At 69.0% G+C, this 112,102-nt stretch carries 120 protein-coding genes (1 of these 120 cut by a window edge); 98 read left to right on the top strand and 22 right to left on the bottom strand.

Annotated features, from left to right (window positions below; all coding sequences use genetic code 11):
• The 6 genes from H521_RS0115460 to H521_RS0115435 form a co-directional block, all read left to right on the top strand.
• Nucleotides 1-453, top strand: the final stretch of a protein-coding gene (locus H521_RS0115460; RefSeq protein WP_022893964.1) for a proline racemase family protein. Its footprint begins 549 nt before the window's first position; only the last 453 of its 1,002 coding nucleotides appear in the window; its start codon lies beyond the left edge, outside the window; its stop codon occupies nt 451-453.
• Between the two features lie 20 nt (nt 454-473).
• Entirely contained in the window at nt 474-1,967 is a 1,494-nt protein-coding gene (locus H521_RS0115455; RefSeq protein WP_022893929.1) for an aldehyde dehydrogenase (NADP(+)), read from the top strand.
• 37 nt (nt 1,968-2,004) lie between these two features.
• Nucleotides 2,005-2,445: a helix-turn-helix transcriptional regulator gene (locus H521_RS0115450; RefSeq protein ID WP_022893928.1), complete on the top strand. Its 441-nt coding sequence runs from the start codon at nt 2,005-2,007 to the stop codon at nt 2,443-2,445.
• Nucleotides 2,446-2,455: 10 nt separating this feature from the next.
• Nucleotides 2,456-2,866, top strand: a complete 411-nt coding sequence (locus tag H521_RS0115445) for a VOC family protein (RefSeq protein ID WP_022893927.1) — start codon at nt 2,456-2,458, stop codon at nt 2,864-2,866.
• A gap of 220 nt (nt 2,867-3,086) precedes the next feature.
• The gene (locus H521_RS23725) at nt 3,087-3,758 is read left to right on the top strand and encodes an RNA polymerase sigma factor (RefSeq protein WP_022893926.1); all 672 of its coding nucleotides are present in this window, start codon (nt 3,087-3,089) and stop codon (nt 3,756-3,758) included.
• A complete protein-coding gene (locus H521_RS0115435) occupies nt 3,755-4,258 on the top strand; it encodes a hypothetical protein (RefSeq protein WP_022893925.1) in 504 nt (167 codons plus the stop codon). Before H521_RS23725 ends, H521_RS0115435 begins: the two co-directional genes overlap by 4 nt.
• Here H521_RS0115435 and H521_RS0115430 read toward each other — a convergent pair.
• The 4 genes from H521_RS0115430 to H521_RS26300 form a co-directional block, all read right to left on the bottom strand.
• A complete protein-coding gene (locus H521_RS0115430; protein ID WP_022893924.1) occupies nt 4,255-4,860 on the bottom strand; it encodes a hypothetical protein in 606 nt (201 codons plus the stop codon). The genes H521_RS0115435 and H521_RS0115430 overlap by 4 nt on opposite strands.
• Nucleotides 4,861-5,335: 475 nt before the next feature.
• A complete protein-coding gene (locus H521_RS0115420) occupies nt 5,336-6,916 on the bottom strand; it encodes a DEAD/DEAH box helicase (protein WP_022893922.1) in 1,581 nt (526 codons plus the stop codon).
• 239 nt (nt 6,917-7,155) lie between these two features.
• On the bottom strand, nt 7,156-7,785 hold the full coding sequence (locus H521_RS26305) for a DUF1684 domain-containing protein (protein WP_022893921.1): 630 nt from the start codon (nt 7,783-7,785) through the stop codon (nt 7,156-7,158).
• On the bottom strand, nt 7,782-8,315 hold the full coding sequence (locus H521_RS26300; protein WP_040424777.1) for a hypothetical protein: 534 nt from the start codon (nt 8,313-8,315) through the stop codon (nt 7,782-7,784). Before H521_RS26300 ends, H521_RS26305 begins: the two co-directional genes overlap by 4 nt.
• A gap of 100 nt (nt 8,316-8,415) precedes the next feature.
• Here H521_RS26300 and H521_RS0115405 point away from each other — a divergent pair, with 100 nt between their 5' ends.
• Together H521_RS0115405 and H521_RS0115400 are read left to right on the top strand one after the other, a co-directional pair.
• A complete protein-coding gene (locus H521_RS0115405) occupies nt 8,416-9,669 on the top strand; it encodes a hypothetical protein (RefSeq protein WP_022893919.1) in 1,254 nt (417 codons plus the stop codon).
• A gap of 79 nt (nt 9,670-9,748) precedes the next feature.
• On the top strand, nt 9,749-10,348 hold the full coding sequence (locus tag H521_RS0115400; RefSeq protein ID WP_026482342.1) for a 2-phosphosulfolactate phosphatase: 600 nt from the start codon (nt 9,749-9,751) through the stop codon (nt 10,346-10,348).
• Between the two features lie 29 nt (nt 10,349-10,377).
• On the opposite strand, the gene H521_RS0115395 is transcribed toward H521_RS0115400, so the two are convergent.
• The 3 genes from H521_RS0115395 to H521_RS0115385 form a co-directional block, all read right to left on the bottom strand.
• Nucleotides 10,378-10,989, bottom strand: a complete 612-nt coding sequence (locus tag H521_RS0115395) for a CGNR zinc finger domain-containing protein (RefSeq protein WP_022893917.1) — start codon at nt 10,987-10,989, stop codon at nt 10,378-10,380.
• Between the two features lie 32 nt (nt 10,990-11,021).
• Entirely contained in the window at nt 11,022-11,519 is a 498-nt protein-coding gene (locus H521_RS0115390) for a SprT-like domain-containing protein (RefSeq protein WP_022893916.1), read from the bottom strand.
• 67 nt (nt 11,520-11,586) lie between these two features.
• Nucleotides 11,587-12,795 carry a PQQ-dependent sugar dehydrogenase gene (locus tag H521_RS0115385; RefSeq protein ID WP_040424776.1) on the bottom strand — a complete coding sequence of 403 codons (1,209 nt, stop codon included), beginning with the start codon at nt 12,793-12,795 and terminating at the stop codon, nt 11,587-11,589.
• 47 nt (nt 12,796-12,842) lie between these two features.
• Here H521_RS0115385 and H521_RS0115380 point away from each other — a divergent pair, with 47 nt between their 5' ends.
• The 4 genes from H521_RS0115380 to H521_RS0115365 all read left to right on the top strand — a co-directional run bounded on the left by H521_RS0115380 (nt 12,843) and on the right by H521_RS0115365 (nt 16,252).
• Nucleotides 12,843-13,634, top strand: coding sequence for a LamB/YcsF family protein (locus tag H521_RS0115380; protein WP_022893915.1), 792 nt, complete (start codon nt 12,843-12,845; stop codon nt 13,632-13,634).
• Nucleotides 13,631-14,263 carry a 5-oxoprolinase subunit B family protein gene (locus H521_RS26495; RefSeq protein ID WP_022893914.1) on the top strand — a complete coding sequence of 211 codons (633 nt, stop codon included), beginning with the start codon at nt 13,631-13,633 and terminating at the stop codon, nt 14,261-14,263. Before H521_RS0115380 ends, H521_RS26495 begins: the two co-directional genes overlap by 4 nt.
• Nucleotides 14,260-15,120: a 5-oxoprolinase subunit C family protein gene (locus tag H521_RS26490; RefSeq protein ID WP_022893913.1), complete on the top strand. Its 861-nt coding sequence runs from the start codon at nt 14,260-14,262 to the stop codon at nt 15,118-15,120. The genes H521_RS26495 and H521_RS26490 overlap by 4 nt, the downstream gene beginning before the upstream one ends.
• 85 nt (nt 15,121-15,205) lie before the next feature.
• Nucleotides 15,206-16,252 carry an NAD(P)-dependent alcohol dehydrogenase gene (locus H521_RS0115365; protein WP_022893912.1) on the top strand — a complete coding sequence of 349 codons (1,047 nt, stop codon included), beginning with the start codon at nt 15,206-15,208 and terminating at the stop codon, nt 16,250-16,252.
• Between the two features lie 46 nt (nt 16,253-16,298).
• Here the strand turns inward: H521_RS0115365 and H521_RS0115360 are convergent, their stop codons facing one another.
• Both H521_RS0115360 and H521_RS23715 read right to left on the bottom strand, forming a co-directional pair.
• Nucleotides 16,299-17,153 carry a spermidine synthase gene (locus H521_RS0115360; protein ID WP_022893911.1) on the bottom strand — a complete coding sequence of 285 codons (855 nt, stop codon included), beginning with the start codon at nt 17,151-17,153 and terminating at the stop codon, nt 16,299-16,301.
• Between the two features lie 71 nt (nt 17,154-17,224).
• Nucleotides 17,225-17,977 (bottom strand): spermidine synthase, encoded by a 753-nt coding sequence (locus tag H521_RS23715; protein WP_022893910.1) that lies wholly within the window; start codon nt 17,975-17,977, stop codon nt 17,225-17,227.
• A gap of 317 nt (nt 17,978-18,294) precedes the next feature.
• Between H521_RS23715 and rpoB the strand changes: the two genes are divergently transcribed.
• Entirely contained in the window at nt 18,295-21,786 is a 3,492-nt protein-coding gene (gene rpoB, locus H521_RS0115350) for a DNA-directed RNA polymerase subunit beta (RefSeq protein ID WP_022893909.1), read from the top strand.
• Nucleotides 21,787-21,829: 43 nt separating this feature from the next.
• Nucleotides 21,830-25,726 carry a DNA-directed RNA polymerase subunit beta' gene (gene rpoC, locus H521_RS0115345; RefSeq protein ID WP_022893908.1) on the top strand — a complete coding sequence of 1,299 codons (3,897 nt, stop codon included), beginning with the start codon at nt 21,830-21,832 and terminating at the stop codon, nt 25,724-25,726.
• A gap of 127 nt (nt 25,727-25,853) precedes the next feature.
• On the opposite strand, the gene H521_RS0115340 is transcribed toward rpoC, so the two are convergent.
• Complete coding sequence (locus H521_RS0115340; protein ID WP_022893907.1) at nt 25,854-26,822, bottom strand: acetylxylan esterase; 969 nt, start codon at nt 26,820-26,822, stop codon at nt 25,854-25,856.
• A gap of 164 nt (nt 26,823-26,986) precedes the next feature.
• Between H521_RS0115340 and H521_RS0115335 the strand changes: the two genes are divergently transcribed.
• The 22 genes from H521_RS0115335 to H521_RS23690 all read left to right on the top strand — a co-directional run bounded on the left by H521_RS0115335 (nt 26,987) and on the right by H521_RS23690 (nt 50,539).
• Nucleotides 26,987-27,730, top strand: coding sequence for a hypothetical protein (locus tag H521_RS0115335; protein WP_022893906.1), 744 nt, complete (start codon nt 26,987-26,989; stop codon nt 27,728-27,730).
• Nucleotides 27,731-27,823: 93 nt separating this feature from the next.
• Nucleotides 27,824-28,843, top strand: coding sequence for a hypothetical protein (locus tag H521_RS23710; RefSeq protein WP_022893905.1), 1,020 nt, complete (start codon nt 27,824-27,826; stop codon nt 28,841-28,843).
• 239 nt (nt 28,844-29,082) lie between these two features.
• A complete protein-coding gene (locus tag H521_RS0115325; RefSeq protein ID WP_022893904.1) occupies nt 29,083-30,321 on the top strand; it encodes an RDD family protein in 1,239 nt (412 codons plus the stop codon).
• 3 nt (nt 30,322-30,324) lie between these two features.
• Nucleotides 30,325-34,824, top strand: a complete 4,500-nt coding sequence (locus H521_RS0115320) for a type VII secretion EssC family protein (RefSeq protein ID WP_022893903.1) — start codon at nt 30,325-30,327, stop codon at nt 34,822-34,824.
• 184 nt (nt 34,825-35,008) lie between these two features.
• Complete coding sequence (locus tag H521_RS23705; protein WP_156891483.1) at nt 35,009-35,287, top strand: hypothetical protein; 279 nt, start codon at nt 35,009-35,011, stop codon at nt 35,285-35,287.
• The gene (locus H521_RS0115310) at nt 35,284-37,107 is read left to right on the top strand and encodes an alpha/beta hydrolase (RefSeq protein WP_169513998.1); all 1,824 of its coding nucleotides are present in this window, start codon (nt 35,284-35,286) and stop codon (nt 37,105-37,107) included. Before H521_RS23705 ends, H521_RS0115310 begins: the two co-directional genes overlap by 4 nt.
• A 10-nt stretch (nt 37,108-37,117) precedes the next feature.
• Nucleotides 37,118-37,558, top strand: a complete 441-nt coding sequence (locus tag H521_RS0115305) for a hypothetical protein (protein WP_156891481.1) — start codon at nt 37,118-37,120, stop codon at nt 37,556-37,558.
• 64 nt (nt 37,559-37,622) lie between these two features.
• Nucleotides 37,623-38,057 (top strand): hypothetical protein, encoded by a 435-nt coding sequence (locus H521_RS0115300; protein WP_156891479.1) that lies wholly within the window; start codon nt 37,623-37,625, stop codon nt 38,055-38,057.
• Complete coding sequence (locus tag H521_RS0115295) at nt 38,054-38,731, top strand: hypothetical protein (protein WP_022893898.1); 678 nt, start codon at nt 38,054-38,056, stop codon at nt 38,729-38,731. Before H521_RS0115300 ends, H521_RS0115295 begins: the two co-directional genes overlap by 4 nt.
• A gap of 177 nt (nt 38,732-38,908) precedes the next feature.
• Nucleotides 38,909-39,196, top strand: coding sequence for a WXG100 family type VII secretion target (locus H521_RS0115290; RefSeq protein ID WP_022893897.1), 288 nt, complete (start codon nt 38,909-38,911; stop codon nt 39,194-39,196).
• Between the two features lie 160 nt (nt 39,197-39,356).
• The gene (locus H521_RS23700) at nt 39,357-39,662 is read left to right on the top strand and encodes a hypothetical protein (RefSeq protein WP_022893896.1); all 306 of its coding nucleotides are present in this window, start codon (nt 39,357-39,359) and stop codon (nt 39,660-39,662) included.
• Entirely contained in the window at nt 39,659-41,032 is a 1,374-nt protein-coding gene (locus H521_RS0115280; RefSeq protein ID WP_022893895.1) for a hypothetical protein, read from the top strand. The genes H521_RS23700 and H521_RS0115280 overlap by 4 nt, the downstream gene beginning before the upstream one ends.
• Nucleotides 41,033-41,063: 31 nt before the next feature.
• Nucleotides 41,064-41,675: a hypothetical protein gene (locus H521_RS0115275; protein ID WP_022893894.1), complete on the top strand. Its 612-nt coding sequence runs from the start codon at nt 41,064-41,066 to the stop codon at nt 41,673-41,675.
• On the top strand, nt 41,672-42,274 hold the full coding sequence (locus tag H521_RS0115270; protein ID WP_156891477.1) for a hypothetical protein: 603 nt from the start codon (nt 41,672-41,674) through the stop codon (nt 42,272-42,274). Before H521_RS0115275 ends, H521_RS0115270 begins: the two co-directional genes overlap by 4 nt.
• Entirely contained in the window at nt 42,271-43,164 is an 894-nt protein-coding gene (locus tag H521_RS0115265; protein ID WP_022893892.1) for a hypothetical protein, read from the top strand. Before H521_RS0115270 ends, H521_RS0115265 begins: the two co-directional genes overlap by 4 nt.
• A gap of 44 nt (nt 43,165-43,208) precedes the next feature.
• Nucleotides 43,209-43,688 carry a DUF6121 family protein gene (locus H521_RS25135; protein ID WP_022893891.1) on the top strand — a complete coding sequence of 160 codons (480 nt, stop codon included), beginning with the start codon at nt 43,209-43,211 and terminating at the stop codon, nt 43,686-43,688.
• 94 nt (nt 43,689-43,782) lie between these two features.
• Nucleotides 43,783-44,430 (top strand): hypothetical protein, encoded by a 648-nt coding sequence (locus H521_RS0115255; RefSeq protein ID WP_022893890.1) that lies wholly within the window; start codon nt 43,783-43,785, stop codon nt 44,428-44,430.
• A gap of 316 nt (nt 44,431-44,746) precedes the next feature.
• Nucleotides 44,747-45,121, top strand: a complete 375-nt coding sequence (rpsL, locus tag H521_RS0115245; RefSeq protein ID WP_022893888.1) for a 30S ribosomal protein S12 — start codon at nt 44,747-44,749, stop codon at nt 45,119-45,121.
• A complete protein-coding gene (gene rpsG, locus H521_RS0115240; protein WP_022893887.1) occupies nt 45,121-45,591 on the top strand; it encodes a 30S ribosomal protein S7 in 471 nt (156 codons plus the stop codon). Before rpsL ends, rpsG begins: the two co-directional genes overlap by 1 nt.
• A gap of 166 nt (nt 45,592-45,757) precedes the next feature.
• The gene (fusA, locus tag H521_RS0115235; protein ID WP_022893886.1) at nt 45,758-47,872 is read left to right on the top strand and encodes an elongation factor G; all 2,115 of its coding nucleotides are present in this window, start codon (nt 45,758-45,760) and stop codon (nt 47,870-47,872) included.
• 112 nt (nt 47,873-47,984) lie between these two features.
• Nucleotides 47,985-49,178: an elongation factor Tu gene (tuf, locus tag H521_RS0115230; RefSeq protein ID WP_022893885.1), complete on the top strand. Its 1,194-nt coding sequence runs from the start codon at nt 47,985-47,987 to the stop codon at nt 49,176-49,178.
• A gap of 131 nt (nt 49,179-49,309) precedes the next feature.
• Nucleotides 49,310-50,539, top strand: coding sequence for an acyltransferase family protein (locus H521_RS23690; RefSeq protein ID WP_022893884.1), 1,230 nt, complete (start codon nt 49,310-49,312; stop codon nt 50,537-50,539).
• A 1-nt stretch (nt 50,540) separates the two neighbouring features.
• Here H521_RS23690 and H521_RS23685 read toward each other — a convergent pair whose 3' ends face one another.
• Entirely contained in the window at nt 50,541-50,990 is a 450-nt protein-coding gene (locus H521_RS23685; protein ID WP_022893883.1) for an OsmC family protein, read from the bottom strand.
• Between the two features lie 508 nt (nt 50,991-51,498).
• Here H521_RS23685 and rpsJ point away from each other — a divergent pair.
• From rpsJ to map, 23 genes are all read left to right on the top strand, one after another.
• On the top strand, nt 51,499-51,807 hold the full coding sequence (gene rpsJ / locus H521_RS0115215; RefSeq protein ID WP_017201594.1) for a 30S ribosomal protein S10: 309 nt from the start codon (nt 51,499-51,501) through the stop codon (nt 51,805-51,807).
• Nucleotides 51,808-51,815: 8 nt separating this feature from the next.
• Nucleotides 51,816-52,472, top strand: a complete 657-nt coding sequence (gene rplC, locus H521_RS0115210) for a 50S ribosomal protein L3 (protein ID WP_022893882.1) — start codon at nt 51,816-51,818, stop codon at nt 52,470-52,472.
• A 3-nt stretch (nt 52,473-52,475) separates the two neighbouring features.
• Nucleotides 52,476-53,138: a 50S ribosomal protein L4 gene (rplD, locus tag H521_RS0115205; RefSeq protein ID WP_022893881.1), complete on the top strand. Its 663-nt coding sequence runs from the start codon at nt 52,476-52,478 to the stop codon at nt 53,136-53,138.
• On the top strand, nt 53,135-53,440 hold the full coding sequence (gene rplW / locus H521_RS0115200; RefSeq protein ID WP_022893880.1) for a 50S ribosomal protein L23: 306 nt from the start codon (nt 53,135-53,137) through the stop codon (nt 53,438-53,440). The genes rplD and rplW overlap by 4 nt, the downstream gene beginning before the upstream one ends.
• A 17-nt stretch (nt 53,441-53,457) precedes the next feature.
• Nucleotides 53,458-54,297, top strand: a complete 840-nt coding sequence (gene rplB / locus H521_RS0115195; protein WP_022893879.1) for a 50S ribosomal protein L2 — start codon at nt 53,458-53,460, stop codon at nt 54,295-54,297.
• Nucleotides 54,298-54,309: 12 nt separating this feature from the next.
• Nucleotides 54,310-54,591, top strand: a complete 282-nt coding sequence (gene rpsS / locus H521_RS0115190) for a 30S ribosomal protein S19 (RefSeq protein WP_022893878.1) — start codon at nt 54,310-54,312, stop codon at nt 54,589-54,591.
• Between the two features lie 25 nt (nt 54,592-54,616).
• Nucleotides 54,617-54,982: a 50S ribosomal protein L22 gene (gene rplV, locus H521_RS0115185; RefSeq protein ID WP_022893877.1), complete on the top strand. Its 366-nt coding sequence runs from the start codon at nt 54,617-54,619 to the stop codon at nt 54,980-54,982.
• Nucleotides 54,982-55,734, top strand: a complete 753-nt coding sequence (gene rpsC, locus H521_RS0115180; RefSeq protein WP_022893876.1) for a 30S ribosomal protein S3 — start codon at nt 54,982-54,984, stop codon at nt 55,732-55,734. The genes rplV and rpsC overlap by 1 nt, the downstream gene beginning before the upstream one ends.
• A gap of 2 nt (nt 55,735-55,736) precedes the next feature.
• Nucleotides 55,737-56,156 carry a 50S ribosomal protein L16 gene (rplP, locus tag H521_RS0115175; RefSeq protein ID WP_022893875.1) on the top strand — a complete coding sequence of 140 codons (420 nt, stop codon included), beginning with the start codon at nt 55,737-55,739 and terminating at the stop codon, nt 56,154-56,156.
• The gene (gene rpmC / locus H521_RS26600; RefSeq protein ID WP_022893874.1) at nt 56,156-56,482 is read left to right on the top strand and encodes a 50S ribosomal protein L29; all 327 of its coding nucleotides are present in this window, start codon (nt 56,156-56,158) and stop codon (nt 56,480-56,482) included. The genes rplP and rpmC overlap by 1 nt, the downstream gene beginning before the upstream one ends.
• A 2-nt stretch (nt 56,483-56,484) precedes the next feature.
• A complete protein-coding gene (rpsQ, locus tag H521_RS0115165; protein ID WP_022893873.1) occupies nt 56,485-56,787 on the top strand; it encodes a 30S ribosomal protein S17 in 303 nt (100 codons plus the stop codon).
• Between the two features lie 32 nt (nt 56,788-56,819).
• Nucleotides 56,820-57,188 (top strand): 50S ribosomal protein L14, encoded by a 369-nt coding sequence (gene rplN, locus H521_RS0115160; protein ID WP_022893872.1) that lies wholly within the window; start codon nt 56,820-56,822, stop codon nt 57,186-57,188.
• 3 nt (nt 57,189-57,191) lie between these two features.
• Nucleotides 57,192-57,551, top strand: coding sequence for a 50S ribosomal protein L24 (rplX, locus tag H521_RS0115155; protein ID WP_022893871.1), 360 nt, complete (start codon nt 57,192-57,194; stop codon nt 57,549-57,551).
• Complete coding sequence (gene rplE / locus H521_RS0115150) at nt 57,551-58,138, top strand: 50S ribosomal protein L5 (protein WP_022893870.1); 588 nt, start codon at nt 57,551-57,553, stop codon at nt 58,136-58,138. Before rplX ends, rplE begins: the two co-directional genes overlap by 1 nt.
• Before the next feature lie 128 nt (nt 58,139-58,266).
• Nucleotides 58,267-58,665 carry a 30S ribosomal protein S8 gene (gene rpsH, locus H521_RS0115145; RefSeq protein ID WP_022893869.1) on the top strand — a complete coding sequence of 133 codons (399 nt, stop codon included), beginning with the start codon at nt 58,267-58,269 and terminating at the stop codon, nt 58,663-58,665.
• Between the two features lie 4 nt (nt 58,666-58,669).
• The gene (rplF, locus tag H521_RS0115140; RefSeq protein ID WP_022893868.1) at nt 58,670-59,206 is read left to right on the top strand and encodes a 50S ribosomal protein L6; all 537 of its coding nucleotides are present in this window, start codon (nt 58,670-58,672) and stop codon (nt 59,204-59,206) included.
• A 2-nt stretch (nt 59,207-59,208) separates the two neighbouring features.
• Nucleotides 59,209-59,568: a 50S ribosomal protein L18 gene (rplR, locus tag H521_RS0115135; protein ID WP_022893867.1), complete on the top strand. Its 360-nt coding sequence runs from the start codon at nt 59,209-59,211 to the stop codon at nt 59,566-59,568.
• Entirely contained in the window at nt 59,565-60,275 is a 711-nt protein-coding gene (gene rpsE / locus H521_RS0115130) for a 30S ribosomal protein S5 (protein ID WP_022893866.1), read from the top strand. Before rplR ends, rpsE begins: the two co-directional genes overlap by 4 nt.
• Nucleotides 60,275-60,460, top strand: coding sequence for a 50S ribosomal protein L30 (rpmD, locus tag H521_RS0115125; protein ID WP_022893865.1), 186 nt, complete (start codon nt 60,275-60,277; stop codon nt 60,458-60,460). Before rpsE ends, rpmD begins: the two co-directional genes overlap by 1 nt.
• Nucleotides 60,460-61,122, top strand: coding sequence for a 50S ribosomal protein L15 (gene rplO / locus H521_RS0115120; protein ID WP_022893864.1), 663 nt, complete (start codon nt 60,460-60,462; stop codon nt 61,120-61,122). Before rpmD ends, rplO begins: the two co-directional genes overlap by 1 nt.
• Nucleotides 61,123-61,237: 115 nt before the next feature.
• A complete protein-coding gene (gene secY / locus H521_RS0115115) occupies nt 61,238-62,560 on the top strand; it encodes a preprotein translocase subunit SecY (RefSeq protein ID WP_022893863.1) in 1,323 nt (440 codons plus the stop codon).
• The gene (locus tag H521_RS0115110) at nt 62,557-63,204 is read left to right on the top strand and encodes an adenylate kinase (RefSeq protein WP_022893862.1); all 648 of its coding nucleotides are present in this window, start codon (nt 62,557-62,559) and stop codon (nt 63,202-63,204) included. The genes secY and H521_RS0115110 overlap by 4 nt, the downstream gene beginning before the upstream one ends.
• 9 nt (nt 63,205-63,213) lie before the next feature.
• Complete coding sequence (gene map, locus H521_RS0115105; protein ID WP_022893861.1) at nt 63,214-64,041, top strand: type I methionyl aminopeptidase; 828 nt, start codon at nt 63,214-63,216, stop codon at nt 64,039-64,041.
• A 35-nt stretch (nt 64,042-64,076) separates the two neighbouring features.
• Here map and H521_RS0115100 read toward each other — a convergent pair whose 3' ends face one another.
• Nucleotides 64,077-65,975, bottom strand: a complete 1,899-nt coding sequence (locus tag H521_RS0115100; protein ID WP_022893860.1) for a BglG family transcription antiterminator — start codon at nt 65,973-65,975, stop codon at nt 64,077-64,079.
• A 223-nt stretch (nt 65,976-66,198) separates the two neighbouring features.
• Between H521_RS0115100 and H521_RS0115095 the strand changes: the two genes are divergently transcribed.
• The 17 genes from H521_RS0115095 to glmM all read left to right on the top strand — a co-directional run bounded on the left by H521_RS0115095 (nt 66,199) and on the right by glmM (nt 80,154).
• Entirely contained in the window at nt 66,199-66,504 is a 306-nt protein-coding gene (locus tag H521_RS0115095; RefSeq protein WP_026482337.1) for a PTS sugar transporter subunit IIB, read from the top strand.
• An 88-nt stretch (nt 66,505-66,592) separates the two neighbouring features.
• The gene (locus H521_RS0115090) at nt 66,593-66,859 is read left to right on the top strand and encodes an HPr family phosphocarrier protein (protein WP_022893859.1); all 267 of its coding nucleotides are present in this window, start codon (nt 66,593-66,595) and stop codon (nt 66,857-66,859) included.
• A gap of 42 nt (nt 66,860-66,901) precedes the next feature.
• The gene (ptsP, locus tag H521_RS0115085; protein ID WP_026482336.1) at nt 66,902-68,584 is read left to right on the top strand and encodes a phosphoenolpyruvate--protein phosphotransferase; all 1,683 of its coding nucleotides are present in this window, start codon (nt 66,902-66,904) and stop codon (nt 68,582-68,584) included.
• Between the two features lie 19 nt (nt 68,585-68,603).
• A complete protein-coding gene (locus tag H521_RS0115080; RefSeq protein ID WP_022893857.1) occupies nt 68,604-70,196 on the top strand; it encodes a PTS mannitol transporter subunit IIBC in 1,593 nt (530 codons plus the stop codon).
• 30 nt (nt 70,197-70,226) lie between these two features.
• A complete protein-coding gene (locus tag H521_RS26290) occupies nt 70,227-70,667 on the top strand; it encodes a PTS mannitol transporter subunit IIA (RefSeq protein ID WP_022893856.1) in 441 nt (146 codons plus the stop codon).
• Nucleotides 70,664-71,833: a mannitol-1-phosphate 5-dehydrogenase gene (locus tag H521_RS0115070; protein ID WP_022893855.1), complete on the top strand. Its 1,170-nt coding sequence runs from the start codon at nt 70,664-70,666 to the stop codon at nt 71,831-71,833. Before H521_RS26290 ends, H521_RS0115070 begins: the two co-directional genes overlap by 4 nt.
• A 180-nt stretch (nt 71,834-72,013) precedes the next feature.
• The gene (gene infA / locus H521_RS0115060) at nt 72,014-72,235 is read left to right on the top strand and encodes a translation initiation factor IF-1 (RefSeq protein WP_022893854.1); all 222 of its coding nucleotides are present in this window, start codon (nt 72,014-72,016) and stop codon (nt 72,233-72,235) included.
• Between the two features lie 67 nt (nt 72,236-72,302).
• Nucleotides 72,303-72,419, top strand: coding sequence for a 50S ribosomal protein L36 (rpmJ, locus tag H521_RS0115055; RefSeq protein WP_022893853.1), 117 nt, complete (start codon nt 72,303-72,305; stop codon nt 72,417-72,419).
• 162 nt (nt 72,420-72,581) lie between these two features.
• Nucleotides 72,582-72,956, top strand: a complete 375-nt coding sequence (rpsM, locus tag H521_RS0115050) for a 30S ribosomal protein S13 (protein ID WP_022893852.1) — start codon at nt 72,582-72,584, stop codon at nt 72,954-72,956.
• 43 nt (nt 72,957-72,999) lie between these two features.
• The gene (gene rpsK / locus H521_RS0115045) at nt 73,000-73,398 is read left to right on the top strand and encodes a 30S ribosomal protein S11 (RefSeq protein WP_022893851.1); all 399 of its coding nucleotides are present in this window, start codon (nt 73,000-73,002) and stop codon (nt 73,396-73,398) included.
• A gap of 177 nt (nt 73,399-73,575) precedes the next feature.
• Nucleotides 73,576-74,562, top strand: a complete 987-nt coding sequence (locus H521_RS0115040; protein ID WP_022893850.1) for a DNA-directed RNA polymerase subunit alpha — start codon at nt 73,576-73,578, stop codon at nt 74,560-74,562.
• Nucleotides 74,563-74,613: 51 nt separating this feature from the next.
• Nucleotides 74,614-75,159 carry a 50S ribosomal protein L17 gene (gene rplQ, locus H521_RS0115035; protein WP_022893849.1) on the top strand — a complete coding sequence of 182 codons (546 nt, stop codon included), beginning with the start codon at nt 74,614-74,616 and terminating at the stop codon, nt 75,157-75,159.
• 112 nt (nt 75,160-75,271) lie between these two features.
• On the top strand, nt 75,272-76,606 hold the full coding sequence (locus H521_RS23680) for an acyltransferase family protein (RefSeq protein ID WP_022893848.1): 1,335 nt from the start codon (nt 75,272-75,274) through the stop codon (nt 76,604-76,606).
• An 83-nt stretch (nt 76,607-76,689) separates the two neighbouring features.
• Nucleotides 76,690-77,643 (top strand): tRNA pseudouridine(38-40) synthase TruA, encoded by a 954-nt coding sequence (gene truA, locus H521_RS23675; protein WP_084512471.1) that lies wholly within the window; start codon nt 76,690-76,692, stop codon nt 77,641-77,643.
• Nucleotides 77,644-77,790: 147 nt separating this feature from the next.
• A complete protein-coding gene (gene rplM / locus H521_RS0115015; RefSeq protein WP_022893846.1) occupies nt 77,791-78,237 on the top strand; it encodes a 50S ribosomal protein L13 in 447 nt (148 codons plus the stop codon).
• A gap of 43 nt (nt 78,238-78,280) precedes the next feature.
• A complete protein-coding gene (gene rpsI / locus H521_RS0115010) occupies nt 78,281-78,766 on the top strand; it encodes a 30S ribosomal protein S9 (RefSeq protein WP_022893845.1) in 486 nt (161 codons plus the stop codon).
• Between the two features lie 23 nt (nt 78,767-78,789).
• Nucleotides 78,790-80,154 (top strand): phosphoglucosamine mutase, encoded by a 1,365-nt coding sequence (gene glmM, locus H521_RS0115005; protein WP_022893844.1) that lies wholly within the window; start codon nt 78,790-78,792, stop codon nt 80,152-80,154.
• A gap of 76 nt (nt 80,155-80,230) precedes the next feature.
• On the opposite strand, the gene coaA is transcribed toward glmM, so the two are convergent.
• Nucleotides 80,231-81,187 (bottom strand): type I pantothenate kinase, encoded by a 957-nt coding sequence (coaA, locus tag H521_RS0115000; RefSeq protein ID WP_022893843.1) that lies wholly within the window; start codon nt 81,185-81,187, stop codon nt 80,231-80,233.
• A 124-nt stretch (nt 81,188-81,311) separates the two neighbouring features.
• Here coaA and glmS point away from each other — a divergent pair, with 124 nt between their 5' ends.
• The 10 genes from glmS to H521_RS26285 all read left to right on the top strand — a co-directional run bounded on the left by glmS (nt 81,312) and on the right by H521_RS26285 (nt 89,496).
• Entirely contained in the window at nt 81,312-83,162 is a 1,851-nt protein-coding gene (glmS, locus tag H521_RS0114995) for a glutamine--fructose-6-phosphate transaminase (isomerizing) (protein WP_022893842.1), read from the top strand.
• A gap of 22 nt (nt 83,163-83,184) precedes the next feature.
• Nucleotides 83,185-83,574, top strand: coding sequence for a holo-ACP synthase (locus H521_RS0114990; RefSeq protein ID WP_022893841.1), 390 nt, complete (start codon nt 83,185-83,187; stop codon nt 83,572-83,574).
• Nucleotides 83,571-84,716 carry an alanine racemase gene (alr, locus tag H521_RS0114985; RefSeq protein ID WP_022893840.1) on the top strand — a complete coding sequence of 382 codons (1,146 nt, stop codon included), beginning with the start codon at nt 83,571-83,573 and terminating at the stop codon, nt 84,714-84,716. The genes H521_RS0114990 and alr overlap by 4 nt, the downstream gene beginning before the upstream one ends.
• Nucleotides 84,716-85,249, top strand: coding sequence for a tRNA (adenosine(37)-N6)-threonylcarbamoyltransferase complex ATPase subunit type 1 TsaE (tsaE, locus tag H521_RS23670; protein ID WP_022893839.1), 534 nt, complete (start codon nt 84,716-84,718; stop codon nt 85,247-85,249). The genes alr and tsaE overlap by 1 nt, the downstream gene beginning before the upstream one ends.
• Nucleotides 85,250-85,259: 10 nt before the next feature.
• Entirely contained in the window at nt 85,260-85,895 is a 636-nt protein-coding gene (gene tsaB / locus H521_RS0114975) for a tRNA (adenosine(37)-N6)-threonylcarbamoyltransferase complex dimerization subunit type 1 TsaB (RefSeq protein WP_022893838.1), read from the top strand.
• A complete protein-coding gene (locus H521_RS23665) occupies nt 85,892-86,530 on the top strand; it encodes a GNAT family N-acetyltransferase (protein WP_245561000.1) in 639 nt (212 codons plus the stop codon). The genes tsaB and H521_RS23665 overlap by 4 nt, the downstream gene beginning before the upstream one ends.
• Complete coding sequence (tsaD, locus tag H521_RS0114965; protein ID WP_026482335.1) at nt 86,527-87,594, top strand: tRNA (adenosine(37)-N6)-threonylcarbamoyltransferase complex transferase subunit TsaD; 1,068 nt, start codon at nt 86,527-86,529, stop codon at nt 87,592-87,594. The genes H521_RS23665 and tsaD overlap by 4 nt, the downstream gene beginning before the upstream one ends.
• A gap of 127 nt (nt 87,595-87,721) precedes the next feature.
• On the top strand, nt 87,722-88,192 hold the full coding sequence (locus tag H521_RS0114960) for a DUF4190 domain-containing protein (protein WP_022893837.1): 471 nt from the start codon (nt 87,722-87,724) through the stop codon (nt 88,190-88,192).
• Between the two features lie 7 nt (nt 88,193-88,199).
• A complete protein-coding gene (locus H521_RS23660) occupies nt 88,200-88,895 on the top strand; it encodes a hypothetical protein (RefSeq protein WP_022893836.1) in 696 nt (231 codons plus the stop codon).
• A gap of 10 nt (nt 88,896-88,905) precedes the next feature.
• The gene (locus H521_RS26285) at nt 88,906-89,496 is read left to right on the top strand and encodes a DUF4190 domain-containing protein (RefSeq protein ID WP_022893835.1); all 591 of its coding nucleotides are present in this window, start codon (nt 88,906-88,908) and stop codon (nt 89,494-89,496) included.
• Nucleotides 89,497-89,501: 5 nt separating this feature from the next.
• Here the strand turns inward: H521_RS26285 and H521_RS0114940 are convergent, their stop codons facing one another.
• Nucleotides 89,502-90,689, bottom strand: a complete 1,188-nt coding sequence (locus H521_RS0114940) for a class I SAM-dependent methyltransferase (RefSeq protein WP_022893834.1) — start codon at nt 90,687-90,689, stop codon at nt 89,502-89,504.
• Between the two features lie 193 nt (nt 90,690-90,882).
• Between H521_RS0114940 and groES the strand changes: the two genes are divergently transcribed.
• The 3 genes from groES to H521_RS0114925 all read left to right on the top strand — a co-directional run bounded on the left by groES (nt 90,883) and on the right by H521_RS0114925 (nt 93,837).
• A complete protein-coding gene (groES, locus tag H521_RS0114935; protein ID WP_022893833.1) occupies nt 90,883-91,179 on the top strand; it encodes a co-chaperone GroES in 297 nt (98 codons plus the stop codon).
• A gap of 142 nt (nt 91,180-91,321) precedes the next feature.
• Nucleotides 91,322-92,284 (top strand): EamA family transporter RarD, encoded by a 963-nt coding sequence (rarD, locus tag H521_RS23655; RefSeq protein WP_040424780.1) that lies wholly within the window; start codon nt 91,322-91,324, stop codon nt 92,282-92,284.
• Between the two features lie 263 nt (nt 92,285-92,547).
• Nucleotides 92,548-93,837, top strand: coding sequence for an ABC transporter substrate-binding protein (locus H521_RS0114925; RefSeq protein WP_022893831.1), 1,290 nt, complete (start codon nt 92,548-92,550; stop codon nt 93,835-93,837).
• Nucleotides 93,838-94,120: 283 nt separating this feature from the next.
• Here H521_RS0114925 and H521_RS0114920 read toward each other — a convergent pair whose 3' ends face one another.
• From H521_RS0114920 to H521_RS0114905, 4 genes are read right to left on the bottom strand one after another with little or no spacing between them, the layout of a single operon-like run.
• On the bottom strand, nt 94,121-94,888 hold the full coding sequence (locus H521_RS0114920) for an ABC transporter ATP-binding protein (protein WP_026482334.1): 768 nt from the start codon (nt 94,886-94,888) through the stop codon (nt 94,121-94,123).
• Nucleotides 94,875-95,789: an ABC transporter ATP-binding protein gene (locus tag H521_RS0114915; RefSeq protein ID WP_026482333.1), complete on the bottom strand. Its 915-nt coding sequence runs from the start codon at nt 95,787-95,789 to the stop codon at nt 94,875-94,877. Before H521_RS0114915 ends, H521_RS0114920 begins: the two co-directional genes overlap by 14 nt.
• Nucleotides 95,779-96,759, bottom strand: coding sequence for a branched-chain amino acid ABC transporter permease (locus H521_RS0114910; protein WP_026482332.1), 981 nt, complete (start codon nt 96,757-96,759; stop codon nt 95,779-95,781). Before H521_RS0114910 ends, H521_RS0114915 begins: the two co-directional genes overlap by 11 nt.
• A gap of 15 nt (nt 96,760-96,774) precedes the next feature.
• Entirely contained in the window at nt 96,775-97,926 is a 1,152-nt protein-coding gene (locus H521_RS0114905) for a branched-chain amino acid ABC transporter permease (protein ID WP_425393596.1), read from the bottom strand.
• 403 nt (nt 97,927-98,329) lie between these two features.
• Here H521_RS0114905 and guaB point away from each other — a divergent pair, with 403 nt between their 5' ends.
• Complete coding sequence (gene guaB, locus H521_RS0114900; protein ID WP_022893826.1) at nt 98,330-99,832, top strand: IMP dehydrogenase; 1,503 nt, start codon at nt 98,330-98,332, stop codon at nt 99,830-99,832.
• A gap of 3 nt (nt 99,833-99,835) precedes the next feature.
• On the opposite strand, the gene H521_RS0114895 is transcribed toward guaB, so the two are convergent.
• Complete coding sequence (locus H521_RS0114895; RefSeq protein WP_022893825.1) at nt 99,836-100,993, bottom strand: MalY/PatB family protein; 1,158 nt, start codon at nt 100,991-100,993, stop codon at nt 99,836-99,838.
• Nucleotides 100,994-101,120: 127 nt separating this feature from the next.
• Here H521_RS0114895 and H521_RS0114890 point away from each other — a divergent pair, with 127 nt between their 5' ends.
• From H521_RS0114890 to H521_RS0114880, 3 genes are all read left to right on the top strand, one after another.
• Nucleotides 101,121-102,821, top strand: a complete 1,701-nt coding sequence (locus tag H521_RS0114890) for an ABC-F family ATP-binding cassette domain-containing protein (RefSeq protein WP_022893824.1) — start codon at nt 101,121-101,123, stop codon at nt 102,819-102,821.
• Nucleotides 102,822-102,867: 46 nt separating this feature from the next.
• Nucleotides 102,868-103,992: a GuaB3 family IMP dehydrogenase-related protein gene (locus tag H521_RS0114885; RefSeq protein ID WP_040424778.1), complete on the top strand. Its 1,125-nt coding sequence runs from the start codon at nt 102,868-102,870 to the stop codon at nt 103,990-103,992.
• A gap of 103 nt (nt 103,993-104,095) precedes the next feature.
• Entirely contained in the window at nt 104,096-105,826 is a 1,731-nt protein-coding gene (locus H521_RS0114880) for a glycerol-3-phosphate dehydrogenase/oxidase (protein ID WP_022893822.1), read from the top strand.
• A gap of 6 nt (nt 105,827-105,832) precedes the next feature.
• Here H521_RS0114880 and H521_RS0114875 read toward each other — a convergent pair whose 3' ends face one another.
• Nucleotides 105,833-106,681 carry a helix-turn-helix domain-containing protein gene (locus H521_RS0114875; RefSeq protein WP_022893821.1) on the bottom strand — a complete coding sequence of 283 codons (849 nt, stop codon included), beginning with the start codon at nt 106,679-106,681 and terminating at the stop codon, nt 105,833-105,835.
• Nucleotides 106,682-106,819: 138 nt separating this feature from the next.
• Between H521_RS0114875 and H521_RS0114870 the strand changes: the two genes are divergently transcribed.
• Both H521_RS0114870 and H521_RS0114865 read left to right on the top strand, forming a co-directional pair.
• Nucleotides 106,820-107,572, top strand: a complete 753-nt coding sequence (locus H521_RS0114870) for an SDR family NAD(P)-dependent oxidoreductase (protein WP_022893820.1) — start codon at nt 106,820-106,822, stop codon at nt 107,570-107,572.
• A 60-nt stretch (nt 107,573-107,632) separates the two neighbouring features.
• Nucleotides 107,633-108,463, top strand: coding sequence for an SURF1 family protein (locus H521_RS0114865; RefSeq protein WP_040424775.1), 831 nt, complete (start codon nt 107,633-107,635; stop codon nt 108,461-108,463).
• 56 nt (nt 108,464-108,519) lie between these two features.
• On the opposite strand, the gene H521_RS0114860 is transcribed toward H521_RS0114865, so the two are convergent.
• A complete protein-coding gene (locus H521_RS0114860) occupies nt 108,520-108,936 on the bottom strand; it encodes a VOC family protein (RefSeq protein ID WP_022893818.1) in 417 nt (138 codons plus the stop codon).
• A 110-nt stretch (nt 108,937-109,046) separates the two neighbouring features.
• On the opposite strand from H521_RS0114860, the gene H521_RS0114855 reads away from it, so the two are divergent.
• The 3 genes from H521_RS0114855 to guaA are packed head-to-tail and all read left to right on the top strand — an operon-like array spanning nt 109,047 to nt 111,728.
• Nucleotides 109,047-109,646 (top strand): TetR/AcrR family transcriptional regulator, encoded by a 600-nt coding sequence (locus H521_RS0114855; protein ID WP_022893817.1) that lies wholly within the window; start codon nt 109,047-109,049, stop codon nt 109,644-109,646.
• A 10-nt stretch (nt 109,647-109,656) separates the two neighbouring features.
• Nucleotides 109,657-110,148 carry a DUF3817 domain-containing protein gene (locus H521_RS0114850; protein WP_026482328.1) on the top strand — a complete coding sequence of 164 codons (492 nt, stop codon included), beginning with the start codon at nt 109,657-109,659 and terminating at the stop codon, nt 110,146-110,148.
• A complete protein-coding gene (gene guaA, locus H521_RS0114845) occupies nt 110,145-111,728 on the top strand; it encodes a glutamine-hydrolyzing GMP synthase (protein ID WP_022893815.1) in 1,584 nt (527 codons plus the stop codon). The genes H521_RS0114850 and guaA overlap by 4 nt, the downstream gene beginning before the upstream one ends.
• Before the next feature lie 51 nt (nt 111,729-111,779).
• Here the strand turns inward: guaA and H521_RS23650 are convergent.
• Nucleotides 111,780-112,102, bottom strand: a 323-nt coding sequence (locus tag H521_RS23650; protein WP_040424774.1) for a cell wall-binding repeat-containing protein, incomplete at its 5' end; no start/stop codon positions are given.

Here is a 112,102-nt window from a genome sequence, read left to right as displayed (position 1 = left end):
GGCCTGCCGTTCGATCGCTCGCGCCAGCAGGAGATCATCACTGCGGGCCTCGCGATCATGCAGGCCATCAACGAGACCGCGCCGCCGCGGCATCCGACGATCGACGGGCTCGACCACTGCCATCACGTCGAGTTCATCGCGCCCGGTTCGGATGCCACGCTGTCGCGCCACGCCATGGCGATCCATCCCGGCTGGTTCGACCGCTCGCCGTGCGGCACCGGCACCTCGGCGCGCATGGCCGAGCTCTGGGCCAGGGGCGAGCTCGCGCTTGACACCGACTTCGTGAACGAGTCGTTCATCGGCAGCCGCTTCGTCGGCCGACTGATCGCCGAGACCGAGGTCGACGGCCGCCCCGCCGTCATCCCCACGATCACGGGCCGCGCTTGGGTGACGGGCACCGCCCAGTACCTGCTCGACCCGGCTGACCCCTTCCCCACCGGCTTCCAATTCTGAGCTGCACCCCAGGAGACCCCATGACGCACGATCTCGAGACCATCGCCGCGAACGCGGCCGCCGCAGCCGTTCCCTTCGCCGAGACCCCTCCGCGTGACCGCGCGGCGGCCCTCGTCGCGGTCGCGGCCGCCCTCGAGGCGAACGCCGATGAGCTCGTGGGCATCGCCATGACCGAGACCGGACTGACCGAGCCGCGCCTCCGCGGCGAGCTCAAGCGCACCGCGGTGCAGTTGCGGCTCTTCGCCGACACGATCGTCGACGGCGGCTACCTCGACGTGCGCATCGATGCCGCCGATCCCGACTTCGTGCTCGGCCCGCGCCCCGACGTGCGCCGCTACCTCGTGCCGGTCGGTCCCATCGTGAACTTCGCCGCCTCGAACTTCCCGTTCGCGTTCTCGGTCGCGGGCGGCGACACCGCTGCCGCGCTCGCCGCGGGCTGTCCCGTGATCCTCAAGGGGCACTCCGGCCATCCCGAGCTCTCACGGCGCACCGCAGAGGTCGTCGCGGCGGCGCTCGACACGGCCGGCATGCCCGACGGCGTGTTCCAGCTCGTGACCGGCCAGGCCGAGGGCGTCGCCATCCTGCAGGACCCGCGCGTGAAGGCGGGCTCGTTCACCGGCTCGATCAACGCGGGCCGCCTGCTCGCCGACCTCGCGGCCGCGCGCCCGGCGCCGATCCCGTTCTACGGCGAGCTCGGCAGCGTGAATCCGGTATTCGTCACGCAGGGCGCGATCGCCGAGCGCGGCGCCGAACTCGCCGCCGGCTACGTCGCGAGCGTCGCGGGCTCGGCCGGCCAGCTCTGCACGAAGCCCGGCTTCGTGTTCGTGCCGAGCGGGCACGGCCTCGACGACGCGATCGCGGATGCCGCGGCTCCCGTCGCTCCGCACCGCCTGCTGAACCCGCGCATCGCGGCGGGCTACCGCGCGCGCCGCGACGAGATCCTCGCGGCGGCGGGCGTGCGCGTCGTCGCCTCGGGCGGCATCGAGATCGACGGCGAGGAGCACGGCTGGGCCACGCCGACGATCGTGGCCGTCTCGCTCGACGATCTCATCGCCGGCCGCGAGGCGCTGCTCGACGAGGCCTTCGGCCCGCTCTCGGTGCTCGTCGAGCACGAGCCGGGCACCGATCTCGCGGCGCTCGTGCCGACGCTCTTCGAGGGCAACCTCACCGCGACCGTGCACGCGGCGAGCGGTGAAGCGGATGCCGCGTTGCTGGCGCTCGTGCGCGTGCTCACCGAGCACGCGGGCCGAGTGCTGTTCGGCGGCTGGCCCACGGGTGTCGCCGTGACGCCCGCGATGCAGCACGGAGGGCCCTGGCCCGCGACGACGAACGACTCCTCGACGTCGGTCGGCACGGCGGCGATCTCGCGCTTCCTGCGACCGGTCGCCTACCAGGGCGCGTCGGAGCAACTGCTCCCCGCACCGCTGCAGACCGCGAACCCATGGGGCCTGCCGCAGTCGTTCTCGCCGGCGGGGGAGTCGGCGCACTGGGGCCGCCCGGTGGCGATCGGCTGACCCGTTTCGTGTAGGGCCCCGGTGCTACCGTGGCAGCATGACGCCGCAGGAGCTCGAGAATCTCGCGCACCTGCGCCGCGCCCGCGACCTCATCGATCGCGAGTACGCCAAGCCGCTCGACGTGCCGACGATGGCCGCGAAGGCGCTCATGTCGCCCGCCCATTTCTCGCGCCAGTTCCGTGCGGCCTACGGCGAGACGCCGTACAGCCACCTGATGACTCGCAGGATCGAGCGCGCGATGGCGCTGCTGCGGGCCGGGGTGAGCGTCACCGACGCGTGCATGCAGGTCGGCTGTACCTCGCTCGGCTCGTTCAGCTCGAAGTTCACCGAGATCGTCGGCGAGACGCCCACCGAATACCGTCGCCACGCTCACGAAGCGGTCAAGGCCATGCCGCCGTTCGTCGCGAGAACCCTCACCCGCCCTGCGCGCCCGGCATCGAGCAGGATCGGAGAAGCGAGCGACGGCTCGGCGGCATAATGTCGAGGCCATGACCATCGCACTCCAGTACACCAACATCACCGTCAACGACGTCGACGAGTCGCTCGGCTTCTATCGCGACGCGCTCGGCCTCGAGGTGCAGAACGACGTCACCTCCGGGGAGTACCGCTGGGTCACGCTCGGCAGCGACGCCCAGCCGGGGCTCGGCATCGTGCTCTCGGTGCCGCACGCGGGTCGCTCGCAGGCCGACGGCGACGCCCTGCAGGAGCTGCTCACCAAGGGCGTGCTGCCGCTGTTCGTCTTCAGCTCCGACGACGTCGACGCCACGTTCGAGACCGTGCGCGCCTCGGGCGCCGAAGTCCTGCAGGAGCCCATCGATCAGGGCTGGGGCCCGCGCGACTGCGCGTTCCGCGACCCGTCGGGCAACACGATCCGCATCGCGCAGGCGCCCTCCGCCTGATCCCGGCCGTTGCAACGTCCGGGATGCCGGCGCCGAGGATGGAACCCGGCGCCGGCATCCGGACATCCCTCTGTGTGCCCGGCCGGAGCGGTGGGCCTGGGGAGGGAGCGCACTGCATGCACGGCCCGCGCGCGATGCCAGGCGAAACCGCAGCGCGCCGAGGTCGTCGTCCGACGCAGAGCCGAGCGAGCCGGCCCGCCCCGGTTAGGCTGGCTCGACCATGGTTGACGACGCCCGATCCGACGCGGCGCTCTGGCTCGAGGCGACTTCGGGCACAGAGGCGTCGTTCGGCGTCGTCTACGACCGATACCGCGCCCGCATCTTCCGCAAGGCCTACTCCCGAGTGCTCGATCGCACCGATGCCGAAGACGTTGTGGCCGTCGTCTTCCTCGAAGCCTGGCGCCGGCGCCGCGAGGTGCGATTCGTCGACGGATCCCTCCTGCCCTGGCTGCTCGTCGTGACCACGAACGTGTCGCTCAACAACCAGCGGTCGAGTCGTCGGTACGGGCGCCTGCTGGCGAAGCTCCCGGCGGCCGAACACGTGGTCGACCCGAGTCACGAGGTGGCCGAGCGGCTCGACGGCGAGCGGATGTCGCAGGGCGTCGCCGACGCGCTGCGGCGCCTCGGCCCGAGAGACCGGCGCATCGTCGACCTCTGCCTCGTCGATCAGCTGCCCATGGCGACGGTGGCGAGCGTGCTCGACCTGCCGGTCGGCACCGTGAAGTCGCGGCTCTCCCGCGCCCGGGCGAAGCTGCAGCGCGAGCTCGCCGGCCTGCGCGAACCACATGATGCAACCGCAGGGCCGAGCCCCGCGGCATCCGTCGATCGCTCGGCATCCGTCGACCGCGCGGTCGCGGCGCCGGCCGCCGAAGACCTGGGGGTGGCGGGATGAACGAGCCCGAGATGCAACCCGAGCGCGACGCCGCGATTCGCGCGATGCTGCTCGACCACGTGCGCACGCAGCCCGCGGTTCAGGCGAAACGTCGTCGCGTGCGGCTCCTCGGCTGGAGCGGCCTCGGCGTGCTCGCGATCGGAGTCGCCGCGACGGCCGGCGCCGTGCTGCTGCAGCCCGCGAGCGTCTCGAACAGCGAGATCGTGCTGTGCATGACGCATGCGGAGCGAGACGCCGACGGCGGCTACCCGGGTTCGTCGGCGACGGTCGCCTCGCCGAGCGGCGCCGGCCGGGTAGCCGACGCCGTCGAACTCTGCTCGCTCATGTGGCAGCAGGGCGTGCTCGACGAGGAGTTCGATCCCACGGCAGCGAGCAACCCGCCCGGCCGCGTTCCCGACGAGCTGCAGGCATGCGTCATGCCCGACGGGAGCGCGGCCGTGGTGCCATCGTCGAACGCGGCGATCTGCGCCGCGCTCGGGCTGGCACCGCTCGACGACTAGCCGAACGTGCCGGTCGGGCGGAACACGACCGAACGCACCTGGTCGTTGAGGCTTCCGACGCCGCCGCACCACGGAGTGCAGTTCAGGCGAGCGCCGCCGTATCCGGTCGCGCCGTACAGCGTGACCCAGCAGCCGTTCGAGCCGCCCGCTGAGCTCACGTTGCTGCTCCAGCCCGAGGGCATGCTCGAGAAGCCGAACACGACGCCGTAGCATCCGCTCGCGCCCCAGAAGGTGAGACTCGAGCCGCCGCCGTTGCTGTTCGAGTAGACGGTGCCGAGCGGTGTCGAGGCGGCGGCGACGCCGCGTGACGACGCGTCGGCAGACGTGACGGCATCGAGGTAGCGGTCCACTCCGTGCGAATCGGCGAAGCAGACGGGCACCGACTCGACGGGCGGCTGGTCGATCGGGCGCACCTCGACGGCGCAGTGCACCGGGCGCTTCTGGGTCGTCGGGTCGACCGGGTTCGCGGCGTCTGCGCCGGGTACGACGGCCGTCGGGAGCGCAGCAGTCGGCGGGATCGCGGCAGCCGGTGCGGTGGCGCCGACGCCCGCGAGCAGGAGCGTCGCGGCGAGCACGGCGGCGGCCGCATGGGTTCTCTTCATCGGGTTTCCTCGTCTCAGCCCGCCGATCGGCGGGCACAACAGGGAATGTCCGGCAGCGCAGCGAAGTTCCGTGGGATCCGATGGAACCGGTGCGGTCGAGCCGGACATACCGATGTGAACGACGGAGGCCGAGGATGCCGCGAACGAGGGTGATGAGGACCGTGCTCGTCAGCGCCGCCCTGGCTGCCGCCGTCTGCGTTGCGCTCGTCGTCGGCGGCGAGATCGGGCGGGCGGTGATGTCGGGAATGTGAAGTGCAGCGGCTGAAGTGGCGGCGCCGAACGGCTCGCCAGCTCGGCGGTGCCGGCCTGCAGGGGACGCGGGCCGGTTCCGCCGATCTGGCGGGCGGCGGGCCGGGTCGGGGGACACCGGCCCGCCGGCACAGCCACTCGGCACGATTGCCGTGGCTGAGCCCGGCAGACGCGAACGGCCCCGACGAGCGAACTCGTCGGGGCCGTTCAGCGGAGTGCTCGGGTGTCAGCCCTGCGCGCGCCGGCTGCCGCGCGAGTTGGCCGAGGGCGAGACGAGGCTGCCGACGCGAAGCGGCTGCTTCGCGCCCGAGCGAGCGGACGTTCCGCGCTGCGCGCCCGTCGTCTGCGCGCCGCGGCCCTGGCCGCCGCCCTGCTTGGGTGCGTTGGCGCGAGCCTCGGCCGGGCGGCCCGAGCGGTCGCGGCGCGGTGCGCCGGCGACATCCGACTGCCCTTCGCCGTTGCCGCCGCGGCCACGACCGCGACCGCGACCCTGACCGGCACCGGCTGCGGCGCCCGTGCGGGCTTCGCCGCCGCGCTCGTCGCGAGCGACGCGCTTGCGCTGGGCGTTGGCGCCCTGCGAACGACCGCCGCCGCCCTGGTGCTCAGCGGCGCGGGGCGCCGGCTTGACGTACGGGGCGACGTCGCCGACGAGGCTCGTGACCGCGGGGGAGGTCGCGGTGACCTGCTGCGGGGTGACTGTGATCGCGGCCTTGCGCAGCAGCGTCTTCAGGTCCTGCTTCTGCGCGGGCAGGCTGATGGTGACGACGTCGCCCTCGCTCCCGGCGCGAGCGGTGCGGCCCGAGCGGTGCAGGTACGCCTTGTGCTCCATGGGCGGGTCGACGTGGATCACGAGCTCGATGTTGTCGACGTGCACGCCGCGCGCCGCGACATCCGTGGCGACCATGACGTTGGCGCTGCCGTCGGAGAACGCCGCGAGGTTGCGATCGCGCTGCGGCTGCGAGAGGTTGCCGTGCAGGTCGACCGCGGGGATGCCCTGCTCGGTGAGCTTCTTCGCGAGCTTCTTGGCGTGGTGCTTCGTGCGCATGAAGAGGATGCGGCGGCCGGTGCCGCTCGCGAGCGTCTTCACGAGGTCGTTCTTCGCGTCGACGTCGGCGACCTCGAAGACGTGGTGGGTCATGGCAGCGACGTGCGAGGTGGCCTCGTCGACCGAGTGCAGCACCTCGTTGTGGAGGAAGCGCTTGACGAGCTTGTCGACCCCGTTGTCGAGGGTCGCCGAGAACAGCAGGCGCTGGCCGCCCGAGGGCGTCTTGTCCATGATGCGCGTGACGACCGGAAGGAAGCCGAGGTCGGCCATGTGGTCGGCCTCGTCGAGCACGGTGATCTCGACGGCATCGAGGGTCACGAAGCCCTGCTTCATGAGGTCTTCGAGACGACCGGGGCAGGCGACGACGATGTCGACGCCGGCGCGCAGCGCGTCGACCTGACGCTTCTGGCTGATGCCGCCGAAGATCGTCGTGGTCTTCATGTCGTAGGCGGCGGCGAGCGGTGCGAGCACCGCGTCGATCTGGGTCGCGAGCTCACGGGTCGGTGCGAGCACGAGGGCGAGCGGGCGGCCCGGGCGGCGGCGTCCGCCGGCGAGTGAGGTGCCGAGGCGCGCCACCATGGGCAGCGCGAAGGCGATGGTCTTGCCCGAGCCGGTCTTGCCTCGGCCGAGCACGTCGCGTCCGGCGAGCGTGTCGGGCAGCGTGTCGACCTGGATCGGGAACGCGGTGGTCTTGCCGTCGGCCGCGAGTACGGAGACGAGGGGGGCGGGCACGCCGAGCGTGCTGAAGGTGATGTCGGTCACTGGTGCCTTTCAGGGCAGAGCACACCGCTGGTTCGAGCTCCGCGTTGCGGAGGGTTCTCGACCCGGCGGTGGGTGTTTGGCGAAGGCGCCGGTCGGCGCATCCGTTCGCCGTATGAGAGTCAACGGGCCACTGCACGAGATGCAATGCCCGGAAGCGTTTCTACGACGCAGGCGGCGCGGTCATCGCGCTCGCCGTATTTGAGTGTAGCGGATGCCCCTGCGCACACCCTGTATGCGGGTCAGCGCGCCATCCGCTCGCCGACGGGCACGTCGTGACGCAGCGTGTTGCCGGGCTGGGCGAGCGGGCACGACCACGAGGGGTCGTAGGCGCACGACGGGTTGTAGGCGAAGTTGAAGTCGACGACGATCGTGTCGGGCTCGGCGCCGGGGCCGAGGTCGGCGCCCTTCACGGTGTCGAGCAGGTACCGGCCGCCGCCGTACGTGCCGCCGGGCGCACCGGCGAGGGCGTCCTTCACGGGCACGAAGAGTCCGCCGCCATAACCGGTGAGACGCCAGACGTCGAGCGAACCGAGGTAGGGAATGCGCACCGTGCCGACGAGCGAGAACGCGATCACCCCGTCGGTGGCGCTGTCGACGTTCATGCGCACCGGCTCGGCCGGGCGGTGCACCTCGAGTTCGAAGCGCCAGTCGGGGTCGTACCTCGCCACAGTGAGGCCGGTGAAGCGCGCCCGGTCGTCGGGCAGGAGCGGTGATTGCGGATGTCCCGCGAAGAGCTCGTCTCGAGCCGACTTCCAGAGGTCGTGGCCCGCCTGCGGCGAGTGCACGCTGAGCTGCCGCACTCCCGAGTAGAGCCCGAAGACGCGTCGTCGCCAGTCGCTGAGCTGGAGGGCGCCGAGGGTGTCGGTCATGCTGCTCCTCGTGTCACGTCGTCGGCGGCGACGGCGGCGTCGGCCGTTCCCGGCGGGTCGTACCGCCAGCTCGGCGCGAGCCGGCGCAACTGCATGCCCCGCCACTGCCAGAACGCCCACGTCGGGTACCAGAGCAGAGCATCGGCGACGCCCGCTGTCGCGAGCAGCTGATCGCGGTAGAGCGTGCGCCCGTCGGGCAGGGCCGAGACGGCCATGCGATGATCCCACTCGTCGAACGCCGCGAACGGCCCGGTCTCGGCCCCGCCCGCGTCGCGGAGCATCCGCACGCCCGCCGGCAGGCCGCCAGGACTGCTGAGATCGACGCGTTCCTCGCCCATCGGGTAGCGGCGGAACGCGAGCACCCGCAGGCGGTGCGGCCCCTCGGGCCACACGGTCGGCAGCCCGCCGGGCTCGAGGGAGTCGAAATCGAGCCACGGCGCCACGACCTCGCGCAGCACGGCCGGGCTCCGAAGCGCTCGCCACGCGGCATCCGGAGTGCAATCGAGCGTGAGTTTCAGGAGCACCCGCATGAGCCGAGAGTAGGGCGAGGGGATGCCGCTGCCAAGCGCCGCGCCGCATTCGGAGCCGACGCACGGGGCGCGTGAATCACGAACGCCTAGACTCCCGCTCATGCCCGACGGACTCTGGTGGTTGCCCTCCCTCCTCGTGTTCGGAGCGGCCGTAGCGGCGTTCATCGGCGGCGTCGTGGCCCTGCGCCGGGGCGGTGCCCGCCGCGAACGCGCCGCACTCGCCGCGGGGGCCGCCGTCGAGGTGCGGGCCAAGGGCCTCATCGTGCAGGCCGACAACGCCGTGCGCGACGCGGAGCGCGAGCTCGCCTTCGCCGAGGCGCAGTTCGGCGCCGACGACGTGGCCTCGATGCGAGCCGCCCTCGAGCGGGCCCGTGGCTGGATGCGGGAGGCGTTCATCCTGCAGCAGCGGCTCGACGATGCCGACGCCGACACGGCCGCCGAGCGCCGTACCTGGAGCGCGCGCATCGAGGGGCTCTGCACCTCAGTGATCGGTGCGCTCGACGATGCCCAGTCGTCGATCGCCTCGCGCCGCCGGAGCGAGCGGGGCGTGTACGCCGAGCTACCGGCACTGAGACAGCAGGCCGAACGACTCGGCCGTCGCCGGGTCGAGGCAGAAGCCGTGCTCGGGCGGCTGGCCACTCGATTCGCACCGTCGGCGCTCGCCGAGCCGCACGCCGCGCTCGTTCGGGCCGAGGCCGCGCTCGCCACCGCCGCCGGTGCACTCGACGAGGCCGGGGCGCACCTGGATCGTGGCGAACCCGCGGCCGATCGACTGGGCCCCGCGAGCGACGATCTCGAGCGCGCCGTTCGCGATCTCGACGACATCGAGCAGGTCGAGCTCCGTCTGGCCGCAGCACAAGCGGATGCCGCAGCAGAGGCGACCGCGCTCGACGCCGAACTCGTCGCGGCCCGACGCGAGCGCGATGCGCACGACGACCCCGACGCGGCGTCATCGCTGGGATCGGCGATCGGCGACGGGTCCGCCGCCATGGCCGGCCGGTCGGCGCTGGCGGGCGACCCGTTCGCCGACCGCGACCGGTTGCGGGCGTGCCGCGACCGCCTCGAGGTCACCCGAGCCGCGGCCCGCAACGCGCAGGGGCGGCTCGACGGCGCTCGCGGCGCCCTCGGCGGCGCGATCGCGATCGCAGAGAGCCAGCTCAGGGTCGCTCGCGCCGCGATCGATCGCGGCGGCCACGCGGTCGGCGCCGACGCGCGCACGCGTCTCGCCGAGGCCGAGCGGCAACTCGTGATCGCCCATCAGGAGCCGGATCCCGTGGCGGCGCTCGACGCTGCGCGACGGGCGACCTCGCGGGCGAGCGATGCCGAGGGGCTGGCGCTCTACCGCGGTCGCTGACCGCGAGCGTGTGACGCGCTCATCGGTCGTCGGCGTCATCTGCGAGGGCGTGCCCGCCGCCCCGGGATAACCTGTGCGGGTGAACGAGCAGAACCCGAGCCCCGACGCCCAAGCGAAGTACCAGGTGAGGTTCGATTGGGGGCGTCGAGGTGCAGCCCGCATCGGCGCCGGTGTCGACATCCTGGTCTGGGTCGACGTGCTGCCGGATGCCGCGGGGCGGACGCCGAACCTCGGTGGCGGCGCGGTCGATCTCGCCGGCCTCGCGCCCATCGATGCCGCCGTGCTCGAGGCCGGGCTCGTCGACGCGAGTGCCGCTGCGCGCTGGATCCTCGCCGAGCAGGAGCGGCTCGGCCGACGGGCGTTCATCGCCGTGGTCGGTGCAGGCGACGCCGACGAGCGGTTCGCGGCCGATGACCTGCTCGGCGCCGGCGCCGTCATCGACGCGCTCGCGGGGCTCGGCGTCGACGACACGTCTCCTGAAGCGGCGGTCGCGGCAGCGGCATTCGGCGGTCTGCGCCGAGCGGTACGCCACCTCACCTCGGCATCGACCTCCGGCCGTTCGGCGGCGGCTGCCGGACTGAGTGCCGCCGAGCTGCACACGGCCGCGGCACTCGACTCGAGCGACACCGCGCGGGTGCTCCGGGCCGGCGGCACGGCCGGCAAGGCGTCTCGCGGCTGAGGCCGAAGCCCGACCGGTGCGGGCGCCGCTCAGGCGGCGACGCGCACGGCCTTGCGAGCGCGGTGCGCGCGAACCTTCGCCCGGTTGCCGCACCGCTGCATCGAGCACCAGCGGCGGCTCGCCGCGCGGGAGGTGTCGAGGTAGACGACGTCGCAGTCGTCGCTGGAGCAGCACCGGATGCGCTCGGCGTTCGCCGGTGAGAAGAGGTCGACGGCATCGCGGGCGATCGTCGAGAGCGCTTGCGGCACCGTCTGCACCGAACGCCCGGCCTGCATCATGCCCCCGGCGAGCGACGGCGGAATGTCGGGTGTTGCGGCATAGAGGTTCACGAGATCGATGTCGGCCGCGCGCAGCGCTTCGTCGCGACTCGCGGCGAGCGCCATGCGGCTGATCGCGTCGCGCAGCGCGATCGCATCGAACAGGTCTCGCGAGCGGGCGGCGCCGACGGCCACCGGGAATCGCTCGTGCAGCCACTGCGTGAGGTCGTCGGGTGCGTGCAGCAGCTCATCGGCTCGGAGCCCGCCGATCGGGCCCGTGTAGGCGAAATCGAGTGCGAAGGAACCCGAGTCGAACCACCAGCGGACTGCGTCGCCGGTGGTGAACCATTGCCCGACGGCGATCGAGACGGTGGAGACGGGCATGCAACCAAAGATACTGGCTCGGAGTGCGCCGCTCAGCCTGCTGCGGCGCTCGCGGCCTTGCGGCGCACGGCCGTGGTGATCTCGCGCCGGCGCCACACGATGAGGTTCGCGCGATCGAAGCCGCGCTGGCAGAGTCCGCAGCTCAGTTGCCGGCGGGGCTCGCGGTAGCGGAAGTGCTCGTGACCGGCCGGGCACCGGCCCACCCACGGCGCGAGCTCGTGCGCCACCTCGCCGTCGTGCGTGCGCCGGCCGACGTAGCCGAGGCCCGCGGCGGTCGACGCCCATTTCGGCCCGTGCCCGGCGCGCGGGCCGGCGAGGGCGTGCGCGATCTCGTGCAGCAGCACCTGGTGGATCTCGTCGTCGTCGTAGCGGGCGGCGAGGTAGCGCGAGACCGAGATGCGCTTGTCGGTGTAGTTGCAGAGGCCCGCGCGCTTCTTCGCGTTGTCGAACCCGAAACTCCAGGTGGCGGCGTCGAGGTGCAGCACGATGAGGGCCTCGGCCCACCGCCGAACGCGCTCGAGATCCGCCATGGAACTGAGAATAGTCCCGCCCGCCGTCACGGGCGAGGAGGTGGCGGCGTTCGCGGCGAGACCGCGATCATCCCGGCGGCGCGAGCGGCACCCGGTACAGCCGGTCGTCACCCTCGCCAGGGGATCCGCGCCCGTCGGTGTTGTTCGAGAGCAGCCAGAGCGAGCCGTCGGGGCCGACGGTGACATCGCGGATGCGCCCGAGCTCGCCGGCGAACCACGGCGTCGCGGTGAGCGCACCGCCGGCGGTCGCGGGCGCGACGCTCCAGACGCGTTCGCCGCGCAGCGCCGCGAGGAAGAGCGTGTCGCCGATCACCGCGAGCCCGCTCGGACTCGACTCCGACGTCGACCACTGCGCGACCGGGTCGATGAAGCGCGGGTCGCCCGCCGCCCCCTCGACGATCGGCCAGCCGTAGTTGCCGCCGCGCGAGATGCGGTTGAGCTCGTCGAAGGTGTTCTGCCCGAACTCGGCGGCCCACATGTCGCCGCGCGCGTCCCACGCGATGCCCTGCGGATTGCGGTGGCCGAGCGACCACACCGCGTTGCCGAACGGATTGCCGGGCGCGGCCGCGCCGTCGGCCGTCACCCGCAGGATCTTGCCCGACAGCGACGCCGGGTCCTGCGCGGCATCGCGATTGCCGGCGTCACCGCTCGTGACGTAGAGCAGCCCGTCGGGGCCGAAGGCGATGCGGCCGCCGTTGTGGTTCGCCCCGCCGCGAGGGATGCCGGTGAGCACGGGCTCGGGGGCGCCGAGCGCGAGCGCGCCGGGGGCGCCGCTGAGCGGCATCCGCACGACCCGGTTGTCGGATGCCGCGGTGTGGTACGCGTAGACCTGGTCGCCGCGCTCGCCGTCGCCGGCCAGGAAGGCGAGCCCGAGCAAGCCGCCTTCTCCGCCCGCGGCGACGCCCGGCACGGTCGCGGCGACGCGCAGCGAGCCGTCGGCGAGCACCTCGACGATGTCGCCGCTGTCGCGCTCGCTGACGAGCACCCCGCCGTTCGGAAGCAGTGCGATCGACCACGGCGCCTCGAGCCCGGAGGCGATCGGCTCCGGTGCTCCGGCCGGCTGCAGCACGGCCGGCGGCGGCGCCGGCGGCACCGGCGTGGGGGTCGGCGAGTCGGTCGCGGGGTCCGAGCTCGGCAACGGGGTCGGCGTCGGCAGCGGCGGGGCGGCGGTGCACGCGACGAGCAGCGCGAGTGGAAGCACGACGGCGATGAGCGCGACGGATGCCGCGCGCCCCGCTCGCCCGGCGGATCGATGGCCTGCGTGCGTCCGTGTCATCCGTCCTCCCACTCCAGTCTGAGGGAGTCCGCGCCAGAATGGGAGGCATGCCCGCCGAGAACGACGTGATGAGCGACGATGTGACCAGTACCGACCTGAACAGCGACCTCGGCGAGTCGTTCGGCCAGTGGCGACTCGGCGACGACGCGGCGATGTTCGCCCTCGTCTCGAGCGCGAACGTCGCGTGCGGCTTCCACGCCGGCGATGCGATGACGATGCTGTCGAGCGCACGACTCGCCGCGAGCCACGGGGTCGCGCTCGGCGCGCACCCGGGCTATCGCGATCTCGCCGGCTTCGGGCGGCGTTCGCTCGACGCGACTCCGGCCGAGATCGCCGCGGAGCTGCTCGCCCAGCTCGGCGCGCTCGACGGCGTCGCTCGCGCGGCCGGCACGCGCGTGCGGTACGTCAAGGCGCACGGTGCGCTCTACCATCGGCTCGCCGTCGACGAGTCGGCTGCACACGCCTTCGCCGAGGCGGTCGCGGCGTACGACTCGGCGCTGCCGCTCCTGGGGCCGCCGACGAGCGCGATCGAACGGGCAGCGGATGCCGCGGGCCTGCGGTACGCCCGCGAGGCGTTCGTCGATCGGGGCTACGCGGCCGACGGAGGCCTCGTGCCGCGCGGCGAGCCGGGTGCCGTGGTCGACGATCCCGCCGCGGCATCCGACCGTGCACTCGAGATCGTCGAGACGGGTGGCATCACCGCCGACGACGGCAGCCGGGTCGAGCTCGGCGCCGACTCGCTGTGCCTGCACGGCGACACCCCCGGAGCCGTCGTGATCGCGCGCGCCGTGCGATCGGCGCTCGAACGCTCGGGCATCGCGATCGAGGCGTTCGCATGAGCCGTCGACTGCTGCCGAGCGGCGACGCGGCGGTGCTCGTCGAGTGCGACTCGCTCGACGAGGTGCTCGCGCTGCACGACGCGCTCGCGGCCGAGCCGCCGCCGGGCGTGGTCGAACTCGTGCCGGCGGCGCGCACCATCCTCGTCGCCGTCGACCCCGACCGGCTGCCGCTCGAATCGGCCGCGACCTGGATCCGGCGGGTTCCGGCAGAGGCCGGCGCCCGTCGGGCTGGACGCGTCGCCTCCGAGGTCGTGATCGACGTGGTGTACGACGGCGTCGACCTGCACGAGACGGCGGGCACCCTCGGCGTCTCACCCGAGGCGCTCATCGCGCATCACAAGGCCGTCGAGTGGCGGGTCGCGTTCATCGGCTTCGCTCCGGGCTTCGGCTACCTCGTCAGCGACGACTGGCCGTTCGAGGTCCCTCGGCTCGACGCCCCGCGGCCCCGCGTGCCGGCCGGCGCCGTCGCGCTCGCCGGAGCGTTCGCGGGCGTCTACCCACGGCAGAGCCCTGGCGGCTGGCGGCTGATCGGTCGCACCGATGCCGAGCTCTGGAACCCCGCAGCTCCGTCGCCGGCGCTCCTGCTGCCCGGCAGGCGGGTGCGATTCAGGGAGGTCGGCAGCCCGTGAACCGCATCACCGTGATCGAGGCCGGGCCACTCGTGCTCGTCGAAGACCTCGGCCGGCCTGGCCTCGCGCACGTGGGCGTCGCCGGCTCGGGAGCACTCGATCGTGGAGCCCTGGCCCTCGCGAACCGGCTCGTCGGCAACCCCGATGGGGCGGCCGGGTTCGAGATCCTGATGGGCGGGTTCCGGGCGCGCTTCGACGACGAGGCCTGGCTCGCGGTGACGGGCGCTTGGGGGCCGGTGACGGTCGACGGTCGCTCGATCGCGCCGTACACCGCGACCCGGGCGGCGGCGGGCGCCGCGCTCGAGGTCGGCCCGGCCGCACGCGGAGCGCGGTACCTGCTCGCGGTGCGAGGCGGCATCGACGAGCCGGCGACACTCGGCTCCCGATCGCGTGACACGCTCTCCGCGATCGGACCTGAACCGGTGACCGCCGGGCGAGTGCTCGCGATCGGCCCGCCGCCCGCGGCATCCGTGCCCCTGCTCGATCGCGAAGCGGCGTTCCCGCCGCCGGCCGAGGTCGTGACCCTGGCGCTCCTGCCCGGCCCGCGAGCCGACTGGTTCACGGATGCCGCGCGCGCGACGCTCTTCGACGACGCCTGGCGCCTCTCGGGCCAGGCCGACCGGGTCGGCGCCCGGCTCGAGGGCCAGGCACTCGAGCGGCGAGTGCCCGGCGAGCTCGCGAGCGAGGCCACGGTGCCCGGTTCGATCCAGGTCGCGGGCGACGGCCGGCCGACGATGCTGCTCGCCGATCGACCGGTCACCGGCGGCTACCCCGTCATCGCGATCATCTCGCCCGCCTCACTCGACGCCGTTGCCCAGTTGCGGCCGGGTCAAGTGGTGCGGTTCCGGCACGCGTGAATCCGTCTCGTCGACACACGCGTGTAGCGTCGTGCAGGCGTCCCACTCGCCGAACGCCCCTGCCCCGAGCCCCGAGGAACCCGAGATGACCCTGGTCAATGCCTACGCCGCGCCGAGCGAAGCCGCTCCGCTCGAGCGCACCCGTATCGAACGCCGCACCCTCGGGCCGCTCGACGTGCGCATCGACATCGCCTTCGCCGGCATCTGCCACTCCGACATCCACACGGTGCGCGGCGACTGGGGCGCGCAGCGCTACCCGCTCGCCCCCGGCCACGAGATCACCGGCACCGTCTCCGAGATCGGCGAAGCGGTCACCAAGCACGCCGTCGGCGACCGGGTCGGCGTGGGCTGCATGGTCAACTCGTGCGGGCAGTGCCGCCACTGCCTCCGCGGGTTCGAGCAGTTCTGCGTGGAGGGACCGGTCTTCGCCTACGGCGACGCCGACCGCGACGGCACTGTCACCCAGGGCGGGTACTCCGAGCAGGTCGTGGTGACCGAGTCGTTCGTGCTGCGCATTCCCGACGCCCTCGCCCTCGACGTCGCGGCGCCCCTGTTGTGCGCCGGCATCACCACCTACTCGCCGCTCCGGCACTGGAAGGTCGGCCCCGGCACGCGCGTGGCGATCGTCGGCCTCGGCGGCCTCGGGCACATGGGCGTGCAGTTCGCGCACGCACTCGGCGCAGAGGTGACCGTGCTTTCACAGACGCTGAGCAAGCAGGACGACGGGCTGCGTCTCGGCGCCGACCACTACCGCGCGACCTCCGACCCGGCGACGTTCACCGAGCTCCGCGGCTCGTTCGACGTCATCCTCAACACGGTCAGTGCCGTGATCGACCTCGACGCCTACCTCTCCCTGCTCGACGCAGGCGCGGCGATGGTGTGCGTCGGTGCGCCAGGCGAGCCGCTCGCGGTGGGCGTGATGTCGCTCATCGGCGGCAACAAGACCCTCGCCGGCTCCAACATCGGCGGCATCCGCGAGACGCAGGAGATGCTCGACTTCTGCGCGGAGCACGGCATCGGCTCCCAGATCGAGGTGATTCCGGCATCGGAGATCAACGTCGCCTACGAGCGCGTGCTCGCCTCCGACGTGCGCTACCGCTTCGTCATCGACGCGACTACCTTCGGCGACTGAGCGGCGAGCGGCGCACGAGCGCCTTCGCCGCGCGAGCGCTCGCGCCTCAGGGCTTCGAGAGGAACACCGAACGCGCCGGCGGCGGACTCGGCACCGCCGTGGCGTCCGTCACGACGGGCGCGCCGGCGATGAAGCGTCGCAGCTCGTCGCCGTCGACGAGCTTGGCGGGCGCCGGATCGCTCGCGAGCCGGCGCGGCAGGCCGGCGAACGGCAGTTCGTCGTTTGACGCGTACATCACGACGTTGCCGAACCGGCGTCCCTTCAGCATCGAGGTGTCGGCGGCGATCGCGAGGTGCTCGAAGACGTGCGCGAGGGTCGCGGCCTGCGAGCGCGCGAACGCGAGCCCTGCGCCGTCGGCGACGTTGACCGCGACGATGCCGCCGGGCGCGAGCCGCGGCGAGACGAGGCCGTAGAACTCGGCGCTCGTCACGTGCGCGGGCGTGCGCGCGCCCGAGAAGATGTCGACGACGGCGATGTCGACCGCGCCGTCGAGCCCCGGCGGCAGCTTCGCGAGCACCTCGCGAGCGTCGCCGTGGCGCACCCGCACCTGGGCGGTGCGGGGGAGCGGCAGGTGCTCGCGCACGAGTTCGACGAGCTCCGACTCGAGCTCGATCACCTGCTGGCGCGACCCCTGGCGGGTCTCGGCCACATAGCGCGGCAGGGTGAAGGCCCCGCCCCCGAGGTGCACGGCCGTGATCGGCTGCCCCTCGGGGCGCACGAGGTCGATCGCGTGGCCGATGCGCCGCACGTACTCGAAGCCGAGCCAGTCGGGCCGCTCGAGCTCGACGTGCGACTGCGGCGTGCCGTCGACGTAGAGGGTCCACGAGCCCGGCGACTGGCGCGACTCCTCGAGCCGGGCGAGGTGGCCGCTGACGGCGAGGCGACGTTCGAGCTCTGACACGGTTGCCACGCTACCGCGCGCCCGCCGAGCGGCAGCCGTGGCCCGCAGGGCTCAGTGCGCGGCCACCGGGCTCAGCACGCGCCCCAGAGCACGAAGTCGAGCCGCTCGCCCTCGAGCAGCGCAGAGGGGAGCGGGCCCTGCGTGAGCAGCCGCTCGCGCAGCCCGGCCGGCAGGGCTCCCCGGCCCGCGACCAGCACGGCGTTGCCCGCGTCGGCGCCCGAGAGCACCGACGGGTCGCCCGCGACGAGCAGTGTCGCCGCCGGGTCGGCGCGGGCGACCGCTCTCGCCTGGTCGCGCAGCCGGCCGAGTCCCGCGGCGTCGGCCACGTTCACGACGAGCACTCCGCCGAGGGCCGTGAGGCCGAGGCATCCGCTCATGAACGGGACGGTCGCGACGAAGGCCGGCGCCTCGAGCTTTCGGTACACGTCGACGATCACCACGTCGAACGGCCCGGTCAGTTCACCCACGGCGGATGCCGCATCACCGACGACGACCTCGACGAGGGCGCCCGCCGGAAGCGGCAGCCGGGTGAGCACGGCGCCCATCAGCTCGCCGTCGAGCTCGACGACGAGTTGCGGCGAACCAGGCCGGGTGGCCGCGACGTAGCGGGCGAGCGTGAGCGCGCCGCCGCCGAGGTGCAGCACGCGAAGCGGCGCGCCCTGCTCGCCCGCCGAATCGATGACGTGGCCGATGCGGCGCGTGTACTCGAAGAAGAGGCGCGTGGGGTCGACCGGGTCGACGTGCGACTGCGCCGTGCCCTCGACGAGCAGGGTCAGCCCGGTCGCCGAGAACACGTCGGTCTCGAACTCGATGCGCGGCTCCATGACCGCATGGTGTCACGGATGTCGCGGCGCCGGTGAGGTTCGGCACTGGCCTGCGCGTCGGGGATTCCGGCCCGGATCGGCACCCGAAATCGGGTTATACCGGAGAATCGCGGACAAATCAAGAATCGACTGGACACGGCGCGTCTGGCGACATATAGTTAACCTTTGCGCTCCCAGACCCACCACGCCTTCATATTGCGGTCGGCTTTTCGTGCGTGTCGAGATCTCGTCGGTCTCGGCATTCGCATGCGTCTGTGGGGTACCACTCTCCGCTACCGACAGTGAACCGGCCCGACGGGGCCATGGAGGTTACTCACTTGGCTGCTGCGCGCAACGCAACCACGCCCACCCCCAAGAACGGACGCGGTGCAAGCCGTCTCTCGTTCGCCAAGGTCACCGATACCCTCACGGTACCCGACCTGCTCGCTCTTCAGACCGAGAGCTTCGACTGGCTCGTCGGAAACGAGGCGTGGAAGTCACGCCTCGCCGACGGCAAGGCGGCGGGTCGTCAAGACCTGCCCGAGACCACGGGTCTTGAAGAGATCTTCGAAGAGATCTCTCCGATCGAAGACCTCGGCGAGACGATGCAGCTCTCGTTCACCAACCCTGAGCTCGAGCCTCCGAAGTACACGATCGACGAGTGCAAAGAGAAGTCGAAGACTTTCTCTGCACCGCTGTACGTGAACGCGGAGTTCATGAACCACCTCACGGGTGAGATCAAGACGCAGACCGTCTTCATGGGCGACTTCCCGCTGATGACCCCCAAGGGCACCTTCGTGATCAACGGCACCGAGCGTGTCGTCGTGTCGCAGCTCGTGCGTTCGCCGGGCGTCTACTTCGAGCGCACCCCCGAGAAGACCTCCGACAAGGACATCTACTCGGCTCGCGTCATCCCGAGCCGTGGTGCCTGGCTCGAGTTCGAGATCGACAAGCGCGACCAGGTCGGCGTTCGCATCGACCGCAAGCGCAAGCAGTCGGTCACGGTGTTCCTGAAGGCCCTCGGCCTGACCTCCGAAGAGATCCTCGAGGAGTTCGCCGGGTACGAGTCCATCGCCCTCACCCTCGAGAAGGACAACATCCTCACGAAGGAAGAGGCGCTCAAGGACATCTACCGCAAGCTGCGCCCGGGCGAGCAGGTCGCCGCCGAAGCCGCGCGTGCGCTGCTCGACAACTTCTACTTCAACTCGAAGCGCTACGACCTCGCGAAGGTCGGCCGGTACAAGATCAACAACAAGCTCGGCCTCGAGGCTCCCCTCACCGACTCGGTGCTGACGGTGCAGGACATCGTCGCCACGATCAAGTACCTCGTCGCGCTGCACGACGAGCGCACGACCCTGCCCGGCCGCCGCGCCGGCAAGGCCGTCGAACTGCGCCTCGACGTCGACGACATCGACAACTTCGGCAACCGTCGCATCCGCGCGGTCGGCGAGCTCATCCAGAACCAGGTGCGCACCGGCCTCAGCCGCATGGAGCGCGTCGTGCGTGAGCGCATGACGACGCAGGACATCGAGGCGATCACCCCGCAGACCCTGATCAACGTGCGACCCGTCGTCGCCGCGATCAAGGAGTTCTTCGGCACCTCGCAGCTGTCGCAGTTCATGGACCAGAACAACCCGCTCGCGGGCCTGACCCACAAGCGTCGCCTCTCGGCCCTCGGCCCCGGCGGTCTCTCGCGAGACCGCGCCGGCGTCGAGGTGCGAGACGTGCACCCGTCGCACTACGGCCGCATGTGCCCGATCGAGACCCCTGAAGGCCCGAACATCGGCCTCATCGGCTCGCTCGCATCGTTCGCGCGCATCAACTCGTTCGGCTTCATCGAGACGCCCTACCGCAAGGTCGTCGGCGGCAAGGTCACCGAGCAGATCGACTACCTCACCGCCATGGAAGAAGAAGAGCACATCGTCGCGCAGGCCAACGCCCCGCTGACGAAAGACGCCCACTTCGCCGAAGAGCGCGTGCTCGCCCGCAAGAAGGGCGGCGAGGTCGACCTGTTCCCGGCCGACGCGATCGGCTACATGGACGTCTCGCCGCGCCAGATGGTGTCGGTGGGTACCTCCCTCATCCCGTTCCTCGAGCACGACGATGCGAACCGCGCCCTCATGGGTGCGAACATGCAGCGCCAGGCCGTGCCGCTGCTGCGCAGCGACTCGCCGTTCGTCGGAACCGGCATGGAGGGCTACGCCGCGATCGACGCCGGTGACGTGATCACCGCCGACAAGGCGGGCGTCGTCGCCGAGGTCTCGGCCGACTCGGTCACCGTGCAGCTCGATGAGGGCGGCACGCAGACCTACTTCCTGCGCAAGTTCGACCGCTCCAACCAGGGCACGAGCTACAACAACCGCGTGGTCGTGAACGCGGGCGACCGCGTCGAGGCCGGCGAGGTCGTCGCCGACGGTCCTGCGACCGACAACGGCGAGCTCGCGCTCGGCAAGAACCTGCTCGTCGCGTTCATGCCGTGGGAGGGTCACAACTTCGAAGACGCGATCATCCTCAGCCAGAACCTCGTGAAAGACGACGTGCTCAGCTCGATCCACATCGAGGAGTACGAGGTCGACGCGCGCGACACGAAGCTCGGCAAAGAGGAGATCACCCGTGACCTCCCGAACGTCAGCCCCGATCTCCTCGCCGACCTCGACGAGCGCGGCATCATCCGCATCGGCGCAGAGGTTCGCCCCGGCGACATCCTCGTCGGCAAGGTCACGCCGAAGGGCGAGACCGAGCTGTCGGCCGAGGAGCGCCTGCTGCGTGCCATCTTCAACGAGAAGAGCCGCGAGGTTCGCGACACGTCGCTGAAGGTGCCCCACGGTGAGCGCGGCACGATCATCGCCGTCAAGGTGTTCGACTCGCAAGACGGCGACGACGAGCTCGGCTCGGGCGTCAACCAGCGCGTGGTCGTCTACATCGCCCAGAAGCGCAAGATCACCGAGGGCGACAAGCTCGCCGGCCGTCACGGCAACAAGGGCGTCATCTCGAAGATCCTCCCGGTCGAAGACATGCCGTTCCTCGCTGACGGCACGCCGGTCGACGTCATCCTGAACCCGCTCGGCATCCCCGGTCGCATGAACTTCGGCCAGGTGCTCGAGACCCACCTCGGGTGGGTCGCCAAGCAGGGCTGGAAGGTCGACGGCAGCCCGGTGTGGGCCAAGAAGCTTCCGAAGGAAGCCCACGAGGCCGCGCCCGGCACCAAGGTCGCGACCCCGGTGTTCGACGGCGCCCTCGAGGAGGAGATCGCGGGTCTGCTCGACTCGACGCTCCCCAACCGCGACGGCGAGCGACTCATCGACTCGACGGGCAAGACGCAGCTCCTCGACGGCCGTTCCGGCGAGCCGTTCCCGTACCCGGTCTCGGTCGGCTACATGTACATCCTGAAGCTGCACCACCTCGTCGACGACAAGATCCACGCGCGTTCGACGGGTCCGTACTCGATGATCACCCAGCAGCCGCTCGGTGGTAAGGCGCAGTTCGGTGGCCAGCGATTCGGTGAGATGGAGGTCTGGGCGCTCCAGGCCTACGGCGCCGCGTACGCGCTGCAGGAACTCCTCACGATCAAGTCCGACGACATCCTCGGCCGCGTCAAGGTCTACGAGGCGATCGTCAAGGGCGAGAACATCCAGGAGCCCGGCATCCCCGAGTCCTTCAAGGTGCTCATGAAAGAGATGCAGTCGCTCTGCCTGAACGTCGAGGTGCTCTCGGCCGACGGCACCGCGGTCTCCCTCCGCGACACCGATGACGAGGCCTTCCGCGCTGCGGAAGAGCTCGGCATCAATATCTCCGCGCGCTTCGAATCGTCGAACATCGACGAGATCTAAGCCAGGCCAGTAGACGATTCCAGAGACTTTCCAAGGAGAGAAATTGCTCGACGCAACGACTTTTGACGAGCTTCGCATCGGCCTGGCCACCGCAGAGGACATCCGCAAGTGGTCCTACGGTGAGGTCAAGAAGCCCGAAACCATCAACTACCGCACCCTGAAGCCCGAGAAGGATGGTCTGTTCGGCGAACAGATCTTCGGCCCGAGCCGCGACTGGGAGTGCGCCTGCGGCAAGTACAAGCGGGTGCGCTTCAAGGGCATCGTGTGCGAGCGCTGCGGCGTGGAGGTCACCAAGTCCTCCGTGCGCCGCGAGCGCATGGGCCACATCGAGCTCGCAGCCCCGGTCACGCACATCTGGTACTTCAAGGGTGTGCCCAGCCGTCTCGGCTACCTGCTCGACATGGCGCCGAAAGACCTCGAGAAGGTCATCTACTTCGCCGCCTACATGGTCATCGACGTCGACGACGAGGGTCGTCACGCCGACATGCCCGGCCTCGAGAACGAGCTCCGGCTCGAGATCAAGACCATCGGCGACCAGCGCGACGCTCGCATCGCGACGCTGATGGCTCGCAAGGAGGAGGAGCTCGCCGCACTCGAGGCGGAGGGCGCCAAGAGCGACCAGAAGAAGCGCGCAGAGGCCGCGGCCGACAAGGAGATGACGCAGGTCCGCAAGTCGGGAGACGAGCAGATCGCGCACCTCGAGCGTGTGTGGGAGGACTTCCGCACCCTCAAGGTCGGCGACCTGAAGCCCGAAGACTCCGTCTTCCACGAGCTGCAGGACCGCTTCGGCATGTACTTCGACGCCTACATGGGCGCCGAGGCCATCAAGAAGCGCCTCCTGGCCTTCGACCTGGCCGCCGAGGCCGACGACCTGCGCCTGCAGATCTCCGAGGGCAAGGGCCAGAAGAAGATCCGCGCGATCAAGCGCCTGCGCGTCGTCAGCTCCTTCCTGCAGACCGGCAACTCGCCGGCTGCGATGGTGCTCGACGTCGTGCCGGTGATCCCGCCCGAGCTTCGCCCGATGGTGCAGCTCGACGGTGGCCGCTTCGCGACCTCCGACCTCAACGACCTCTACCGTCGTGTGATCAACCGCAACAACCGTCTTCGTCGTCTGCTCGACCTCGGTGCTCCCGAGATCATCGTCAACAACGAGAAGCGGATGCTGCAGGAGGCCGTCGACGCACTGTTCGACAACGGTCGCCGCGGTCGCCCCGTCACCGGTACCGGCAACCGCGCCCTCAAGTCCCTGAGCGACATGCTCAAGGGCAAGCAGGGTCGCTTCCGCCAGAACCTGCTCGGCAAGCGCGTCGACTACTCGGGCCGTTCGGTCATCGTGGTCGGCCCGCAGCTGAAGCTGCACCAGTGCGGTCTGCCCAAGCAGATGGCGCTCGAGCTCTTCAAGCCGTTCGTGATCAAGCGCCTGATCGACCTGAGCCACGCTCAGAACATCAAGGCCGCCAAGCGCATGGTCGAGCGTTCGCGCCCGCAGGTCTGGGACGTGCTCGAAGAGATCATCCGTGAGCGCCCGGTTCTCTTGAACCGTGCACCCACGCTGCACCGTCTCGGCATCCAGGCCTTCGAACCGCAGCTCGTCGAGGGCAAGGCGATCCAGCTCCACCCCCTCGTGTGTGCTGCGTTCAACGCCGACTTCGACGGCGACCAGATGGCCGTGCACCTTCCCCTCTCGGTGGAGGCGCAGGCCGAGGCCCGCATCCTGATGCTCGCCTCGAACAACATCCTGAAGCCGTCCGACGGCCGCCCGGTGACCCTGCCCACGCAGGACATGATCATCGGCCTGCACCACCTGACGACCGGCAAGCCCGGCGCCGCAGGTGAGGGCCGCGCGTTCTCGTCGATCGCCGAGGCCATCCTCGCGTTCGACCAGAACCGTCCGGGCGAGCTCGCGCTCGACCTGGGTGCCACGGTGAAGATCCGCCTCGAGGGGCTGCACTTCGCCGAGGGCGAGACCCTCGAGAACTTCGTTCCCGGCAAGCCGTACCTGCTCGAGACGACCCTCGGCCGCGCCCTCTTCAACGAGGCGCTGCCGGTCGACTACCCCTACGTGAACGCGCAGGCGGGCAAGACGCAGATCTCGGAGATCGTCAACGACCTCGCCGAGCGCTACCCGAAGACCGAGGTCGCAGCTACCCTCGACCGCATCAAGGACGCCGGCTTCAAGTGGGCGACCCGTTCGGGCGTGACCGTTGCACTCTCCGACATCCTGACGCCGCCCAACAAGGCGGAGATCGTCGGGCGTTACGAGAAGCAGGCCGCCAAGGTCCAGGGCCAGTTCGAGAAGGGTCTCACGACCGACCTCGAGCGTCGCCAGGAGCTCATCCAGATCTGGACCAAGGCGACCGACGAGGTCGCCAAGGCCATGCAGGAGAACTTCCCGACCGACAACACCATCAACCGCATGGTGACGTCGGGTGCTCGTGGTAACTGGCTGCAGGTGCGCAACATCGCCGGCATGCGAGGCCTCGTGAACAACCCGAAGGGTGAGATCATCCCTCGCCCGATCATCTCGAGCTACCGCGAGGGCCTCTCGGTCGCCGAGTACTTCATCGCGACGCACGGTGCCCGCAAGGGTCTGGCCGACACGGCCCTCCGTACCGCCGACTCGGGTTACCTCACGCGTCGTCTCGTCGACGTCTCGCAAGATGTGATCATCCGCGAAGACGACTGCGGCACGACCAAGGGCCTCGAGCTGCCGATCGCGACGACGGATGCTTCGGGGGCGCTCGTGCGCGACCCGAACGTCGAGAACGCGGTCTACGCCCGCAGCCTCGCCGCCGACGCGGTCAACGCCAAGGGCGAGGTCGTTGCCGATGCCGGTTCCGACGTGGGCGACGTGCTCATCAACGAGCTCATCGCCGCGAACGTCGAGTCGATCAAGGTGCGCTCCGTGCTCACCTGCGAGTCGGCCGTCGGTGTCTGCGCGAAGTGCTACGGCCGTTCGCTCGCGACCGGCAAGCTCGTCGACATCGGCGAGGCCGTCGGCATCATCGCGGCCCAGTCGATCGGTGAGCCCGGCACGCAGCTCACGATGCGTACCTTCCACACCGGTGGTTCGGCCTCGGCCGACGACATCACGCAGGGTCTGCCCCGCGTGCAGGAGCTCTTCGAGGCTCGTACCCCCAAGGGTGCGTCGCCCATCGTCGAGGCCCCGGGTCGCATCACGATCGACGAGACCGACAAGCAGCGCAAGGTCATCCTCACGCCCGACAACGGCGACGAGCCGATCGCGTACAACGTGCTCAAGCGTTCGACCCTCCTGGTCGAAGACGGCCAGCACGTCGAGCTCGGTCAGCAGCTGATCGTCGGCACCGTCGACCCGAAGGAAGTCCTGCGGGTCAAGGGTGTTCGCGAAGTGCAGAAGCACCTCGTGAACGGCGTCCAGGACGTCTACCGTTCGCAGGGCGTGCCGATCCACGACAAGCACATCGAGGTCATCGTGCGCCAGATGCTGCGCAAGGTCACGGTCGTCGACCACGGCGACACCGACCTGCTGCCCGGTGAGCTCGTCGACCGCCTGAAGTACAACGGCATCAACCGCGCAACGCTGACCGAGGGCAAGAAGACCGCCTCGGCCCGCCAGGAGGTCATGGGTATCACCAAGGCCTCGCTCGCGACCGAGTCGTGGCTGTCGGCCGCGTCCTTCCAGGAGACGACCCGCGTGCTCACGCAGGCCGCCATGGAGGGCAAGTCCGACCCGCTCGTCGGGCTCAAGGAGAACGTCATCATCGGCAAGCTCATCCCCGCCGGCACCGGACTGCAGAGGTACCGGAACGTCGCGGTCGAGGCGACTGAGGAGGCGAAGGCGGAGCGGTACCCGAACCGCATCTTCACCGACGACGCCGCCTTCACCGAGGGCGACCTGAGCTTCGTCGACTTCGACGCATTCTCGAGCGACGACTTCACCCCCGGCAACTACAGCTAGTCAGCCGATACGACGACAGGGCCCCGGAGCGATCCGGGGCCCTGTTTCGTGTCTGGGGAGTTGCGGCATTCGCGCACCTGACGAGCGAGCGGATGCCGCGGCATCCGCTCGCTCGAATGCGCTGCCCTCAGTTCATGCGTGCCGAGAGCCACTCGGCTTGGCGTTGCCAGTGCACGCCCTGTCCGCCCTCGTGCTCGTTGAATTCGTACTCGACGATGTCGGCGTCGCCGGCGTAGTGGTTGCGGGCGGCGTACACGGTCGACGGCGGGCAGACCGGGTCCATGCCGGCGACCGAGAAGAGGGCCGGCGCGCTCGCACGCTTGGCGAAGTTCACGCCGTCGAAGTACGAGAGGGTGCGGAACGCCGACTCGGCCGCGCCCCGGTGCACCGCGAGGAACCGCACGATCTCGTTGTAGGGATCGCGATCGGTCAGGCCCACGGCCCGCTCGAAGTGGCAGAGGAACGGTACGTCGGGCATGACCCCGACGAGTCCCTCCGACAGGCCGGCGGCGGCGATGGCGATGCCGCCGCCCTGACTGCCGCCGCAGACGGCGACGCGGGTCTCATCGACCTGCTCGAGCGAACGAACCGCGTCGACGGCGAGCACCGCGTCGGTGAACACTCGACGGTAGTAGTACTCGACCGGGTCGTGGATGCCGCGGGTCATGAAGCCGGGGGCCGACGGTCCGGTGCCGTGCGGGTCGGGGGTGCCGCCGCCCGTACCCCACGCGCCGCCCTGGCCCCTCGTGTCCATGAAGAAGTGCGCGTAGCCCGACCCCGCCCACGCGAGCCGCTCGTGCGGCAGGCCGCGGCCACCGCCGTAGCCGTTGAATTCGACGACTGCCGGCAGGGGACCGATAGCGCCGTCGGGCAGCACGAGCCAGCCGAGCACCGGGTCGCCGCCGTAGCCTGCGAACGTCACGTCGTAGACCTCGAAGGAGCTGAGCGGCGACGGCACACGGGTCAAGGTCGGAGCCGAAGCCAGGCGACGGGACTCGGCGAGGGTCGATGCCCAGAACTCGTCGAAGTCGGCGGGCTCGGACACCGCCGGCCGGTAGTCGCGGAGCTCGGCGAACGGGCGGTCGAAGCGGGGCACGGGTCCTCCGGTCAGGGGTTCGGTGATCGACGACAGCGTAGCGCGGGCCGCGATTCGGGCTGGTGACCGTGACACGTATGACGGTCAGCCGATACGCTCACCCGAAACCCGAAACTCGATGCCCCACCCCGAAACCCGATGCCCGCCCGACCGGAGGACTCGCGATGACCGAGCAGGACCCGTTGCACCCTCGCCCGGCGTCCGCTGCTGTTGCTGACACGGTGGCGTCCGAAGCCGGCGGAGCGCGGCGTCCGCTCGCGCGCCGCCCGCAATTCTGGTTCCTCGTGGCTGCGGCGGCACTGCTCATCGTCGTGGCGATGCTCGTCGGCACCGTGATCGGCGGTACGACGGGAGGGGGCGCAGCGTTGCCCTCGTCGACCGACTCGGCTGGCGCTGTCACCACCCCACCCGGTTCGACGCCGTCAACGACTCCCATCGCGACCGAGGTCGCGCACGGGATTCCGACGGAGTGCGCCGAGCTCTACACCCGTGACTGGTCGAGCGACTTCGCACCGCTCGTGCTGAACCCCGCATGGACCCTCGAACCCGGCAGCGGGGTGCGCCTCGGATCGACCGACGACACCGCTGTCGAGTTGCTCGAGGCGAACGCCGCCGTCACGTGTACGTGGGCGAGTCCGGCCGGCGGATCCGACCGCGGGCTCACGACGAATGCGGCGACCGTCTCCGAGGCGGAGCGCGCTGCGATGCTCGCGCACTTCGGCGAGAAGGGGTACGTCTGTTACGAAGAGCTCGAGGGAACGCGCTGCGTGATCGAGACGGCACCGAGTCCCGACGGCCAGTCAGGCGAGTCGCACTTCTTCCGCGACGACGTCTGGATCGCGACGCACTGGGTGAACGCCGGCCCCGACGGCTACACGCACGACATCGTGGCGGCGATCTTCGACTGAGCGAAGCGCCGCGTGCGCTCCCGGATTCCGGGGCCGGGCGTTGCTACAGTGGGCCAACCGCGGGTACGAGGGGTGCCCGGAAGGAGCGCGATCATGAGCAGCACGACTCCCGGAAACGACCCGGAAGGCCGCGACGAGCACACCGACCCGGTCGACGACCGAGCCGACGCCGACGAGGCCGCAGCAACGCCCGACGACACCGATACCGGCGTCGCGGCAGATGCCGGCCGTTCTGAGCCCGTCGGCGATGACGGCGCCACCCCGACTGCTGCCGAGCCCGTCGAGCCCGTCGTGCCCGATGAGGGAAGCGACGACCTCGCCGTGACCTCGCGCCTCGACGAGGCCGTCGAGCGAGCCAACGCGCACGCGCCGGAGGCCGAGACGAACGGCATCGACGATGCGGATTCCGCGCCCGAGCCCGTGCCCGCCGACGCCGTGCGCCGCGAGACCTATGTGCCGGCCGCCACCGTCGCGACCGGCACTGCCGCAGGAGCGGCCACCCTCGCCGACGACCGCCCCGAGCCCGTCTTCGGTGCACAGCCATCCGGGCCGCAGACGATCTACGTGCAGGCGCCGACCCCGCCGAAGCTGAAGGGCAACCGCGGCTTCGGCATCCTCGTCGCCCTCATCGGCACTGTGGTGTTCGGTCTGCTCTACGGCGGAATCTCCTACTTGCTCTACCTCGGCTACGGGGCGCCGGCCGGCGAAGCGGTCGGCATCGTCGACTTCCTGGTGCGCCCCATCTACTGGGTCCCGGTCGTCGCCTTCTTCCTCGGCTTCACACTGCTCGCGGCGATCATCAACCGCGGCCCGTGGTGGACCTATGCGGTCTTCGGGCTGTTCGTGGGCGTGCTGGTCTACTTCGCCTACATCGGCGGCTCACTGCTCGCCGTCGAGGCCTGGACCCTCACCCTCGAGCAGGCGAACGACTTCATCGCCGAGCGCTGGCTCGACCCCTACGCGATCGTCGCGGCCGTCGTCGCCCGAGAGATCCCGATCTGGTTCGGCGGCTGGATCGCCGCCCGTGGCCGCGCGGTCACCGAGCGCAACCGGCTCGCGCTCGAGGCGTACGACCGCGAGCTCGCGGCGGGGCCGCAGGTCCAGCGCTACTGAACTCGGTCACCTTCGGTACCGAACCGGGCGAGTTCGGTACCGCAGCCGTGGGGATGGCCGTCCTCAGTCTCCCCTCCGTGCGAGTCGCACGGCCGACGTCGCCGTGTCGGCCTTGGCCATCGGGCGGTGGTGCGACTCGTTAGTGTGGTGCGGGGGATGGTGACCCCTCCCCATCGACACGACGAGCCCCGTCGTGTGGAATGGCAGGCCATGCGGCGTGCCGCGGATGAGGAGTAGAGGTGAGCATCACACTCGACGTCGAGCGGGAACCCGTGCCGGGGCTCGACCCCAGTGGGCGGCCCGACCCGGCGTATGCCGAACGACTCGGCCTCGTGCCGGCGCCTCGTGGCCGTCGTTCGGCCGCATTCGCGCTCGATGCGCTCATCTGGCTGGTGCTCGCGGCGCCGGGCGCGGTGGGCGTCGCCCAGCTGGCCGGCGGCGTCATCTCCGCAACCGGGGATGTCGCAGCGGTGTTCACAGCCGACATGACGCTGCCGCTGGTGCTGACCGCCGTCAGTCAAGGGGCGTTGTTCGTGTTCGGGCTGGTGCAGATCATCCTGCACGGGCGCATGTCGATGACGATCGGCAAGGCCGCCTTCGGCATCAGGTCCGTCGGTGTGGCGGAATTCGGCGCTCCCGGATTCTGGCGGATCGTGCTGCGCACGCTCGTGCTCTGGGCGTCCCAGGTGCTCATACCCGTGATCGGCCCGGCCGTGTTGTTCGCGTCGTCGACGTGGGACCCCGAGGCCCGGGGTCGGAGCTGGCTCGACCGCATCGGCCGCTGCTTCGCCATCGACATCCGGTCCGGCCTCAACCCGCTCGATCCGAGGGCGCTGCGGCATGCCCGGCGGGCGATGGACGCTCCCGTCTCCGAGGCGCTCCCGACGCTGCCGTCGCTTGCGAGCGGGCAGACCCAGGTCGAGTCACTGTTCATTCCAGCCACGCGCTCGAGTTCCGGAGTCGTGTCGGCGGCACCGACCGAGGCGGTGGAGTGGACGCCGCCGGCGCTCGGTCCGGCGCAACCGACGAACCCGCCTGCCTCACCGGCCCCTGCTGCTCAGATACTGCCGACGGCACCCCATGCCCAGGTGGGGTCGCCTGCTCCGCCGGCGCCGTCGCATCCTGCACGACCGGTCGGCGGCGCATTCGTGCTGATCTTCGACGACGGCACTCGCCTGCCGGCGTCGGCCTTCGGGCTCTTCGGGCGGGCCCCGGTGCCGGCTGCCGGTGAACCCGCCGACCAGCTGATCCCGCTCGACGACCCGACCATGCGCATCTCGAAGACCCACGCCGCCTTCGGCGCCGATGCCGCGGGGTTCTGGGTCATCGATCGCGATTCGCGCAATGGCACCGCGGTCTCACCCATCGGCGGTCGGCCGCAGCTCATCGAACCGGGTGTGCGCACACCGGTGCCGGCAGGCTCGAGAGTGACCCTCGGTGGGCGCAGTTTCATCGTGACCGAAGAACCCGGAAGGTAAGGGATGAAGCTCAAACTCGGACTCCGAAGGCAAGCCGGAGCCCCGGTCGACATCGTGGTCACGGCGGACTCGACGGCCACCGTCGCCGATATCGCGAGAACCATCGCCGACAACGACCCGATGTCCGCGAGCATGTCGAGAGCGCCCGGCGTCGGGCTGACCCTCGCGGTGGCGCCGCCGACCTCGAGCGAGCCCGTCGTGCTCGCACCCGAGCTGCTCATCGGCGATGCGCCGATCGGTTCGGGATTCAACGCCGCGGTCGTCGCGCAGACGAGCGGCGGGCCAGCCGGTCGCTCGGGCGAGACGGCCGCAGCCGTGCTGCGAGTGCTGAACGGTCCGGAGGCCGGGCGTGAGATTCCGCTGCCGAGGGGCCACAGCACGATCGGCCGCGCGGCCGGGGTCGACATCGTCCTCGCGGATGCATTGGTATCGAAGCGGCACGCCCGCGTCGAGATCGACCAGGGCATCGAGCTCGTCGACTTGAACTCGGCGAACGGTCTCGTCGTCGACGGCGGACTCGTGCAGCGGGTGCGCGTGATGCCCGGCCAGGTCATCACGATCGGTGATACCGAGGTGTCGTTCTCGATGGTGGCAGGCGCCGACGAGGCCGAGGCCGACACGGTGCTCGAGCGCGGCGGCGCGCTCATGTTCAACCGGTCTCCGCGTGTCGAGCAACGATATCCCGGCACCGAGCACCGTCACCCCGTCGTGCCCTCCGAGGCAGAGCCGCGAATGTTCCCGTGGCCGATGGTGGCCGCGCCCGTGATGCTCGGGTTCGCGATGTTCGCCTTCACCCAGCGGCCGAGCTCCTTGCTCATCATCGCGATGTCGCCGCTCATGATGCTCGGCAACTTCATCGGCCAGCGCACACAGCAGGGAAAGAAGCTCCGACTCGAGATCGACACGTTCGAGACGCAGATCGAAGACCTCGAAGACCGACTCGCGCGCGAGACCGTCGTCGAGCGCAACCGTCGTCACGAAGAGGCGCCGGCGGTGGCGACCATCTACGAGCAGGCGATGAGACTCGGCCCGTACCTGTGGACGCGACGCCCCGAGCACTGGAACTTCCTCTCGCTGCGACTCGGCGTGGGGCGCGCGAAGAGCCGCAACACGATTCAGGAGACCAGCGAGCTGAAGGGCATCGCCCGCTACGCGCGGCAGGTCGACAAGCTCCGCGAGCGTCATGCCTTCATCGACGACGTGCCGCTGATCGAGATGCTCCCGAGTTCGGGGGCGATCGGCATCGCCGGTCCCCGCCACCTGGCTGCCGACGTGCTGCGCGGCCTCGGCGTGCAGCTGTTCGGGCTGCATGCCCCGAACGAGATCGTCACCGCTGCGATCGTCGACCCGGCCTGGGCTCGCGAGATCGAGTGGATGAAGTGGCTGCCCCATACGACGAGCCCGAAGTCGCCCTTCGCCGAGCTCGCCCTCGCCGACAGCCAGTCGGCGGGTACTGCGCTCCTCAACGGCCTCGAAGAGGCCATCCTCGAGCGACTCTCTGGCACGCCGAGCCGGCGCGGCCCGCTCAGCGAACCAGACACGACGCTCGCCCTCGGCGCCCGCGTCGGCGACGTCTCCGATTCCCCGGGGAAGCTCGAGGGCGACATCGCGCTCGTGCTCATCGCCTCCAACGACGCTCCGGTCGACCGCCCGCGCCTTACCCAGGTGATCGAGCGCGGCGCCGATGCCGGCATCTACACGATCTTCCTCGCGCCCACGGTCGAGTCGCTGCCCGCCGCCTGTCGAACCTTCATCGATGCCACCGACGGGCTCGACAAGGCTCGCGTGGGCTACGTGCGGGCCGGTGAGGACTACCAGACCGTCACGGTCGAAGGCGTCTCGAACCAGTACGCCGAGGTGTTCGCGAAGCGCCTCGCACCGGTGGCCGACTCGAGTTCGGTCGACGCGGACTCCAGCGACTTGCCGCGCAGCGTCTCGCTGCTGAAGCTGCTCGGCACCGATATGGCGAGCCAGCCCTCGACCGCTGTCGAGCGTTGGCGGCAGAACAACTCGATCCTCGACCGGTCGCGCGGCCCTCATCCGAGACTCAAGCGCGCCGGAACGCTGAAGGCGTACATCGGGCAGGCCAGTCCCGACGCGATGTCGCTCGACCTGCGCACGCAGGGTCCGCACGCGCTCGTCGGCGGCACGACCGGATCCGGAAAGTCCGAGTTCCTCCAGGCATGGGTGCTCGGCATGGCGGCCGAGTACAGCCCCGACCGGGTCACCTTCCTCTTCGTCGACTACAAGGGCGGTTCGGCCTTCGCCGACTGCGTCGACCTGCCGCACTGCGTCGGGCTCGTCACCGACCTCAGCCCGCATCTCGTGCGCCGTGCGCTCACGAGCCTGCGCGCCGAACTGCACCACCGCGAGCATCTCTTCAATCGCAAGAAGGCGAAAGACCTGCTCGAACTCGAGAAGCGCCAAGACCCCGAGACGCCACCGGCGCTCGTGCTCGTCATCGACGAGTTCGCGGCCCTCGCCGGCGAGGTGCCCGAATTCGTCGACGGGGTGGTCGACGTCGCGCAGCGAGGCCGCTCGCTCGGCATCCACCTCATCATGGCGACGCAGCGCCCGGCCGGTGTCATCAAGGACAACCTCCGTGCGAACACGAACCTCAGGGTCGCGCTTCGCATGGCGGATGTCTCGGACTCGAACGACGTCGTCGGCGACCCGGTCGCGGGAACCTTCGATCCTTCGATCCCGGGCCGCGGCATCGCCAAGACCGGCCCGGGTCGCCTCGTCCCCTTCCAATCCGGGTACGCAGGTGGCTGGACGAGCGATGCACCGGAATCGGCCCACGCCAAGGTCGCGGAGCTGCGATTCGGTGGAGCGATCGTCTGGGAGGGCGAGTCGGCGGCCGAGTCCGACACCCATGACGACGACCTCGGCCCGAACGACCAGAAACGTCTGGTGAAGAACCTCATCCTGGCGGCGCAGGAGGCTCGCGTTCCAGCACCCAGGCGGCCATGGCTCGACGACCTGGCGACCGCGGTCGATCTGCGCGAGCTTCCGCTCGAGGGCGACTCCCGGATCCCGCTCGGACTCGCCGACATCCCTGAGCGGCAGTTGCAGGAAGCGGTGTACTTCGAGCCCGACACCGAAGGGCACATGCTGGTCTACGGCACGAGCGGCGCGGGCAAGTCGACGGCACTCCGCTCGATCGCGATGGCGGTCGGCGCCGCACCCGAGCGAGGCCGTGCGATCGTCTACGGCATCGACTTCGGCACCGGGTCGCTCCGGTCCATCGAGTCGCTGCCGCACGTCGGCTCCATCGTGTCAGGAGACGACGCCGAACGCGTGCAGCGCATGCTCCGTACCATCCGCTCGATTCTCGATGACCGCTCGAAGCGATTCTCGGCGGTCAATGCCGCGAGCCTCTCCGAATATCGATCGATCACCGGAAGCAACGACGAGGCGCGCATCCTGTTGCTCGTCGACGGGTTCGGCACGTTCAAGCAGGAGTGGGAGACCACATCGGCGCGCGCGCCGTTCTACGCGATCTTCATGCGGCTCCTCGGCGAAGGCCGACCGCTCGGCGTGCACGCGATCGCGAGCGCCGACCGGTACGGCGCGGTGCCGACGGCGGTCAGCGCCAACGTCACCAAGCGCATCATCCTGCGCATGTCCGACGAGGGCGCCTATTCCATCCTCGGAGCCCCGAAAGACGTACTCAACGAGCGCAGCGCCCCCGGCCGCGCGGTCGTCGACGGCTTCGAGACGCAACTCGCCGCAATCGGCGGCACGGCGAACGTCGCCGACCAGACGAGTGCGATGCAGGCCTTCGCCGAGGCGCTCCGGGCACGTGGTGCGATCGAGGCATCCGAGATCGGCGCACTCCCGACCGAACTCGTGACCACCGATCTGCCCGACTCGGTCGACGGCCTGCCGGTGCTCGGCATCTCCGACGACATCCTCGGCCCGAAGGGGTTCGAGCCGATCGGCACCTTCGTGGTCGCCGGGCCGCCGCGCAGTGGCAAGTCGAACGCACTGCGATCGATCATCACGTCGATGCGCCGCTTCGACCCCGAGATCCGGCTGTTCCACTTCGGCGGTCGGCGCTCCGTGCTCAGGGAATTCGCGCCGTGGATGCGCGTCGCCGCGAACATCGAGGACGCCCGGGCGCTCGCGAAGGAACTCGCGGGCATCGTGCCCGACGAGTCGATCCCGGGTCGCATCCTGATCGTCGTGGAGAACGTCGGAGAGTTCGGCGACACCGATGCCGAACGGCCGCTCAAGGAGCTGTTCCAGGCGGTCAACCGCAGCGACCACTTCCTGATCGGAGATGGCGACGTCTCCCAGCTGAGCTCGGGGTACGGACTGATCGGCGAGCTGAAGGCCGGTCGACGGGGGATCGCGCTCCGGCCCGATACCTATGACGGCGACTCGCTGTTCAAGGTGCCGTTCCCGAAGGTGCAGCGTCACGAATACCCCGAGGGTCGAGGCATCTTCGTCGAGAACGGCGCGTTCGTCACCGTGCAGATGCCGCTCGTCGGCGAATGACGGTGAGACATGCAGTGGGCACTCGGCGCTCCAAGGTGGGGAGTTGTGCCCATTGGGCGGTGGTGGCCACGCCAGTAACGTGTGGAGTGCGCAGCGTGTGCGTGGGTCCGCCGAGGCGGGCCGCTTCGTCGAGTGGACTCATCGGTGCGCAGGAGAACTCGCAGCAATAGGGGGAATGGGTGCCATGATCCGACTCGATCTCGCGGCGATCGGTGATGCCGCCGCCGACGCTCGGTCCATCCGGCGGGAGTTCGACGAGTCCGACGACACGTCGCGTCAGGCGGCCGCGGCGTGCGGCCACGCCGGCCTCGCAGGCACCGTCGAACGATTCGCCTCCACCTGGGACGACCGCCGAAGCGGCTTCGCCGAGAATCTCGGAAAGCTCGGTGGGGCACTGCAGGGCATCGAGCAGGCATTCACCGAGCTCGACCGTTCGCTCGCGACATCCGAAAGCGGTGCATGATGGAACCGATTCCCGGCGACCCGGTGGTGCTTCGGCGCACCGGTCAGCGGTACAACGAGACAGCCACGGCGATTCGCGCGGCCGTGTCGAACCTCGAAGAGATCGCGCAACCGGGGGCGATGGTGAGCCTCGCGCTCGATCGCGTGCGCTCCGATGCGTCGCGGCTCGCTCGGGAGATCTCAGGTGCCGAGCGCCGCTACGCCGAGACCGGTGAGGCACTCGTGCAGTTCGCCGCCGCACTCGAAGGCGCTCAGGGCGAGGCGGATCGCGCCATCCGCGATGCCGATGACGCTTCTGCCGACGAGCACGATGCGTCAGCCCGCGAGCGATCGCTGCGGACGCAGCAGCGCGGGCTCGGCGCAGAGGCGACGCCGAGCGAGGCCACCGCGCTCGAGCGCTCGATCCTCGGAGTCTCGGCCGACGCCGACCGGTTCGCCGCAGCCGCGGGTGCGGCGCGTCAGCGGCACGCCGAAGCGGTCGCCGACCGCGACCGCGCCGCGCAGGTCGCCATCGAACGAATCCGCGATGTCGTCGATGGCAGCGATCTGAACGACTCGTTCTGGGACAACCTCTGGGGCGGCATCGGAGAATTCCTCGACGCAGTGGGCGAGGTACTGCTCGCCATCATCGAAGCCGTGATCGCGGTGATCGTCGCTGTCGTGGTCGCGGTGCTCGTCGTCATCGCCGCGGTGCTCGTGCTCGTCGCCGCCATCGTGTTGCTCGGCCTCGCTGTGATCACCTTGCTCGTCGTCGCAGCGATCGCCATCGCCGCCCTCGTCGTGCTGATCCTCGCTGCCGCCGTGCTGGCGTTCATCGCGGTCGCGCTGATCGCCGGCCTGCTCGTGGTCACCGTCGCCCTCGTGCTCGTCGTCACGGCGGCGCTCGCCATGCTCCTGGCGACGGTCGTCTCGCTCGCGGCGCTGATCCTCAGCAGCCCGCTGTTCTGGGCGCTGGTGTTCGCCACCGTGACATTCCTCGGAGTCGTGCTCGCATGGCGCGTCGCGATCGAGATCTTCGCTCCGACCCCAGCGGTCGATGAGTTCGAGCCCGACGAGAACGACCGCGACTCCCTCAACGCCTGGGAGGACGCCAATGCGCAAGACTCGATGGACAGCCTCGACGATTTCATCGCGGCAGAAGGCTTCGCCGACACGATGGGTGGCGAATCGCAGACCGTCGTGGACATCAAGCGCATCGAGGGGGACCCGCCGCGATACGTGGTGACGCTTCCGAGCACCCAGGACTGGCAGGCCGCCGGCGTCTTCTTCGGCGAGGACATGAACGGCGACGGCGCGGTCAACGACCTTGACACGAACATCGTGCTGCGGCTCTTCCCCGAGGTACGAACCCAGTACGAGCGCGCCGTGATGGAGGCGATGCACCAGGCCGGCATCGGGCCGAACGACCCAGTGCTGCTCGTGGGCTTCAGCCAGGGCGGCATCATGGCGGGTCACCTCGCTGCCAATCGATCCGAAGCGTTCAACTTCCAGGGAGTGATCGCCTACGGCGCCCCGATCGACGACATGGCGATTCCGCCCAAGACAGAGGTCGTCTCGCTGCAGCACGAGGGCGATATCGTGCACCAGCTCGATCTCACCTCGCGCCCACCGAACACCGACAGTTGGTCGACGTACTCCGAGGCGGTCCCCGACGGCATGAACCCGACGACCGGTCAGCCCTACTCCGCGCAGCCGCACAACAATGCGGCGTATCAGCAGACGGCTGAAGACCTGCTCACGGCGGACCCGACGATTGATGACGGCTTCGCGGAGTTCTTCGGCGACGTCGTCGGGCAGGAACAGTACGCATTCCATGAGTAAGGTGCAAGACATGTTGAAGCGGTTTCGGGGATTGGTCGTCGGGGGCATGGTGATCTCCGTTGTGCTGACGATGGCGGCGTGTGGGCGGTCGGGAGATGTCGACGAACTCGAACCGGTCAAGCAGGCGGTTCGCGAGTCGTCGTCGGCGTTCGACGAGGTGTTCGTCGAAGAAGGCCTCGACGGCTTCTCCCGCTACCTGTTCGTCGAGATGGGTGTCAGCGATTCGGAGATCACGGCCGATGTGCTCGCCGAGGCGCTGCGCGCGATCGGCAACACCATCCCCGATGGGTTCGAGAGCGCACGCATCATCGTGCGCACGGAGTCTGGAGACCGTCTCGATCTCGAGGAGCCTCTCGCGGCCACTGGCGTCGACGCGGTCTTCATGATCAGCCCGAAGACGGCCAAGATCCCCGCGGAGGCGCTTCGCAGCTTCGGCGGCGACGCTGAATGATCGCGCGCTCGCCTCGATATCGTGTCGAACGAGCAATATGCGTTCAAGGAATGAGATGCACCACATGAAGAAGCGAATCGGCACGATCATCCTGAGTTGCGTTGCGCTCGGCGTACTCGCGGCGACGAGCGGGTGCGCCGCCTCGCCACAGCCGCTCGAGACGGTCGAGGCGGCGGTCGCCGACGTGCCGGCGGGCCTTGACGAGGTGCAGGTCGATGAAGGGAAAGACGGCTTCTCGCGGTATGTCGTCCTCGTGCTGGTCGCGTCGGGCGACGAGCTCCCGGTCGAGAGTGTGACCGAGACGCTCAAGGCGGTCGGCGGTGTGCTGCCCGATGAATACGACAGCGTACGTGTGGCCGCTCGCAATTCGTCAGGCGATCGTCTCGACGTCGACGCCGCGATCGCGGCGAGCGGCTTCGACGGAGCGTTCATGATCAACCCGAAGATGGCCGACATCACAGCGGACGCCATCAGGGCCTTTGCGGACGACGCTGAATGATCGCGCACTCTCGCCTTCGGTTCACGTTGCCCGGCGAGTGGTGGCACGCGCCGATCGACGGTGACGCAGAGGCACGTGCCGTCGAGATCGCGAACTTCGTACGCGAGCAGTACGGTCGTCGCGACGACCTCGCCCAGTTGCGCGCCGATCACCGGTTGCGCCTCGCTCGGGCACTCGAAGCTGCGATCGCACGAGGTGCGACTCAATACCACGTCTCCCTCGCCAACGACGGGGGCGTCGCCTTCGCCTCGACGCTGAGCGAGTACGCGCTTCCGCCGACCTTCGGCGAAGACTCGACCCCAGCGGTGCTCGTCGAGAAGCTCGTCGCGGCCCTGCGCCCTCCTGAGGTCGATGCCGAGCCCTGGCAGGCGTTCGAATCCGGCGGCGGTGTGGCGTTCGCGAAGGGCGACTCCATCGTGCTCCGCCGCATCACCCGTCGAGCAGCGGATGCCTCGGACGAATCCTCCGCCGAGTCGCTGACCGCCGACTACTGGATCACCGTCCCCGGTGCCGCCGAGGTCGTGCTCGCGAGCCTGTCGACCGTGCTGCTGCAGCTCGAGCCGCTGATGCTCGAACTGTTCGATCGCATCATCGAGGCCGCCGAATGGGCCGACGCGCAACCCGCGACCCGTACCATCCGCGATGAGTTGGCGGAGTCCGCCGACCCCGTCTGATCGGCGCTTCCAATTGCGGTCGGTCGGGCCGGGGCGGCGTTTCGATGCGCGATCTCGCAGTGCCTCGAGGTCGAGGGTGGGGAGTTGTACCCATTGGGCGGGGGGTGGGAGTGCGCTTAGTGTGGTGTGCGCAGGGTTCGCCGCGGCGGGCCGTTTCGTTGAATGAAAGGGTTGATCATGGCGGACTTCAAAGCGTCATACGGTGAGATGGAATCGATGGCCGGCCGGCTCGAGGGCGGTCGCGAAGAGATCGGTGACGTGTTGCGTCGTCTGAAGGACGATGTCGACCGTCTGCTCGGTGACGACTTCAAGACGCAGCACGCTTCGGGCAAGTTCGGCGAGGGCTACACCGAGCTGACGACCGGTCTCGAGAAGGCGATCGAGGGCATCAGCGACATGGGTGAGTCGCTGCGCAAGATGATGCAGGCCATCAAGGACACCGACCAGGCACTGGCCGGAAGCTGAACCGACGCAAACACGAGTTGCAGAGGGGGAGAGGCGATCGCCTCTCCCCCTCTTGCGTGTGCGATCGCAGCATGAGCGGCCGGGTGGGGAGTCCTCCCCATCGCGCGGGTTTCGATGGGTCGGTTAGCCTGATCCCTGACCAGTGGAGAGGGGCGTACGGATGGCTGGACCCGACGTCGATCTGAATTTCGACGACCTGAAGACGATGACCGACAATCTCGGAGTCTTCGTCAAGGAGTTCGAAGAGATCGGAGACAAGACCGATGACGTGCAAGACGCCGTTGGGCGCCCGCATGGCAAGTCGCAGTTGCGCGACCGGGTCGGCGATTTCGAATCCGGCTGGGACGGGAACCGTGAGGTCATCCAAGAAGGACTCACGAACATCCACGACCACTTGAAGGCGATCGTCGACGGCTTCACCGAGACGGATCAGAAACTCGCGACGCCGACGGAGGGCACCCCATGACCTACGGCTACGGTGGGGCGAGCCTGACGTCGCCCAAGGGCGTTCCCGCGATGGACCTCGACGGCAACGCCGAGGCCATCGAGAAGGCAGGAAACCACTACATCGACATCGGCGCTCGGATGTCGTCGACCGCTGCGGAGCTGAAGAAGCTCGGCGACGACGAGAAGTACAAGGCCGAGAGCCTCGATAAAGTGCGGGAGTCGGCTCGCGAGCTGCACGGCGACCTGCGAAAGGTCGGCGAACGGTACGAGAAGACCGGCCCGGTGCTCGTGACCTACGCGGCTGCGCTCCGCACCGCGCGCAACACGACGGTCGACCCGCTCGTCGACCAGATCGTCACCGCGCACAACGCCCACCAGCAGGCGCTCGAAGCCAAAGAGAACGCGCAAGACAAGGTCGACGACAACAACACCACGTGGGTCTGGGAGACCGAGGCCACCGACACCCAGAAGAACGAGGCCAGCGCGGCGCTCACCGAGGCGGCCGGCACGGCGAAGACCGCCGGCGAGAGCCTCGACGCCCTCTGGACCTCGTTCGACAGCGGCTTCAGCACGTGGGAGAACGCCTACGACGCCGCGGTGCAGGGCATCGAAGACGCGATCGATGCCTCGGGCATCAACGACACATGGTGGGAAGACCTGCTCGACCAGTTGGCCGACCTGGCGACGATCGTCGCGACCATCGCGGTCATCGCCGCCCTCGTGATCGGCGGGCCGATCTGGCTCGCGATCGCCGCGGTCGCGGGCATCGTGGCGCTCGCCGCTCACTGCATCATGATGGCGTGCGGTTCGAAGCGCGTGTCGTGGACCGACATCGCGCTCGACATCGTCGGCATCGTGCCGTTCCTCGGCGCCTTCGGTAAGGGCCTGAAGGCCGGCCAGGGTGCACTCGGCTCGCTGCGTGGCGCACTCGGTCTCGGTAATGCCACCGGCGGATTCGTCGCCGTCGGCCGTAACGCCATCATCCGTGACCTCAGAACCGTGGTCGGAGCCGGGCGGAATGTGGGCAACCGTGCCGCCCGAGATGCCGCAGCGCCGGGCCTGGCCGACGCGTTCCTCGCGAACCGTGGAACCTGGGCCGGCAACGCATGGAACGCCCTTCGCGGCGGTGGCTCGATCTTCGACGGGCAGGCCTACTCGCTCACCCAGCGCCTGGCATCCGCCTGGCCCGGGGCCGGGAGCCTCCCCGTCGGCGGGCGGGCGGCGACCTGGGCGTCGCAGTACAGTGCCATGCCGTCGCTGGCGGGGCAGGGTGTGAATCTCTGGAACACTGGTTTCGGCGGATACCAGTCCCTGCAGGGCGTCGGTGTTCCGCTGCCCGACATTCCCGACTTCGTCGGAGGGGCGTTCGACATCGTTCGAGGCAAATGAGCGTGCTTCGTCGCACGGGTGAGGGGAAGCGGTGAGTTCGCTGCGCGACGAGTTGACCGGGGTGCAGACACCGAAGGTGTCGTACACCCTGCTCTGCCCGCCCGGCTGGACCAAGGTGCCGCCCGCCGCACTCACCGACGAGGGCGCCATCGCGGTGTCGCTCGGCGCGATGAAAGAAGCGGGCAGACCCGATCTGGTGCTCCAGTTCCGCAGCATGATCTCGCGCCTGAAGTCGGCGCTGCGCGAACGAGGGGTGTTCGAGGTCTACGTCGCGCCTGAACGCGAGCCCGGCGCTCCCATGCCGGCTATGCTCGCCGTCTCGCCATTCGTGTTGCCACTCGGCGTCACGTGGAATGAGGCGTTGACGAGATTCGCCAAGGGTGGTGCCGTCGAAGAGGCCACCGCCGAGGTGGAGCTCTACGTGGTGCGCCGACGTTCGGAGTACCGCGACGAGTCCGCCTCGGTGAACACCGACGAACTGACCTTCCTCGCTCCCGTCCCAGGGGGCGACGGCCGTCGTGCACTGCTGTTCCAGTACTCGGTGCTGTCGGTCGACGACGAGAACTCGGCCGAGATGGCCAAGGCCCTCCTCTTCATCGGTGAGGCGATCATGTCGACGTTCAGATGGGTGGCCGCGGCATGAGCATGTTCCCGATCATCTTCGATCCCGACCGTTGGGTGCGGGTGCCCACCGATTGGGCCGATGAGCAATGGTCGGATGCAGCGGAATGGGCCGAGTGGGTCGCCGACGAGCTCACCCACGACCGCGCCTCGGCCGCGGCATACGTCGGTGCGCTGCGCGATCAGGCCACCGCCATCGCGACGTTTCCGAACGAGCATGTGAGCGCCCGGTTCTGGTTCTTCCCGATCGACGGCGACCCATCCGGTTGGGTCGATGTCTTCGTGCAGCGCCGTGACATCGACGGCGCGGATGCCGCATCCCTGCTGCCGCCGGTGGGCGTCACCCTGATCGAGCCGGCGGTGCTCGAACTCGAAGACGTCGCTTTCGAGAGCGCCGTGCGCCGGCTGACGCTCTCGCCGATCGACGAGCAGCCGGGCGAGGTTCCGCCCGGAATCCTTGCGAAGGGCGAATGGTCGGCGGTCACCGGCGAGTGGGCGGTCTACCTCGTGTCGATCGATGGCGACCCTCGCGTGCTCACGCGCCGGCTCGCCGACATCGATCGCCTGCTGGGCGGCATCGAGCCGGCCGTGCTCGCCGCGCTCCCCGAGGCCTCGGCATGACCGGCCCCAGCGCGACTGCGCTGACACCGGCGGCTCGCGATGCCGTCGCCGTCGCCGTGGGTCAACTGCCGCACGACCTCTCCGCCGATGCGGCGCTGCGTGCCGTCCCCCAGCTCGCCGTACTCGCCACCCACGGTGGTGCCGCGTCGGCCTTTCCCACGGTGCTCAGCACCGCCGAGCGGGCGGAACTCGATCGCATCCAGCCGATGACCGACTCCGCGCCGAAGAAGGTCTCCGCTGGGTACATGTGGTGGAGTGTGGTGGCCGCGGTGATCGCCCTCATCGCATCGGCGCTCGTCATGATCGGTCGAACCGGCAATGCGGTGCTCGACCCGGTGTCGGGCGCACTGCCGTCGGGACTCTGCATGGCCGCTGCACTCGGTCTCTTCATCTGGCTCGAGCCGCGTCGCACGTCGAATCCGCTCTATCACGGCGGCAATTTCGGCGGCAAGACCTTCATCTTCATCGCGGTGTTGTGGGCCGTCGCCGTGTGGATGGTGTTCGGTGGGATCGACGACGTGCTCTTCTCGCCGGCCGCAATGATCGGACTCGTGGTGCAGATCGTCTCGGTGGTCGGCTGCGCGGTGCTCGCGGTGTTCGCTCTCCGCCACGATCGCGAGCGGCCCCGCTGGTCGGGCGGCCGCCGCGTGCGTTCCGGGGACTCGGTGCCCGTCGAGGTCGCTGAATCGGCGGAGTTCCGTGACGGCGTGCAGGCGCGACTCGAGGAGTGGCGGCGCTACATCTACCGCACGAGCACCGGTGACGAGCGCGCGGCGATGCGCTCCGCCGAACTCGAAGCTGTGCGGCTCCTCACCGAGCGGGGCACACTCTCGGAGGCGCAGCGACATGATGCGGAGCAGCGGGTGCACGCGGGCGCAGACTGGCGCTGAACGCCCGGCTCCACACGTTCGGCGACCGGCGTACGCTCGAAGGCATGGACCCGCGTCGCACGGCCTGGATCGTCGCCGCGTTCGCGGCAGCCCTCGACGCCGCCCTCGTGGTCTGCGCCTACGGCTTCGTCAGCCTCCTCGCGGGCATCGAGGTGATCGCCGACCCCGAGGCCGGCCGGTTCGTGGCGCCGGCAGCGGTCGGGGCATCCGTCATCGCAGTACTGCTCACCCTCGCGCGCACGCTCCGCCGGCCCGAACGGATGCTGCGCAGCGTCGTGCTCTCCATGGTGTGGAGCTGGCTCGCTGCCGTCGTGGTGGCGGTCATCGGCTACGCGCTCGCGAGCACCGCGAACACGCTGCTCGCCGCACTGCTCTTCGGTCTCGGGTTCGGCATCGGGTGGTTCGGCCTGCTCATTCCGGCGCTCGCAGCGCTCACGGCATCACTGGCCGTGCTCGTCGCGCGCGGACGCGACGCCGGCATGGTGCGGCCGCGCTGGCCCTGGGAGCGCCCCGACGAGGAGTGACGGCCTGACCGAGCGGGCGAGGAGAGGCCCGCGCGGCGCGCCAACCGCTCGCGGTTCGATGACGCCCGGCCGAGGCAGCGCTATCGTTTCCCTGATGCAGGGATCGATCGAGGCCAAGGTGAGCCACGAGGTCGACCGGTGGCTGGCGTGGCTGCCCCGGTGGCGACCCGGCACGCACCGCGCCCGCGTGCGGCTCTGCACCCGGTGCTTCGGCTCGCCGATCCTCACGGCCGCCGGACTCGACGTCGACGTGCCGCACCCCGTGCAGCACGCCTTCTCGATGCGCATGAAGGGCATCATCGATCTCGCCGTCGATGACTACACGGCGCGCAACCTTCCGATGCTGCACCGCGAGATCCGGCTCGCCGAAGAGCGCAAGGCGCGGCGACCGTATCGCGCAGGGGAGGGGCTCGAACCCGAGTTCCTCGGACTCGACCTCGACCCCGAGCCGGTTCCCGACCAGCCGTTCCTCTTCACCCTGTCGGGGCTCGAAGCGGATGCCGCGGCCGAGGCGCTCGAGCCCGCGCCCCGACCCTTCACGATGGAGGAGAAAGAGGCGCTGCGCGACGAGGTGCGCCTCGCCGACGACTTCGCGAAGCAGCTCGGCCGGCGCATCTGCGTCGAGCTCGCACAGCACCGGGGTCGCATCGGCGACGCCGTGACCGAGTTCGTCGAGCCGCAGGTCGAAGACCTCCTGGCCGACCTCGAGCGTGAGCTCGATTCGCCGGGCTGGCCCGGCTGACGCACCGACGGTGCAGGTGTCCCTCGAGCGAGCGGGCGGCACCGACATCGAGGCCCATTTGACCGCAACGTTACGGGGCATTACCATGGATCGGGTGTGCGCTTTGACGCGCGCTTGAATCCTGCCCCGAATCTCGAGCGATCGAGAGCGGTGGCATGACGCGAGCAGCGACGATCCGACCACTCCATGGGCTCCCTCACGGGTCGCCCCCACGGCATACCCACCACGCAAACGGCGCTGCAGCTCTGCGGCGCCGGTGGGTCTGATGTGAATTCCATCAAACGCTGTCACCGTGCAGCACCAACAAGGAGAAGCAGTGCCAACCATTCAGCAGTTGGTCCGCAAGGGTCGCTCGCCGAAGGTCACCAAGACCAAGGCTCCCGCCCTGAAGGCCAACCCCCAGCAGCGCGGCGTGTGCACTCGTGTGTACACCACCACGCCGAAGAAGCCGAACTCCGCGCTCCGCAAGGTCGCCCGTGTGAAGCTCTCCAACGGCACCGAGGTCACCGCATACATCCCCGGTGAGGGCCACAACCTGCAGGAGCACTCGATGGTGCTCATCCGCGGCGGTCGTGTGAAGGACCTCCCCGGCGTGCGCTACAAGATCGTCCGCGGCGCGCTCGACACGCAGGCCGTGAAGAACCGCAAGCAGGGTCGTAGCAAGTACGGCGCGAAGATGGAGAAGAAGTAATGCCTCGTAAGGGACCCGCTCCGAAGCGCCCCGTCGTCGCCGACCCGGTCTACGGTTCGCCCGTCGTCAGCCAGCTCGTCAACAAGATCCTCATCGACGGCAAGAAGGACCTCGCGCAGCGCATTGTGTACGAGGCGCTCTCGAATGTCGCCGAGAAGAACGGCCAAGACGCCGTCGCCACCCTGAAGAAGGCGCTCGACAACGTGCGCCCCACGCTCGAGGTGCGTTCGCGTCGCGTCGGCGGTTCGACCTACCAGGTCCCCGTCGAGGTCAAGCCCCACCGTGCCAACACCCTGGCCCTCCGCTGGCTCACCAGCTACGCCAAGGCTCGTCGCGAGAAGACCATGACCGAGCGTCTCACCAACGAGATCCTCGACGCCTCCAACGGCCTGGGTGCCGCGGTCAAGCGCCGCGAAGACACCCACAAGATGGCCGAGTCCAACCGCGCCTTCGCCCACTACCGCTGGTAGCAGGCAGACGGATGCCGCGTCGTACCGCGACCGGCATCCGATCGGCCCTCTACTGCTGGTAGCAGGCAGACGGATGCCGCGCGGCGGGTCCTGCGCTCGTCGAAGGGCCGCCCGCGGCATCCGTTCACCTCATCTTTTTCGTTCCTGAATCTCCGGAGGAACCCCCGTGGCACAAGACGTGCTCACCGACCTGAACAAGGTCCGCAACATCGGCATCATGGCGCACATCGATGCCGGCAAGACCACCACGACCGAGCGCATCCTGTTCTACACGGGCGTCAACCACAAGATCGGCGAGACCCACGACGGCGCCTCGACGACCGACTGGATGGAGCAGGAGAAAGAGCGCGGCATCACGATCACGTCTGCCGCCGTGACCTGCTTCTGGAACAAGAACCAGATCAACATCATCGACACCCCCGGCCACGTGGACTTCACGGTCGAAGTGGAGCGTTCGCTCCGCGTGCTCGACGGTGCGGTCGCCGTGTTCGACGGCAAGGAGGGCGTCGAGCCCCAGTCCGAGACCGTCTGGCGCCAGGCCGACAAGTACAACGTGCCGCGCATCTGCTTCGTCAACAAGATGGACAAGCTCGGCGCCGACTTCTACTACACGGTCGACACCATCATCAGCCGGCTCGGGGCACGCCCGCTCGTGCTGCAGCTGCCGATCGGCTCGGAGTCGAACTTCGAAGGCGTCGTCGACCTCGTCGAGATGCGTGCACTCACCTGGCGCGGCGACTCGAAGGGTGACGTCAAGATGGGCGCCGAGTACGCCATCGAGGAGATCCCCGCCGACCTCGTCGACAAGGCCGCCGAGTACCGCACCGCGCTGCTCGAGGCCGTCGCCGAGACGAACGACGAGCTCATGGAGAAGTACTTCGGTGGCGAAGAGCTCACCGTCGCCGAGATCAAGTCCGCCATCCGCGGCCTCACGGTCAACAGCGACATCTACCCCGTGCTCTGCGGTTCGGCGTTCAAGAACCGAGGCGTGCAGCCGATGCTCGACGCCGTGATCGACTACCTCCCGTCGCCGCTCGACGTGCCCGCCATCGAGGCGCACGACGCTCGCGACGAAGAGAAGGTCGTCATGCGTCACGCCGACGCGACCGAGCCGTTCACGGCGCTCGCGTTCAAGGTCGCAGTGCACCCGTTCTTCGGTCGACTCACCTACGTGCGCGTCTACTCGGGTCGTCTCGACTCGGGTGCCCAGGTCGTCAACTCGACCAAGGGCAAGAAGGAGCGCATCGGCAAGATCTTCCAGATGCACGCCAACAAGGAGATCCCCGTCGAGTCGGTGACCGCCGGCAACATCTACGCCGTCATCGGCCTGAAGGACACGACGACCGGTGACACGCTCTGCGACCCGAACAACCAGGTCGTGCTCGAGTCGATGACCTTCCCCGAGCCGGTGATCGAGGTCGCGATCGAGCCCAAGACCAAGGCCGACCAGGAGAAGCTCGGCACGGCGATCCAGAAGCTCGCCGAAGAGGACCCGACGTTCCGCACCGAGCAGAACACCGAGACCGGCCAGACGGTCATCAAGGGCATGGGCGAGCTGCACCTCGACATCCTGGTCGACCGCATGAAGCGCGAGTTCAACGTCGAGGCCAATGTGGGCAAGCCCCAGGTCGCGTACCGCGAGACGATCAAGCGCGCGGTCGAGAAGCACGACTACACCCACAAGAAGCAGACCGGTGGCTCCGGCCAGTTCGCGAAGATCCAGTTCGCTCTCGAGCCTCTCGAGATCGAAGGCGACAAGATCTACGAGTTCGAGAACAAGGTCACCGGTGGCCGCATCCCCCGTGAGTACATCCCCTCGGTCGACGCCGGGTTCCGCGATGCCATGCAGTACGGCATCCTCGCGGGCTACCCGCTCGTCGGCGTGAAGGCGAGCCTGCTCGACGGCGCGGCCCACGACGTCGACTCCTCGGAGATGGCGTTCAAGATCGCCGGCTCGATGGGCTTCAAGGAAGCCGCTCGCAAGGCGAACCCCGTGCTGCTCGAACCGCTGATGTCCGTCGAGGTCCGTACTCCTGAGGAGTACATGGGCGACGTCATCGGCGACCTGAACTCGCGTCGCGGCCAGATCCAGTCGATGGAGGATGCCGCAGGCGTGAAGGTCGTGCGTGCGCACGTCCCGCTCTCGGAGATGTTCGGATACATCGGCGACCTTCGGTCGAAGACCTCTGGTCGCGCGGTGTACTCGATGGAGTTCCAGAGCTACGCGGAGGTCCCGAAGGCTGTGGCCGACGAGATCGTCCAGAAGAACAAGGGCGAATAGTCCGATACGCACGAACCTTCCGGTTCGCGTAACATATCAACACAACCCCCGTAGGCCACCGGTCGCAATCCAGCGCCCGGCGGTTCTACACGAGTCCTGAGGAGGACCCACAGTGGCTAAGGCCAAGTTCGAGCGGACCAAGCCGCACGTCAACATCGGAACGATCGGTCACGTCGACCACGGCAAGACCACGCTCACCGCCGCGATCTCGAAGGTGCTCGCCGACAAGTTCCCGTCGGCCACCAACGTGCAGCGCGACTTCGCGTCGATCGACTCCGCTCCCGAAGAGCGCCAGCGCGGCATCACGATCAACATCTCGCACGTCGAGTACGAGACGCCGAAGCGCCACTACGCGCACGTCGACGCCCCGGGTCACGCCGACTACATCAAGAACATGATCACCGGTGCTGCCCAGATGGACGGCGCGATCCTCGTGGTCGCGGCGACCGACGGCCCGATGGCTCAGACGCGTGAGCACGTGCTGCTCGCCAAGCAGGTCGGCGTGCCCTACCTGCTCGTCGCGCTCAACAAGTCCGACATGGTCGACGACGAAGAGATCCTCGAGCTCGTCGAGCTCGAGGTTCGCGAGCTCCTCTCGAGCCAGGGCTTCGACGGCGACAACGCTCCCGTCGTGCAGGTCTCGGGCCTCAAGGCGCTCGAGGGCGACGAGAAGTGGGTCAAGTCGGTTCTCGACCTCATGGACGCCGTCGACGAGTCGATCCCCGACCCCGTGCGCGACAAGGACAAGCCGTTCCTCATGCCGATCGAGGACGTCTTCACGATCACCGGTCGTGGAACCGTCGTCACGGGCCGCGCCGAGCGTGGCACGCTGAAGATCAACTCCGAGGTCGAGATCGTCGGCATCCGCCCGACGCAGAAGACCACGGTCACCGGCATCGAGATGTTCCACAAGCAGCTCGACGAGGCATGGGCCGGCGAGAACTGCGGTCTGCTCCTTCGCGGCACCAAGCGCGAAGACGTCGAGCGCGGCCAGGTCGTCGTGGCTCCCGGTTCGGTCACCCCGCACACGAACTTCGAGGGCACCGCGTACATCCTCTCCAAGGAGGAAGGCGGGCGTCACAACCCGTTCTACGCGAACTACCGCCCGCAGTTCTACTTCCGCACCACCGACGTCACCGGTGTCATCACGCTGCCCGAGGGCACCGAGATGGTCATGCCCGGCGACACCACCGACATGACGGTCGAGCTCATCCAGCCGATCGCCATGGAAGAGGGTCTCGGCTTCGCCATCCGTGAGGGTGGCCGCACCGTCGGCGCCGGCACGGTCACGAAGGTGCTCAAGTAGGTTCGCCTGCTGATCGCTGATCGCTGAAAGGGGTCGGGCCTTCGGGTCCGGCCCCTTTTGCGTGCCTGCCGTAAGGCGGGCGTTCGTGCAACCCCTCGCGTGCCCGCATCCGCCGCTCTACGCTTGAGCAGATGGCAGTTCCCCCTCAGCCATTCGTTCGATCGACGGTTCGCCCCGAGGTACAGGCTCTGCGGGCGCTCGCCGTCGGAGCCGTCGTGCTCCATCACGGCTGGCCCGCCGTGGCCCCCGCCGGCTACATGGGCGTCGACGTCTTCTTCGTCGTCTCGGGTTTTCTCATCACCGGGCTGCTGCTCCGCGAGGCCGAGCAGCGCGGCCGTATCTCGCTGCGCGCCTTCTACCTGCGCCGTGCTCGCCGCATCCTGCCGGCGGCGCTCGCCGTGCTGCTCGCGGTCTCGTTGCTCACCGTCGCGGTCGTGCCCCAGCGGGAATGGCGCGCATGGTTCCGCGAGATCGTGGCGAGCGCCCTGTACTTCGAGAACTGGCAGCTCGCCGTCGATTCGCAGATCCCGGCTCGCGCCGATCTCGAGTCCACACCGGTGCAGCACTACTGGTCGCTCTCGGTCGAGGAGCAGTTCTACCTGTTCTGGCCGCTGCTTCTCATCGCGGCGCTCTGGGTCGCCGCGCGCAGGGCGTCCGGCTCCCGCGTGGTGCTGACGGTCACCCTCGGTGCGGTCACCGCCGCCTCCCTCGTGTACTGCCTGGTGCTGACCGGACAGGACTCGGACCTCGCGTACTTCTCGACCCTCACCCGTACCTGGGAGTTCGGTGCCGGAGGCCTGCTCGCCCTGCTCGCGGGCGCGCCGCTGCCCCAGCACCATCGCTTGCGCAGCGCGGTCTCGGCGGCGGGGCTCGTGCTCATCGTCGTGCCGATCGTGACATTCCGCTCGCCGGAGCTCTTTCCCGGAGTGGTCGTGCTGGCGCCTGTGGTGGGCACGATGGCGGTGATCTGGGCGGGGATGCCGAAGGCCGCGTGGTCACCCGCTCGAGTCGCCGCGCTGGCCCCCGTGCAGTGGATGGGGGATGTCTCGTACTCGCTCTACCTCTGGCACTGGCCGATCTTCATGTTCACGCCCTACCTGATCGGCATGCCGAGCCCGCCGTGGGTGATGGCCCTGCTCGTCGTGCTCGCCTTCCTCGTCGCGGGCCTCTCCAAGCGCGTGATCGAAGATCCGTTCCGCGCCCCGGCCGCAGGTCTTCGCGCTCGACCGTCGTTCATGCTCGGCGGCATCGCTGCAGTCGTCGCGGTCGTCGTCGGTGCGGGAGTCGTCGCGCCCGGCATCGCGGCCGAGCGCACGGTTGCCTGCGACCGGCGCGACACGGAGGTGACCGACGGGCGATGACTCAGACGGAGGCGCCGTCGATCGTCGTCTCGAGGGCGATCGACCCGTGCACGCTGCGGGCCACCGTGCAACTCCGGTCGATGGCCTTGACCATGAGCTCGATGAGCTTCGTGCGCTCGGCGTCGTCGAGCGCCGAGAGATCCACGAGCAGTTCCTCGCCGATGCTGGCGTAGCGGTTGTCGGGCGCCGAGGTGCCGTGCGCCCAGACCGTCATCTCGAAGTCGTCGCCGAGGCGGCGGGCGGCGACCCGGTCGGCACTCATGCCCGCGCAGCCAGCGAGAGCGAGCTTCAGCAACTCGCCCGGCGTGAAGTGCCCCTCGGCCTCTGCGGGCCCGATCAGCACGGTCGACCCGCGTTCGTTCATGCCCTCGTAGGTGCGGGCGCCGGTGCGCGTGACCGACACGCTGCCCGGCCCGATGTGCTCGCTGACCCGGTGCGCGTGCTCGGTCATGGGGCCTCCAGTCGTGGTCGTCAGCTCGATTCCATCACGGATGTCGGTGGGCCGCGGCATCCCTCGGCTGCGACCTGGCTGTGAACCGGGTGGGCGCGACACGCCCGGGTTGCATGGAGCCTCTTATTGTGGCAAACTCGTTGAGTTCAACATTTCGAACGGCGTGCCATGCTGCGTGCCGTTCGAATCACTGCCAGGCAGTGCATAGCCACCCGGTTCCAGCGAGAGATCGCGTCGAGCGCGAGGGGTCAGGCTAGGCCGCGGGGAGCAGAACACAAACTGAGCCGACAACCACTGACCTGGGTGATCCATGTCTTCCGGCGGTCGGCGAGGGGCTTGAGGTCGAGCGTGTCGAGGGCACCGCGGCGGAGAAGATCCGCCCGGGTGGTTTCGACAGGCTCGATCACCGGCCTTTGACAGATGAACAGTGGTGCTTCACACGGAGTAGCTACGCGGCGTCCAATGCCCTCGGAAGGGGTAAGACGCCTTGACAGAGAGAGAGTCAGCAATGGCGGGACAGAAGATCCGCATTCGACTGAAGTCGTATGACCACGAGGTCATCGACACCTCGGCGCGCAAGATCGTCGACACGGTGACCCGCGCGGGCGCCACGGTCGTCGGCCCCGTGCCGCTTCCGACGGAGAAGAACGTGGTGTGCGTCATCCGTTCGCCCCACAAGTACAAGGACAGCCGCGAGCACTTCGAGATGCGCACCCACAAGCGTCTCATCGACATCGTGGACCCGACGCCCAAGGCCGTCGACTCGCTCATGCGACTCGACCTGCCGGCCGACGTCAACATCGAGATCAAGCTCTGAGGTAACAGATGTCTTCCGCTACCAAGAACGTGAAGGGACTGCTGGGCACGAAGCTCGGCATGACCCAGGTGTGGGACGAGAACAACAAGCTCGTGCCCGTGACCGTCATCGAGATCGCCCCCAACGTGGTCACGCAGCTGCGCACCGTCGAGAACGACGGCTACCAGGCTGTGCAGATCGCCGCAGGCGCCATCGACCCGCGCAAGGTCAACCAGCCCGCGACCGGCCACTTCGCCGCCGCAGGCGTGACCCCCCGCCGTCACCTCACCGAGGTGCGCACCGCTGACGCCGCCTCGTACGAGCGCGGCCAGGAGCTCACCGTCGAGGCCACCTTCGAGGCCGGCCAGCTCGTCGACGTCGTCGGCACGAGCAAGGGCAAGGGCTTCGCCGGTGTCATGAAGCGCCACAACTTCAAGGGCGTCTCCGCTTCGCACGGTTCGCACCGCAACCACCGCAAGCCCGGCTCGATCGGTGCTTCCTCGACCCCCAGCCGTGTCTTCAAGGGCATGCGCATGGCCGGTCGCATGGGTGGCGAGCGCGTCACCGTGCTCAACCTCCGCGTGCACGCCGTCGACGCAGAGAAGGGCCTGCTGCTCGTCAAGGGTGCAGTTCCCGGTGCTCGCGGCCGTCTCGTTTTCGTCCGCAACGCAGTGAAGGGGGCGTAGTCCATGGCTACCGCCAACACCATTGACGTGCTCGACGCGACCGGCAAGAAGTCCGGCTCGGTCGAGCTGCCCGCCGAACTCTTCGACGTGCAGACCAACGTCCCGCTCATCCACCAGGTCGTCGTCGCCCAGCTCGCAGCAGCGCGCCAGGGCACGCACAAGACCAAGACCCGCGGCGAGGTTTCCGGCGCAGGTCGCAAGCCGTTCAAGCAGAAGGGCACCGGCCGCGCCCGTCAGGGTTCCATCCGTGCTCCTCAGATGACCGGCGGTGGCATCGTCCACGGCCCGCAGCCGCGCGACTACTCGCAGCGCACCCCCAAGAAGATGATCGCCGCAGCACTGCTCGGCGCGCTCTCCGACCGCGCTCGCGGCGGCCGCATCCACGCTGTCGAGGGCTTCGTGGCCGGCGAGACCGCGAAGACCAAGGACGCCGTCGCGCTCCTCGGTGCGATCGCTCCCGCCAAGCGCTTCCTCATCGTGCTCTCGCAGGGTGAAGAGCTGGCGCAGCGCGCGGTGCGCAACATCCCGACCGTGCACGTGCTGCGGGTCGACCAGCTGAACGCCTACGACGTGCTCGTCTCCGACGACATCGTCTTCAGCACCGCCGCACTCGAGGCCTTCGTGGCCTCCAAGTCGGCGAAGAAGGAAGAAGAGGTCTCGGCATGACCGCCGCCGCGAACAACAAGGACCCGCGCGACATCATCATCGCGCCCGTCGTCTCGGAGAAGAGCTACGGCCTGATCGACGAGGGCAAGTACACGTTCATCGTGGACCCCCGCTCGAACAAGACCGAGATCAAGCTCGCCATCGAGAAGATCTTCAACGTCCAGGTGGCGTCGATCAACACCCTGAACCGTCAGGGCAAGACCCGCCGCACCCGGTTCGGCCTTGGCAAGCGCAAGGACACCAAGCGCGCGATCGTCACCCTCAAGTCCGGCTCGATCGACATCTTCACGGCTGTCGGCTAGGGAGCAGAGGAATAAGAATGGCTATTCGTAAGTACAAGCCCACGACTCCCGGTCGTCGCGGATCGTCGGTCGCCGACTTCGCGGAGATCACGCGCTCGACGCCCGAGAAGTCGCTGCTCCGCCCCCTGTCGAAGACCGGTGGTCGCAACAACCAGGGTCGCATCACGACCCGTCACATCGGTGGTGGCCACAAGCGCCAGTACCGCGTGATCGACTTCAAGCGCAACGACAAAGACGGCATCAACGCCAAGGTCGCTCACATCGAGTACGACCCCAACCGCACGGCGCGCATCGCGCTGCTGCACTTCGTCGATGGCACCAAGCGCTACATCCTGGCTCCGAACAAGCTCTCGCAGGGCGACATCGTGGAGTCCGGCGCCGGCGCCGACATCAAGCCCGGCAACAACCTGCCGCTGAAGAACATCCCCACCGGTACCGTGATCCACGCGATCGAGCTCCGCCCCGGTGGCGGCGCGAAGATGGCCCGTTCGGCCGGTGCGTCCGTTCGCCTCGTTGCGAAAGACGGCCCGTACGCGCAGCTGCGTCTGCCCTCGGGCGAGATCCGCAACGTCGACGCGCGCTGCCGCGCGACCGTCGGCGAGGTCGGCAACGCCGAGCAGTCGAACATCAACTGGGGCAAGGCCGGCCGCATGCGCTGGAAGGGCGTCCGCCCGACCGTCCGCGGTGTCGCCATGAACCCGGTCGACCACCCGCACGGTGGTGGCGAGGGCAAGACGTCCGGTGGACGTCACCCCGTCAGCCCCTGGGGCCAGAAGGAAGGCCGCACGCGCAAGCGCGACCTTCCCAGCGACAAGCTCATCGTTCGCCGCCGCAATGTCGGCAAGAAGCGCAAGTAGGAGTTGTAGAAGATGCCACGCAGTCTGAAGAAGGGCCCCTTCGTCGACGACCACCTGCTTCGCAAGGTGATCACGGCGAACGAAGCCAACAGCAAGAACGTCATCAAGACCTGGTCGCGCCGTTCGATGATCATCCCGGCCATGCTGGGTCACACGATCGCGGTGCACGACGGTCGCAAGCACATCCCGGTGTTCGTCACCGAGACCATGGTGGGTCACAAGCTCGGCGAGTTCGCCCCCACCCGCACCTTCCGTGGACACGTGAAGGACGACAAGAAGGGCCGTCGCCGCTAAGCGGTGACGTGAAGGAGGAGAAGAAATGGTGGAGTCGATCGCACGCGTGCGACACATCCGCGTGACCCCCATGAAGGCCCGCCGCGTCGTCAACATGATCCGCGGTAAGCAGGCTCAGGAGGCACTCGCCATCCTGAAGTTCGCACCCCAGGGTGCGAGCGAGCCGGTGTACAAGCTCGTTGCCTCAGCCATCGCGAACGCTCGCGTCAAGGCCGATGCCTCGAACACCTATCTGGACGAGCAGGACCTCTACATCAGCAGCGCTTTCGTCGATGAGGGCACCACCCTCAAGCGATTCCAGCCGCGTGCCCAGGGTCGTGCCTTCCGCATCAACAAGCGAACGAGCCACATCACCGTCGTGCTCGCCACGCCCGAGGAGGGTACGAAGTAATGGGTCAGAAGGTCAACCCGTACGGCTTCCGTCTCGGCATCACCACCGACCATGTGTCGCGGTGGTTCTCAGACTCGACGAAGCCCGGTCAGCGTTACGCCGACTATCTCGCAGAAGACATCAAGATCCGTCGACTGCTGCAGACGTCGCTCGATCGTGCCGGTGTCTCGCGCATCGAGATCGAGCGCACCCGTGACCGTGTCCGCGTGGACATCCACACGGCGCGTCCCGGCATCGTGATCGGCCGCCGCGGAGCCGAGGCAGAGCGCATCCGCTCCGACCTCGAGAAGCTCAGCGGCAAGCAGATCCAGCTGAACATCCTCGAGGTGAAGAACCCTGAGGCCGACGCTCAGCTCGTCGCTCAGGGCATCGCCGAGCAGCTCTCCGCTCGTGTGGCATTCCGCCGCGCGATGCGCAAGGGCCTGCAGGGTGCTCAGCGCGCCGGCGCCAAGGGCGTCCGCATCCAGGTCTCCGGCCGCCTCGGCGGCGCCGAGATGAGCCGTTCCGAGTTCTACCGCGAAGGCCGTGTGCCCCTGCACACCCTGCGCGCGAACATCGACTACGGCTTCTACGAGGCGAAGACCACCTTCGGCCGCATCGGCGTGAAGGTCTGGATCTACAAGGGCGACATCACCAACAAGGAGCTCGCCCGCGAGCAGGCCAACCAGAAGTCGTCGCGCCCCGAGCGCAGTGACCGTCCCCGTCGTGCGCCGAAGGCGCAGGAGCCGGTGGCAGCAGGAGTTGAGGCATAACCATGTTGATTCCCCGTCGAGTCAAGTACCGCAAGCAGCACCACCCCGGCCGTTCGGGCCACGCCACCGGCGGCACCAAGGTTTCCTTCGGTGAGTACGGTATCCAGGCGTTGACCCCCGCGTACGTGACGAACCGTCAGATCGAGTCCGCTCGTATCGCGATGACCCGTCACATCAAGCGCGGCGGCAAGGTGTGGATCAACATCTACCCCGACCGTCCGCTCACGAAGAAGCCGGCCGAGACCCGCATGGGTTCCGGTAAGGGTTCGCCCGAGTGGTGGGTCGCGAACGTCAAGCCGGGTCGAGTCCTCTTCGAGGTCTCCGGCGTCTCAGAAGAGCTTGCTCGTGAGGCCATGACCCGTGCTATCCACAAGCTGCCCCTCAAGGCACGCATCATCAAGCGCGAGGAGGGCGACGCATAATGGCCGTCGGCACCAAAGAGCTCAGCCCGATCGAGCTCGACACCTTTGAAGACGAGCGACTCGTCGATGAGCTGAAGAAGGCCAAGGAAGAGCTGTTCAACCTGCGCTTCCAGTCGGCCACCGGTCAGCTCGAAAGCCACGGCCGCCTGCGGGCGGTCAAGCGCGACATCGCGCGCATTTACACGGTCATCCGCGAACGCGAACTCGGCATCCGGGCCACGCCCGCGCCGGTCGAGATTCCGGTCAAGGCCGAGAAGAAGACCAAGAAGGCCAAGGCCGAGGCATCCACGGATGCTGCTGCCGAGGCAGAGACGAAGGAGGCCTGATCATGGCTGAGACCAAAAAGGCTGCGGCCGAGGTCGACACCACGGCCGAGCTCGTCCGTGGCTACCGCAAGGTTCGTCGTGGCTACGTCGTCAGCGACAAGATGGACAAGACCATCGTCGTCGAGGTCGAAGACCGCGTGAAGCACCCGCTGTACGGCAAGGTTCTGCGCCGTACCTCGAAGGTCAAGGCGCACGACGAGACCAACACCGCCGGCATCGGCGACCTCGTCGTGATCAGCGAGACCCGTCCCCTCTCCGCCACGAAGCGCTGGCGCCTCGTCGAGATCGTCGAGAAGGCCAAGTAAGCCTCGCGCTTACTTGAAAGAAGGAGTTCAAAGTGCTTCAGCAGGAATCACGAGTCAAGGTCGCCGACAACACCGGCGCCAAGGTGCTGCTCACGATCCGCGTGCTCGGTGGCTCGAAGCGCCGGTACGCCGGCCTCGGTGACACCATCGTCGCGACCGTCAAGGACGCGATCCCGGGCGGCAACGTCAAGAAGGGCGATGTGGTCAAGGCCGTCATCGTCCGCACCGTCAAGGAGACCCGTCGCGCAGACGGCTCGTACATCAAGTTCGACGAGAACGCCGCAGTGATCCTGAAGAACGATGGTGACCCCCGCGGCACCCGTATCTTCGGACCGGTCGGTCGCGAGCTTCGCGACAAGAAGTTCATGAAGATCATCTCGCTGGCACCGGAGGTTATCTAAGTCATGGCCAACATCAAGAAGGGTGACCTCGTGCAGGTCATCTCCGGCCGCAGCCAGGCTCGCGGTGGAGATCGCGGCAAGCAGGGCAAGGTGCTCGAGGTGCTCGTCGCCCAGAACCGCGTCGTCGTCGAGGGCATCAACTTCGTGACGAAGCACGTTCGCGTCGGCCAGACGCAGCGCGGCTCGAAGACCGGTGGCATCGAGACCGTCGAGGCCCCGATCCACGTGTCGAACGTCGCACTCGTCGACCCCGAATCGAAGAAGCCGACCCGTGTCGGCTTCCGCATCGAGACCGTGACGAAGGACGGCGTCGACAAGACCGTCCGCGTCCGCTACGCCAAGAAGTCAGGTAAGGACCTGTAATGACCGATACGGCTACGCAGGCTGGCAAAATCCAGCCGCGTCTGAAGACCAAGTACCGGGACGAGATCTCGAAGACCCTCCTCGCGGAGCACGGCTACACCAACGTGCACCAGGTTCCGGGTCTCGTGAAGATCGTCGTGAACATGGGCGTCGGCGAGGCTGCCCGCGATGGCAAGGTCATCGACGGTGCGGTCGCAGACCTCACCAAGATCACCGGCCAGAAGCCGCAGGTCACCAAGGCTCGCAAGTCCATCGCGCAGTTCAAGCTGCGCGAGGGCCAGCCGATCGGTGCCCACGTGACGCTTCGCGGCGACCGCATGTGGGAGTTCCTCGACCGCCTGCTCTCGCTCGCACTGCCCCGCATCCGCGACTTCCGCGGCCTGTCGGAGAAGCAGTTCGACGGCACCGGCAACTACACCTTCGGTCTCACGGAGCAGTCCGTGTTCCACGAGATCGACCAGGACAAGATCGACCGCGTCCGCGGCATGGACATCACTGTGGTGACCACTGCCAAGACCGATGAAGAGGGTCGCGCACTGCTCAAGCAGCTCGGCTTCCCCTTCAAGTCGGCCGAGTCCGCCAACTGAACCACGGATGCTGCGGGCTCGCGCTCGCAGCATCCGCTCCGGTTCCCCGCATCCGCGGGGGCCGACACCACAGGTCATCGCTCGCGTAACGGGCGCTGAAACCTGGTGAACGTAAGGAAACACTCGTCATGACGATGACCGACCCGGTCGCTGACATGCTGACCCGTCTGCGGAACGCGAACTCCGCACACCACGACTCCGTGTCGATGCCCAACTCCAAGCTCAAGGCGCACATCGCCGAGATCTTGAAGAAGGAGGGCTACATCGCGGACTTCGAGGTGACCGATGCGCGCGTGGGCACGACGCTCACGCTGCAGCTCAAGTTCGGCCCCAACCGCGAGCGTTCGATCGCTGGCATCAAGCGCGTCTCCAAGCCCGGCCTTCGTGTCTACGCGAAGTCGACGGAGCTCCCCAAGGTGCTCGGCGGCCTCGGCGTTGCCATCCTGTCCACCTCCAGCGGTCTGCTCACCGACCGCCAGGCCGAGAAGAAGGGCGTAGGCGGAGAAGTCCTCGCCTACGTGTGGTAGTTCCATGTCACGAATCGGACGACTTCCCATCGACATCCCCGCGGGCGTCGACGTCAAGATCGACGGCCAGGCCGTCTCCGTGAAGGGCCCGAAGGGCGAGCTCGCGCTCACCGTCGCCGCCCCGATCGAGGTCAAGCTCGAAGAGAACCAGGTTCTCGTCACCCGCCCCGACGACGAGCGCACCTCGCGTTCGCTGCACGGCCTGACGCGAACCCTCATCGCCAACCAGATCATCGGCGTGACCCAGGGTTACTCCAAGGCGCTCGAGATCGTCGGCACCGGGTACCGTGTGGCCCAGAAGGGCGGCTCGCTCGAGCTCGCCCTCGGCTTCTCGCACCCCGTCGTGGTCGAGGCCCCGGCCGGCATCACGCTGACCGTCGAGGGCAACAACAAGATCACCGTTGCCGGCATCGACAAGCAGGCCGTCGGCGAGACCGCCGCGAACATCCGCAAGATCAAGAAGCCTGAGCCCTACAAGGGCAAGGGCATCCGCTACGCCGGCGAGGTCGTGCGTCGCAAGGCCGGAAAGTCAGGTAAGTAATCATGGCTGTGAAGACCAAGACGGCTGCGCGTTCGCGCCGCCACACCCGCCTTCGCAAGAAGGTCGTCGGCACCGAGCTGCGTCCGCGCCTCGTTGTCACCCGTTCGGCACGTCACGTGTTCGTTCAGGTCGTCGACGACGCCGCCGGCCGCACGCTGGCTTCGGCGTCCACGATGGAAGCCGACCTCCGCGCATTCGACGGTGACAAGACCGCCAAGGCCAAGAAGGTCGGCGAGCTCGTCGCCGAGCGCGCGAAGCAGGCCGGCGTCGAGTCCGTCGTCTTCGACCGCGGCGGCAACAAGTACGCCGGTCGCGTCGCAGCGATCGCCGATGGAGCGCGAGAGGCAGGGCTCAACCTGTGAGTGAGAACACTACGAAGGAGACCGAGGTGACCGAGGCGATCGTCGAGGCGCCGGTCGAGACGGCCGCAGCTTCGGAGCCGGCCCGCAACGAACGCGACAACCGCCGTGGCGGCGGTCGCGACCGCAACCAGGGTGGCCGCGATCGCGGTGGCCGTGACGCCGAGAAGAGCCAGTTCCTCGAGCGCGTCGTGACCATCAACCGCGTGTCGAAGGTCGTCAAGGGCGGACGTCGCTTCAGCTTCACGGCGCTCGTCGTCGTGGGCGATGGCAACGGACTCGTCGGCGTCGGCTACGGCAAGGCGCGCGAGGTTCCGACCGCGATCTCGAAGGGCGTCGAGGAGGCGAAGAAGAACTTCTTCCGCGTCCCTCGCATCGGAGCGACCATCCCACACCCCGTGCAGGGTGAGGCCGCAGCCGGCGTCGTCCTGCTGCGTCCGGCGTCCGCCGGTACCGGTGTCATCGCGGGTGGCCCCGTGCGCGCCGTGCTCGAGTGCGCCGGCATCCACGACGTGCTGAGCAAGTCGCTCGGTTCGTCGAACACCATCAACATCGTGCACGCCACGGTCGCAGCCCTCTCGCAGCTCGAAGAGCCGCGTGCGGTCGCCGCCCGTCGTGGTCTTCCCTACGACGAGGTCGCTCCGGCCCGTCTGCTGCGTGCCGAGTCCCAGGCGGCCGAGGCCGCCGCAGCAGCAAAGGCAGGTGCCTGATGGCCAAGCAGCTGAAGGTGACCCAGATCAAGTCCAAGGTGAGCGAGAAGCAGTACCAGCGCGACACGCTGCGCAGCCTCGGTCTCAAGCGCATCGGTGCCTCGGTGATTCGCGAGGACACCCCGCAGAACCGCGGCTACGTGAACACCGTCGCGCACCTCGTGAAGGTTGAGGAGATTGACTAATGGCTGACGAGAAGAAGGACGTCGCCGCCGAGGCCCCCAAGAAGGCTCCGGCGAAGAAGACGGCTGACAAGCCGGCCGCCGCGAAGGCCGCCCCCAAGGCGGCCGAGAAGAAGGCGCCCGCCAAGGCTGCAGCTGCGAAGGCCGACTCGGCCGACGCCGCGAAGACCACGGCGAAGAAGGCACCAGCGAAGAAGGCTGCCGAGAAGGACGTCGCCGAGAAGCGCGAGCAGGTGCTGAAGGTTCACCACCTCCGCCCGGCACCCGGCGCCAAGAAGGACAAGACCCGCGTCGGACGCGGTGAAGGTTCCAAGGGTAAGACGGCCGGTCGCGGTACCAAGGGCTCGAAGGCGCGGAACAACATCCGCCCCGGGTTCGAGGGTGGCCAGCTTCCGTACCACATGCGTGCACCGAAGCTGCGCGGGTTCAAGAACCCGTTCCGCGTCGAGTACCAGGTGGTCAACCTCGAGAAGCTCGCCGAGCTGTACCCCAAGGGCGGCGATGTCACCATCGCCGGTCTCGTCGAGAAGGGCGCCGTTCGCAAGAACGAGCGCGTCAAGGTTCTCGGCAACGGCGACATCCAGGTGAAGCTCAACGTCGCGGTCGACAAGGTCTCCGGCTCGGCCGAGCAGAAGATCGTCGCCGCTGGCGGCTCGGTCAAGTAGACCGAAACAGCACTGAACGGCTCGAGCCAGTCAGGACCTCGCGTATGATTCACGGGGGTCTCGACTGGCTCGAGCCGCATACGGACTGACTCCACACGGAGCAACAGGAGGACGAGTGTTCAACGCCATCGGGCGGATCTTCCGCACGCCGGATCTTCGCCGCAAGCTCGGGTTCACGCTGGGCATCGTCGCCCTGTTCCGACTCGGCTCGTTCATTCCCGCGCCCTTCGTGGACTTCGGGAACGTACAGGCGTGTCTCGCCGCGAACCAGGCGGGCGCAGCGGGGCTCTACGACCTCGTCAACCTCTTCTCGGGCGGCGCGCTGCTGCAGCTCTCGATCTTCGCGCTGGGCATCATGCCCTACATCACCGCGTCGATCATCGTGCAGCTGCTCCGCGTCGTGATCCCTCACTTCGAGACGCTGTACAAAGAGGGCCAGGCCGGCCAGGGCCGCCTGACCCAGTACACCCGCTACCTCACCATCGCGCTCGGCGTGCTGCAGTCGACCACGCTGATCACGGTGGCCCGCTCTGGCGCACTGTTCCCCAACGGCGCCCCCGAGTGCTCGCAGCTCATCACGAACGACGCCTGGTACGCGATCCTGCTCATGGTCATCACCATGACCGCCGGCACCGGCCTCATCATGTGGATGGGTGAGCTCATCACCGAGCGCGGCATCGGCAACGGCATGTCGCTCCTCATCTTCACGTCGATCGCCGCGACCTTCCCCGGTTCGCTCTGGTCGATCGGCATCTCCCGCGGATGGGACGTCTTCGCGATCGTGCTGGCCATCGGCCTGCTGGTCGTGGTCGCCGTGGTCTACGTCGAGCAGTCGCAACGCCGCATCCCCGTGCAGTACGCCAAGCGAATGGTCGGCCGGCGCACGTACGGCGGCAACAACACCTACATCCCGATCAAGGTCAACATGGCGGGCGTCGTGCCGGTCATCTTCGCCTCGTCGCTGCTCTACCTGCCCGCGCTCATCGCCCAGTTCAACACTCCGGCGGCCGGCGAGACGCCGCAGCCGTGGGTCACCTGGATCACGAACTACCTGACGCAGGGCAGCCACCCGCTGTACATGCTGATGTACTTCCTGCTCATCGTCGGATTCACGTACTTCTACGTCGCGATCACGTTCAACCCCGACGAGGTCTCCGAGAACATGAAGAAGTACGGCGGCTTCATCCCCGGCATCCGTGCCGGTCGCCCGACCGCCGAGTACCTCGACTACGTGCTGACGCGCATCACGCTGCCCGGTTCGCTCTACCTCGGTCTCGTCGCGCTGATCCCGCTCATCGCCTTCGCCTGGATCGGTGCCGACCAGAACTTCCCGTTCGGCGGCGCGTCGATCCTGATCATCGTCGGCGTCGGCCTCGAGACGGTGAAGCAGATCGACGCCCAGCTCCAGCAGCGTCATTACGAGGGACTCCTCCGATGACCGGTGGCGAGGCCCGCGACGGTGCGAACCGCGCAGCCGCCTCGGCCCGGTTCCTGATCGTCGGGCCGCAAGGCTCGGGCAAGGGAACGCAGGGCGTGCTCGTCGCTGAGGCATACGGAGTGCCGCAGGTCGCCACCGGCGACATCTTCCGCGCGAACGTCGCGGGCGGCACCGAACTCGGCAAGCGAGTGCAGGCGATCATCGATGCCGGCGACCTCGTCTCCGACGAGCTCACGAGCGAGCTCGTGCGCGACCGACTCTCGCAGCCCGACGCCGCCGGCGGGTTCGTGCTCGACGGCTACCCGCGCAATCGCGGTCAGGTCGCCGACCTCGACGCGTTCCTCGAGAGGCGCGGCGAGTCGATCGATGCCGTCATCGAACTCGAGGTGCCCCACGCCGAGAGCATGGCGCGGCTCCAGCAGCGAGCAGCCGACCAGGGCCGCACCGACGACACCGAAGAGGCCATCGCGAACCGTCTCGCGATCTACGAGCGCGAGACGGCTCCGATCCTCGACGTGTACCGTCCGCGTGGCGTGGTGGTGCGCATCGATGGCGTCGGCACGCTCGTCGAGGTGACACAGCGCATCTTCCAGGCGCTCGCGTCGCGCGGCCTGGCGCCGCGCCACCCCGGCACCGCAGCCTGAGTCGCTCGGGTGTTCCGTCGTTCGATCTACAAGTCGCCGGCCGAGCTGCGCTCGATGCAGCGTGCCGGCGAGCTGACCGCGGCTGCGCTCCGTGAGGCGCGGCGACTGCTCACACCCGGGGCGACGCCGCTCGAGCTCGACGCCGCCGCCGAGCGAGTGATCCGTGCCGCCGGTGGCGAGCCCAACTTCCAGCTCGTACCCGGGTACCGGCACACCCTGTGCGTCTCGGTCGACGACGACATCGTGCACGGCATTCCCGGCGACCGGCCCTTCCGGCCCGGCGACATCGTCTCGGTCGACGGGGGCGCACAGATCGACGGCTGGAACGGCGACTCTGCGTTCACGGTCGTGCTGCCCGATGCGGCACGGCCCGACGTGGTCGCATCGCGCGACGAGCTCAATCGCGTCACCGAGCAGGCCCTCTGGGTCGGCATCGCCACCTTGGCCCGCGCCGCCCATCTCAACGAGGTCGGAGCGGCGATGGAGGACTTCGTGCGAGGTGAGGGCGAGTACGGCATCCTCACCGACTACGTCGGCCACGGCATCGGCCGCTCGATGCACGAGGAGCCGCCGGTCTTCAACTATCGCGTCGACCGGCGTGGTCCGGCCGTCAAGCCGGGCTTGGTCGTGGCGATCGAGCCGATGATCGTGGCCGGCTCGATCGACACGTTCACTCGAGACGACGACTGGACCGTGACGACGTCCGACGGTTCCGACGCGGCGCACTGGGAGCATTCGGTCGCAGTGCATGCGGGCGGCGTCTGGGTCCTCACCGCGCCCGATGGCGGCGCAGCCGGCCTCGCGCCCTACGGCGTACTCCCCACGAAGATCGTCTGAGGCGACCGCCCGCGGCTCGCGGCGCGGGTTGGGTCTCAGGGTGCCATGAGCCGGGCGAGCTCGGCGAGGAGTCCTGGGTAGTCGGTCGCGCCGCGCACGAGCCGATCGACGTTCGTCCGGTCCGAGAACGCCTCGACGAACTGGTCGAAGACGTCTTGGAACTGCGCGCGGCCGTCTTCCGAGAAGGCGATGAGCGCCACCACGTTGACCCGAGCTCCCGACCAGTCGATCGGCGTCTCGTCGATGGCGATGGCGATGGCCGTGCGGCGAGCCGACATCGTCATGGCGTGGGGCACCGCGAGTTGCTCCGTGAAGGCCGTCGACGAGAGACGCTCACGCTCGAGTGCACCCGCGACGTAGGCGTCGTCGATGACCCCGGAGGCGATCATGCGCGCCCCGAGCAGGCGGATGACCGACTCGGGGTCGTGGCCGCGGAGTCCGCGCACGAAGAGCTCGGGCGCGATGTACTGCGAGAGCGCCACCGCGAGGCGGGCACGTCGCCGTGATCGTCTGATGCGGGCAACCTGGGTTCGTATGCGGTCGAGGTCGGTTTCGGTGGGGAAGACCGCGACCCGTACGAAGTTCTCGACGGGAGTCGGCGAGTCGACCACCGAGATGATGAGTTCGGCCGACAGCGTGCCCAGGTCGGCGTCGGCACGGTCGACGAGCCCGACGACCTCGAGCTCCTCGGCGAAGGCGTGCCTGATGCGCTCCACGAGCAGTACGTGCACATCGTGGTACGCCGGGGCGACGACGATGGCGCGCACCCGGTCGGCCGAGACCCGCTTCCGGTCGAGATATGCCCCGACGTGCATGGCGATGTAGGCGATCTCGTCGTCGTCGACGGAGATGCCCTCGGCGAGGGCGAGCTCGTGCATGATGAAGACCGACAGGTCGTAGATGAGCGGGTAGGCGGCTTTGATGGTGCCGGTGAGCGGGTTCCGCGATGGCCGATGCTCGACCGAGCGCGCGATGAGATTGTCGACGTGCAGCGCGAGCCGCTCGATGAACTCATCATCATCGAGGTCGACGAGGTATTCGTCGGCGGCCCGGCCGACGATCGCGCGCACGAGGGCAGCTCTCGACGAAGTGGCGTCGCGCTCACCGGCATCCGTCGCGGCCAGCGTCCGTGTCGCCGCGCGCGTGCCCAGCAGTCGTGCAAGATGATCGAGTTCGACGTCACCGATCGCGGTGCCGAATTGCGCGCGGATGACGCCGTCGAGCAGCCGCCCGAGAGCGAATCGCTCGGCAGGCCGCTCGGGCGCCTGCTGGGGGCCGTCAGCAGCGATCGGGTGATCGTGGCGGACGCGGTCGACGGCGATCACGATGTGCAGGAGCACGTCATCGAGCGCGTATGCGTTCGGCGCGTATCCGGCGGCGGTCAGTTCGGCGACGAGGGCGTCGCGGAAGGCGGGAAGACCGTGGAAGGAGCCTCGAAGCTCGTCGGGGCCGCGCATGCCGCGCGACGCCTCCTCGCGGAACAGCGCACCGAGCAACCGGCGGGTCGCGGATTCCGGTCCGTCGAGGTGCACGCGCGGCCCTCGGCGCACCAGTGAGAGTCCCGTGCCGGCGAGGCGCGAGCGGATACGCCCGAGGTCCGCTTCGATCGTCGACTCGCTCACGTGCAGCGCGGCCGCTGTGGCGTACACGTCGATGCCGTCGTCGGCATCGGCGAGGGCGCGTATGACGCGAGCGGCCCGAGCGGCTGGAGAGGTGCCTCGTGACCGGGGCGCACGTGCGGCGAACGCTGCACGATCGAGGCGGTAGCCGAGCGGCCCCGACGCCACGACGGTCGTCTCGGCATTGGCCTGCGCGACGTAGGTGCGCACGGTACGGGGCGTCACGTCGAGACGAGCCGAGAGTTCGGCCGCGGTCGTCCAGCCGTCGTTCTCGGCGAGCACCTCGACGAGTCGCTCCCACCTTTCGACGGACATAGGCCTCCCGGGTCGGCGCCCGAGGCCACTCGGCAGCGGGCGGTGCACACAGTCAACCACCCGGCACCGGCGTCAGCGCCGTCGAACAACCGACTTTCCGGGGGAGCGGAAGGGATCGTGCTGGAACTGCAGGTGGCGGCGGGCGGAGAATCGAGTGACCGCAGCGGCGACTGCGGATCGACGATCAACGGAGACCGCGAACGGCGGGGCGAGGAGGCACCGAATGCGGATTCTCGTGGCCTGCGGCGCCGGCGCATCGAGCACGTTCGTCGCCGTGCGGATCCGACGTGCTGCCGAGGCGCGAGGGCTCACCGTGCAGACGCGAGCGACGGGGGAGTCCCAGCTCGACGCCGCTCTCCGCGACACCGATGTGCTGCTCGTCGGGGCGCACCTCGGGGCCCGCCTCGAATCGGTGCGCGAACGTGCCGCCGCGGCATCCGTCGCCGTCGTGGTGCTACCGGCCGCGGCAGCATCCTCCGACGCCGACCAGCTGCTCGACCTCGCCCTCGCCGCAGGGGCACGAACATGAACCGCCACAGGGTGCCGACCGCTCCCTCGCCCGTGGCGGAGGGCTATGGTGAACGAGGGAACGGACACTCGCGACGGAGGCCGGACACATGCAGGAACAGACAGTTCGAATCGGATCGACGCACGGACTGCACGCGCGGCCGGCCAAGCTCTTCACGCAGGCCGTCGCGGCATCAGGCGCCACCGTCATGCTCAGCAAGTCGGGCGGTACGCCCGTCAATGCGGCGAGCATCCTCGGAGTCATCTCGCAGGGCATCGACCACGGCGACGAGGTCACCCTCGTCGTCGAGGGCGGCGATGAGCGAGCGGTGCTCGAGCAGCTCATCGGGCTGCTCAGCACCGACCACGACGACTAGGGCGGGGCATCCGTCTCCCCTCGATCCGGTTCGGAGAGGCGAATGATGGAGATCACGGGTACCGGCATCGGCCAAGGAGTTGCCGTCGGGCCGGTCGTGCGCATGGCGGAACGACTGCCGGAGCCGGTCGATCGACCGAGTCACCTCGATCCGGAGCGAGAGGGCGAGCGGGCGAGGGCCTCGCTCTCGGTCGTGGGCGCAGAGCTCGCCGCCCGGGGAGCGAAGGCCGGCGGCGCGGCGAAGGACGTGCTCGAGGCGCAGGCGATGATGGCCGAGGACCCGAGCCTCATCGAGGCGGTCACCACTCGCCTGGCGACCGGTGCCACCGCCGAGCGAGCGGTGTTCGAGGCGTTCGCCACGTATCGCGAGCTCCTCGCCGGCATGGGCGGGTACCTGGGTGAGCGCGCCGCCGACCTCGACGACATCTCGCAGCGCGTCATCGCGCACCTGCTGAAACTGCCTGCTCCGGGGGTGCCCGATCCCGGTCACCCGTTCATCCTCGTCGCCCGCGATCTCGCACCGGCCGACACGGCGACCCTCGACCTCGACAAGGTGCTCGGGCTGATCACCGTCGATGGCGGACCGACCTCGCACACGGCCATCCTCGCTCGTGAGAAGTCGATCGTCGCGGTGGTCGGGGCAGCGGATGCCGCCGGCCTCGCCGACGGTGACACCGTCGTCGTCGAGGCCGCACGTGGCGTCGTGACATCGGGCCCGACGCCGGAGCAGATCGCCGCCGCGAAGGCCGCCATCGCCGAACGGGCCGCGCAGACCGCCGTCGCGCCCACGCCGGGCGCTCTCGCCGACGGCACCGCGGTGCCGCTGCTCGCGAACCTCGGCTCGACCGACGGAGCCGCAGAAGCCATTCGACTCGGGGCGGAGGGCGTCGGCCTCTTCCGAACCGAGTTCCTCTTCCTCGACGCTGACGCCGCGCCGAGTGTGCGCGAGCAGCAGGCGCAGTACACGCGGCTGCTCACGGCGTTCGCCGGTCGGAAGGTCGTCGTGCGGGTGCTCGACGCCGGAGCCGACAAGCCGCTCTCGTTCCTCAACGACGCACCCGAGGAGAATCCCGCACTCGGTCTCCGCGGCATCCGGGCCCTGCGCCACTCCGAGGCGATCCTGCGCGAGCAATTGACCGCGCTCGCCGCGGCCGATGCAGCCACCGACGCAGAGCTCTGGGTCATGGCACCGATGATCGCGACGGTCGACGAGACGCGCTATTTCACCTCGCTCGCGAAGGAGCTCGGCATCAGGGTGGCCGGCGTGATGGTCGAGACCCCGTCGGCGGCGCTCATCGCCGGCCGCGTGCTCGGTGCGTGCGACTTCGCCTCGATCGGCACGAACGACCTCACCCAGTACACGATGGCCGCCGATCGACTGCTCGGCACGGTCGCCGCACTGCAGAACCCCTGGCATCCCGCGGTGCTCCGCCTCATCGCCGAGGTCGGCGCTGCAGGGGCCGAACTCGGCAAGCCCGTCGGCATCTGCGGCGAGGCTGCCGCCGACCCCCTGCTCGCGGTCGTGCTCGTCGGCCTCGGCGCCACGAGCCTGTCGATGTCACCGTCGGCACTCGCAGATGTCCGCGCCTCCCTCGCGCGGTACAGCCTGAGCGATGCGCAAGCGCTCGCCCAGGCAGCCCTGGCCGCTGAGGGAGCGGCCGAAGCCAGAGCGGCGGCAGACGCCGCCGCCACCGACATCACCTCGGCGCGGGAAGCCGCGTCGTGAACTCGAGAGAGGCGCCATCATGACAACGACGTCGCACACCGACACGAAGCGGCCCGGGGGAGCCCGCGTCGCCGTCCAGAAATTCGGCACGTTCCTGAGCGGCATGATCATGCCGAACATCGCGGCATTCATCGCATGGGGGTTCATCACCGCACTGTTCATCGCCACCGGATGGTGGCCGAACGGCATCCTCGGCGGCTTCGGTGACGCAGATGCGATCGGCTGGCCGGGTGCCATGACGGCGCTCGCGCAGGGCGACGACGGCGCGACCTTCCAGCAGTACGTCGGGCTGGTCGGACCGATGATCACCTACCTGCTGCCACTGCTCATCGCCAACACCGGCGGCCGTATGGTGTACGGCGAACGCGGCGGCGTCGTGGCCTCGATCGCCACGGTCGGCGTCATCGTCGGCACGAACATCCCGATGTTCCTCGGTGCGATGATCATGGGTCCGCTCGCGGCCTGGATCATGAAGAAGGTCGACTCCATCTGGGACCAGAAGATCAAGGCCGGCTTCGAGATGCTGGTCAACAACTTCTCGGCCGGCATCCTCGGCATGCTGCTCGCGATCGCGGGATTCTTCGGCTTCGGCCCGGCCGTCGCGTGGATCAGTCAGGCACTCGGCGCGATCGTCGACTGGCTGGTGGCGCTCTCGCTCCTGCCGCTGCTCAGCATCGTCGTGGAGCCCGCGAAGGTGCTCTTCCTGAACAACGCCATCAACCACGGCGTGTTCACGCCGATCGGCACCGAGCAGGCCCTCGAGACGGGCAAGTCGATCCTGTTCCTCGTCGAGGCCAACCCCGGTCCGGGCCTCGGCATCCTCCTCGCGTTCAGCTTCTTCGGCATCGGAGCAGCACGGGCGAGCGCGCCCGGCGCGATCATCATCCAGTTCTTCGGCGGCATCCATGAGATCTACTTCCCGTACGTGCTCATGAAGCCCGCACTCATCGCTGCGGCGATCCTCGGCGGAATGACGGGCGTCGCGACGAACGCACTGTTCGGCAGCGGGCTGCGCGCCCCGGCCGCACCGGGCAGCATCATCGCCGTGCTGATCCAAACCGCCAGTGACAGTTACGTCGGCGTGATCCTCTCGGTCGTGCTCGCGACGACGGTGTCCTTCCTCGTGGCGTCGGTGATCCTGAGGGCCGGTCGCAAGCGTGATCTCGAGAACGCGAACGCCGGCGACCTCAGCGCGGCGATCGCGCAGACCGAGGCGAACAAGGGCAAGTCCTCGACCGTGCTCGGCAACCTCGCCGCGGAGGGCGCCGCTGCCGGCGGTGCGCTCCTCGTCGAGGGGGAGGCCGCGGCATTCGAACGGGCCCCCATTCGCACGATCATCTTCGCCTGCGACGCCGGAATGGGATCGAGCGCGATGGGCGCGACGGTGCTGCGCAACAAGATCAAGAAGGCGGGCATCGACAGCGTCGACGTCACCAATCGGGCCATCGCGAACCTCACCGACGACGTCGACCTCGTGATCACCCACCAGGACCTCACCGATCGCGCGCGGCTGCAATCGCCGAGTGCTCTGCACATCTCGGTCGACAACTTCATGAACTCGCCGAAGTACGAAGAGATCGTGCACCTGCTGCAATCCGAAGGCGTTCGCTGAACGGCGATCGCTGACAGAAAGGAAGAGCCCATGGCCGAACAGATCCTCTCTCCCGAGAACGTGCGACTCGCACCGGCGCCGGCCGACCGAGACGAGGCGATCCGCGCCGCCGGGCGCATCCTCGTCGACGCCGGCGCCGTGCGAGCCGACTACCTCGAGTCGATGCTCGAGCGAGAGGCATCCGTCTCGACCTACATGGGCAACCTCCTCGCCATCCCGCACGGCACGAACGAGGGCAAAGACGCGATCCTGCGCTCGGCGCTCTCGTTCGTGCGGTACGACGAGCCGGTCGACTGGGGCGGCGACCCGGTGCGCTTCGTCGTCGGCATCGCGGGGCGCGACAACGAGCACCTCGAGATCCTCTCGAAGATTGCGATCATCTTCTCCGATGACGACGCCGTGCAGGCGCTCGTCGACGCCGCGTCGGCGGAGGAGATCTTCGCGCTGCTCTCCGAGGTCAACGACTCGTGAAGGCGGTGCACTTCGGCGCGGGCAATATCGGGCGCGGCTTCGTCGGGCTGCTGCTGCACGAGGCCGGATACGAGGTCGTGTTCGCCGACGTGAATGCCGAGCTCATCGACCGGCTCGCGGCATCCGGCCACTACACGGTGCACGAGGTGGGCGCCGGAGCCGTCGATCACGTCGTCGACCGTTACCGAGCCGTGAACAGCGCGACGGATGCCGCCGCGCTCGCCACCGAGCTCGAGACCGCCGATCTCGCGACCACCGCGGTCGGACCGACGATCCTCCGATTCATCGCGCCGCATCTCGTGGCGGCGCTCAGGGCCCGGCCTGCTGATGCCCCGCCGCTGATCATCATGGCCTGCGAGAACGCGATCAACGCGACCGACCTGCTCCGCGACGAGATCTCCGCGCTGTCGGACCCCGATGAGTGGCCCGCGCTCGCGGCCCGCGCGGTCTTCGCGAACACGGCGGTCGATCGGATCGTGCCGGGGCAGGCACCAGGCGCAGGGCTCGACGTCACGGTCGAGACCTTCTTCGAATGGGCGATCGAGCGACCGCCGTTCGGTGCGCTCGCGCCCGAGATCCCGGGCGCGCATTTCGTCGCCGACCTCGCGCCGTACATCGAGCGCAAGCTCTTCACGGTGAACACCGGACACGCGGCGGCCGCATACTTCGGGTTCCTCGCGGGGCACGAGCGCATCAGCGAGGCACTCGCCGACGAGGCGGTCGCGCGAGCCGTGGAGCAGGTGCTCGATGAGACCTCGGCCCTCATCGTCGCGAAGCACGACTTCGGCGAGGCCGATCAGGCCGCGTACCGAGCCGAGATCCTCGAGCGATTCCGCAACCCCGAGCTCCCCGACACCGTCGAACGGGTCGGACGGCAGCCGCTTCGCAAACTCGGCCGCCGCGAACGCTTCATCGGTCCTGCCGCCGAGCTCGCCGTTCGCGGTCTGCCCGTCGACTGGCTCCTCGCGGCCGTCGGGGCCGCCCTGCGGTTCGACGTGCCGGCCGACCCCGAGAGCGCCGAGTTGCGGGCGCTGCTCGCTGCCGGCGATGCCGGCGCTCCCGGGTACGCTCGGGAACTCGTGCAGACGGTGACCGGCATCGAAGCCGGGCATCCGCTCGAGGCAGGGCTCATTGCCGCCTTCGAGGAGGCGCGGTCGGCCGCGTGACGCGTGGCTCGCGCGGCATCCGTGGCTCAACTGGCGAAATCGCTCCGAATCGCCTAGAGTTGACCCTTGGTGCTCTGCACGCCTGCTTCGGCATGCCTGTCGGCCTGTTCCGAAGGGATTCGGTGCAGCTCGAGCATCATCGCACGACCAGCATCCCCAACTCCAAGCGATAGTGAGGCTATGGCCAAGAAAGACGGCGTCATCGAGATTGAAGGCTCGGTCACCGAGGCCCTCCCGAACGCGATGTTCCGGGTGGAACTCACCAACGGGCACAAGGTCCTCGCGCACATCTCGGGAAAGATGCGCCAGCACTACATCCGCATCCTCCCCGGAGACCGCGTGATCGTCGAGCTGAGCCCATACGACCTGACGCGCGGCCGCATCGTCTACCGCTACAAGTAGGGGCTGTCCGGAAAGTAACGGCCCGCGACATCTCGCGGGTACGAAGACAGCGAAACAAGGAACAATCGTGAAGGTCAACCCCAGCGTCAAGCCCATCTGCGACCACTGCAAGGTGATTCGCCGCCACGGCAACGTCATGGTCATCTGCAAGTCGAACCCGCGCCACAAGCAGCGCCAGGGCTAGTCGGCAGATGTCGGGGCGCAGCGCGCCCCGCTTCCCACAACTGAACAGCACGGCAGCACCAGAACCGCGAGCATCCGAAGGATGCCACGGGGACACCTCGGGTCGGAGGCCCGAGCACCGGTGCTGCTCCACACCTCCACTTCGAAACAGGAGAAGCCACACATGGCACGTCTGGCAGGAGTCGACATCCCGCGCGAGAAGCGCGTGGAGATCGCACTGACTTACATCTACGGCGTCGGCCGCACGCGAGCGCTCACCACGCTCGCCGAGACCGACATCGACGGAAACATCCGCGTGAAGGACCTCAGCGACGACCAGCTCATCGCCCTTCGCGACTACATCGAGGCCAACTTCAAGGTTGAGGGTGACCTCCGCCGCGAGGTGGCCGCCGACATCCGCCGCAAGGTCGAGATCGGCTCCTACGAGGGCATCCGCCACCGTCGCGGTCTCCCGGTCCGAGGACAGCGCACCAAGACAAACGCTCGCACCCGCAAGGGCCCGAAGCGCACCGTGGCCGGCAAGAAGAAGGCTCGCTAGGCCTCGGCCGGCGATCCAGCGCCTCTAGGATTCAGGAGAAATCATGGCAGCACCCAAGGCGGCAGCTCGCAAGCCGCGCAAGAAGGAAAAGAAGAACATCGCAGTGGGCCAGGCCCACATCAAGTCGACGTTCAACAACACGATCGTCTCGATCACCGACACCAACGGTGCCGTGATCAGCTGGGCCTCCTCCGGTGGCGTCGGCTTCAAGGGCTCGCGCAAGTCGACCCCGTTCGCCGCGCAGCTGGCCGCCGAATCGGCCGCCCGCCAGGCGCAGGAGCACGGCATGAAGAAGGTCGACGTCTTCGTCAAGGGCCCCGGCTCGGGCCGCGAGACCGCGATCCGCTCGCTTCAGGCCGCAGGCCTCGAGGTCGGCAGCATCAACGACGTGACGCCCCAGGCGCACAACGGATGCCGTCCGCCGAAGCGTCGCCGCGTCTGATTCACCCCGCCGGTCGAGCAGGGCGCTTCGCGCCCGGCTCGGTCACCCAGCGGCATCCGCTGGGGTCGAAGCGGCCCTGACGGGCCTGCTCGGCCGGCGACACGTTCTCTCACACAACTCAAGATCCTCGTACTCGCAGGTGTCATATAGCGGACACCCTGCCGAAAGGAATCAACAGTGCTGATCGCACAGCGCCCGACGCTCACCGAAGAGAACATCTCGGAGTTCCGTTCGCGTTTCGTGATCGAGCCCCTCGAGCCGGGCTTCGGTTACACCCTGGGCAACTCGCTCCGTCGCACCCTCCTCTCCTCGATCCCCGGCGCAGCCGTGACGAGCATCCGCATCGACGGCGTGCTCCACGAGTTCTCGACCGTTCCGGGCGTGAAGGAGGATGTCACCGAGATCATCCTCAACATCAAGAACCTGGTCGTCTCCAGCGAGCACGACGAGCCGATCACCGCCTACCTGCGCAAGCAGGGCGCCGGTGAGGTCACCGCCGCCGACATCTCGGCTCCGGCCGGCGTCGAGGTGCACAACCCCGAGCTCGTCATCGCGACGCTCAACGACTCGGCGAAGTTCGAGCTCGAGCTCACGATCGAGCGCGGCCGCGGCTACGTCTCGGCCAGCCAGAACCGCAACGAGTACTCGGAGGCCGGCCAGATCCCGGTCGACTCGATCTACTCGCCGGTGCTCAAGGTCACCTACCGCGTCGAGGCCACTCGTGCCGGCGAGCGCACCGACTTCGACCGCCTCGTGGTCGACGTCGAGTCGAAGCCCGCCATCACGCCGCGCGACGCGATCGCCTCGGCAGGCCGCACGCTCACCGAGCTGTTCGGTCTGGCCCGCGAGCTGAACACCGCGGCAGAGGGCATCGAGATCGGCCCCGCGCCGGTCGACGCCGTGCTCTCGAGCGAGCTCTCGATTCCGATCGAAGACCTCGACCTGTCGGTGCGCAGCTACAACTGCCTGAAGCGCGAGGGCATCAACACGGTGTCCGAGCTCGTCGCCCTGTCGGAGTCGCAGCTCATGAACATCCGCAACTTCGGCCAGAAGTCGGTGGATGAGGTCAAGGACAAGCTCACCGAAATGGGTCTGTCGCTCAAGGATTCGGTCCCCGGATTCGACGGCGCCCACTTCTACACGGGCTTCGACGACGAGAACTAGGCTGACCCCCGCGGTCGCCCACCAACCCCCACCTACTGGAGAGAACGAACCATGCCGAAGCCCACGAAGGGCCCCCGCCTCGGAGGCGGCCCCGCCCACGAGCGGTTGATGCTCGCGAACCTCGCTGCTGCGCTGTTCACGCACAAGCGCATCACCACCACCGAGACGAAGGCCAAGCGCCTCCGTCCGCTCGCCGAGCGTCTGGTGACGTTCGGCAAGCGCGGCGACCTGCACGCGCGCCGTCGCGTGCTCGGCGTCATCGGCGACAAGACCGTCGTGCACGAGCTGTTCACGGTCATCGCACCCCAGGTCGCCGACCGTGAGGGCGGCTACACCCGCATCACGAAGATCGGCAACCGCAAGGGCGACAACGCGCCCATGGCGGTCATCGAGCTCGTGCTCGAGCCCGTGACGCCCAAGAAGCGCGCCGCGAAGCCGGCCGCCGCCGAGGCGCCCGTCGTCGAGGAGGCTCCGGCCGAGGTCGTCGAGGAGGCTCCGGCCGAGGTCGTCGAGGAGACCGAGGTCGAGGCGACCGAGGCTGCAGAGACCGAAGCGGCGGCTGAAGAGGCCACCGCTGACGAGGCCGCCAAGGCGTAACTCGCGACATCCGCACGAACGGGTCCCGTTGTCCACAGCGACACGGGGCCCGTTCGCGTTTCTGCCAGACTCGTGCTCGTCGCCCGGCACGCGGGCTCGAGAGGGTGGCTGCATGTCCGTACTCCGCGTTCCGGTCGACCGCGACCTGTCGATCGATTTCGCCCGCGCCCTGTGTCTGCCGGTCGTGGTGCTGCTGCACGCGCTGCAGATGGGCATCGGCGGCACGCCGCTCCGTGCGTTCAACGCCCTCGATGGCTTCGAGCCGCTCGCCTGGGCGACGTGGCCGCTCATGATCATGCCGGTGTTCTTCATCTGCGGCGGCTTCGCGGCGATCACCCAGTGGCGGCGGTTGCGGGGCCACGGCGAGACGGTGGCTCACTACGTGCGGTTGCGGGCGATCCGGCTCGCCCGCCCGGTGATCGCGGTGACGGCGGCGGTGGGGCTCGTGCTCGGCGCGATGCTCGCCGGTGGTGCCGAATACGAGTTCGTGCGCACCTTCGCGGTGCGCCTCGCCGAACCGTTGTGGTTCATCCCGGTGTACATCGCCTGCACGGCGCTCGTGCCCGTCATGTCGACGCTGCACCGGCACGCGCCGTGGGCCGCGTACCTCGGCCTCGCGGGGGCCGTCGTCGCCGTCGACGTGGCGACCCGTGCGGCCGGCCTGCCGGTCGGTGCGCTGAACTGGCTGTTCGTGTGGCTCTTCGCGCAGCAGCTGGGCTTCGGGCTGCGCGACGGCTGGTTCGCCAGGCGTTCGCGCCTCGTGCTCGTGGCGATGGCAGCCGGCAGTTACGGCGTGATCGCCGTGCTCGTCGTCGTGTTCGGCTACTCGCACGACATGCTCGACAACCTGAACCCGCCGACGCTCTGCATCCTCGCGCTCGCCCTCGGGCAGGTGTCGCTCTTCGCGATCGCGCAGCCGACGATCCGCCGCGCGATGCAGCACCGCGCGCTCCTCGGTGCTGTTGTCGTCTTCGGCGTCTACGGCATGGTCATCTACCTCTGGCACACCTTCGCGATGGCGGTCGTCGTGGCCGGCCAGTCGTTGCTCGGTCTCGCGTTCCCGCCGGTGCTGTCTCCGGCCTGGTGGGCCACGCGTCCCTTCTGGATCCTCGCCATCGCCGTGGTCGTCGCGCTCTGCTGCCTCGTCGTGCCGAAGCTCGAGGCGCGGTGGCCCGCTCCGGTCGAGCGGCGAACCCCGCTCGCCGTGGTCGTCGGCTGCACGATCATCGCCATCGCCGGGGTCGGCATCATCCTCACTCAGGGCTACCTGCCGTGGCAGGTCGGCGTCAGCGGGTGGTTGCTCGTGACCGGGGGAGTCATCGCGCTCACCGTCGGCGGACCCGGCGCGCGCCCGGCCATTGCCGACGACGTCGGCGTGGGTGACGCGACGACGCCGGTTCGTGGCGCGACCGCCGACGGCGAGGCGGACTCTAGGCTGGTGCGGTGACGGAACGAACGGATGCCGCGGGCGCGCTCCTGCCCGCGAGCGATTCTGCAGGCGCGGCCGAGGCGACCGCTTCTGCCGACGCGATGGGCTCCGGCGACACCGAAGCGCCGTTCGTGCGACTCCGGCTCGCCGTCGCCTACGACGGCTCGGGCTTCAACGGTTGGAGTCGCCAGCCTGGGCAGCGCACCGTGCAGGGCGTGCTCGAGACCGCCCTCGCCACGCTCTTCCGGCGCACCGGGGTGGCCCCCCGGCTCACGGTCGCGGGTCGCACCGACGCCGGCGTGCACGCGTCCGGCCAGGTCGCGCACCTCGACGTTCCGGCCGCGGCGCTGCGTGCCGTGACACGGCCCCGTCGCGGACACCCCGAGCAGGCGACGGATGCCTCGCGTGTGCTGGCACGACGCTTGACCGGCATTCTCGGCACCGATTCCGACGTCGTCGTGCATCGCATCGACCAGGCCCCACCGGGGTTCGATGCGCGTTTCTCGGCACTCTGGCGCCGATACGAGTACCGCATCGCCGATGCGTCCGCTCGGCGCGACCCGCTCGAACGCCACCGCACCGTGGTCGTGCCGAGACAGCTCGATGTCGACGCGATGACGACGGCGGTCGACCTGCTCGTCGGGCTCCACGACTTCGCCGCGTACTGCAAGCCGCGGGCGGGCGCCACGACGATCCGAACCCTGCAGGCGTATCGCTGGAGCCGCGACGCTGACGGCGTGCTCGTGGCGTCGCTGCAGGCCGACGCCTTCTGCCATTCGATGGTGCGTGCGCTCATCGGCGCCGCCGTGGCGGTCGGAGAGGGGCGCCTCGACGCCGAGGCGCCAGCGCGATTGCTGCAGGCGCGGGAGCGCACGAGCGAGTTCATGGTGATGGCTGCCAAGGGCCTCGTGCTCACCGAGGTTGGCTATCCCGACGATCACGAACTCGAGACGCGCGCAGCGCTGACCCGCGCGCGCCGCGAACTGCGCATCGCAGGTGTCGTCGATGTGCGTCACGCAGCGCCGGATCCAGGCGACGGCGACCTTGCCGGTTAAACTCTGGTAATGTAGGCCCTTGGTGTCGTCCTCTGCGGCGGCATCCGAAGTTGAGCCCTCCACCAGGGCGTTCGAACGCATCGCGGGCGAACTCCCTACCGGAGTGGGATTCACGAACCCCTCACTCGAACAGAAAGCAGCACTTCCGTGACGCGCACTTTCACTCCCAAGCCGTCCGACATCCAGCACGACTGGGTCGTCATCGACGCAACCGACATCGTGCTCGGTCGCCTCGCGAGCCACACTGCAGCCCTGCTGCGTGGCAAGCACAAGGCGATCTTCGCGAACCACATGGACACCGGTGACTTCGTCATCATCGTCAACGCCGACAAGGTGGCCCTGACCGGCCAGAAGCTCGAGCAGAAGAAGGCTTACCGCCACTCCGGTTACCCGGGTGGGCTCACGGCCGTCAGCTACGCCGAACTCCTCGAGAAGAACCCCGTCCGCGCCGTCGAGAAGGCGATCCGCGGCATGCTCCCGAAGAACTCGATCGGTCGGGCCCAGCTGAAGAAGCTGAAGGTCTACACCGGACCGGAGCACCCGCACTCGGCTCAGCAGCCGAAGCCGTACACCCTCACCCAGGTCGCCCAGTAATTCCGGCACCCTCGACGTTCTCGAAATAAGGATTCACACCACCATGGCGAAGATCGCAGACCAGATCGAAGCGGCTCCCGAGAGCTACACGACCGAGAGCACCCCTGAGGCCGCTCCCAGCACCCCGCGCCCCGTGCTCACCGTTCCCGGTGCTGCCGTCGGCCGTCGCAAGCAGGCCATCGCCCGTGCGCGCCTCGTTCCCGGCGCCGGCAGCATCACGGTCAACGGCCGCGAGCTCGCGGCGTACTTCCCGAACAAGCTGCACCAGCAGCTCATCACCGACCCGTTCACCGTGCTCGAGCTCACGGGCTCGTACGACGTGGTCGCGAAGATCACGGGCGGCGGCCCCTCGGGCCAGGCCGGCGCGCTGCGCCTCGCCATCGCCCGTGCGCTGAACGAGATCGACCGCGAGAACAATCGTGCGACGCTCAAGAAGTCGGGCTTCCTCACGCGTGACGCTCGCGTGATCGAGCGCAAGAAGGCGGGTCTCAAGAAGGCCCGCAAGGCTCCTCAGTTCTCGAAGCGCTGATTTCAGCCCCCGGTTCTCCGTAGATGCCTCGGCTATTCGGAACCGACGGGGTCCGGGGCCTGGCCAACCGTGAACTCACGGCTGACCTGGCCCTGGGCCTCGCCCAAGCGGCTGCCGCCGTGCTCACGCAGGGTCGGCACGCCGAAGAACTCCGCGCCGCCGGACGTCGGCCCGTCGCCGTCGTCGCGCGCGACCCGCGGGTCTCCGGCGAGTTCCTCACCGCCGCCGTCTCGGCAGGACTCGCGAGCTCGGGTGTCGACGTGCTCGACGCCGGCGTCATCCCGACTCCCGCAACGGCGTACCTGATCGATTCGATCCATGCCGACTTCGGCGTGATGATCTCGGCGTCGCACAACCCGGCGCCCGACAACGGCATCAAGTTCTTCTCCTTCGGCGGCACGAAGCTGCCCGACGAGGTCGAAGACCGCATCGAGTCCTTCCTGGGCCGCCAGAAGCTGGCCCCCGTCGGTGACGGTGTCGGCCGCATCCGTCGCTTCGCCGACGCCGAAGACCGCTACGTCGTGCACCTGCTGGGCACCCTGCCCCACCGCCTCAACGGCGTGAAGGTCGTGCTCGACTGCGCCCACGGCGCCGCGGCCGGCGTCTCACCCCAGACCTTCAAAGACGCGGGGGCCGAGGTCGTCGTGATCGGGGCCGACCCCGACGGCATGAACATCAACGACGGTGTGGGTTCCACGCATCTCGAGAAGCTGCAGGCCGCGGTGCTCGAGCACCACGCCGACCTCGGCATCGCCCACGACGGCGACGCCGATCGATGCCTCGCCGTCGACGCTGACGGCAACATCATCGACGGAGACCGCATCATGGCGATCCTCGCCGTGTCGATGAAGGAGCGCGGCACGCTCACCGACGACACGCTCGTCGTGACCGTGATGTCGAACCTCGGCCTGCGCCGGGCGATGGCCGAGCACGGCATCCGCGTCGTCGAGACGAAGGTCGGCGACCGCTACGTGCTCGAGGCCCTCGCGGCAGAGGGGCTCGCCCTCGGCGGCGAGCAGTCGGGTCACGTCATCATGAGCGAATTCGCGACGACCGGCGACGGCGTGCTGACCGGCCTGCACCTCGCGGCCGAGATGGCCCGCACCGGCAAGACCATCGCCGAGCTCGCCTCGGTCATGACGGTCTATCCGCAAGTGCTCGTGAACGTACGAGGCGTCGATCATCACGCGCTCGGCGACGATTCCGTCATCGCCGATGCCGTCGCCGCGGTCGAGGCCGAACTCGGCGACTCCGGTCGGGTGCTGCTCCGCCCTTCAGGCACCGAGCCGATGGTTCGGGTCATGGTCGAGGCGGCCGAGCAAGACATCGCCGAACGCCACGCCGAAACACTCGCCGCCGTTGTGCGCGAGCGTCTCGCGATCGCCTGACCCTCCGCTCCCGCGCGACGCCTGCCGAGGAGCGATACTCGCTGCGCGGGCGACCAAGCCGGTGCGGCCCATGCGTTCAGAGCTTGCGCAGCAGCACGCTCGACACCGTGTGGTCCGAGCCCTTGCGCAGCACGAGCGAGGCGCGCGACCGCGTGGGGCGGATGTTCTGCAGCAGGTTCGGCTCGTTGATCGAGTGCCAGATCTCGCGAGCTCGGGCGCGCGCCTCTGCCTCGGTGAGGCTCGCGTAGCGGTGGAAGTACGAGCGCGGATTCGCGAACGCCCCGCGCTGCAGCTTCAGGAACCGCTCCTCGTACCACCGCGCGATGTCGCTCGTGCGGGCATCGACGTAGATCGTGAAGTCGAACAGGTCGCTCACCGCCAGCCGGTGGCCGGGCCCTGGCGGCTGCAGCACGTTCAGGCCCTCGACGATGAGCACGTCGGGGCGTCGCACGGTGACCTGCGCGTCAGTGACGATGTCGTACGCCAGATGCGAGTAGAAGGGTGCGCGCACCTCGGCCGCACCCGCCTTCACCTCGCTCACGAAGCGCAGCAGCGACCGTCGGTCGTACGACTCCGGAAACCCCTTGCGCGCCATGAGGCCGCGCCGTTCGAGCTCGGCGTTGGGAAACAGGAAGCCGTCGGTCGTGATGAGTTCGACGCGAGGGGTGTGCTCCCAGCGGGCGAGGAGTTCGCGCAGCAGGCGCGCGATGGTCGACTTGCCGACCGCGACCGAGCCGGCGACGCCGATGACGAACGGCGTCGACTCGACGCGCTCGCGCAGGAATTCGCTCGTCACGTTGTGCAGCGACTTGGTGCCTCCGACATAGAGGTTCAGCAGCCGACTCAGCGGCAGGTACACCTCGGCGACCTCGCGCGGGTCGAGCGGTTCGCCGAGCCCGCGCAGCTGCACGATCTCGGTGTCGCGGAGGGGTGACGGCATCGACGGCGCGAGCGCGGCCCAGTCGGCCCGGTCGAGTTCGATGAACGGGGAGATCTGCGGCGCGTGCGACGACGGACTCTGCTGATCGGGCACCGTGCCAGTGTAGTCAGGCGCCCCCGGCAGACGAGGAACGAAGGGCGCTCCGCTGACGCTCGTCGAACCCGCGTCGGGTGGGCGGAGGGCGAGCGCACAGCGTCACGCCAGTACAATCGCACCCATGTGTGGAATCGTCGGATACGTCGGAGAGCGCAACAGCCTCGACGTCCTAATGGGAGGCCTTCGTCGCCTCGAGTACCGTGGCTACGACTCGGCGGGAGTGGCGATCGTCGATGACGACGGCACGATCGAGACCGCGAAGCGGGCCGGAAAGCTGCAGGTGCTCGCCGATGAGCTCGAGGCGAACCCGCTGCACCACGGCACCACGGGCATCGGCCACACCCGGTGGGCCACGCACGGCGGGCCGACCGACCGCAACGCGCACCCGCACTTGGGCGACGAGGGGCGCCTCGCGCTCATCCACAACGGCATCATCGAGAACTTCTCCGAGCTGCGAGACGAACTGCTCGCCGAGGGCTTCGCCTTCGAGAGCGAGACCGACACCGAGGTCGCCGCAGTGCTCCTCGGCAAGGAGTACCGGTCGACGGGCGATCTGCGCGAGGCGTTCCGCAACACGGTCTCGCGGCTCGACGGCGCCTTCACGCTGCTCGCCGTGCACCGCGACCAGCCCGGCGTGGTGGTCGGCGCCCGGCGCAACTCACCGCTCGTCATCGGCCTCGGCGACGGCGAGAACTTCCTGGGATCGGATGTCGCGGCCTTCGTCGAGTACACGAAGCGCGCTCTCGCGATCGGCCAGGACCAGATCGTGACCATCACCGCCGCCGACGTCGTGGTGACCGACTTCGACGGCCAGCCGGTCGAGGTCGAGCCGTTCGACGTCGCGTGGGACGCGTCCGCCGCTGAGAAGGGCGGCTGGTCGTCGTTCATGCGCAAGGAGGTCTCGGAGCAGCCCGAGGCCGTCGCGAAGACGTTGCTCGGCCGCGTCGTCGACGACCAGGTCGTGATTCCCGAGCTCGAGTCGTTCGGCGATGAGGAACTCCGCGGCATCCGTCGCATCACCGTGATCGCATGCGGCACCGCCGCGTACGCGGGCATGGTCGCGAAGTACGCGATCGAGCAGTGGGCGCGAGTGCCCGTCGAGGTCGAGCTGAGCCACGAGTTCCGCTACCGCGAGCCCGTGCTCGACGATCACACGCTCGTGGTGTCGATCAGCCAGTCGGGCGAGACCATGGACACGCTGATGGCCGTGAAGTACGCCCGCGAGCAGGGTGCGCGCACGATCTCGATATGCAACACCCAGGGCGCCACGATCCCCCGCGAGTCCGACGCGGTGGTCTACACGCACGCCGGGCCCGAGGTCGCGGTGGCGTCGACGAAGGCCTTCGTCGCGCAGATCGCCGCGCTCTACCTCTTCGGCCTGCACCTCGCGCGCGTGCGCGGCACGCTGTCGGCCGAGGAGCTCGCCGTGCAACTGCACGAACTGCAGGCGGTTCCCGAGAAGCTCGAAACCGTGCTCGCCGAATCCGAGAAGGTCGCGCAGCTCGCGCACTGGATGGCCGACACGCGTTCCGTGCTCTTCCTCGGCCGCCATGTCGGGTACCCGATCGCGCTCGAGGGCGCGCTGAAGCTCAAGGAGCTCGCCTACATCCACGCCGAGGGGTTCGCAGCCGGCGAGCTCAAGCACGGCCCGATCGCGCTCATCGAACCGGGCCAGCCCGTCTTCGTCGTCGTGCCGAGCCCGCGTGGTTCGGCGACGCTGCACCCGAAGGTCGTCTCGAACATCCAGGAGATCCGCGCCCGGGGTGCTCGCGTCATCGCGATCGCCGAGGCCGGCGATGCCGCGGTGCTGCCGTTCGCCGACGAGGTGCTGCGCATCCCGCTCGCCGCGCCGCTCTTCGAGCCGCTCCTCGCGGTCGTGCCACTGCAGATCTTCGCGATGGAGCTCTCGCAGGCGAAGGGCCTCGACGTCGACCAGCCGCGCAACCTCGCGAAGTCGGTCACGGTCGAGTGAGCCGCAGGCCGGGGGTGGCGCGGTGATCGCGGGTATCGGCATCGACGTCGTCGACATCGACCGTTTCGAGCGGTCGCTGACGCGCACCCCGGCGCTTCGCGAACGCTTGTTCGCCGAGAGCGAACGCGATCGCCCGGCTCGCTCGCTCGCCGCGAGATTCGCGGCGAAGGAGGCGCTGATCAAGGCGCTCGGCGGCAACCCCGTCATCCGATGGCACGACATGCGCGTGGTGCAAGACGAGCACGGCAATCCCGACTTCGAGCTGTCTGGAGCGATCGCCGAGCTCACCCGTGACCTCGGCATCCAACGGGTGCACGTCACCATGAGTCACGATGCCGGCATCGCGAGCGCGTTCGTCGTGCTCGAGACCGGGCCGGCGACCGGGACGACCGGGAATGGGAGCGCAGCATGAGCAGCACGGCGGATGCCGCCGAGCGCCCGTTCCGCGAAGCGCTCGTCGACCTCGGCGCGGTGAGCGAGAACGTCGCCGTGCTCGCCGCGGTCGTCGCCCCTGCGCTGACGATGGCGGTCGTGAAGGCCAACGCGTACGGCCATGGCGCGGTGCCGGTCGCCCGAGCGGCGCTCGCCGGCGGCGCCGACTGGCTCGGGGTGGCCGACCTCGACGAGGCGCACGAACTCCGTGACGCAGGCATCGACGCACCGCTCCTCGCCTGGCTGCACGACCCCGCCGCCGCGTTCGCGCCGGCGATCGACCGGGGCATCGACCTCGGCGTCTCCTCGCTCCGGCAGCTGCAGGCGATCGCGGATGCCGCGGCATCCGTCGATCGCATCGCAGCGGTGCACCTGAAGCTCGACACGGGCCTCAGCCGCAGCGGCGTCGCTCCCGAGCAATGGGGCGAGGCGACCGCGCTCGCCGCACAGCTCGAGCGGACCGGCCGCCTCAGGGTGCGCGGCATCTTCAGCCACCTCGCGAACACCTCGGCCGCAGAAGACGCCAAGCAGCTCGCGGCCTTCGAGCTCGGTCTCGAGCAGGCCGCGACGGCCGGGCTGCGCGCAGAGGTGCGCCACCTCGCCTCGACGGCCGCCGCGCTGCGACTGCCCGCGGCTCGGTTCGACCTCGTGCGCATCGGCATCGGCGTGTATGGGGTGCCGCCCTTCGGGGACGGCACGACGGCCGCCGACCTCGGACTGCGCCCCGCGATGACCCTTCGTGCGCGCGTCGCAGCGGTGCGCAGGGTCGAGGCGGGCACCGGCGTCTCCTACGGCCACGTCTGGCGCGCCGACCGAGCCTCGAACCTGGCGCTCGTGCCGCTCGGCTACGCCGACGGAGTTCCCCGCCAGGCGTCTGGGCGCGCCGAGGTCTGGTTGGCCGGAGCACGCCGGCCGGTCGTCGGCCGCATCGCGATGGACCAGTTCGTCGTCGATCTCGGCGACGATCACGCCGAGGTGGGCGACGAGGTCGTGCTCTTCGGCGACCCCGAGCACGGCGTGCCGTCGGCCGACGACTGGGGCGACGCCGCAGGCACGATCGGCTACGAGATCGTCACCCGCATCGGGCCGCGCGTGCCGCGTCGCTACGTGGGCGGCGCGTGATGCGGCTCGACGTCGTCGACACTCCGGCGATGGAGGCGTTCGGTCGCGAGCTCGGTGCGGCGCTGCGGGCGGGCGACATCGTGGTGCTGACCGGACCGCTCGGCGCCGGCAAGACCACCCTCACTCGCGGCATCGGCGCGGGCCTCGGCGTGCGCGGGCCGGTGCAGAGCCCGACCTTCGTGCTCGCGCGAACGCATCCGAACCTCGTCGGCGGTGCGCCGCTCGTGCACGTCGACGCGTACCGGCTCGGCAGTGCGGCGCTGCTCGACGATCTCGATCTCGACTTCGAGCGATCAGTCGTCGTCGTCGAATGGGGGGCGGGGCTCGTCGAGGCGGTCACGGATTCCTGGCTCGAGGTCGTCATCGAGCGGCCGACCGGGGCACGGGGCGCCCAGTTCGCGGGGCCGGCCGACGCTGTCGATGCAGCGGATGCCTCGGGCGATGCCGATCTCGACGCCGACGAGCCGCGCATCGTGACCGTCACGGGAATCGGGCCGCGCTGGGCGGACACCCCGTACGCCGCGCCCGCGTAGGCTTGATGGCATGCTCCTCGCGATCGACACCTCGACGGGCACGAGTGTCGCCGTCGTCGATCGCGACCGCGCCACGGGCGAACTGCGCTGCCTCGCCGAGACCGGCACCGACGACACCATGCGTCACGCCGAGGTGATCGGCGGCTTCATCCGCGATGCCCTCGCGAGCGCAGGCGTGCGTCCCGCTGCCCTCTCGGGGGTCGCGGCAGGCATGGGACCCGGACCGTTCACCGGGCTGCGGGTCGGCATCGCGGCCGCGCACGCGTTCGTCCTCGGCATCGACCGGCCCTTCGTTCCCGTCGTGAGCCACGACGCGATCGCGCTGACGCGGTACCACGCCGGTGATACGGGCGCACTGCAGGTGGTCACCGATGCGCGGCGACGCGAGTTCGCGGTGTCCGACTACGACGGCCTCGACGCCGACGGGCTCCCCGTGCGGGTCGGCGGCCCGGGGCTCGTGCCCCGCGACGAGGTGCCGGCCGCGCGCGGCATCCGCTTCGACGCCGCGATCGTCTCGGCCGCAGCCGTCGGCATGCTCGCAGAGCTCGCCTTCGCCGCCGGCCGCCTGCCCCTCACCGCCGACCGGCCGATCTACCTGCGCGCGCCCGACGTGACACCGTCGGCCGGCAAGAAGGTGCTGCGATGAGCGTGTTCATGCGGCGAGCGACGGTCGCCGATCTCGAGCGCATCATGGTGCTCGAGCGAGCGACGTTCGAAGCCGATGCCTGGCCCGAAGACGCGATGCGTCGTGAGATCGAGAGCGAGCACGGCTACTACCTCGTCGCGGTCGACGATCGACTCGAGGCCGCGCGCGATGCCGCGGCCGATGGCGGCACCGAGGGCACCGACGGCACCGGCGGCACCGAGGCTGCTGCGGATTCCGCTGCCGGTCTGCTCGGCTACGCCGGCCTCCTGGCGCCGGCCGGCGGCGGTCAGGGCGACGTGCAGACGATCGCCGTCGCTCCGTCGACTCGGGGCATCGGCCTCGGCCGTGCGCTCATGCACGCGCTCATCACCGAGGCCAGGAGGCGGCACGTCGCCGAGATCTTCCTCGAAGTGCGCGCCGACAACCCGATCGCCCGGGCGCTCTACGATTCGCTCGGCTTCGAGCAGATCGGCGTGCGACCGCGCTACTACCGCGGCGGCATCGACGCCGTGCACATGCGGTTGACCGTGCCGCCGGCGGTCACGCGACCGGCCGACGCCGGACCGCCGAGCAGCACGGCGTCCGCCACCCGCCGCGCGCACGGCGCCGACCTCGGCACTGGAGCGACCCCGTGAACCGCGACGCCCCGCTCATCCTCGGCATCGAGACCTCGTGCGACGAGACCGGTGTCGGCATCGTTCGCGGCACGACACTGCTCGCGAACGCGATCGCCTCCTCGATGGAGGAGCACGCGCGCTACGGCGGCGTCGTGCCCGAGGTCGCCGCTCGAGCCCACCTCGAGGCGCTCGGGCCGACGATCCGGGCGGCGCTCGACGAGGCATCCGTCACGCTCGCCGATCTCGACGCGATCGCCGTGACGAGCGGCCCTGGTCTCGCGGGCGCACTCATGGTCGGCGTGGGCGCGGCCAAGGCGCTCGCCCTGTCGCTCGACGTGCCGATCTACGGCGTGAACCACCTCGTCGGCCACGTCGGCGCCGACCTGCTCGACACCGCGGCCCCGCTCGAGACGCCGACCGTGGCGTTGCTCGTGTCGGGCGGGCACACCTCGCTCCTGCTCGTGCGCGACCTCGTCTCCGACGTCGAGCTGCTCGGCGAGACGATCGACGACGCCGCGGGCGAGGCGTTCGACAAGGTGGCGCGACTGCTCCGCCTGCCCTATCCGGGCGGACCCGAGATCGATCGTGCCGCGATCGGCGGCGACGCCCGCGCCATCCGATTCCCCCGCGGACTCACGCAGCCGAAAGACCAGGCCGCTCACCGCTACGACTTCAGCTTCTCGGGGCTCAAGACCTCGGTCGCGAGATGGGTCGAGCAACGGGAGGCGGCGGGCGAGCCCGTGCCGCTGGCCGACGTCGCTGCGAGCTTCCGCGAAGCGGTGGTCGACGTGCTCGTCACCAAGGCCGTCGCCGCGTGCACCGAGCTCGGCGTGCCGCGACTGCTCCTCGGCGGAGGCGTCGTCGCGAACACCCGGTTGCGCGAAGTGGCGACCGAGCGAGCGGATGCCGCGGGCATCGCGCTGCGCATTCCGCCGCTGTCGCTCTGCACCGACAACGGCGCGATGATCGCCGCGCTCGGGGCGCAACTCGTGATGGCCGGGCATCCGCCGTCCACCCTCGACTTCGGCGCGGACTCGACGCTGCCGGCGACCGAGATCCGCGTGGCAGCCGAGCCCGCGTAATCCGTGCGCCCCCGCGCGCAGCGCGATAGTGTGATCGATGAGACCGGATGCCGCCGTCGTTGACAGCGCCCGGGAGCGCCTGCCATCGTGGCGGGGTCGCATTCCACAGCATCGAGGGGAACACACCGTGACCGATCCGAACCTTCCTGAGCAGCCCGCCGCAGTGCCGCCGGTGCCGCCGGCCGCGCCGCCCGCCCCTCCTGCTGCGCCGCCCGCCCCTGCCGCGCCCGAGGCTCCCGCCTACGGTGCACCACAGGCAGCCGCGGCACCGCCCGCTCCGGGCTACGGTCAGCCGGCACCTGCGGCACCCGCCTACGGAACCGCTCCGGCCAAGCCCGCTCAGGTGCTCAGCATCCTGTCGCTCGTCGGCGGCATCGTCGGCCTCGTGGGTTCGTTCTTCTACTTCGGCCTGCTGTTCTCGATCGCAGCCGTGGTGCTCGGCTTCATCGCGAAGAAGAAGGAGCCGGCCTCGAAGGGCATGTGGCTGACGGGCATCATCCTCGGCTTCGTCGGCATCCTCATCGGCGTGATCTTCATCATCATCGCGATCATCGCCTTCGCCGTGCTCGCGAACTACGGCACGACGTACGGATACTGAGACCGTCATGACTGATCCCAAGAACCCCGACCGCCCCGAGGCGCCCGGCCTTCCTGACGTGCCGGGCGAACCCGAGACGCCGAGCGTTCCCGAGCCCCAGATCCCGAGCGCGCCCGAGCCCGAGATCCCGAGCGCGCCCGAGCCCGTCGTGCCGGTCGACGCTGCCTCAGCGGCTCCTGCAGCTTCGGCGCCCGACGTGCCCGACGTGCCTTCGGCACCCGAGCTGCCTGCCGCGCCCGAGCCGCCTGCGCCCCCGGCACCGCCTGCGGCGCCGAGCTACGGGGCTGCGACTCCGCCTCCGCCTCCGGCTCCCGCCTACGGGTCTCCGGCCCAGCCCGCCTACGGCGCCCCTCAGGCTCCCTACGGGGCTCCGGCTCAGGCCGCCTACGGCGCGCCGGCCTACGGCACCACGGCGCCGAGCAAGGCGACCCCGGTGCTCAGCCTGATCTCGCTGATCGCGGGCATCGTCGGCCTGATCGGGTTCTTCGTGGTCTTCATTCCGTTCGTCGGCGGCATCATGCAGCTCTTCATTCCCGGTGCTGCCGTCGTGCTCGGCTTCCTCGGCAAGAAGAAGGAGCCGGCCGCCAAGGGCATGTGGCTGACCGGCATCATCCTCGGCTTCGTCGGCATCGGCATGGCGCTGCTCTCGTTCGTGCTGTGGGGCGTTGCCTTCGCGGGCTACGACAGCTACTACGGGTACTGAGGAGTCGTCCATGGCTGAGCGCGAGGGGGTTTCGCCCGACGGCGAGACCCCCGACCGCTTGCCGGGGGCGCGAAGCGCCGAGCCGAGTGCCGCGCCCGAATCCGCGCCGTCCGCGCCTGCACCGGCGCCAGCGCCAGCGCCAGCGCATCGAGCGCCGGCAGACGACGAACGAACCGCGCCGCTCGAACCGCTCGCCCCGTTCCAGCCGGCCGAGCCGACATTCCGGGCCGATCCTGCCGTGCGCGAGTACGAAGTGCCGTTCGACACCGGTCAGCTGAGGTCGATCTCGACCGGGCAGCTCCTCATCGTGCACCGCCCAGGCACCGATGTCACCCAGGCGGTCGAGGAGCAGACCCAGCGCCGGGCGTTCAGCTGGGTTGCCGCGGTCATCGGCACGATCGGCGCCATCGCCTCGTTGTTCGTCGGCTGGATGCTGCCACTCTCGATCGCCGCGATCGTCTTCGGCGTGCTCGGCCTACGTCGCGAGGAGCGCGGACGCACGCTCGCCTTCGTCGGCATCGGAACCGGCCTCGCCGGGCTCGTGTTCTCAGCCGTCTGGATCGGCTACTACGCGATCGTGTTCGGTGCGCTCCCGAACTGACGTACTCAGATCCGCTCGACGAGCAGGGCGACGTGGCGTCCGGCCTCACGCGTCAGCACGAGGGTGGCCGACGCGGTCCCGCGCAGCTTCAGCCGGGTGCGCAGCACGGCCGGGTCGATGTCGATGCCGCGCTTCTTGATCTCGAGCGTGCCGATGCCACGCGCGGCGAGTGCCTGTCGCAGCTGCCGCTCGTCGGCTGGCAGCCGTTCGAGCACGCGGAAGCCGCGCGCGAACGGTGAGTCGAACGCGGTGTCGGAGGTGAGGTAGGCGATGCCGGCGCTGAGCATCCATGCGCCGTGCATCCGGGCGAGATCGCCGATCAGGCGAGCGCGGATCACCGCGCCGTCCGGCTCGTAGAGGTATTCGCCGAGCGGCCCGACGGGTGCGTCTTCACTGTCGGAGCCGGCGGTGAGCTCTTGCGCAGCATCGCCGCGGATGACGAGCGCGGCGCGCCCGATGCCTGGCCTGGCCACGGAGCCGAACCAGACCCCGAGCTCGACCAGGTCGCCGTCGACCGACACCCATTGCGCCTCGGCGGCGGCCGGGATGACGTCTCGATCGGTGCCCGGACCGAGCTTGACGCCGACGGGCATGCGCTCGGCGAGACCGAACGCGAACTCGAGCGAGGGGGAATACGCCGAGGCATCCGCGATTCGCTTCGTGGTGCCGCCGGCCGTGGTGCGTCGAGCCGGATCGAGCCAGGCACCTTCGATGCCGCCCAGCGCGACCTGCTCGGCCTGTTCGTGCAGCACGTGCACGCGCTGGAACGGCGTGAGGTTGTAGGCGGCGATCGCCGCGGTCACCTCGTCGGCGTCGGCGGCCGTGACCTCGAGGTCGATCGCAGCCATCGCGAGCGCGTCGCCGCCGATGCCGCAGCCGAGGTCGGCCACGTGGGCCACGCCCGCGCGTGAGAAGCGACCGGCGTGCAATGCGGCGACCTTCAGGCGAGTGGCCTGCTCGAGCCCGGCCTCGGTGAAGAGCATGCGCGAGGCGAACGGCCCGAACTTGCGCTCGGCCTTCGCGCGGAGCTTCGCCTGGCTGAGCACGGCGGCGACGAGGGTCGAAGGATGCCCCTGCTTGCGCAGGTCGGCGACCGTCTTGACGATGTCGGCCTTCGAGTCCCAATCGGGGAGCGCGTCGAGCAGCGTGAGGCCCTCTGGAGAGAGCAGTTCGACGAGTTCGGCACGTTCCACCCGGCCACGCTAGCATCGTGCTCGCACGACGCCGGCCCCTCGTCGAGGCCGCCGTTCGCCAGTGGCTGAACGGGTTGGCACTCACGTTGCATGAGTGCCAAAACGCCCCTAGACTCGGTTTAGCACTCTCGCTCTGAGGCTGCTAACCAGTCTTCGTCAAGACAGTTCATTCATTTTAGAGAAGGGGTCAACCGTGTCGGTTTCCATCAAGCCGCTCGAGGATCGCATCGTCATCAAGCAGGTCGAGGCAGAGCAGACCACCGCATCGGGTCTGGTCATCCCCGACACTGCCAAGGAGAAGCCCCAAGAGGGCGAGGTCGTGGCTGTGGGCCCCGGTCGCATCGATGACAACGGCAACCGCATCCCGCTCGACGTCGCCGTCGGCGACAAGGTGATCTACTCGAAGTACGGCGGCACCGAGGTCAAGTTCGGCGGCGACGACCTGCTCGTGCTGTCGGCTCGCGACGTGCTCGCCGTCGTCGTTCGCTAAGACGCGGCACCACGATTCATCCGAGGCCCGGATGCCCCCGCGAAGGGCATCCGGGCCTCGTCGTGTCGCAACGTCGCGACCGCGTCACGCACCCCGCCCGCGCAGTCCGGGTCCAGCCGTTGGCCGGGCGTAGTCTGTGCTGGTGTCAACCCGCTCCGAGTCCGCGCCATCCGCCTCGACCACCTCGACCACCTCGGCCGGTGTCAGTCGCTCGGGCCTGCTCTTCGCGATCGGCGCCTACGGGTTGTGGGGGTTCCTTCCCGTCTACTTCATCGCCCTCGCGCCATCCGGTCCGTTCGAGATCGTCGGCTGGCGGGTGCTGTTCTCCCTCGTCTTCTGCGTGCTGCTCATCACGGTCACGCGGGCATGGCGCCCGCTCGCGGTGCTGTTCCGCGATCGGCGCATCGTGCTCACGATGGGGCTCGCCGGCGTCCTGATCTTCATCAACTGGCAGACGTACGTCTATGCCACGCTCTCGAACCAGGTGGTCGAGGCGGCGCTCGGCTACTTCATCAACCCCATCGTCACGGTGTTCCTCGGCGTGCTGGTGCTGCGCGAGCGGCTCGGCCTCACGCAGTGGATCGCGGTCGGCATCTCGATCGTCGCCGTGATCGTGCTCGCCTTCGGCTACGGGCAGCTGCCGTGGATCGCCCTCGTGCTGGCCTTCTCGTTCGGGTTCTACGGCCTCATCAAGAAGCGGGTCGGGCCCAAGGTCGACGCCGTGTCGGGGCTGACCCTCGAGACGGTGTGGTTGGCGCCGCTGGCGATCGTGCAACTCATCTTCGTCGGCATGACCACTGGGCTCACCATCGGCACCGTCAGCCCATGGCACACCGTGCTGCTCGTGCTTGCGGGCGCCGTGACAGCCGTGCCGCTCCTGCTCTTCGCTGCGGCGTCTCGGAGGCTGCCGCTCATCTTCATGGGGTTCATCCAGTACTTCGCGCCGTTCATCCAGTTCCTCGTCGGCGTCGTGGTGCTGCACGAGCCCATGCCGCTCGAGCGATGGATCGGGTTCGGACTCGTCTGGGTGGCTCTCGTCGTGCTCACGATCGACCTGCTGCGAGGTGTTCGCGCGGCGCGACGGGTGGTCGTCGAACCGGCCTGAGCGGTCGGCGAGGTGCGCGAACGGGCGCGCCGAGGGGCAGGGAAGCGGATACCGCGTACGCGCGATCCTCGCGCCGGAACGCCGATCCGCGCAGCATCCGTGCGTCGAATCGGGTCGAGGTGTCGGCGAGGTAACGATTGTCGCGGTGTTACAGGGTTGTGACCGCACTGACTTGTTTCCGCCATTGGCGCGGAATACTGTCAATCAACGGCGTCACCATGGCGCTGCATTGTGTACCAATTCCTTCAGTCCCAAGGAGCAACATGAGCGTATTCGCGAAGGCCTCGGCCAAGCGTTCGGCTCGCGCAGCCTGGACGGGTCTCGCCATTGCCGGCGTCAGCACCCTTCTCCTGTCTGCGTGCGCGTCGGGCGGCACGCCGTCGGCCGAGACGGAAGAGCCGGCCGACACCGGCGACGCACTGCCCATCGAGGCCGGTGAGCGGTCCCTCGACATGAAGATCGGCACGATCCTCCCGCAGAGCGGTACGCTCGCGTTCCTCGGCCCGCCCGAGGAGGCCGGCGTCGCGCTGGCGGCAGAAGAGGTTGCTGCGGCCGATTCGGGCCTGAACCTCGAGGTCATCTACCGCGACTCCGGTGACACCACGACCGACATCGCGACCGTCTCCGTGACCGACCTGCTCTCGCAGGACGTCTCGGCGATCGTCGGCGCTGCCTCGTCGGGTGTCTCGTTCACGGTCATCGACCAGATCACCTCGGCTGGCGTCGTGCACTTCTCGCCGGCGAACACCTCGCCCGACTTCACCGAGTACGAAGACGCCGGTCTGTACTTCCGCACCGCGCCGTCCGACCTGCTGCAGGGTGAGGTGCTCGGCACGCAGATCGCCGACGACGGTCACTCGACGCTCGGCCTGCTCGTGCTGAACGACCCCTACGGCACCGGCCTCGCGGCCGCCACCAAAGAGGCGTTCGAAGCAGCCGGTGGCGAAGTCGTCGCCGAAGAGCTCTTCAACACGGGTGACTCGAACTTCGACGCGCAGCTCTCGGCCATCTCGGCCTCGAACCCCGACGCAGTCGCAGTCATCACGTTCGACGAGGCGAAGGTCGTCGTTCCGGCGCTCGTCGGCTCCGGTTACCCCGGTAACCAGCTGTACTTCGTCGACGGCAACCTGTCCGACTACAGCGCAGACTTCGCGCCCGGCCTGATCGCCGGCTCGAAGGGCACGCTGCCCGGCCCGAAGCTCGAAGACGACTTCCGTGATCGACTCCTCGCAGTCGACCCCGAGCTCGCCGACTTCAGCTACGGCCCCGAGTCGTACGACGCGACGATCCTCATCGCCCTTGCGGCATACGCGGCGAACAGCACCGAAGGTGCCGACATCGCCAAGTACCTCCGCCAGGTGTCGGGTGGCTCGGGCGAGGGCGAGAAGGTCACCACCTTCGCCGACGGCGCCAAGCTGCTCGCCGAGGGCAAGCAGATCGACTTCGACGGCCCGTCCGGTCCCATCACGCTCGACGAGCACGGTGACCCGACCGAGGCGACCATCGGCGTCTACGAGTACGGCGACGACAACACCTACACCCGCATCAACTGATACGGGTCGTATCGACTGAGGGGTCCCGGCTTCGGCCGGGGCCCCTCTTTCGTGCGCCCCGATCTCATCCCACCAGCCCCTGTCATGCAAGGAGCAGGGCGGGGCGCGATAGGCACTGACTGGCGCTGACGGGTCGCTGCGGCCACTCGCAGCCCACCTGGTGGCGCCGCCAGGCGCAGCGGGGCGCAGCGGGGCGCAGCGGCGCGCACGCGGCCGCGCGGGGAACAGCGAAGGGGCGGATGCCGCAGCATCCGCCCCTTCGGTGGTTCACGCCCGAGGGCGGTCAGTCCTGCCCGAGCGTGCCCAGGTAGAGGCCGATGACCTTCGGGTCGTTCAGCAGGTCGCGACCGGTGCCCGTGTAGGCGTCTCGGCCCTGGTCGAGCACGTAACCGCGGTCGCAGATCTGCAGGCAGCGACGCGCGTTCTGCTCGACCATGATCGTCGTGACGCCGGCGCGGTTGATCTCCTTCACGCGAAGGAACGCCTCGTCTTGACGAACGGGCGAGAGGCCGGCGCTGGGCTCGTCGAGGAGCATGACGTGCGGTCCCATCATGAGCGCGCGCGACATCGCCACCATCTGGCGTTCACCGCCCGAGAGCGAGCCTGCCCGCTGGCCGAGTCGCTTGCCGAGCTCGGGGAAGATCTCGGTGACGAACTCGAGCCGCTCCTTCAGCCCCTTGGGCTTCTGGAAGAGACCCATCTCGAGGTTCTCCTGGATGGTCAGCGACGGGAACACGTTGTTCGTCTGCGGCACGAAGCCGACGCCCTTGGCGACGAGCTTGTTCGCCTTCTGGTTCGTGATCTCTTCGCCGTTCAGGCGGATCGTGCCCTCGCGCACCTTCACGAGGCCGAAGATCGCCTTCAGCAGGGTCGACTTGCCGGCCCCGTTTGGGCCGATGATGCCGATGAGCTCACCCTGTCTGGCCTGCAGCGAGCACGCGTTCAGGATGTTGACGCCGGGCAGGTACCCGGCCGTGACGGCATCGACCTCGACGACCATGTCGCCGACCGGCTCGAGCACCGCGCCCGGAGCGGGATTACTGTTCGTCATCGATGAGCTCCTTCAGGACTTCGACGTTCTCCGTGTCGGTCGCGCCGAGATCGGTGTCGTGGTGGGCGCCGAGGTACGCGTCGATCACGGCCTGGTCTTCCATGACGGTGTGCGGATCGCCCTCGGCCACGATGCGGCCCTCGGCCATCACGACCACCCAGTCGGCGATGTGGCGCACCATGTGCATATCGTGCTCGACGAACAGCACGGTCATGCCCTGCGACTTCAGGTCGAGGATGTGATCGAGCAGTGACTGCGTCAGCGCCGGGTTCACCCCGGCCATCGGCTCGTCGAGCATCACGAGCGTGGGGTCGCTCATGAGGGCCCGAGCCATCTCGAGCAGCTTGCGCTGCCCGCCCGAGAGACTCGCGGCGTAGTCGGTGCTCTTGGCGTCGAGCTTGAAGCGGGCGAGCAGCTCCATGGCCTTGGCCTCGATCTCGACCTCCTGCTTGCGCCAGAGGAACGGCAGGACCGAGCGGAAGAGGTTCTCGCCGCTCTGGTTCTTCGCGCCGAGCTTCATGTTGTCGAGCACCGTGAGCAGGCCCAGCGCCTTCGTCAGCTGGAAGGTGCGGATGAGTCCCATGCGGGCGACCCGATAGGCCGGCACATGAGCGAGCGAGCGACCTTCGAACGACCACGTGCCCGTGTCGGGCTTGTCGAAGCCCGTCAGCAGGTTGAAGAACGTGGTCTTGCCGGCGCCGTTCGGGCCGATCAGTGCGGTGATCGCACCGCGGGGGATCTCGACGTGGTCGACATCGACCGCGGTGAGGCCGCCGAAGGTGCGGGTGACGCCGTCGGCGACGAGAATCGGGTCGACCTTGCGGCAACCGGGTTCTGCGGCGCCAATGTGAAGACCCGTGGTCTTCACCGGCTTGGACGTGGGAGTGACATCACTTGACAAAGGCCAGCTCCTTCTTGTTTCCGAAGATGCCCTGGGGCCTGAATATCACGATCAACATGATCGCGATGCCGACGAGGATGAACCGGAGCTGTCCGGCCTGCACCTGCGTCATGAACGGGAGCCAGCCCGCCTCGACCGCCCGGGAGATGAAGCCCGAGAAGAAGGAGAGCAGCACCCAGAAGATCATCGAGCCGATGATGGGCCCGAGGATCGTGGCGGCCCCGCCGAGGAGCAGGATCGCGTAGACGAAGAAGGTGAGCGACGTCTGGTAGTTGGCCGGAACGACCGCTCGAGGGAGCACGAAGATCATGCCGGCGAGGGTGCCGTAGACACCACCGAGGATGAGGCTCTGCATCTTGTAGGAGTAGACGTTCTTGCCCAGGGCGCGAACCGCGTCCTCGTCTTCGCGGATGCCCTTGATGACGCGGCCCCATGGGCTGCGCATGATGAGCCACGTGAGGAGCGCGATGATGACGACGAGCGACCAGCCGACGATGCGGACCCACCAGTCGTACTCGTTGTACTCGAACGGCCCGAAGCCGTAGGTGCCCTTCGGGATCGGGTTGAGATCCGCGAAGCCTCCCTTGTAGCCCTGCAGGCCGCTCGCGGATCCCGTGAGAGCGTCGAACGTGTTCGTCGTGAAGATGAGCCGCAGGATCTCGGCGGCCGCGATCGTCACGATCGCGAGGTAGTCGGCTCTGAGTCGCAGGGTCGGGATGCCGAGGATCAGCGCGAACACGACGGACGCGCCGATGCCGACGAGCACGGCCGCCCAGACGGGGAGGCCGAACGAGAGCACCGAGATGGCGTAGCCGTAGGCGCCGAGCGCCATGAACCCGGCCTGGCCGAAGTTCAGCAGTCCCGTGTATCCGAAGTGGACCGCGAGGCCGAGGGCCGCCAGTGCGTATGCCGCGGTAACAGGGCTGATGAGCTCCTGCGCCGCGTTGGAGAAGATCTGAGTCCAGTCGATCATGGTCGGTCCTCCTTAGCCGATTCTCTCGCGGCGACCGAGGATGCCCTGCGGTCGGAACAGCAGCACGAGGATCAGCACGACGAGCGCGCCCACGTACTTCAGGTCGCTCGGCAGCCACAGCGTCGAGATCTCGATGAAGAGACCGACGATGAGGGAGCCGACGAGGGCGCCGAATGCGGTGCCGAGACCGCCGAGGGTGACCGCGGCGAAGATCAGCAGCAGGATCTGGAAGCCCATGTCCCAGCTGACGCCGGGACGGAAGTAGGCCCACAGGATGCCGCTGAGGCCGGCGAGCGCCGCGCCGAGCACCCAGACGATGCGGATGACCCGGTCGACGTCGATGCCGCTCGCGGAGGCGAGGCTCGCGTTGTCGGAGACAGCGCGAGTGGCCTTGCCGATGCGGGTCTTCAGCAGGAAGTAGGCGACGGCGAGCAGCACCACGACCGAGACGATCATGCTGCCGACGTCGATCCACGAGAGCTGCACCCCACCGAACGACAGCTCCTTCGGGGCGGTGGCGCCCGGCAGCTGCCGGGTCGCTCCGCCGTAGAAGAACTGGTAGGTGTACCGGATCGCGAGGGAGAGACCGATGCTCACGATCATGAGGGGGATGAGCCCGACCCCGCGTTTGCGGAGCGGTTTCCAGATCACCGCATCAAGACCCCAACCGAGCGCCGCGCTGAGCACGAGCGCGACGGCGATGGCGAGCCAGATGGGCCAGGCCAGGTCGACGCCGAAGCTCAGCACCATCAGGGCGCCGAAGGTGACCATCTCGGCGTGGGCGAAGTTCGAGAGCCCGGTCGTGCCGAAGATGAGGGAGAGGCCGATGGCGGCGAGCGCGAGCAGTAGCCCGAAGTTCAGGCCATTGATCGTTCGCTCGAGCAACTGCGCGCCGAAGGAGGTGGTCGTGCGCTCGCCCTCGCCGAGGAAGAAGTTCACGGCCTTCAGCTTCGTGAGGCCGAACTCGGCGTTGATCGTGGACCCGCCCTCCGCGACGACGACGCCCTCGGGGAGGGTGTCTTCGTCGAGCGTGACCTTGTACTCGCCTTTTTCAGGCACGCCGATGCGCCATTTTCCTTCGGCGTCGGTCTCGGCTTCGGCTTCGAAGCCGCCGCCTTCGACCGTGATCTGCACGCCTTCGAGCGGTTCTCGATCGAATTGCACGTTCCCCGTGAAGAAGTATTCGAACTCTTCGGATTCCTGGGCCGTACTCCCATCCTCCGCCATCGCAGGGGACGCTGCGATGCCGGACAGAGTGAGTGCGGACACGAGGATTCCGAGGAGAACGAGCCACCTCCCTGGAGACCGATGGGCGAGCGTTCGTGTGGGTTTCACTGCACCTCCAAGGGCGCCCCGTCAGGCTGGTGGCCGTTCGGGGTTCGGTCCTTACCTGTCGACAACGTCGTCGACAGTACGTGCCGATTATGTCTCATACGTTTCACGCGTGAGGCAAACGGCGTTCGATTGTTATCCGGGAATGCTCGCGATGCAAACTCGCTTAACATTGGTACTGCGGACCTGACCAGTGGTTCGCGGTGTTTCAGCAGATCTCGACAAGAGGAGCGACATGGACCAGGCCGACCCGTTCGGACTCACAGGACTCACCTACGACGACGTCCTCCTGCTGCCTGGCCACACCGACGTGATCCCGAGTGAAGCCGACACGACGTCGCGACTCACGCGTCGCATCAACGTCGCGACCCCGCTGCTCTCCGCGGCGATGGACACCGTCACCGAGGCGCGCATGGCGATCGCCATGGCCCGCCAGGGTGGCATCGGCATCCTGCACCGCAATCTCTCGATCGCCGACCAGGCCGACATGGTCGACCGGGTCAAGCGCAGCGAGTCGGGCATGGTCTCCAATCCGGTCACGACGACGCCCGAGGCATCCGTCGCCGATGTCGACGCGCTCTGCGCGACCTATCGCGTGAGCGGCCTGCCGGTCGTCGACACCGACGGCAAGCTCGTCGGCATCATCTCGAACCGCGACATGCGCTTCGTCTCCGACTTCGAGAAGCCGACCACCGCCGTGAGCGAGGTCATGACCAAGATGCCGCTCATCACGGGTCGCGTCGGCATGAACCCCGACGAGGCGCTCGCGATCTTCGCGAAGCACAAGATCGAGAAGCTGCCGCTCATCGATGAAGACGGGCGGCTCACCGGTCTCATCACCGTCAAGGACTTCGACAAGTCCGAGCAGTATCCCAACGCGACGAAAGACACCGAGGGGCGCCTGCGGGTCGGCGCCGCCATGGGCTTCTTCGGCGACGCATGGGAGCGCGCCGAGGCGCTTCGCGACGCCGGGGTCGACGTGCTCGTCGTCGACACCGCCAACGGCGAGTCGGCCGGAGTGCTCGACATCATCCGCCGGCTGAAGACCGACACGACGTTCGCGCACATCGACGTGATCGGCGGCAACGTCGCAACGCGCGAGGGTGCCCAGGCGCTCGTCGATGCCGGTGCCGACGCCGTCAAGGTCGGCGTGGGTCCCGGCTCGATCTGCACGACCCGCGTCGTCGCGGGTGTGGGCGTGCCGCAGATCACGGCCGTGTACGAGGCATCCAAGGCCACGAAGCCCGCCGGTGTGCCGCTCATCGCCGACGGTGGCCTGCAGTACTCGGGCGACATCGCGAAGGCGCTCGTCGCCGGTGCAGACACCGTCATGCTCGGCTCGCTGCTCGCCGGCACGGCCGAGAGCCCGGGCGAGCTCGTCTTCCAGAACGGCAAGCAGTTCAAGGCCTACCGCGGCATGGGGTCGCTCGGTGCGCTGCAGACCCGCGGCCAGAAGACCTCGTACTCGAAGGACCGCTACTTCCAGGCGGATGTCCCGTCGGACGACAAGCTGATTCCCGAGGGCATCGAGGGCCAGGTGCCCTACCGCGGCCCGCTGTCTGCCGTGGCCTACCAGCTCATCGGCGGCTTGCGGCAGTCGATGTTCTACGTCGGCGCGCGCACGATCGGCGAGCTGAAGGCCAAGGGCCGGTTCGTGCGCATCACGCCCGCCGGGCTGAAGGAATCGCACCCGCACGACGTGCAGATCGTGGTCGAGGCGCCGAACTACACGAGGTGAGGCTCAGCCGACCCGCGCGTCGGCGAGCCGCGTGATCGCCTCGCTCAGCACCTCGGGCGTGCACGCGAAGTTGAGTCGTGCATGGCCCGTGCCGACGCTCGCGCCGAACGTCGGACCGATGCCGAGCGCGACCCTCGCGTGCTCGAGTGCGAAGGCGGCGGGGTCGTCGCCCCAGCCGAGCGCCGAGAGGTCGAGCCAGGCGAGGTAGGTCGCGTCGGGCATGCGGTAGCGCACTCCCGGCAGCTCGTCGGCGAGCAGCTCGGCGAGCAGGCGCCGATTGTCGTCGAGGCTCGCGAGCACACCGTCGAGCCACGGGCCGCCTTCGCGGAACGCGGCGATCGAGGCGATCGAACCGAACTGGCTCATGCGCCACTCGACCTCGTAGGGCAGGGCAGCACGCACGCGGTCGCCGCGATCGCTCGCGGTGACGATGAGCGCCGCCTTCAACCCGGCGATGTTGAACGCCTTCGTCGCCGCCGTCACCGTCACGCCGTGCTCGCGGGCTGCGTCGGAGACGGTGAGGAACGGCGTGTAGTCCACTCCGGGCTGCACGAGCGGGCCGTGCACCTCGTCGGCGACGATCGTGGCACCGTGCCGGGCGGCGATCTCGGCGAGGGCGGCCAGCTGCGCGGCATCCGGAACCAGGCCGATCGGGTTGTGCGGATTGCAGAGCACCATCGCCCGGGCACCTGCCGCGAACGCCGCATCGATGCCGTCGAGATCGAGCGCCCAGCCCTCGTCGATGCCGCCGAGCATCGGCACCTCGACGACCCGACCGGAGGCCTCGGTCACGAGGTCGAAGAACGGCGGGTAGATCGGCGGGGTGATGACGACGCCGTCACCCGGCGCGGTCACGCGGCGCAGCACCTCGACGATGCCCATGCTGACATCGGCCGTGCACGTGACGCGCGCGGGGTCGACCTCCCAACCCAGCCTCGCTGCGGCGAAGCCCTGGAACGCCTCGGCGACCGGGCGGCTGCCGGCGATGTACCCGGTGTCGGAGCGACGGATCGCCGCGTGCAGTGCCGCGGCGATCGGCTCGGCGAGCGGGTAGTCCATCTCGGCGACGGGCAGCGGCAGCACGTCGTCGGGGTAGAGGCGCCACTTCGCGCTGGTTCGCGTGCGGAGGGCGTCGAGAGGCTCTGCTGAGGTGCGTTGCATGTCTCCAGCTTGCCGTAGAACGGCCGTCGGTGGCAGGGGGCGGCGCCGAACCGCTAGTCTGGTCGGCTGCCCATCGGGCGGTGCGGAATCGGGCAAGAGCCCGGCCGCGAACCGAACGGACATTCGCATGGGTCTCATCGACGTCAACGGCGTCTCCTTCTCGCTCCCCGACGGCCGGCCGCTGCTCGCCGACCTCGCCTTCCGGGTGACGGATGGCGCGACCACCGCCCTCATCGGTGCGAACGGCGCGGGCAAGTCCACGCTGCTGCGCATCATCCGCGGGTCGCTCAGACCAGACGAGGGCAGCGTGCAGGTCGACGGCGGGCTCGGCGTCATGGACCAGTTCGTCGGCACCGGGGCCACGATCGAGGGCACGGATGCCACAGTGCAGGGCCTGCTCGTCTCGGTCGCGCCGACCCGCATCCGTGCGGCGGCGATCGAGCTCGAGGCATCCGAGAACGCCATCATCGAACGCGACGACACCGCGGCCCAGATGCGGTACGCGAACGCGCTCGCCGAGTATGCGGAGGCCGGCGGCTACGACCAGGAGGTCGTGTGGGACCACTGCACGATCGCCGCGCTCAGTATCCCGTTCGAGCGGGCGAAGTGGCGCGACCTCGCGACGCTCTCGGGCGGCGAGCAGAAGCGCCTCGCGCTCGAGGCCCTCTTCCGTGGCCCCGAGCAGGTGCTGCTGCTCGACGAGCCGGACAACTCGCTCGACGTGCCGGGCAAGCGCTGGCTCGAGGCGCAGTTGCGGGCGACCCCGAAGACCGTGCTGCTCGTCTCGCACGACCGCGAGCTGCTCGCCCGCGCCGCCGACCGCATCGTGACCCTCGAGGTCGGCGCGGCCGGCAACACCGCGTGGGTGCACGGCGGCAGCTTCGAGAACTACCACCGGGCTCGTGACGAGCGCTTCGCGCGCCTTGACGAACTGCGCCGGCGATGGGACGAGCAGCACGTCGCGCTGAAGACGCTCGTGGCGAACCTCAAGGTCAAGGCGACCTACAACGACGGCATGGCGTCGCGCTATCAGGCTGCGGTGACCCGGCTGCGCAAGTTCGAGGAGGCGGGCCCGCCCGAGGAGCGCCCGCCGGCCCAGGCGGTCTCGATGCGCCTGCGCGGCTCGCGCACCGGCAAACGCGCCGTCGTGGCCGAACGGCTCGAGCTGACGGGACTCATGAAGCCGTTCGACCTCGAGGTCTGGTTCGGCGACCGGGTCGCGGTGCTCGGTTCGAACGGATCGGGCAAGTCGCATTTCCTGCGGTTGCTCGCCGGCGGCGGCACCGAACCCGATCGAACGCTCGGTCACATCACGACGGTCGGCGAGACGCTCGCACGAGTGCCGCACGGCGGCAGGGCGGTGCTCGGTGCTCGAGTGGTGCCCGGCTGGTTCGCGCAGAACCACGAGCACCCCGAGTACCGTGGGCGCACGCTCCTCGACATCCTGCACCGCGGCGATGCGAATCGCGACGGCATGGCGCGAGAGGCCGCGAGCTCGGCCCTCGATCGCTACGGGCTCGCGGCATCAGCGCTGCAGAACTTCGACTCGCTGTCGGGCGGCCAGCAGGCGCGCCTGCAGATCCTGCTGCTCGAGCTCTCGGGGGCGACGCTGCTGCTGCTCGACGAACCGACCGACAACCTCGACCTGGTCTCGGCGGAGGCGCTCGAAGAGGGGCTGTCGCGCTTCGAGGGCACGGTGCTCGCCGTGACCCACGACCGCTGGTTCACTCGCGGCTTCGACCGGTTCCTGGTCTTCGGCACCGACGGCGAGGTCTACGAGTCGGATGCCCCGGTGTGGGACGAGCCCCGTGTGGCGCGCGCCCGATGACGGCACCGGCGAAGGAGCGGGCGAGCGCGTTGGGTAGGGTTGAGTGGTGACCCAGGAGATCGAGATCGGCCGCTCCAAGCGGGGCCAGCGCGTGTACGCCTTCGACGACATCGCGATCGTGCCGAGCCGGCGCACCCGCGACCCCGAAGACGTGTCGGTCGGCTGGTCGATCGACGCGTACCAGTTCGACATCCCGTTCCTCGCCGCCCCGATGGACTCCGTCGTGTCGCCGCAGACCGCGATCATGATGGGCCAGCTCGGCGGTCTCGGTGTGCTCGACCTCGAGGGCCTCTGGACCCGCTACGACGACCCCGAGCCCGTGCTCGCCGAGATCCGAAACCTCACGCCGGAGCGTGCCACCGCGCGCATGCAGCAGCTCTACTCCGAGCCGATCAAGCCCGAGCTCGTCTCGCAGCGCCTCGCCGAGATCCGTGCGGCCGGCGTCACCGTCGCCGGCGCACTCTCGCCCCAGCGCACGCAAGAGCTGTACGAGACCGTCGTGGCCGCCGGTGTCGACCTGTTCGTGATCCGCGGCACCACGGTCTCGGCCGAGCACGTCTCGAAGAATCAAGAGCCGCTGAACCTCAAGAAGTTCATCTACGAGCTCGACGTGCCCGTGATCGTCGGCGGCGCAGCGACCTACACCGCCGCCCTGCACCTCATGCGCACGGGTGCCGCCGGCGTGCTCGTCGGCTTCGGCGGGGGAGCGGCGTCGACGACGCGCGCGACGCTCGGCATCCACGCGCCGATGGCCACGGCCGTGGCGGATGTCGCCGGCGCGCGCCGTGACTACCTCGACGAGTCGGGCGGTCGCTACGTGCACGTGATCGCCGACGGCGGCGTCGGCAAGTCGGGCGACATCGTGAAGGCGATCGCCTGCGGTGCCGACGCCGTCATGCTCGGTGCGGCGCTCGCGCGGGCGACGGATGCCCCGGGCGGCGGCTACCACTGGGGCGCCGAGGCGCACCACCCGAAGCTGCCGCGCGGCCAGCGCGTGCACGTCGGCCAGGTCGCACCGCTCGAAGAGGTGCTGTACGGGCCTGCGCCCTCGGCCGATGGCGTCACGAACCTGATCGGCGCGCTCAAGCGCTCGATGGCGACCACCGGGTATTCCGACCTGAAGGAATTCCAGCGCGTCGACGTGGTCGTCGCGCCGTACCAGGGCGAGTAGTCGAGCCGACCCGCGCGCTCCATAGCGCCGGGGCCGGTGCTCGGGTAGCGTGGGAATCGGATCGTGCGGCCCCGCCGTGAGGCCGCGGGGATGGGGTGCCACGATGGCGAGACTCAAGTCGGTGACGCGTTCGACCAAGCTCGGGCCCGAGGAGCGTGATGCCGCGATCGCGCGGCTCAAAGAGAAAGAGCTCGACATCCTCGTGGTCGGCGGCGGCATCGTCGGCACGGGGTCCGCGCTCGACGCGGTGACCCGGGGGCTCTCGACCGGCCTGCTCGAGGCCCGCGACTGGGCGTCGGGCACCTCGAGCCGCTCGTCGAAGCTCGTGCACGGCGGCATCCGCTATCTCGAACAGCTCGACTTCCGGCTCGTGCGCGAGGCGCTCATCGAACGCGGCCTGCTGCTGCAGCGCATCGCGCCGCACCTCGTGAAGCCCGTGCGGTTCCTCTACCCGCTGAAGATGCGCTTCTTCGAGCGCATCTACGTGGGCGCCGGCATGCTGCTCTACGACGTCTTCAGTTACACGGGCGGGCGCCCGCCGGGCGTGCCGCACCACCGCCACCTCTCCAAGCGCCAGGTCATGCGCGCCATTCCGTCGCTCGCCAAAGACGCGCTCGTCGGCGGCCTGACCTACTACGACGCCCAGGTCGACGACGCCCGCTACGTGGCATCCCTCGCCCGCACCGCGTCGTTCTACGGCGCGCACGTCGCGAGTCGCGTCAAGGTCGAGGGCTTCATCAAGGTCGGCGAGCGCGTCGTCGGCGTGAAGGCGCACGACCTGCAGACCGACGAGCACTTCGAGATCCGCGCGAAGCAGGTCGTGAACGCGACCGGCGTGTGGACCGACGACACGCAGCGCATGGTCGGTGAACGCGGCACGTTCAAGGTGCGAGCGTCGAAGGGCATCCACCTCGTGGTGCCGCGCGATCGCATCCAGTCGGCGATGGGCATGATCTTCCGCACCGAGAAGAGCGTGCTGTTCGTGATTCCGTGGGGGCGGCACTGGCTCATCGGCACGACCGACACCGACTGGAACCTCGACAAGGCGCACCCGGCGGCCACGGCGGCCGACATCGACTACCTCCTCGAGCACGTCAACGCGCTGCTCGCCGTTCCGCTGACCCGCGAAGACGTCGAGGGCGTCTACGCGGGCCTCCGGCCATTGCTCGCCGGCGAGAGCGACCAGACCTCCAAGCTCTCGCGCGAGCACCTCGTGGCGCACACCGTGCCCGGCCTCGTCGTGATCGCCGGCGGCAAGTGGACCACCTATCGGGTGATGGCGAAAGACGCCATCGACGCGGCCGCCGACGCGCTCGACGGCAAGGTGCCGAAATCGACCACTCAAGACATTCCGCTGCTCGGCGCCGAGGGGTATCAGGCCGCCTGGAACAAGCGCGGCAAGATCGCCTCGGCGTTCGGGGTGCACAAGGTGCGCATCGAGCACCTGCTGAATCGCTACGGCACGATGACCGATGAGCTGCTCGACCTGATCCGCGACGACCCGTCACTCGGCGAGCCGCTGCCCGGAGCCGACGACTACCTCGGTGCCGAGGTCGTGTACGCGGCCTCGCACGAGGGCGCGCTGCACCTCGACGACGTGCTGGCCCGCCGCACCCGCATCTCGATCGAGGCCTGGGACCGCGGAGTCTCGGCGGCGCCGGTGGCCGCGAGGCTCATGGCCGGGGTGCTCGGCTGGGACGACGCGCGGCAGACGCTCGAGGTCGAGCGGTACCTGCAACGGGTCGCCGCCGAGCGCGCCTCGCAAGAGCAGCCCGACGACGAATCGGCCGATCGGGTGCGTCTCGAGGCGCCCGACATCGTGAAGGTCGACTGATCGCGCTCAGACCACCTGAAGTCGCCGCGGCCCGCGCCGGCCGATGCGGTCGAGCGCCGACACTGCGGCCTCGTCGGCGGGCAGCAGGGCGACGAGCTGCAGCGCGTCGTCCGCGGGGAGTTCCATGGATTCGAATGCGAGTCGCAGCGAGCCGGCATCGGGGTGGTGCATCTCGACAACTCCTGCAGAGCGTGCGACGACGATCGGCGCCGCCATACGGGTGACGAAGGCCGACCCGCCCGTGACGGTCAGCTCTTCGACGAGGTGGGCGGTGTGCTGGTCGGACGGCGCGATCGTGCGAAGCCTGTTGACGAGATGGTCGGCGACGCACGCCCAGCGAGGGAACGCCTGCAGCGCCCGCTGATCGGTGAACGCGTAACGCAGGAGGTTCGGCGTGTCGTCGTCGAGCACCCCGAGCGGTGCGACGAGACGTGCGAATGCCGGTGTGGCAGCGAGGATGTCGCCGAGGCGGTTCATCGCGAAGGCCGGCGCGGGCTCGAGACCGTGCAACAGCGTACGCACGGTCGGACGGAGATCGCGTGCCGGCGGCTCGGCTGCGGCGCAGAGCAGATCGCCCCCGCCTGCGGCCTTCCACAGCAGCCGCAGGTGCGCTCGCTCGGCCGGTGAGAGGCGGAGGGCCTCGCCGAGCGCGGAGAGCACTTGCGCCGATGGATGCCGGTCGCGTCCCTGCTCGAGTCGCGTGAGGTACTCGACGCTGATATCGGCGAGCATCGCAAGTTCTGAGCGGCGCAGTCCGGGGGCGCGGCGCCGGCTGCCGGTCTGGAGGCCGACCTCGGCAGGGGCGATCGCATCGCGCCGCTCACGGATGAATTCGCCGAGCCCTGTTTCGCTCACGAGCCCACCCTACGCGCGCTCGGATCGCGGAAGGTGACCCTGCTGGGGCCAGCCTCAAGCCAGTCTCCCACCCGCCGTCTCGGCCGCGGAGAGTTGGCGGAAGGCGGTCGGCTCGATCGCCGGATGGGAGGAGCGAGGATGGACCTCGGAATCAACGGGCGCACAGTGATCGTGACGGGAGCCTCGGGCGGGATCGGGCGCGAAGTCGCTCGTGCATTCGCCACGGAGGGCGCGAAGGTGGTGTTGAGCTACCGGAGTAGACGCGAGCAGGCCGGAGAACTCGCGGACGAGATCGGCGGTGGAGCGATCGCCGTGCAGTACGACATGGCAGATCCCGGTTCGGCGGATGCCCTCGTCGCCGCCGCTGTACGCGCAACGGGGCGGGTCGACGCGCTCGTGCACAGCGCTGTCGAATGGGGCAAGGCCGACTGGACGGCCGAGGGGTTCGAGACAACGCCCGACGAACGATGGACGAGAACCCTGCAGACCAACATCGAGGGCGCCGTGCGGATGACTCGCGCGGTGACGCCCCTCATGCGCGAGAGCGGGTGGGGGCGCATCGTTCATCTGTCGTCGAGCCTCGCCCGCGATGGAGCCGAGGGGGCGGAGTACTACGCCACGGCCAAAGCGGCGCTGCATGGCTTCAACCGATCTGCCGCGTTCAGCCTCGGGGCGAGCGGCGACATCCTCTCGAATGTCGCCTTGCTCGGCCTGACGCGAACGGACACGAACGGGTTCGTCACCGACGCAGAGGGTGACCACTACAGCGCGCTGGCGCCGATCAAGCGCTTGCTCGATGCCCGTGAGGTCGCGCGCCCGATCGTCTTCCTTGCGTCGGCGGCGAACGCGGGGATCACCGGTCAGGTCGTGCCGATCACCGGCGGTTCCTGAGACCTCGGGCGGAGGTGCTCCCGGCGCTCCGCCAGGTTCGGCCGGGTAGGCTGGGGCCTCGTGTCCGACCACCCGCGCAGCCCACTGCTGCACATGATGCTCCGGCCACGATGGGTGGCTGCACTGCTGCTGGCGCTCGGCATCGCCGCCGCCTTCGCGCTGCTCGGGCAATGGCAGCTCGAGCGTGCCGTGGAGCAGTCGATCGTCGTGGAGCGGCCCACCGAAGAGGTGCGGCCGTTCGCTGGCGTCGCCGAGCCCGACGAGCCGACCGAGCAGGCCGCGACCGCCCAGACGGTGGAGGTCACCGGCACGGTCGTGCCCGGAGACACCGTGATCGTCGAGGGCCGCTTGAACGATGGCGTCGCGGGCTTCTGGCCCGTCGCTCACCTCGAGGTGACGGACGGCACGCCCGGCGGGCTGCCCGTCGCCCTCGGCTGGGCCGCCGACGAGCAGACCGCGCGTGATGCCGTCGAGCGCTTCGAGGCAGACATCGCGAACGGTTCCGGCGAACCGATCACCCTCGTCGGTCGCTTCCTGCCGAGTGAGGCGCCGATGGAGCCCGACGACGACGCAGACCCGTTCGCGATGCAGACCGTCGCCGTGGCGCAACTGATCAACGTGTGGGCCGACTACGACGATCGTCCGGTCTACTTCGGCTACGTCACCGCCGGCGAGCCGGTGGCGGGTCTCGAGGCGATCGTCTCGCCGCCGCCCGAGCAGACCGCAGAGCTGAACTGGCTCAACATCTTCTACGCCGCCGAATGGGCGGTCTTCGCCGGGTTCGCCGTCTACCTCTGGTATCGCCTCGTGCGCGACGCGGTCGAACGCGAGCGCGACGAGCTGGCCGAGGCCGCGGCATCCGTCGACCGATCGCCCAGCGGCGCGGCGTAGCACGCCTCGAGCGCCGGCGGTGCATTGTCGCGCCTGCCGTGGCCAGGTCTCCGCGCTCAGGCGGCCGGCTCTGCCGTGGCGAAGGACGCGACGAACTCGGTGCTCGGTTCGATGGGCGTGATCACGTCGACGAGCACGCCTCCGGGGTCGCGAACGATGACGTGCCGTTGCCCGAACGCCTCGCTGCGCAGGGCTTGCACGACCGGCACCCCGGCCGCGATGAGCCGTGTCGCAAGGGCATCGACGTCGTCGACCTCGATGTTCACGAGCACCCCGGCGGCGGGCACCCGATATCCAGCCGGAATGGTCTCGTGCACGGCGTCGAGCAGCCCGAGCTCGGCATGCGGCGGTGTCGGATGCCGCAGGCTCGCGTACCACTCGGCCTCGAAGGCCAGCTCGAAGCCGAAGTGCTCGACGTAGAACCGGGTGCTGGCCGCGACATCCGTCGTGCCGAGAACGGGATAGAGATTCATGATGCCTCTCCTAAAATACGTACAGTGTGTATGTATCGTGCTTGACCTACAGTGTGTATGTCAAGCAACGTCGAGACCTGCAACGCAGGCCGTGGAGCGATCGGGGAGCGATGGTCACGAAGGCGCGGCAGCGAGAGCAGACTCGTGCGCTCATCCTCGGCCTCGCTGAGCGAGCCTTCGCCGAGCGGGGATACGCCGGGGTGGCGCTCGAAGACCTCGTGGCCGACGCTGGTCTCACTCGAGGCGCGCTCTACCACCATTTCGGCAGCAAGGCTGCGCTGTTCGGAGCCGTGCTCGAGCATGCCCAGGGCGAAGTCGCTCGCGCGGTCGAGCTCGCTGCGGGCGCCGATGCCGACCCGCTCACCTCGTTCCTGGCCGGGTGCCGTGCATTCCTCGAGGCGAGCTTCGCGCCGGGCGTGCGCCGAATCCTGCTCGTCGACGGGCCGGCGGTGCTCGGCTGGGACGACTGGCGTGCCGGTGACCTCGAGTCGAGCGCCCGATTGCTCGACGAGGGCGTCGCCGAGCTGGCGGCGGCGGGCATCATCGCGCCCGAGCGACTGCGCACCGTGGCGACGATGATCTCTGGTGCGCTCAACGAGGTCGCCGTCGCGGGTGCCGCGGCGTCCCCCGACGGCACGGCCGAGATCGACGCCGCCATCGAAACGCTCGCCCGCATGATCGCGGGATTGGCGCCCGATGACGGCGAGTAGACTGGCATTCATGCCCCTCGAGCCGAAATCCGCCGATCTGCCGCGCATTCGCGGGGCGCTGAAGTTCTACCAGGTCGCATCGGTGATCACGGGCGTCATGCTGCTGCTGCTCTGCGCCGAGATGATCCTGAAGTACGCGTTCCACCTCGAGCTCTACGCGTTCGGCGACCAGGGCCTGCTCGCCTTCACGCCGGTGCTCGAGACGGCCACAGGCCTCGAATCGACCGGCACGGGCGCGAACCTCTCGACCGGCATCCTCATCGCCCACGGCTGGTTCTACGTCGTCTACCTCTTCAGCGACTTCCGGCTCTGGAGCCTCATGCGCTGGCCGTTCACCCGGTTCATCGTCATCGCGCTCGGCGGCATCGTGCCGTTCCTCTCGTTCTTCCTCGAGGCGCGCATCGGTCGTGAGGTGCGCGAGTACCTCGACCGGCGCGAGGTCGCAGAGGTCGCGCCATCCGAAACCACCGATTCTTCCGACACCGTGGAGGCCCAGCAGTGACCGATCAGCCCACCGAGCAACGGCCGGTGCTCGTCGTCGACTTCGGCGCGCAGTACGCGCAGCTGATCGCGCGACGCGTGCGCGAGGCATCCGTCTACTCAGAGATCGTGCCGCACACGATCACGGCGGCGGAGGTCGCCGCGCGCAACCCGATCGGCATCGTGCTCTCGGGCGGGCCGTCCTCGGTCTACGAAGACGGTGCGCCGGCACTCGACGAGGGCATCCTGCAGCTCGGGGTGCCGACGCTCGGCATCTGCTACGGCTTCCAGGTCATGGCGACGCAGCTCGGCGGCGAGGTCGCGCACACCGGTCTTCGCGAGTACGGCGCGACCGAGGCGACCGTGACGGATGCGTCAGGCAACGCCCTCCTCGAGGGCCAGCCCGCCGGCCAGACCGTGTGGATGAGCCACGGCGACTCGGTGTCGCGCGCGCCCGAGGGCTTCGACGTGCTCGCCTCGACGTCGTCGACCCCGGTGGCCGCGTTCGCGAACGACGAGCGGCGCCTCTACGGCGTGCAGTGGCACCCCGAGGTCAAGCACTCGGAGTTCGGCCAGCGGGTCATCGAGAACTTCCTGCACCGCGCGGCCGGCATCCCCGCCGACTGGAACTCGGGCAACGTCATCGCCGAGCAGGTCGCCCGCATCCGCGAGCAGGTCGGCTCGGCGCGCGTCATCTCCGCGCTCTCGGGCGGCGTCGACTCGGCGGTCTCGACCGCCCTCGTGCAAGAGGCTGTCGGCGATCAGCTGACCGCGGTCTTCGTCGACCACGGGCTGCTCCGCCAGGGCGAACGCGAGCAGGTGCAGAACGACTACGTCGCCGCGACCGGCGTGCGCCTCGTCACGGTCGACGCCGCCGACGTCTTCCTCGAGGCGCTCGCCGGAGTCAGCGACCCCGAGCAGAAGCGCAAGATCATCGGCCGGGAGTTCATCCGGGCGTTCGAGCAGGCCGAGCGCGACCTGATCGCCGAGGCCGCGGCCGACGGCGAGCCGATCAAGTTCCTCGTGCAGGGCACGCTCTACCCCGATGTCGTCGAGTCGGGCGGCGGCACGGGCACCGCGAACATCAAGAGCCACCACAACGTCGGCGGCCTGCCCGAAGACCTGCAGTTCTCGCTCGTCGAGCCGCTGCGCACCCTCTTCAAAGACGAGGTGCGCCAGATCGGGCGCGACCTCGGACTGCCGGAGGCGATCGTCGGCCGCCAGCCCTTTCCGGGGCCTGGCCTCGGCATCCGCATCGTGGGTGAGGTTACCCGTGAGCGTCTCGATCTGCTCCGCCAGGCCGATGCGATCGCGCGCGAAGAGCTGACGAAGGCCGGCCTCGACGGCGAGATCTGGCAGTGCCCCGTCGTGCTGCTCGCCGACGTGCGCTCGGTGGGCGTGCAGGGCGACGGCCGCACCTACGGCCATCCCATCGTGCTGCGCCCCGTCTCATCCGAAGACGCGATGACCGCCGACTGGACCCGGCTGCCCTACGACGTGCTCGCGAAGATCTCGAACCGCATCACGAACGAGGTGCCCGAGGTCAACCGCGTCGTGCTCGACGTCACGTCGAAGCCGCCGGGCACGATCGAGTGGGAGTAGCCCCGGGGCCGCGGGCCGTGAGGTCCGCGCCTTTCGTGGTTTCCGGCAGGTTCACCGGAGGGCATCGAGCAGGGCTTCGACGTCGGCGCTGATGGTGCCGGTGCCGCCGAGGATGACGATGCGTTCCGGTTGGAGGCGTTCGAGTTCTGCTGTGATGGTGTCGGGCAGGGCGTTGGGGTCGGTCAGGAGCATGGGGCCGCCGCTGATGCCGGCGGCGGGTGCACCGGCGAGGGCGTCGGGGAAGTTCGCGCCGCTGGCGATGAACGCGACGGGTACGCCGGGGCCGAACTGCGACTTCGAGATGGCGACGGAGGTCGCATAGCGGTCCGATCCGGCCAGCCGGGTGACCGCGCCGGGTCGGAGGGCATCGAGCA

Source organism: Agromyces subbeticus DSM 16689, assembly GCF_000421565.1.
Taxonomy (GTDB): domain Bacteria; phylum Actinomycetota; class Actinomycetes; order Actinomycetales; family Microbacteriaceae; genus Agromyces; species Agromyces subbeticus.
Note: the sequence above shows the minus strand (reverse complement) of the source record. Positions and strands in the feature narration are given on the sequence as shown.

Bases quoted from the DNA above. Each gene is read 5' to 3' on its own strand.
- H521_RS0115455 (WP_022893929.1), top strand. From the start codon at position 474: ATGACGCACGATCTCGAGACCATCGCCGCGAACGCGGCCGCCGCAGCC.
- H521_RS0115450 (WP_022893928.1), top strand. From the start codon at position 2,005: ATGACGCCGCAGGAGCTCGAGAATCTCGCGCACCTGCGCCGCGCCCGC.
- H521_RS0115445 (WP_022893927.1), top strand. From the start codon at position 2,456: ATGACCATCGCACTCCAGTACACCAACATCACCGTCAACGACGTCGAC.
- H521_RS23725 (WP_022893926.1), top strand. From the start codon at position 3,087: ATGGTTGACGACGCCCGATCCGACGCGGCGCTCTGGCTCGAGGCGACT.
- H521_RS0115435 (WP_022893925.1), top strand. From the start codon at position 3,755: ATGAACGAGCCCGAGATGCAACCCGAGCGCGACGCCGCGATTCGCGCG.
- H521_RS0115430 (WP_022893924.1), bottom strand. From the start codon at position 4,860: ATGAAGAGAACCCATGCGGCCGCCGCCGTGCTCGCCGCGACGCTCCTG.
- H521_RS26305 (WP_022893921.1), bottom strand. From the start codon at position 7,785: ATGACCGACACCCTCGGCGCCCTCCAGCTCAGCGACTGGCGACGACGC.
- H521_RS26300 (WP_040424777.1), bottom strand. From the start codon at position 8,315: ATGCGGGTGCTCCTGAAACTCACGCTCGATTGCACTCCGGATGCCGCG.
- H521_RS0115405 (WP_022893919.1), top strand. From the start codon at position 8,416: ATGCCCGACGGACTCTGGTGGTTGCCCTCCCTCCTCGTGTTCGGAGCG.
- H521_RS0115395 (WP_022893917.1), bottom strand. From the start codon at position 10,989: ATGCCCGTCTCCACCGTCTCGATCGCCGTCGGGCAATGGTTCACCACC.
- H521_RS0115390 (WP_022893916.1), bottom strand. From the start codon at position 11,519: ATGGCGGATCTCGAGCGCGTTCGGCGGTGGGCCGAGGCCCTCATCGTG.
- H521_RS0115385 (WP_040424776.1), bottom strand. From the start codon at position 12,795: ATGACACGGACGCACGCAGGCCATCGATCCGCCGGGCGAGCGGGGCGC.
- H521_RS0115380 (WP_022893915.1), top strand. From the start codon at position 12,843: ATGCCCGCCGAGAACGACGTGATGAGCGACGATGTGACCAGTACCGAC.
- H521_RS26495 (WP_022893914.1), top strand. From the start codon at position 13,631: ATGAGCCGTCGACTGCTGCCGAGCGGCGACGCGGCGGTGCTCGTCGAG.
- H521_RS0115365 (WP_022893912.1), top strand. From the start codon at position 15,206: ATGACCCTGGTCAATGCCTACGCCGCGCCGAGCGAAGCCGCTCCGCTC.
- H521_RS23715 (WP_022893910.1), bottom strand. From the start codon at position 17,977: ATGGAGCCGCGCATCGAGTTCGAGACCGACGTGTTCTCGGCGACCGGG.
- H521_RS0115335 (WP_022893906.1), top strand. From the start codon at position 26,987: ATGACCGAGCAGGACCCGTTGCACCCTCGCCCGGCGTCCGCTGCTGTT.
- H521_RS23710 (WP_022893905.1), top strand. From the start codon at position 27,824: ATGAGCAGCACGACTCCCGGAAACGACCCGGAAGGCCGCGACGAGCAC.
- H521_RS0115320 (WP_022893903.1), top strand. From the start codon at position 30,325: ATGAAGCTCAAACTCGGACTCCGAAGGCAAGCCGGAGCCCCGGTCGAC.
- H521_RS23705 (WP_156891483.1), top strand. From the start codon at position 35,009: ATGATCCGACTCGATCTCGCGGCGATCGGTGATGCCGCCGCCGACGCT.
- H521_RS0115310 (WP_169513998.1), top strand. From the start codon at position 35,284: ATGATGGAACCGATTCCCGGCGACCCGGTGGTGCTTCGGCGCACCGGT.
- H521_RS0115305 (WP_156891481.1), top strand. From the start codon at position 37,118: ATGTTGAAGCGGTTTCGGGGATTGGTCGTCGGGGGCATGGTGATCTCC.
- H521_RS0115300 (WP_156891479.1), top strand. From the start codon at position 37,623: ATGAAGAAGCGAATCGGCACGATCATCCTGAGTTGCGTTGCGCTCGGC.
- H521_RS0115295 (WP_022893898.1), top strand. From the start codon at position 38,054: ATGATCGCGCACTCTCGCCTTCGGTTCACGTTGCCCGGCGAGTGGTGG.
- H521_RS0115290 (WP_022893897.1), top strand. From the start codon at position 38,909: ATGGCGGACTTCAAAGCGTCATACGGTGAGATGGAATCGATGGCCGGC.
- H521_RS23700 (WP_022893896.1), top strand. From the start codon at position 39,357: ATGGCTGGACCCGACGTCGATCTGAATTTCGACGACCTGAAGACGATG.
- H521_RS0115280 (WP_022893895.1), top strand. From the start codon at position 39,659: ATGACCTACGGCTACGGTGGGGCGAGCCTGACGTCGCCCAAGGGCGTT.
- H521_RS0115270 (WP_156891477.1), top strand. From the start codon at position 41,672: ATGAGCATGTTCCCGATCATCTTCGATCCCGACCGTTGGGTGCGGGTG.
- H521_RS0115265 (WP_022893892.1), top strand. From the start codon at position 42,271: ATGACCGGCCCCAGCGCGACTGCGCTGACACCGGCGGCTCGCGATGCC.
- H521_RS25135 (WP_022893891.1), top strand. From the start codon at position 43,209: ATGGACCCGCGTCGCACGGCCTGGATCGTCGCCGCGTTCGCGGCAGCC.
- H521_RS0115255 (WP_022893890.1), top strand. From the start codon at position 43,783: ATGCAGGGATCGATCGAGGCCAAGGTGAGCCACGAGGTCGACCGGTGG.
- rpsG (WP_022893887.1), top strand. From the start codon at position 45,121: ATGCCTCGTAAGGGACCCGCTCCGAAGCGCCCCGTCGTCGCCGACCCG.
- H521_RS23690 (WP_022893884.1), top strand. From the start codon at position 49,310: ATGGCAGTTCCCCCTCAGCCATTCGTTCGATCGACGGTTCGCCCCGAG.
- H521_RS23685 (WP_022893883.1), bottom strand. From the start codon at position 50,990: ATGACCGAGCACGCGCACCGGGTCAGCGAGCACATCGGGCCGGGCAGC.
- rpsJ (WP_017201594.1), top strand. From the start codon at position 51,499: ATGGCGGGACAGAAGATCCGCATTCGACTGAAGTCGTATGACCACGAG.
- rplC (WP_022893882.1), top strand. From the start codon at position 51,816: ATGTCTTCCGCTACCAAGAACGTGAAGGGACTGCTGGGCACGAAGCTC.
- rplD (WP_022893881.1), top strand. From the start codon at position 52,476: ATGGCTACCGCCAACACCATTGACGTGCTCGACGCGACCGGCAAGAAG.
- rplW (WP_022893880.1), top strand. From the start codon at position 53,135: ATGACCGCCGCCGCGAACAACAAGGACCCGCGCGACATCATCATCGCG.
- rplB (WP_022893879.1), top strand. From the start codon at position 53,458: ATGGCTATTCGTAAGTACAAGCCCACGACTCCCGGTCGTCGCGGATCG.
- rpsS (WP_022893878.1), top strand. From the start codon at position 54,310: ATGCCACGCAGTCTGAAGAAGGGCCCCTTCGTCGACGACCACCTGCTT.
- rplV (WP_022893877.1), top strand. From the start codon at position 54,617: ATGGTGGAGTCGATCGCACGCGTGCGACACATCCGCGTGACCCCCATG.
- rpsC (WP_022893876.1), top strand. From the start codon at position 54,982: ATGGGTCAGAAGGTCAACCCGTACGGCTTCCGTCTCGGCATCACCACC.
- rplP (WP_022893875.1), top strand. From the start codon at position 55,737: ATGTTGATTCCCCGTCGAGTCAAGTACCGCAAGCAGCACCACCCCGGC.
- rpmC (WP_022893874.1), top strand. From the start codon at position 56,156: ATGGCCGTCGGCACCAAAGAGCTCAGCCCGATCGAGCTCGACACCTTT.
- rpsQ (WP_022893873.1), top strand. From the start codon at position 56,485: ATGGCTGAGACCAAAAAGGCTGCGGCCGAGGTCGACACCACGGCCGAG.
- rplX (WP_022893871.1), top strand. From the start codon at position 57,192: ATGGCCAACATCAAGAAGGGTGACCTCGTGCAGGTCATCTCCGGCCGC.
- rplE (WP_022893870.1), top strand. From the start codon at position 57,551: ATGACCGATACGGCTACGCAGGCTGGCAAAATCCAGCCGCGTCTGAAG.
- rpsH (WP_022893869.1), top strand. From the start codon at position 58,267: ATGACGATGACCGACCCGGTCGCTGACATGCTGACCCGTCTGCGGAAC.
- rplF (WP_022893868.1), top strand. From the start codon at position 58,670: ATGTCACGAATCGGACGACTTCCCATCGACATCCCCGCGGGCGTCGAC.
- rplR (WP_022893867.1), top strand. From the start codon at position 59,209: ATGGCTGTGAAGACCAAGACGGCTGCGCGTTCGCGCCGCCACACCCGC.
- rpmD (WP_022893865.1), top strand. From the start codon at position 60,275: ATGGCCAAGCAGCTGAAGGTGACCCAGATCAAGTCCAAGGTGAGCGAG.
- rplO (WP_022893864.1), top strand. From the start codon at position 60,460: ATGGCTGACGAGAAGAAGGACGTCGCCGCCGAGGCCCCCAAGAAGGCT.
- H521_RS0115110 (WP_022893862.1), top strand. From the start codon at position 62,557: ATGACCGGTGGCGAGGCCCGCGACGGTGCGAACCGCGCAGCCGCCTCG.
- H521_RS0115100 (WP_022893860.1), bottom strand. From the start codon at position 65,975: ATGTCCGTCGAAAGGTGGGAGCGACTCGTCGAGGTGCTCGCCGAGAAC.
- H521_RS0115095 (WP_026482337.1), top strand. From the start codon at position 66,199: ATGCGGATTCTCGTGGCCTGCGGCGCCGGCGCATCGAGCACGTTCGTC.
- H521_RS0115090 (WP_022893859.1), top strand. From the start codon at position 66,593: ATGCAGGAACAGACAGTTCGAATCGGATCGACGCACGGACTGCACGCG.
- ptsP (WP_026482336.1), top strand. From the start codon at position 66,902: ATGATGGAGATCACGGGTACCGGCATCGGCCAAGGAGTTGCCGTCGGG.
- H521_RS0115080 (WP_022893857.1), top strand. From the start codon at position 68,604: ATGACAACGACGTCGCACACCGACACGAAGCGGCCCGGGGGAGCCCGC.
- H521_RS26290 (WP_022893856.1), top strand. From the start codon at position 70,227: ATGGCCGAACAGATCCTCTCTCCCGAGAACGTGCGACTCGCACCGGCG.
- infA (WP_022893854.1), top strand. From the start codon at position 72,014: ATGGCCAAGAAAGACGGCGTCATCGAGATTGAAGGCTCGGTCACCGAG.
- rpsM (WP_022893852.1), top strand. From the start codon at position 72,582: ATGGCACGTCTGGCAGGAGTCGACATCCCGCGCGAGAAGCGCGTGGAG.
- rpsK (WP_022893851.1), top strand. From the start codon at position 73,000: ATGGCAGCACCCAAGGCGGCAGCTCGCAAGCCGCGCAAGAAGGAAAAG.
- rplQ (WP_022893849.1), top strand. From the start codon at position 74,614: ATGCCGAAGCCCACGAAGGGCCCCCGCCTCGGAGGCGGCCCCGCCCAC.
- H521_RS23680 (WP_022893848.1), top strand. From the start codon at position 75,272: ATGTCCGTACTCCGCGTTCCGGTCGACCGCGACCTGTCGATCGATTTC.
- truA (WP_084512471.1), top strand. From the start codon at position 76,690: ATGGGCTCCGGCGACACCGAAGCGCCGTTCGTGCGACTCCGGCTCGCC.
- rpsI (WP_022893845.1), top strand. From the start codon at position 78,281: ATGGCGAAGATCGCAGACCAGATCGAAGCGGCTCCCGAGAGCTACACG.
- glmM (WP_022893844.1), top strand. From the start codon at position 78,790: ATGCCTCGGCTATTCGGAACCGACGGGGTCCGGGGCCTGGCCAACCGT.
- glmS (WP_022893842.1), top strand. From the start codon at position 81,312: ATGTGTGGAATCGTCGGATACGTCGGAGAGCGCAACAGCCTCGACGTC.
- alr (WP_022893840.1), top strand. From the start codon at position 83,571: ATGAGCAGCACGGCGGATGCCGCCGAGCGCCCGTTCCGCGAAGCGCTC.
- tsaE (WP_022893839.1), top strand. From the start codon at position 84,716: ATGCGGCTCGACGTCGTCGACACTCCGGCGATGGAGGCGTTCGGTCGC.
- tsaB (WP_022893838.1), top strand. From the start codon at position 85,260: ATGCTCCTCGCGATCGACACCTCGACGGGCACGAGTGTCGCCGTCGTC.
- H521_RS23665 (WP_245561000.1), top strand. From the start codon at position 85,892: ATGAGCGTGTTCATGCGGCGAGCGACGGTCGCCGATCTCGAGCGCATC.
- H521_RS23660 (WP_022893836.1), top strand. From the start codon at position 88,200: ATGACTGATCCCAAGAACCCCGACCGCCCCGAGGCGCCCGGCCTTCCT.
- H521_RS26285 (WP_022893835.1), top strand. From the start codon at position 88,906: ATGGCTGAGCGCGAGGGGGTTTCGCCCGACGGCGAGACCCCCGACCGC.
- H521_RS0114925 (WP_022893831.1), top strand. From the start codon at position 92,548: ATGAGCGTATTCGCGAAGGCCTCGGCCAAGCGTTCGGCTCGCGCAGCC.
- H521_RS0114920 (WP_026482334.1), bottom strand. From the start codon at position 94,888: ATGACGAACAGTAATCCCGCTCCGGGCGCGGTGCTCGAGCCGGTCGGC.
- guaB (WP_022893826.1), top strand. From the start codon at position 98,330: ATGGACCAGGCCGACCCGTTCGGACTCACAGGACTCACCTACGACGAC.
- H521_RS0114895 (WP_022893825.1), bottom strand. From the start codon at position 100,993: ATGCAACGCACCTCAGCAGAGCCTCTCGACGCCCTCCGCACGCGAACC.
- H521_RS0114890 (WP_022893824.1), top strand. From the start codon at position 101,121: ATGGGTCTCATCGACGTCAACGGCGTCTCCTTCTCGCTCCCCGACGGC.
- H521_RS0114880 (WP_022893822.1), top strand. From the start codon at position 104,096: ATGGCGAGACTCAAGTCGGTGACGCGTTCGACCAAGCTCGGGCCCGAG.
- H521_RS0114870 (WP_022893820.1), top strand. From the start codon at position 106,820: ATGGACCTCGGAATCAACGGGCGCACAGTGATCGTGACGGGAGCCTCG.
- H521_RS0114860 (WP_022893818.1), bottom strand. From the start codon at position 108,936: ATGAATCTCTATCCCGTTCTCGGCACGACGGATGTCGCGGCCAGCACC.
- H521_RS0114855 (WP_022893817.1), top strand. From the start codon at position 109,047: ATGGTCACGAAGGCGCGGCAGCGAGAGCAGACTCGTGCGCTCATCCTC.
- H521_RS0114850 (WP_026482328.1), top strand. From the start codon at position 109,657: ATGCCCCTCGAGCCGAAATCCGCCGATCTGCCGCGCATTCGCGGGGCG.